104 protein-coding genes, 5 tRNA genes and 2 pseudogenes (2 of these 111 running past the window's edge) are annotated in these 115343 nt (G+C 60.5%); 47 read left to right on the forward strand and 64 right to left on the reverse strand.

Annotated features, from left to right (window positions below; all coding sequences use genetic code 11):
* From garD to kdgD, 4 genes are all read right to left on the reverse strand, one after another.
* Positions 1-312: the start of a galactarate dehydratase gene (gene garD / locus BM110_RS04295; protein ID WP_093512491.1), read on the reverse strand. It extends 1242 nt beyond the left edge of the window; the window shows 312 of its 1554 coding nt (coding positions 1-312); it begins with the start codon at positions 310-312; its stop codon lies beyond the left edge, outside the window.
* 11 nt (positions 313-323) lie between these two features.
* Positions 324-1688: an MFS transporter gene (locus BM110_RS04300; protein WP_071491129.1), complete on the reverse strand. Its 1365-nt coding sequence runs from the start codon at positions 1686-1688 to the stop codon at positions 324-326.
* 98 nt (positions 1689-1786) lie between these two features.
* The gene (locus BM110_RS04305; protein WP_012722211.1) at positions 1787-3232 is read right to left on the reverse strand and encodes an aldehyde dehydrogenase family protein; all 1446 of its coding nucleotides are present in this window, start codon (positions 3230-3232) and stop codon (positions 1787-1789) included.
* Between the two features lie 54 nt (positions 3233-3286).
* A complete protein-coding gene (gene kdgD / locus BM110_RS04310; protein ID WP_092240718.1) occupies positions 3287-4198 on the reverse strand; it encodes a 5-dehydro-4-deoxyglucarate dehydratase in 912 nt (303 codons plus the stop codon).
* A gap of 234 nt (positions 4199-4432) precedes the next feature.
* Here kdgD and BM110_RS04315 point away from each other — a divergent pair, with 234 nt between their 5' ends.
* Both BM110_RS04315 and BM110_RS04320 read left to right on the forward strand, forming a co-directional pair.
* Positions 4433-5587, forward strand: a complete 1155-nt coding sequence (locus BM110_RS04315; RefSeq protein WP_093512493.1) for a phospholipase — start codon at positions 4433-4435, stop codon at positions 5585-5587.
* Between the two features lie 164 nt (positions 5588-5751).
* Positions 5752-5988 (forward strand): hypothetical protein, encoded by a 237-nt coding sequence (locus BM110_RS04320; protein ID WP_093119861.1) that lies wholly within the window; start codon positions 5752-5754, stop codon positions 5986-5988.
* Here the strand turns inward: BM110_RS04320 and BM110_RS04325 are convergent, their stop codons facing one another.
* The 8 genes from BM110_RS04325 to rplM form a co-directional block, all read right to left on the reverse strand.
* Positions 5989-6735: a FadR/GntR family transcriptional regulator gene (locus BM110_RS04325; RefSeq protein WP_093119864.1), complete on the reverse strand. Its 747-nt coding sequence runs from the start codon at positions 6733-6735 to the stop codon at positions 5989-5991.
* 158 nt (positions 6736-6893) lie between these two features.
* Positions 6894-7313: a ClpXP protease specificity-enhancing factor gene (locus BM110_RS04330; RefSeq protein ID WP_071491124.1), complete on the reverse strand. Its 420-nt coding sequence runs from the start codon at positions 7311-7313 to the stop codon at positions 6894-6896.
* A gap of 17 nt (positions 7314-7330) precedes the next feature.
* The gene (locus BM110_RS04335; RefSeq protein WP_049710008.1) at positions 7331-7948 is read right to left on the reverse strand and encodes a glutathione S-transferase N-terminal domain-containing protein; all 618 of its coding nucleotides are present in this window, start codon (positions 7946-7948) and stop codon (positions 7331-7333) included.
* Between the two features lie 149 nt (positions 7949-8097).
* Complete coding sequence (locus BM110_RS04340) at positions 8098-8877, reverse strand: cytochrome c1 (RefSeq protein ID WP_071491123.1); 780 nt, start codon at positions 8875-8877, stop codon at positions 8098-8100.
* Complete coding sequence (locus tag BM110_RS04345; RefSeq protein WP_003171746.1) at positions 8877-10088, reverse strand: cytochrome b; 1212 nt, start codon at positions 10086-10088, stop codon at positions 8877-8879. The genes BM110_RS04340 and BM110_RS04345 overlap by 1 nt, the downstream gene beginning before the upstream one ends.
* On the reverse strand, positions 10088-10681 hold the full coding sequence (petA, locus tag BM110_RS04350) for a ubiquinol-cytochrome c reductase iron-sulfur subunit (RefSeq protein WP_016976232.1): 594 nt from the start codon (positions 10679-10681) through the stop codon (positions 10088-10090). Before petA ends, BM110_RS04345 begins: the two co-directional genes overlap by 1 nt.
* A gap of 266 nt (positions 10682-10947) precedes the next feature.
* A complete protein-coding gene (rpsI, locus tag BM110_RS04355) occupies positions 10948-11340 on the reverse strand; it encodes a 30S ribosomal protein S9 (RefSeq protein ID WP_002555064.1) in 393 nt (130 codons plus the stop codon).
* 14 nt (positions 11341-11354) lie between these two features.
* Positions 11355-11783 carry a 50S ribosomal protein L13 gene (gene rplM / locus BM110_RS04360; RefSeq protein WP_003188508.1) on the reverse strand — a complete coding sequence of 143 codons (429 nt, stop codon included), beginning with the start codon at positions 11781-11783 and terminating at the stop codon, positions 11355-11357.
* 248 nt (positions 11784-12031) lie between these two features.
* On the opposite strand from rplM, the gene BM110_RS04365 reads away from it, so the two are divergent.
* The gene (locus tag BM110_RS04365; protein WP_058423021.1) at positions 12032-13072 is read left to right on the forward strand and encodes an NADP(H)-dependent aldo-keto reductase; all 1041 of its coding nucleotides are present in this window, start codon (positions 12032-12034) and stop codon (positions 13070-13072) included.
* 113 nt (positions 13073-13185) lie between these two features.
* On the opposite strand, the gene BM110_RS04370 is transcribed toward BM110_RS04365, so the two are convergent.
* Positions 13186-14322: an acyl-CoA dehydrogenase family protein gene (locus tag BM110_RS04370; protein ID WP_093512495.1), complete on the reverse strand. Its 1137-nt coding sequence runs from the start codon at positions 14320-14322 to the stop codon at positions 13186-13188.
* Positions 14323-14542: 220 nt separating this feature from the next.
* Here BM110_RS04370 and BM110_RS04375 point away from each other — a divergent pair, with 220 nt between their 5' ends.
* Both BM110_RS04375 and BM110_RS04380 read left to right on the forward strand, forming a co-directional pair.
* On the forward strand, positions 14543-15463 hold the full coding sequence (locus BM110_RS04375) for a GlxA family transcriptional regulator (protein ID WP_170856032.1): 921 nt from the start codon (positions 14543-14545) through the stop codon (positions 15461-15463).
* Between the two features lie 250 nt (positions 15464-15713).
* The gene (locus BM110_RS04380; protein ID WP_092240710.1) at positions 15714-15974 is read left to right on the forward strand and encodes a hypothetical protein; all 261 of its coding nucleotides are present in this window, start codon (positions 15714-15716) and stop codon (positions 15972-15974) included.
* 62 nt (positions 15975-16036) lie between these two features.
* Here BM110_RS04380 and zapE read toward each other — a convergent pair whose 3' ends face one another.
* The 3 genes from zapE to BM110_RS04395 form a co-directional block, all read right to left on the reverse strand.
* On the reverse strand, positions 16037-17131 hold the full coding sequence (gene zapE, locus BM110_RS04385; protein ID WP_071491119.1) for a cell division protein ZapE: 1095 nt from the start codon (positions 17129-17131) through the stop codon (positions 16037-16039).
* A gap of 79 nt (positions 17132-17210) precedes the next feature.
* On the reverse strand, positions 17211-18566 hold the full coding sequence (locus tag BM110_RS04390; protein ID WP_093512498.1) for a tryptophan--tRNA ligase: 1356 nt from the start codon (positions 18564-18566) through the stop codon (positions 17211-17213).
* 24 nt (positions 18567-18590) lie between these two features.
* Positions 18591-19220: an alpha/beta hydrolase gene (locus tag BM110_RS04395; protein ID WP_092240704.1), complete on the reverse strand. Its 630-nt coding sequence runs from the start codon at positions 19218-19220 to the stop codon at positions 18591-18593.
* Positions 19221-19367: 147 nt separating this feature from the next.
* On the opposite strand from BM110_RS04395, the gene BM110_RS04400 reads away from it, so the two are divergent.
* Complete coding sequence (locus BM110_RS04400) at positions 19368-19805, forward strand: Z-ring associated ZapG family protein (protein ID WP_003171734.1); 438 nt, start codon at positions 19368-19370, stop codon at positions 19803-19805.
* 479 nt (positions 19806-20284) lie between these two features.
* Here BM110_RS04400 and BM110_RS04405 read toward each other — a convergent pair whose 3' ends face one another.
* Entirely contained in the window at positions 20285-22009 is a 1725-nt protein-coding gene (locus BM110_RS04405) for an ABC transporter ATP-binding protein/permease (protein ID WP_093512501.1), read from the reverse strand.
* A gap of 64 nt (positions 22010-22073) precedes the next feature.
* On the opposite strand from BM110_RS04405, the gene BM110_RS04415 reads away from it, so the two are divergent.
* Positions 22074-24869, forward strand: coding sequence for a dermonecrotic toxin domain-containing protein (locus BM110_RS04415; RefSeq protein WP_139217559.1), 2796 nt, complete (start codon positions 22074-22076; stop codon positions 24867-24869).
* 59 nt (positions 24870-24928) lie between these two features.
* On the opposite strand, the gene BM110_RS04420 is transcribed toward BM110_RS04415, so the two are convergent.
* A complete protein-coding gene (locus tag BM110_RS04420; protein WP_003171731.1) occupies positions 24929-25489 on the reverse strand; it encodes a response regulator transcription factor in 561 nt (186 codons plus the stop codon).
* Complete coding sequence (locus BM110_RS04425; RefSeq protein ID WP_058423028.1) at positions 25482-26744, reverse strand: ATP-binding protein; 1263 nt, start codon at positions 26742-26744, stop codon at positions 25482-25484. Before BM110_RS04425 ends, BM110_RS04420 begins: the two co-directional genes overlap by 8 nt.
* A 205-nt stretch (positions 26745-26949) precedes the next feature.
* Here BM110_RS04425 and BM110_RS04430 point away from each other — a divergent pair, with 205 nt between their 5' ends.
* The 11 genes from BM110_RS04430 to BM110_RS04480 all read left to right on the forward strand — a co-directional run bounded on the left by BM110_RS04430 (position 26950) and on the right by BM110_RS04480 (position 40988).
* On the forward strand, positions 26950-27663 hold the full coding sequence (locus BM110_RS04430) for an SIMPL domain-containing protein (RefSeq protein ID WP_071491113.1): 714 nt from the start codon (positions 26950-26952) through the stop codon (positions 27661-27663).
* 90 nt (positions 27664-27753) lie between these two features.
* The gene (locus tag BM110_RS04435) at positions 27754-29355 is read left to right on the forward strand and encodes an ABC transporter substrate-binding protein (protein ID WP_093512506.1); all 1602 of its coding nucleotides are present in this window, start codon (positions 27754-27756) and stop codon (positions 29353-29355) included.
* Between the two features lie 258 nt (positions 29356-29613).
* Entirely contained in the window at positions 29614-31242 is a 1629-nt protein-coding gene (locus BM110_RS04440) for an ABC transporter substrate-binding protein (RefSeq protein WP_093512508.1), read from the forward strand.
* Positions 31243-31546: 304 nt separating this feature from the next.
* A complete protein-coding gene (locus tag BM110_RS04445; protein WP_093512510.1) occupies positions 31547-33151 on the forward strand; it encodes an ABC transporter substrate-binding protein in 1605 nt (534 codons plus the stop codon).
* A gap of 171 nt (positions 33152-33322) precedes the next feature.
* Entirely contained in the window at positions 33323-34720 is a 1398-nt protein-coding gene (locus BM110_RS04450; RefSeq protein ID WP_093512512.1) for an OprD family outer membrane porin, read from the forward strand.
* An 80-nt stretch (positions 34721-34800) separates the two neighbouring features.
* Complete coding sequence (locus BM110_RS04455; protein WP_093119891.1) at positions 34801-36396, forward strand: ABC transporter substrate-binding protein; 1596 nt, start codon at positions 34801-34803, stop codon at positions 36394-36396.
* Positions 36397-36472: 76 nt separating this feature from the next.
* A complete protein-coding gene (locus BM110_RS04460) occupies positions 36473-37483 on the forward strand; it encodes an ABC transporter permease subunit (RefSeq protein WP_025856266.1) in 1011 nt (336 codons plus the stop codon).
* A gap of 10 nt (positions 37484-37493) precedes the next feature.
* Positions 37494-38405, forward strand: a complete 912-nt coding sequence (locus tag BM110_RS04465; protein WP_010213191.1) for an ABC transporter permease subunit — start codon at positions 37494-37496, stop codon at positions 38403-38405.
* A 10-nt stretch (positions 38406-38415) separates the two neighbouring features.
* The gene (locus tag BM110_RS04470) at positions 38416-39384 is read left to right on the forward strand and encodes an ABC transporter ATP-binding protein (protein ID WP_071491107.1); all 969 of its coding nucleotides are present in this window, start codon (positions 38416-38418) and stop codon (positions 39382-39384) included.
* Positions 39384-40355 (forward strand): peptide ABC transporter ATP-binding protein, encoded by a 972-nt coding sequence (locus tag BM110_RS04475; protein ID WP_016971590.1) that lies wholly within the window; start codon positions 39384-39386, stop codon positions 40353-40355. Before BM110_RS04470 ends, BM110_RS04475 begins: the two co-directional genes overlap by 1 nt.
* 285 nt (positions 40356-40640) lie before the next feature.
* Positions 40641-40988, forward strand: a complete 348-nt coding sequence (locus BM110_RS04480; RefSeq protein WP_092240686.1) for a hypothetical protein — start codon at positions 40641-40643, stop codon at positions 40986-40988.
* 57 nt (positions 40989-41045) lie between these two features.
* On the opposite strand, the gene BM110_RS04485 is transcribed toward BM110_RS04480, so the two are convergent.
* The 3 genes from BM110_RS04485 to BM110_RS04495 form a co-directional block, all read right to left on the reverse strand.
* The gene (locus BM110_RS04485; RefSeq protein ID WP_092240684.1) at positions 41046-41300 is read right to left on the reverse strand and encodes a hypothetical protein; all 255 of its coding nucleotides are present in this window, start codon (positions 41298-41300) and stop codon (positions 41046-41048) included.
* Between the two features lie 96 nt (positions 41301-41396).
* Positions 41397-41642: a hypothetical protein gene (locus tag BM110_RS04490; protein WP_093512514.1), complete on the reverse strand. Its 246-nt coding sequence runs from the start codon at positions 41640-41642 to the stop codon at positions 41397-41399.
* Positions 41643-41916: 274 nt separating this feature from the next.
* Entirely contained in the window at positions 41917-43500 is a 1584-nt protein-coding gene (locus BM110_RS04495) for a peptide chain release factor 3 (protein ID WP_093512516.1), read from the reverse strand.
* A gap of 295 nt (positions 43501-43795) precedes the next feature.
* Here BM110_RS04495 and BM110_RS04500 point away from each other — a divergent pair, with 295 nt between their 5' ends.
* The 5 genes from BM110_RS04500 to BM110_RS04520 all read left to right on the forward strand — a co-directional run bounded on the left by BM110_RS04500 (position 43796) and on the right by BM110_RS04520 (position 48849).
* Positions 43796-44548 (forward strand): ABC transporter permease, encoded by a 753-nt coding sequence (locus tag BM110_RS04500; protein ID WP_258539690.1) that lies wholly within the window; start codon positions 43796-43798, stop codon positions 44546-44548.
* A 9-nt stretch (positions 44549-44557) separates the two neighbouring features.
* On the forward strand, positions 44558-45454 hold the full coding sequence (locus tag BM110_RS04505) for a glycine betaine ABC transporter substrate-binding protein (protein WP_071491103.1): 897 nt from the start codon (positions 44558-44560) through the stop codon (positions 45452-45454).
* An 11-nt stretch (positions 45455-45465) separates the two neighbouring features.
* The gene (locus tag BM110_RS04510) at positions 45466-46119 is read left to right on the forward strand and encodes an ABC transporter permease (protein ID WP_058423040.1); all 654 of its coding nucleotides are present in this window, start codon (positions 45466-45468) and stop codon (positions 46117-46119) included.
* Positions 46116-47273 (forward strand): osmoprotectant ABC transporter ATP-binding protein OsmV, encoded by a 1158-nt coding sequence (locus tag BM110_RS04515; RefSeq protein WP_071491102.1) that lies wholly within the window; start codon positions 46116-46118, stop codon positions 47271-47273. Before BM110_RS04510 ends, BM110_RS04515 begins: the two co-directional genes overlap by 4 nt.
* 412 nt (positions 47274-47685) lie before the next feature.
* Positions 47686-48849 (forward strand): type III PLP-dependent enzyme, encoded by a 1164-nt coding sequence (locus BM110_RS04520; protein WP_071491101.1) that lies wholly within the window; start codon positions 47686-47688, stop codon positions 48847-48849.
* Positions 48850-48898: 49 nt separating this feature from the next.
* Here BM110_RS04520 and BM110_RS04525 read toward each other — a convergent pair whose 3' ends face one another.
* On the reverse strand, positions 48899-49648 hold the full coding sequence (locus BM110_RS04525; RefSeq protein WP_071491100.1) for a tetratricopeptide repeat protein: 750 nt from the start codon (positions 49646-49648) through the stop codon (positions 48899-48901).
* 1 nt (position 49649) lies between these two features.
* Positions 49650-50330, reverse strand: coding sequence for a Fe2+-dependent dioxygenase (locus BM110_RS04530; RefSeq protein ID WP_071491099.1), 681 nt, complete (start codon positions 50328-50330; stop codon positions 49650-49652).
* 205 nt (positions 50331-50535) lie between these two features.
* Here BM110_RS04530 and BM110_RS04535 point away from each other — a divergent pair, with 205 nt between their 5' ends.
* Together BM110_RS04535 and BM110_RS04540 are read left to right on the forward strand one after the other, a co-directional pair.
* Positions 50536-52821, forward strand: a complete 2286-nt coding sequence (locus BM110_RS04535; RefSeq protein WP_093512518.1) for a TonB-dependent receptor — start codon at positions 50536-50538, stop codon at positions 52819-52821.
* Between the two features lie 136 nt (positions 52822-52957).
* Positions 52958-55483 carry a sulfite reductase flavoprotein subunit alpha gene (locus BM110_RS04540; RefSeq protein WP_093512520.1) on the forward strand — a complete coding sequence of 842 codons (2526 nt, stop codon included), beginning with the start codon at positions 52958-52960 and terminating at the stop codon, positions 55481-55483.
* 72 nt (positions 55484-55555) lie between these two features.
* On the opposite strand, the gene BM110_RS04545 is transcribed toward BM110_RS04540, so the two are convergent.
* The 4 genes from BM110_RS04545 to ptsP all read right to left on the reverse strand — a co-directional run bounded on the left by BM110_RS04545 (position 55556) and on the right by ptsP (position 62775).
* Positions 55556-57097 carry an alkaline phosphatase D family protein gene (locus tag BM110_RS04545; protein ID WP_093512523.1) on the reverse strand — a complete coding sequence of 514 codons (1542 nt, stop codon included), beginning with the start codon at positions 57095-57097 and terminating at the stop codon, positions 55556-55558.
* Between the two features lie 183 nt (positions 57098-57280).
* The gene (locus BM110_RS04550; RefSeq protein ID WP_092240672.1) at positions 57281-58984 is read right to left on the reverse strand and encodes a PTS fructose-like transporter subunit IIB; all 1704 of its coding nucleotides are present in this window, start codon (positions 58982-58984) and stop codon (positions 57281-57283) included.
* Positions 58985-58995: 11 nt separating this feature from the next.
* Positions 58996-59916 (reverse strand): 1-phosphofructokinase, encoded by a 921-nt coding sequence (pfkB, locus tag BM110_RS04555; RefSeq protein ID WP_092240670.1) that lies wholly within the window; start codon positions 59914-59916, stop codon positions 58996-58998.
* Entirely contained in the window at positions 59917-62775 is a 2859-nt protein-coding gene (gene ptsP, locus BM110_RS04560; protein ID WP_093512525.1) for a phosphoenolpyruvate--protein phosphotransferase, read from the reverse strand.
* A gap of 295 nt (positions 62776-63070) precedes the next feature.
* On the opposite strand from ptsP, the gene cra reads away from it, so the two are divergent.
* Positions 63071-64066, forward strand: a complete 996-nt coding sequence (gene cra / locus BM110_RS04565) for a catabolite repressor/activator (protein ID WP_071491092.1) — start codon at positions 63071-63073, stop codon at positions 64064-64066.
* Between the two features lie 2 nt (positions 64067-64068).
* Positions 64069-64845 (forward strand): TatD family hydrolase, encoded by a 777-nt coding sequence (locus tag BM110_RS04570; protein WP_093512527.1) that lies wholly within the window; start codon positions 64069-64071, stop codon positions 64843-64845.
* Here the strand turns inward: BM110_RS04570 and BM110_RS04575 are convergent.
* The 6 genes and pseudogenes from BM110_RS04575 to BM110_RS04595 form a co-directional block, all read right to left on the reverse strand.
* Positions 64792-65223 (reverse strand): hypothetical protein, encoded by a 432-nt coding sequence (locus BM110_RS04575; protein WP_092240664.1) that lies wholly within the window; start codon positions 65221-65223, stop codon positions 64792-64794. The two genes, BM110_RS04570 and BM110_RS04575, sit on opposite strands and share 54 nt — an antisense overlap.
* A gap of 125 nt (positions 65224-65348) precedes the next feature.
* The gene (locus BM110_RS30050) at positions 65349-66278 is read right to left on the reverse strand and encodes a methyl-accepting chemotaxis protein (RefSeq protein WP_371914362.1); all 930 of its coding nucleotides are present in this window, start codon (positions 66276-66278) and stop codon (positions 65349-65351) included.
* Positions 66255-67346: pseudogene (locus BM110_RS30055) on the reverse strand (methyl-accepting chemotaxis protein); the annotation flags it as partial. The pseudogene BM110_RS30055 and the gene BM110_RS30050, both read right to left, overlap by 24 nt.
* A 244-nt stretch (positions 67347-67590) precedes the next feature.
* Positions 67591-68427 (reverse strand): regulatory signaling modulator protein AmpE, encoded by an 837-nt coding sequence (ampE, locus tag BM110_RS04585; protein WP_092240660.1) that lies wholly within the window; start codon positions 68425-68427, stop codon positions 67591-67593.
* Positions 68424-68987 carry a 1,6-anhydro-N-acetylmuramyl-L-alanine amidase AmpD gene (gene ampD / locus BM110_RS04590; RefSeq protein ID WP_093512531.1) on the reverse strand — a complete coding sequence of 188 codons (564 nt, stop codon included), beginning with the start codon at positions 68985-68987 and terminating at the stop codon, positions 68424-68426. Before ampD ends, ampE begins: the two co-directional genes overlap by 4 nt.
* A 61-nt stretch (positions 68988-69048) precedes the next feature.
* Positions 69049-71199 carry a DUF1631 domain-containing protein gene (locus BM110_RS04595; protein ID WP_093512533.1) on the reverse strand — a complete coding sequence of 717 codons (2151 nt, stop codon included), beginning with the start codon at positions 71197-71199 and terminating at the stop codon, positions 69049-69051.
* A gap of 190 nt (positions 71200-71389) precedes the next feature.
* Here BM110_RS04595 and nadC point away from each other — a divergent pair, with 190 nt between their 5' ends.
* Positions 71390-72238 (forward strand): carboxylating nicotinate-nucleotide diphosphorylase, encoded by an 849-nt coding sequence (gene nadC / locus BM110_RS04600; protein ID WP_093512535.1) that lies wholly within the window; start codon positions 71390-71392, stop codon positions 72236-72238.
* A gap of 47 nt (positions 72239-72285) precedes the next feature.
* On the opposite strand, the gene BM110_RS04605 is transcribed toward nadC, so the two are convergent.
* From BM110_RS04605 to BM110_RS04620, 4 genes are all read right to left on the reverse strand, one after another.
* Positions 72286-72591 carry a DUF6388 family protein gene (locus BM110_RS04605; RefSeq protein ID WP_033903347.1) on the reverse strand — a complete coding sequence of 102 codons (306 nt, stop codon included), beginning with the start codon at positions 72589-72591 and terminating at the stop codon, positions 72286-72288.
* Positions 72592-72735: 144 nt separating this feature from the next.
* Positions 72736-72808: transfer RNA gene (locus BM110_RS04610), tRNA-Thr, on the reverse strand.
* A gap of 48 nt (positions 72809-72856) precedes the next feature.
* Positions 72857-74257: an O-antigen ligase family protein gene (locus BM110_RS04615; protein ID WP_093512537.1), complete on the reverse strand. Its 1401-nt coding sequence runs from the start codon at positions 74255-74257 to the stop codon at positions 72857-72859.
* 35 nt (positions 74258-74292) lie between these two features.
* The gene (locus BM110_RS04620) at positions 74293-74715 is read right to left on the reverse strand and encodes a pilin (protein ID WP_093119920.1); all 423 of its coding nucleotides are present in this window, start codon (positions 74713-74715) and stop codon (positions 74293-74295) included.
* 193 nt (positions 74716-74908) lie between these two features.
* Here BM110_RS04620 and BM110_RS04625 point away from each other — a divergent pair, with 193 nt between their 5' ends.
* Genes BM110_RS04625 through yacG form a run of 4 tightly spaced genes read left to right on the forward strand, consistent with a single transcriptional unit; the run spans position 74909 to position 77797 of the window.
* Complete coding sequence (locus BM110_RS04625) at positions 74909-76117, forward strand: type II secretion system F family protein (protein WP_093119922.1); 1209 nt, start codon at positions 74909-74911, stop codon at positions 76115-76117.
* Complete coding sequence (locus tag BM110_RS04630; RefSeq protein WP_093512539.1) at positions 76114-76980, forward strand: prepilin peptidase; 867 nt, start codon at positions 76114-76116, stop codon at positions 76978-76980. Before BM110_RS04625 ends, BM110_RS04630 begins: the two co-directional genes overlap by 4 nt.
* Positions 76977-77600 (forward strand): dephospho-CoA kinase, encoded by a 624-nt coding sequence (coaE, locus tag BM110_RS04635; protein ID WP_071491080.1) that lies wholly within the window; start codon positions 76977-76979, stop codon positions 77598-77600. Before BM110_RS04630 ends, coaE begins: the two co-directional genes overlap by 4 nt.
* The gene (gene yacG, locus BM110_RS04640; RefSeq protein ID WP_003188437.1) at positions 77597-77797 is read left to right on the forward strand and encodes a DNA gyrase inhibitor YacG; all 201 of its coding nucleotides are present in this window, start codon (positions 77597-77599) and stop codon (positions 77795-77797) included. The genes coaE and yacG overlap by 4 nt, the downstream gene beginning before the upstream one ends.
* Here yacG and BM110_RS04645 read toward each other — a convergent pair.
* Positions 77794-78009: a hypothetical protein gene (locus tag BM110_RS04645; RefSeq protein WP_003171680.1), complete on the reverse strand. Its 216-nt coding sequence runs from the start codon at positions 78007-78009 to the stop codon at positions 77794-77796. The two genes, yacG and BM110_RS04645, sit on opposite strands and share 4 nt — an antisense overlap.
* Positions 78010-78075: 66 nt before the next feature.
* Positions 78076-78765 (reverse strand): energy-coupling factor ABC transporter permease, encoded by a 690-nt coding sequence (locus tag BM110_RS04650; protein WP_093119926.1) that lies wholly within the window; start codon positions 78763-78765, stop codon positions 78076-78078.
* 101 nt (positions 78766-78866) lie between these two features.
* On the opposite strand from BM110_RS04650, the gene BM110_RS04655 reads away from it, so the two are divergent.
* From BM110_RS04655 to BM110_RS04665, 3 genes are read left to right on the forward strand one after another with little or no spacing between them, the layout of a single operon-like run.
* A complete protein-coding gene (locus tag BM110_RS04655) occupies positions 78867-79496 on the forward strand; it encodes a DUF1780 domain-containing protein (protein ID WP_010213242.1) in 630 nt (209 codons plus the stop codon).
* Between the two features lie 56 nt (positions 79497-79552).
* Positions 79553-79726 carry a DUF3094 family protein gene (locus tag BM110_RS04660; protein WP_046034083.1) on the forward strand — a complete coding sequence of 58 codons (174 nt, stop codon included), beginning with the start codon at positions 79553-79555 and terminating at the stop codon, positions 79724-79726.
* Between the two features lie 60 nt (positions 79727-79786).
* Positions 79787-81085 (forward strand): NAD(P)/FAD-dependent oxidoreductase, encoded by a 1299-nt coding sequence (locus tag BM110_RS04665; protein ID WP_071491077.1) that lies wholly within the window; start codon positions 79787-79789, stop codon positions 81083-81085.
* A gap of 193 nt (positions 81086-81278) precedes the next feature.
* Here BM110_RS04665 and BM110_RS04670 read toward each other — a convergent pair.
* From BM110_RS04670 to rluD, 7 genes are all read right to left on the reverse strand, one after another.
* A tRNA-Pro gene (locus BM110_RS04670) sits at positions 81279-81355 on the reverse strand.
* Between the two features lie 94 nt (positions 81356-81449).
* Positions 81450-81525, reverse strand: a tRNA-Lys gene (locus tag BM110_RS04675).
* 5 nt (positions 81526-81530) lie between these two features.
* A tRNA-Pro gene (locus BM110_RS04680) sits at positions 81531-81607 on the reverse strand.
* Positions 81608-81617: 10 nt separating this feature from the next.
* Positions 81618-81693: transfer RNA gene (locus BM110_RS04685), tRNA-Asn, on the reverse strand.
* A 300-nt stretch (positions 81694-81993) separates the two neighbouring features.
* A complete protein-coding gene (gene clpB, locus BM110_RS04690; RefSeq protein ID WP_093512541.1) occupies positions 81994-84558 on the reverse strand; it encodes an ATP-dependent chaperone ClpB in 2565 nt (854 codons plus the stop codon).
* Positions 84559-84704: 146 nt separating this feature from the next.
* Complete coding sequence (pgeF, locus tag BM110_RS04695) at positions 84705-85430, reverse strand: peptidoglycan editing factor PgeF (RefSeq protein ID WP_093512543.1); 726 nt, start codon at positions 85428-85430, stop codon at positions 84705-84707.
* Entirely contained in the window at positions 85427-86389 is a 963-nt protein-coding gene (gene rluD / locus BM110_RS04700; protein WP_058423068.1) for a 23S rRNA pseudouridine(1911/1915/1917) synthase RluD, read from the reverse strand. Before rluD ends, pgeF begins: the two co-directional genes overlap by 4 nt.
* A 149-nt stretch (positions 86390-86538) precedes the next feature.
* Here rluD and BM110_RS04705 point away from each other — a divergent pair, with 149 nt between their 5' ends.
* Together BM110_RS04705 and BM110_RS04710 are read left to right on the forward strand one after the other, a co-directional pair.
* Positions 86539-87564 carry an outer membrane protein assembly factor BamD gene (locus BM110_RS04705; protein ID WP_058423069.1) on the forward strand — a complete coding sequence of 342 codons (1026 nt, stop codon included), beginning with the start codon at positions 86539-86541 and terminating at the stop codon, positions 87562-87564.
* Between the two features lie 124 nt (positions 87565-87688).
* The gene (locus BM110_RS04710) at positions 87689-87922 is read left to right on the forward strand and encodes a PP0621 family protein (protein WP_092240641.1); all 234 of its coding nucleotides are present in this window, start codon (positions 87689-87691) and stop codon (positions 87920-87922) included.
* On the opposite strand, the gene thiO is transcribed toward BM110_RS04710, so the two are convergent.
* From thiO to pilV, 5 genes are all read right to left on the reverse strand, one after another.
* Positions 87909-89018, reverse strand: a complete 1110-nt coding sequence (gene thiO, locus BM110_RS04715) for a glycine oxidase ThiO (RefSeq protein WP_093119934.1) — start codon at positions 89016-89018, stop codon at positions 87909-87911. The two genes, BM110_RS04710 and thiO, sit on opposite strands and share 14 nt — an antisense overlap.
* Positions 89019-89080: 62 nt before the next feature.
* Entirely contained in the window at positions 89081-89482 is a 402-nt protein-coding gene (locus BM110_RS04720) for a type IV pilin protein (protein ID WP_071491074.1), read from the reverse strand.
* A gap of 11 nt (positions 89483-89493) precedes the next feature.
* On the reverse strand, positions 89494-90024 hold the full coding sequence (locus BM110_RS04725; protein ID WP_256572930.1) for a PilX N-terminal domain-containing pilus assembly protein: 531 nt from the start codon (positions 90022-90024) through the stop codon (positions 89494-89496).
* A 7-nt stretch (positions 90025-90031) separates the two neighbouring features.
* Complete coding sequence (locus BM110_RS04730; RefSeq protein ID WP_092240635.1) at positions 90032-90739, reverse strand: PilW family protein; 708 nt, start codon at positions 90737-90739, stop codon at positions 90032-90034.
* On the reverse strand, positions 90736-91221 hold the full coding sequence (gene pilV / locus BM110_RS04735) for a type IV pilus modification protein PilV (protein ID WP_092240633.1): 486 nt from the start codon (positions 91219-91221) through the stop codon (positions 90736-90738). The genes BM110_RS04730 and pilV overlap by 4 nt, the downstream gene beginning before the upstream one ends.
* A 194-nt stretch (positions 91222-91415) precedes the next feature.
* On the opposite strand from pilV, the pseudogene BM110_RS04740 reads away from it, so the two are divergent.
* Positions 91416-91998: pseudogene (locus BM110_RS04740) on the forward strand (GspH/FimT family pseudopilin).
* Here the strand turns inward: BM110_RS04740 and ispH are convergent.
* The 6 genes from ispH to murJ all read right to left on the reverse strand — a co-directional run bounded on the left by ispH (position 91952) and on the right by murJ (position 99447).
* Positions 91952-92899 carry a 4-hydroxy-3-methylbut-2-enyl diphosphate reductase gene (ispH, locus tag BM110_RS04745; protein WP_071491070.1) on the reverse strand — a complete coding sequence of 316 codons (948 nt, stop codon included), beginning with the start codon at positions 92897-92899 and terminating at the stop codon, positions 91952-91954. The pseudogene BM110_RS04740 and the gene ispH overlap by 47 nt on opposite strands.
* Positions 92900-93057: 158 nt before the next feature.
* Entirely contained in the window at positions 93058-93495 is a 438-nt protein-coding gene (gene fkpB, locus BM110_RS04750; protein WP_172963313.1) for an FKBP-type peptidyl-prolyl cis-trans isomerase, read from the reverse strand.
* Between the two features lie 7 nt (positions 93496-93502).
* Positions 93503-94012 carry a signal peptidase II gene (gene lspA, locus BM110_RS04755; protein ID WP_058423077.1) on the reverse strand — a complete coding sequence of 170 codons (510 nt, stop codon included), beginning with the start codon at positions 94010-94012 and terminating at the stop codon, positions 93503-93505.
* On the reverse strand, positions 94005-96836 hold the full coding sequence (gene ileS / locus BM110_RS04760; RefSeq protein ID WP_093512547.1) for an isoleucine--tRNA ligase: 2832 nt from the start codon (positions 96834-96836) through the stop codon (positions 94005-94007). Before ileS ends, lspA begins: the two co-directional genes overlap by 8 nt.
* A gap of 14 nt (positions 96837-96850) precedes the next feature.
* Entirely contained in the window at positions 96851-97789 is a 939-nt protein-coding gene (gene ribF / locus BM110_RS04765; RefSeq protein ID WP_170856023.1) for a bifunctional riboflavin kinase/FAD synthetase, read from the reverse strand.
* A 119-nt stretch (positions 97790-97908) separates the two neighbouring features.
* Positions 97909-99447: a murein biosynthesis integral membrane protein MurJ gene (gene murJ, locus BM110_RS04770; protein ID WP_092240625.1), complete on the reverse strand. Its 1539-nt coding sequence runs from the start codon at positions 99445-99447 to the stop codon at positions 97909-97911.
* A gap of 253 nt (positions 99448-99700) precedes the next feature.
* Between murJ and rpsT the strand changes: the two genes are divergently transcribed.
* The gene (rpsT, locus tag BM110_RS04780) at positions 99701-99979 is read left to right on the forward strand and encodes a 30S ribosomal protein S20 (RefSeq protein WP_016976313.1); all 279 of its coding nucleotides are present in this window, start codon (positions 99701-99703) and stop codon (positions 99977-99979) included.
* A 176-nt stretch (positions 99980-100155) separates the two neighbouring features.
* On the opposite strand, the gene BM110_RS04785 is transcribed toward rpsT, so the two are convergent.
* A complete protein-coding gene (locus BM110_RS04785) occupies positions 100156-100641 on the reverse strand; it encodes an FKBP-type peptidyl-prolyl cis-trans isomerase (RefSeq protein ID WP_027606858.1) in 486 nt (161 codons plus the stop codon).
* Between BM110_RS04785 and BM110_RS04790 the strand changes: the two genes are divergently transcribed.
* The 3 genes from BM110_RS04790 (at position 100640) to BM110_RS04800 (ending at position 104009) form a co-directional block, all read left to right on the forward strand.
* Positions 100640-100930, forward strand: a complete 291-nt coding sequence (locus BM110_RS04790; RefSeq protein WP_102591632.1) for a DUF3565 domain-containing protein — start codon at positions 100640-100642, stop codon at positions 100928-100930. The two genes, BM110_RS04785 and BM110_RS04790, sit on opposite strands and share 2 nt — an antisense overlap.
* Positions 100931-101009: 79 nt before the next feature.
* Positions 101010-103109 carry a phosphate acetyltransferase gene (gene pta / locus BM110_RS04795; protein WP_058423082.1) on the forward strand — a complete coding sequence of 700 codons (2100 nt, stop codon included), beginning with the start codon at positions 101010-101012 and terminating at the stop codon, positions 103107-103109.
* Positions 103110-104009: an acyltransferase gene (locus BM110_RS04800; RefSeq protein WP_093512549.1), complete on the forward strand. Its 900-nt coding sequence runs from the start codon at positions 103110-103112 to the stop codon at positions 104007-104009.
* A gap of 175 nt (positions 104010-104184) precedes the next feature.
* On the opposite strand, the gene cysN is transcribed toward BM110_RS04800, so the two are convergent.
* The 3 genes from cysN to BM110_RS04815 all read right to left on the reverse strand — a co-directional run bounded on the left by cysN (position 104185) and on the right by BM110_RS04815 (position 107905).
* Positions 104185-106083: a sulfate adenylyltransferase subunit CysN gene (gene cysN / locus BM110_RS04805; RefSeq protein ID WP_092240621.1), complete on the reverse strand. Its 1899-nt coding sequence runs from the start codon at positions 106081-106083 to the stop codon at positions 104185-104187.
* Between the two features lie 9 nt (positions 106084-106092).
* Complete coding sequence (gene cysD, locus BM110_RS04810) at positions 106093-107010, reverse strand: sulfate adenylyltransferase subunit CysD (RefSeq protein WP_005784641.1); 918 nt, start codon at positions 107008-107010, stop codon at positions 106093-106095.
* 136 nt (positions 107011-107146) lie between these two features.
* The gene (locus BM110_RS04815) at positions 107147-107905 is read right to left on the reverse strand and encodes a Nif3-like dinuclear metal center hexameric protein (protein ID WP_071491061.1); all 759 of its coding nucleotides are present in this window, start codon (positions 107903-107905) and stop codon (positions 107147-107149) included.
* Positions 107906-108006: 101 nt separating this feature from the next.
* On the opposite strand from BM110_RS04815, the gene algW reads away from it, so the two are divergent.
* Together algW and BM110_RS04825 are read left to right on the forward strand one after the other, a co-directional pair.
* Positions 108007-109161 carry a Do family serine endopeptidase AlgW gene (gene algW / locus BM110_RS04820; RefSeq protein ID WP_092240619.1) on the forward strand — a complete coding sequence of 385 codons (1155 nt, stop codon included), beginning with the start codon at positions 108007-108009 and terminating at the stop codon, positions 109159-109161.
* Positions 109162-109273: 112 nt separating this feature from the next.
* Positions 109274-111370: a TonB-dependent siderophore receptor gene (locus BM110_RS04825; protein WP_093512551.1), complete on the forward strand. Its 2097-nt coding sequence runs from the start codon at positions 109274-109276 to the stop codon at positions 111368-111370.
* A 59-nt stretch (positions 111371-111429) separates the two neighbouring features.
* On the opposite strand, the gene hemH is transcribed toward BM110_RS04825, so the two are convergent.
* Both hemH and BM110_RS04835 read right to left on the reverse strand, forming a co-directional pair.
* The gene (gene hemH / locus BM110_RS04830) at positions 111430-112455 is read right to left on the reverse strand and encodes a ferrochelatase (RefSeq protein WP_093119947.1); all 1026 of its coding nucleotides are present in this window, start codon (positions 112453-112455) and stop codon (positions 111430-111432) included.
* Between the two features lie 14 nt (positions 112456-112469).
* On the reverse strand, positions 112470-113369 hold the full coding sequence (locus BM110_RS04835) for a TIGR01777 family oxidoreductase (RefSeq protein WP_093512553.1): 900 nt from the start codon (positions 113367-113369) through the stop codon (positions 112470-112472).
* 211 nt (positions 113370-113580) lie between these two features.
* Between BM110_RS04835 and BM110_RS04840 the strand changes: the two genes are divergently transcribed.
* From BM110_RS04840 to BM110_RS04850, 3 genes are all read left to right on the forward strand, one after another.
* Positions 113581-114567, forward strand: coding sequence for an NAD(P)/FAD-dependent oxidoreductase (locus tag BM110_RS04840; protein ID WP_071491056.1), 987 nt, complete (start codon positions 113581-113583; stop codon positions 114565-114567).
* On the forward strand, positions 114564-114779 hold the full coding sequence (locus BM110_RS04845) for a TIGR02450 family Trp-rich protein (RefSeq protein WP_093119952.1): 216 nt from the start codon (positions 114564-114566) through the stop codon (positions 114777-114779). The genes BM110_RS04840 and BM110_RS04845 overlap by 4 nt, the downstream gene beginning before the upstream one ends.
* A gap of 112 nt (positions 114780-114891) precedes the next feature.
* Positions 114892-115343 carry the beginning of a YbgA family protein gene (locus BM110_RS04850; protein WP_092240609.1) on the forward strand. Its footprint extends 508 nt past the window's final position, so 452 of the gene's 960 nt are visible here — the first part of the coding sequence; its start codon is at positions 114892-114894; its stop codon lies beyond the right edge, outside the window.

Raw genomic sequence — 115343 nt, forward strand, 5'->3', positions numbered from 1 at the left:
CTCGGTGGACAGCGGCAAGCTGTCCAGCGGCGGCGCGGTGGGCATGCGCAGTTGATCTTCCTGCACCCAACTGCCGCGTGGAATCGGCGCCAGGGCGTAACCGATGGTCTGGCCGTAGCGAATGATCTGGCCACCTTCGGGGATATCTTCCAGGGTCACTTTGTGGCTCTGGGGGATGAAATCCACGGTCACCAGGCCGTCCGGGAACTCGGTCCCGGCCGGGACGCCCTGGTCATTGACCACGATCACCACGTTGTCGCGCTCGTGCAAACGAATCGAGCGCGGCGAGTCGGCATGTTCAATCAACTGCATTACATCGCCCCTCAGGAATGCGCTTCGGTTAGGTGGGTCAACTCAGGCCCCTTGGTGGGCGGCTCTTTGAGTACTACACGCTTGATCGGCCCAACGATGACCAGATAGCTGAACACCGCTACCAGTGCGTTGGCGCCGACGAACACCAGGGCCCATTTGAACGAACCGGTGGTGCTGATGATGTAGCCGATGACAATCGGCGTGGTGATCGACGCGAGGTTACCGAAGGTGTTGAACAAGCCGCCACTGAGGCCGGCGATTTGTTTCGGCGAGGTGTCGGACACCACCGCCCAACCCAGTGCGCCAACGCCCTTGCCGAAGAAGGCCAAGGCCATGAAACCGACCACCATCCATTCGATATCCACGTAGTTGCACGCCACGATGCTGCTGGAGATCAGTAGGCCACCAATGATTGGCGCCTTGCGCGCGAAGGTCAGGGAATGGCCCTTGCGCAGCAGGTAATCGGAAATTACCCCACCGAGCACGCCACCGATAAACCCGCAGATTGCCGGCAACGAGGCGATGAAACCGGCCTTGAGGATGGTCATGCCCCGGTCCTGCACCAGGTACACCGGGAACCAAGTGAGGAAGAAATAGGTGATGCCGTTGATGCAGTACTGGCCCAGGTAGACGCCGAGCATCATGCGGTTGGTCAGCAACTGGCGGATGTAATCCCACTTCGGCCCGTCGGTTTTCTTGCCCTTGCCTTTGTCCTGGTCCATATCGACCATGGCGCCGTTGGCCGCGATATGGTTGAACTCGGCTTCGTTGATCATCGGGTGCTGGCGCGGGCTGTGGATCACTTTCAGCCAGATCAACGAGAAAATGATGCCAATCACGCCCATCACGATAAACACGTGCTGCCAGCCGAAGCGGTAGACAATCCAGCCCATCAGCGGCGCAAACAGCACGGTGGCAAAGTATTGCGCCGAGTTGAAAATCGCCGATGCCGTACCGCGCTCGGCGGTAGGGAACCAGGCGGCCACAATCCGAGCGTTGCCGGGAAAGGACGGCGCTTCGGCCAGGCCCACCATGAAGCGCAGCATGAACAGCGCAACCACGGCGGTGGAGACCCCGAATTCACCGACATAGCCTTGCAGCACGGTGAACAGGGACCAGGTGAAGATGCTCAGGGCATAGACTTTTTTCGAGCCGAACCGGTCCAGCAGCCAGCCACCGGGGATTTGCCCGGCTACGTAGGCCCAACCGAATGCAGAGAAGATATAACCGAGGGTGACCGCGTCGATGCCGAGGTCTTTTTGCAGGCTGGAACCCGCGATGGCGATGGTGGCCCGGTCGGCGTAGTTGATCGTGGTCACCAGGAACAGCATGAGCAGGATCAAATAGCGGACGTGGGTCGGCTTGGTCGCTTGCATGTAGAAGTACTCCCACTAATTATTTTTTTTGCGGGTAATGGTTTTCTGTTTTTCGTGTGGGAGCCGGCAGGCATCCGGCTCCCACAAGGTGATGCGTCTTACGAACCGATGTAACTGGTCTTCACCACGGTGTAGAACTCTTGCGCATAGCGACCTTGCTCACGCGAACCATAGGATGAGCCCTTACGGCCACCGAAAGGAACGTGGTAATCCACACCGGCAGTCGGCAGGTTGACCATCACCATCCCGGCCTGGGAATGGCGCTTGAAGTGGTTGGCGTATTTGAGCGAGGTGGTGGCAATGCCCGCCGACAGCCCGAACTCGGTGTCGTTAGCCATGGCCAGCGCCGCTTCGTAGTCCGCCACGCGCACCACGTTGGCCACCGGGCCGAAGATCTCTTCACGGCTGATACGCATCGCAGCTTCGCTGTCGGCAAACAGCGTCGGTGCCAGGTAGTAGCCTTCAGTGTCGCAGGTCACCAGGCCGCCACCGCTCACCAGCCGTGCACCTTCGCTCTGGCCGATGTCGATGTACTTGAGGTCCTGGTCCAACTGGGCCTGGGACACCACCGGGCCGATGTCCGTGCCGCTCTTGAGTGCATGGCCGACCTTGATCGACTTCATGCGCTCCGCCATGGCCGCGACGAACTGGTCGTGGATGCCGGCGGTCACGATCAGGCGGCTGGAAGCGGTGCAACGCTGGCCGGTGGAGTAGAACGCGCTCTGTACCGACAGCTCGACGGCCTGCTTGAGGTCGGCGTCGTCGAGGATGATCTGCGGATTTTTGCCGCCCATCTCCAACTGCACTTTGGCCTGGCGCGAGACGCAACTGACGGCGATCTGGCGCCCAACCCCCACAGAACCGGTGAAACTGATGCCATCGACCTTTGGGCTGTTGACCAGCACATCGCCCACCACGCGACCGCTGCCCATCACCAGGTTGAATACACCGGCGGGGAAACCGGCACGGGAAATGATTTCGGCCAGGGCCCAGGCACAGCCCGGCACCAACTCGGCGGGCTTGATCACCACGCAGTTACCGTAGGCCAGGGCCGGGGCGATCTTCCACGCGGGGATGGCGATCGGGAAATTCCACGGCGTGATCAGGCCGACCACACCCAGGGCTTCACGGGTGACTTCAACGTTGACGCCTGGGCGTACCGACGGCACGTAGTCGCCGGACAGGCGCAGGCATTCGCCGGCGAAGAATTTGAAGATGTTGCCGGCGCGGGTCACTTCGCCGATGGCTTCGGGCAGGGTCTTGCCCTCTTCACGGGCCAGCAGGGTGCCGAGCTCTTCGCGGCGGGCGAGGATCTCGCTGCCGACTTTATCCAAGGCATCGTGACGCGCCTGGATCCCGGACGTAGACCAGGCTGGGAATGCGGCACGGGCGGCATCAATGGCAGTGTTGACCTGAGCGACATCCGCCTTGGCATATTCGCCAATGACATCGGACAACTCCGACGGGTTGAGGTTGACGCAATAGTCGGCACCGGCCACCCACTGGCCATTGATGTAGTTATCGAAACGTTGGGCTTGGGACACAAATCTTCTCCTGACGCAAAAGGCCGCTGATTGCTCAGCGGCCTTGTAGATAGGTTATTGCGCGCCTTGCTTGTCGATCAGCGCGGCCAGGGCTTCGTATTCTTCCGGCAGCAAGTCGGTCAGCGGCGTGCGCACCGGGCCTGCGTCGTAGCCGGCGATTTTTGCACCTGCCTTGACGATGCTTACCGCGTAACCGGCCTTGCGGTTACGGATATCCAGGTACGGCAGGAAGAAGTCGTCGATGATCCTGGCGACGGTGGCGTGATCGTCCTTGGCAATCGCGTGGTAGAAATCCATCGCGGTTTTCGGGATGAAGTTGAACACCGCCGAGGAGTACACCGGCACGCCCAGGGCCTTGTAGGCAGCGGCGTAAACCTCTGCCGTCGGCAGGCCGCCGAGGTAGCTGAAACGGTCACCCAGGCGACGGCGGATCGACACCATCAACTCGATGTCACCCAGGCCATCCTTGTAGCCGATCAGGTTCGGGCAGCGCTCGGCCAGGCGTTCCAGCAGCGGCGCAGTCAGGCGGCACACGTTGCGGTTGTAGACCACCACGCCGATCTTGACCGACTTGCACACCGCTTCAACGTGGGCGGCAACGCCGTCCTGGCTGGCTTCGGTGAGGTAGTGCGGCAGCAGCAGCAGGCCCTTGGCACCGAGGCGTTCGGCTTCCTGGGCGTACTCGATAGCCTGGCGGGTCGAACCGCCGACGCCGGCGAGGATCGGCACGCTGGTGGCGCAGGTATCAACGGCGGTTTTCACCACCTGGGAATATTCGCTGGCGGCGAGGGAGAAAAACTCACCGGTGCCGCCGGCAGCGAACAAGGCAGTGGCGCCGTAAGGGGCGAGCCATTCCAGGCGCTTGATGTAGCCCGCCTGGTGGAAGTCACCCTGGGCGTTGAAATCGGTCACCGGGAAAGACAGCAGACCGTGGGAGAGGATGGACTTCAGTTCTTGTGGATTCATTATTCGAACACCCTGGGCGAAGACTTTCTATCGAAAGGTTGTTGTTGGTTTTGGTGATGTCGTACGTCATCGTACAACTATAAAAAGATTCGTCAACTGCAATTGATCAGACTTCATTCAACGAGGGGTTGAAGAGCGCCGTCTTGACGTAGGAAGTTTTTCCTCTATGCTCGCAACAACTGTATATGTATACAGTAATTACGGAAGATTCCTACGACATAGCAAGGAGCTAACATGTCAGGTCTTGATCTCGCAGTATCCGAAAAGAAACCACCTGTCCTGCGTTTCGAAGGGGGTGAACACACCGCCATCGGCGACGACACCTTGCTGCGCTTCGCCAAGGACGCCCCGGCAATTCCCGCCCGCCAAGTCGAGTTGCACCTGCCCAACGGGCTGGCGTTGACTTACGGCCAGGTCATTGCCTTGGGCGGCGACTTTTATGGCATCCCCGGCCAACCCATCAGCGATGGCACCTCCCCGGCCGAACGCGTGCAACGCTTTACCGCTGCTTTCAACACGCTCGCCGTGCTGCCCGCTTCACGGGAAGAAGCGCACAAGATCCTCGCGGTGATGCAAAAGGAGATCAACGCGGTCAAACAGGCGATCAAGGATGGCAAGCAAGCCCATGAAGCCTACGACGCCTTGGGTGATACCTTGTCTGAAGAATGGAACCGCATCACCGGCGGTGGCAGTGCGGTGTCGGCGCTGATTCCACTGGGGCGCTATTTGAAGTTGGCGGCGGACAATGCCGATCACTTCGGCGAATGGGCGCTGTCCGCGTACCTGGCAGGGCATACGGCGGCGTTGCAACAAGCCGTCGTGGCCCACCAGACCGGAACCGACCAGGCGCTGGAACTGGCCTATGCAATGAACAGTTTTGCCGATCATTTTTTGACCGATCTGTTCTCCGCAGGCCACTTGCGTGTACCGCGCAAACAATTGGCAGCGGTGGTGACACCCGGTGAACTTGGTTCGCTGATCAGCCGCTTCATGCACGATGAAGACAGCAAATTCGGGCTGAAAGTGCGCAATGCCCTGGGCGATCAATGGCACGCGTACGGGGATAAACGCTACTTCGATGATATCGATGCGGACAACCGGCTGCAGGTCAAACGTGCGGTGCAAGCCTCAGCCGATGAAATCTTCGAGACGTTTATCAGTGGTGCCGCACCCTCCCCGGCCAACTTCAAGGCACCGCTGTATGTGCCCGACCTGAATGCGGCACAGAACCCGGCGAACAACTTTTCGCCGCTGTTCAAGATGGAGGGAGACAAGGTGCTGCGCCGCAAGGATGTGAATGACTTGAACGACAAGCACTGGACGAATGATTGGTGGGGGTGGAGTACGTATTTGTTGCTTAAGGACTATAAGCCCAACACGCCAGCTTGATCACCGCCGCCTGTCGCAACTGTGATTTCTGACAGTTACGCCCAAAGTCGGCAAAAACTCATAAATAGCCTCAAGAGCCCCAGGGTGGATTCTTGGGGCTTTTTAATGCAACCCGCTTGCTCGTGCATTTAACGTTTTTATCTCCCTCACGCCATGAGGTTCATATGCGTATCTACTGCCATATCCGATCAACATCCTCAGGTCGCGCCAACAAACCCAATTATTTCGAGCTGGAAAGGGAGGCTCAGGTAGGCGATTTTGTCTATTTCAAGCTGGCGGACTTGTGGGTGGTTATAACAGCCAAATACATTTTCATGGCTGAGGGGGGCGGAGACAGCATTATCGTGCTCGATGCCCTGGCCACTGTTCCGCCAACGACCATTCGCCCACCGGCGGCTTGATCAACCTGCCCGTTCTGCCTCTTCATGGGCATGGCGCAGCCGTTCGCGACTGTTGGTCAAATGCAATCGCATCGCCGCCCGCGCCGCATCCGAATCCTGGCGGGCAATCGCCTCATAGATCTCTTCGTGTTCGCGGCTCAAACGGCTCATGTAGTGCTGCTGGTCATCATGGGCCAGGCGCGCCGAATTCAGGCGGGTACGTGGAATGATGCTGGTGCCCAGGTGCGTCATGATGTCGGTGAAGTAGCGGTTGCCGGTGGACAGCGCAATTTCCAGGTGGAAGGCAAAGTCGGAGGCCACCGCGTCGCCTGCGTGGGCCGCGCTTTCATTCAGGGCATCAAGCGCCGCGCGCATGGCGGCCAATTGTTCATCGCTGCGGCGCAAAGCGGCCAGGCCAGCGGATTCCACTTCCAGGCTGATCCGCAATTCCAGAATTGCCAGCACATCACGCAATGTCACCACAGTGGCCGGGTCGATGCGAAAGCCGCTCGGGCTCGGCGTGTCCAGCACAAAGGTGCCGATACCATGACGGGTTTCCACCTGCCCCGCCGCCTGCAGACGTGAGATAGCCTCCCGCACCACCGTGCGGCTGACCCCATGGGCCTCCATGATCGCCGACTCGGTGGGCAACTTGTCACCCCGCTTGAGCTGGCCATCGCGGATCTGCTCGGACAACACCGTGACCAATTCCTGGGCAAGGCTGCGGCGCTTGCGGGGAAGACGAGGGGCGGTGTTGGCGTTTTCCATGATGAATCATCTTTCTCGGTGAACTTGAGCACGCATCATAGCCCATGGTGGTTGTACGATCACCGTCCGGGCGCGACTTTCATCCACATCCTTCACGCAAAAAAATGCCCCGACACAGGTCGAGGCATTTTTTCGACAAACCCCGAGGGGAACGCCGTTTATTTCACCACTTTCAGGCTCGGCCGGCCGCTGGGACGCGGTGGCTCGGAATCCGGTGGCGGTTGATCATCGCCCTGTTCGCTTTCGATCGATTCGTCGTCCTCGAAAGGCGACTCCAGATCGAACACCATGCCTTGACCATTCTCCCGGGCATAGATGCCGAGGATGGCGCCAATCGGCACGTACAGCGTATGCGGCACGCCGCCGAAACGCCCTTCGAAGCTGACCGCTTCGTTGTCCATGTGCAGGTGGCGCACGGCACTGGGTGATACGTTCAGCACAATCTGCCCGTCGCTGGCAAAACCCTGCGGTACCTGAACCGCAGGAAATTCGGAATTGACCAGCATGTGCGGGGTGCAATCGTTGTCCACAATCCACTCATAGAGCGCGCGGACCAGGTAGGGTCGACTGGAGTTCATCAGCGGCTCCTTAAGCCTTAGCGCATATCGCGTTCGACACCAGACAGACTCGCCTGGAAAGCCTCACGCGCAAACTGGCGCTCCATGTAATCAAGCAGCGGCTTGGCTGGCCGCGGCAGTTCAATACCAAGAATCGGCAAACGCCAGAGTATCGGTAATAGGCAGCAATCCACCAAACTTTGTTCCTCACTGAGGAAAAAAGGCTTATCGGCGAACAGCGGCGAAACGCCGGTCAGGCTTTCGCGCAATTCCTTACGCGCCTGTACACGTGCCGCCTCTTTGCTGCGGGTATCCAGAATCAAATCCACCAGCCCGCACCAGTCACGCTGGATCCGGTGGATCAGCAGGCGGCTGTTGGCACGCGCCACCGGGTACACCGGCAGCAAGGGTGGATGCGGGTAACGCTCATCCAGGTATTCCATCACGACGGTCGACTCCCACAACGCCAGGTCACGATCGACCAGGGTGGGCAAGCTGCCGTAGGGGTTCACTTCGATCAGTTTGGGTGGATGACGACCTGCTTCCACACTGATGATCTCGGCGCTGACACCCTTCTCTGCGAGCACGATGCGTACTCGGTGGGAATAGTGGTCGGCGGGGTCGGAGTAACAGGCCAACCGGTTGGTCACGCCCATGGCGGTCCTCCTCGCTTGTTGAAATTATCGAAAGCTCAAAAACGAGCGCGCCCAGAGAGCATCTCTGTAACGCCTGGAACAACCAGACCGCTACGTATTCAGAGATGCCGCTGGGCGCGCAAGATTAACAGCAATTGCTTACGGTTGGATCAATGCACATCCTTCCAGTATTCGCGTTTGAGCAGATAGGCGAATACGAAGAAGAACGCCAGGTACAGCAACACATAGGTACCGATGCGCTGATGCTGCAGTTTGACCGGGTTGGCCGAGTAGGCCAGGAAGGTCACAAGGTTCTTGACCTTCTCGTCGAACTGCTCGTCTGTCAACGAACCTGGGGTTTCTATCTTCAGTTGATCGCACGCTTCATGGGTCAAAGGTGTGCCGGTCAACGGATCGTATTGCTTCTTGCCGTCTTCAACGACCTGAATCTGCTTGCATCCTACCACTTGCTTGCCTTGCAGGCCGACCAGAACGTTAGGCATGCCGACGTTCGGGAACACACGGTTGTTCACGCCATAAGGGCGCGCCGGGTCTTCGTAGAAGGATTTCAGGTAGCCGTAGAGCCAGTCGGTGCCGCGTACACGTGCCACCAGGGTCAGGTCGGGCGGTGCCGCGCCGAACCAGGTCTTGGCGTCGGCGGGCTTCATGCCGATGGTCATGTGGTCGCCGATCTTGGCGCCGGTGAACACCAGTTTCTCCAGCATCATTTCATGGGGGATACCGAGGTCATCGGCCACCCGCTCGTAACGCTGGAACTTGGCGCTGTGGCAGCCCATGCAGTAGTTGGCGAACGTACGCGCGCCGTCTTGCATGGCGGCCTTGTCAGACACGTCGATATCGACTTTTTCCAGCGCCGGGCCACCGTGCTCGGCGGCGAAGGACAGGAGCGGCAGCGCCGCAAGCATCAAAGCAACGAATAACTTTTTCATCAGCCAGTCACCCTTTCCGGAACCGGTTTGGTCTTCTCGAGCCGGGTGTAGAACGGCATCAGAATGAAGTAGGCGAAGTACAGGAAGGTGCAGACCTGCGACAGCAACGTACGCTCAGGGGTTGGCGCCAATACGCCGAGAACACCCAGGATGACGAAGGCAATGCAGAACACCCACAGCCAGATCTTGCTCAGCCAGCCCTTGTAGCGCATGGACTTGACCGGGCTACGGTCGAGCCAAGGCAACACGAACAGCACCGCGATGGCCGCGCCCATGGCGATCACGCCCATGAGTTTGTCGGGGATCGCGCGCAAGATCGCGTAGAACGGCGTGAAGTACCAGACCGGAGCAATGTGCTCGGGCGTCTTGAAGGCGTTGGCCTGTTCGAAGTTAGGCTTCTCCAGGAAATAACCGCCCATCTCCGGGAAAAAGAACACGATCGAGCAGAACACGAACAGGAACACCACCACACCGACAATGTCTTTCACGGTGTAGTAAGGGTGGAACGGAATGCCATCCAGCGGGATGCCGTTTTCGTCCTTGTGCTTCTTGATGTCCACGCCATCCGGGTTGTTGGAGCCGACCTCGTGCAACGCCAGGATGTGCAGCACCACCAGGCCCAGGATCACGATCGGCAGGGCCACAACGTGCAGGGCGAAGAAGCGGTTCAGGGTAATGCCGGAGATCAGGTAATCGCCCCGGATCCACTGGGTCAGGTCGTTGCCGATCACCGGGATCGCACCGAACAGCGAGATGATTACCTGGGCGCCCCAATACGACATCTGGCCCCACGGCAACAGGTAACCCATGAAGGCTTCGGCCATCAACGCGAGGTAGATCAGCATGCCGAACACCCACACCAGCTCACGCGGCTTCTGGTACGAGCCGTAGAGCAGGCCACGGAACATGTGCAGGTAGACGACGATAAAGAATGCCGACGCGCCGGTGGAGTGCAGCAGACGCAGGATCGAGCCGTACTCGACGTCACGCATGATGTACTCGACCGAGGCGAACGCCTCTTCCGCCGACGGCGTGTAGCTCATCGTCAGCCACACACCGGTGACGATCTGGTTGACCAGCACCAGCAGGGCCAGGGAGCCGAAGAAATAGAAGAAGTTGAAGTTTTTCGGCGCGTAATATTTGCTGAGATGGTCTTCCCACATTTTAGTGGCGGGGAAGCGCGCATCCACCCAATCCATGAACTTGCTCATCACGCGTTCTCCTTATCGAGGCCAATGACAATGAGGTCGTCAGTTTCGTAGGTGTGCGGAGGAACCGGCAGGTTCAGGGGAGCAGGCTGGGATTTATAGACGCGGCCAGCGAGGTCGTAGTGGGAGCCGTGGCAGGGGCAGAAATAACCGCCGACCCAATCCTTGCCCAGGTCGACAGGGGCCACTTCCGGGCGGAAGGTTGGCGAACAACCCAGGTGGGTACACAGACCGACCAGCAGCAGGATCTCTGGCTTGATCGAACGCACTTCGTTTTTGGCGTAGGCGGGCTGGTCGGACTTCTCGGATTTGGGGTCAGACAACTGGCCTTCGATCTTCTTGAGATTCCCCAGGATTTCCTCGGTACGACGAACAATGAACACCGGCTGGCCGCGCCACTCAGCAATCATCTGCTGACCTGGCTCGATCTTGCTGATATTCACCTTCACCGGTGCACCTGCGGCTTTCGCCTTGGCACTGGGAAACCATGACCCCACGAACGGGACCGCAGCCCCCACCGCTCCTGCAGCACCCACCACGGATGTGGCTGCTACCAAGAAGCGACGCCGGCCTGCATTCACGCCGTCATTGCTCATTCAGTCCTCTCCCATCAGCTTTTTGGCCTGTTAAATCAGGCGTCTACTAAGTGTTGAATCTTTACTTATAAAAATTTTGCCGAATGGTAATGAAAAGCCCCACGTCTGACAAGGGAATTGCCCGGGGCTCCGCCTCCAGGCCTTGTAGTATAGGGGGTCTACGGATGTGGCAAGTTGTCACGGCGATTTTTCTGCATAAATCGCAGGCAATAAAAAACGCCCAGCTCCGTGAGGAGGCTGGGCGTTTTTGTGGAACGTAAAGCGAATTAACGCTTCGAGTACTGCGGACGCTTACGCGCTTTACGCAGACCGACTTTCTTACGTTCAACTTCACGAGCATCGCGAGTCACGAAGCCAGCTTTGCGCAGGGCGCCACGCAGGGTTTCGTCGTACTGCATCAGAGCGCGAGTGATACCGTGGCGGATTGCGCCAGCTTGACCACTTACACCGCCACCGATAACGGTGACGTAGATGTCGAACTTTTCAACGGTCTCGGTCAGTTCCAGCGGCTGACGAACTACCATGCGGGCAGTTTCGCGGCCGAAGAAGTTGTCCAGGGAGCGGTTGTTGATCGAGATGTTACCAGTACCCGGACGCAGGAAAACGCGAGCGGTTGCGGTTTTGCGACGGCCAGTGCCGTAATTTTGAGTCGCCGACATAATGAACTATTCCGTTAAAACTTCAGTTCTTGGGGCTGCTGAGCAGCATGAGGGTGTACAGCGCCCGCATAGACTTTCAGCTTGCGAAACATATCGCGACCCAGTGGGCCCTTAGGCAGCATGCCTTTGACCGCGATTTCGATCGGGGCTTCAGGCTTCTTGGCAATCAGGCCTTCGAAGTTGGAAGACTTGATACCGCCTGGGAAACCGGAGTGACGGTAGTACATTTTGTCGCTTGCTTTGTTGCCGGTTACACGAACCTGCTCAGCGTTGATGATCACGATGTAGTCACCGGTGTCAACGTGAGGGGTGTACTCAGGCTTGTGCTTGCCACGCAGACGGCTGGCGACTTCAGTGGCCAGACGACCCAGGGTCTGACCAGCGGCGTCGACGACAAACCAGTCGCGCTGAACTGTTTCCGGTTTTGCAGTAAAAGTTGTCATTCTTTAATAGCCTCAGGGGCCGCCCTGTAAATTAGACGGCGGATCTTACTGAATAGTGCGTACTTTGACAAGTCAAAGGCAGCCGGATACAGACGCTATCGGGGGCTCGGGTCGGCGCGTCCGTTCAACGGCAAGATTCTTCGGCAGGCGGCGCATCACTTCCACTGCAGAAAGAGGTGGGCAATTATGCAGATTGCGAAAAAAAATTCAACCTGCTTTTATGATTGTTTTCCCTGAAGGAGTACCCGATGGATTATCGACAGCTGGGCCGTACGGATCTGAACGTGAGCGCGATAGCCCTGGGCACCATGACCTGGGGCGAGCAGAACAGCGAGGCAGAGGCCTTCGCGCAGATCGAGCGGGCCAAGGGCGCTGGGATCAACTTCCTCGACACCGCTGAAATGTACCCGGTGCCGCCCAAGGCCGACACCTATGCCACCACCGAACGCTACATCGGTAATTACTTCAAGAGCCGTGGCGACCGTGCCGACTGGATCCTCGCCAGCAAGATCGCCGGCCCCGGCAACACCATCGACTACATCCGCGACGGCCACCTGCGCCACAACCGCAAGCACATCGTCGAAGCCCTGGACGCCAGCCTCAAGCGCCTGCAGACCGACTGGATCGACCTCTACCAACTGCACTGGCCGGAACGCAGTACCAACTTCTTCGGCCAACTGAGCTACAAGCACAAGGACGAAGACAACCTCACCCCGCTGGAAGAAACCCTCGAAGCGCTGGATGAGCAGGTGAAGGCCGGCAAGATCCGCCACATCGGCCTGTCCAACGAAACGCCGTGGGGCACCATGAAGTTCCTGGCCCTGGCCGAGGCCCGTGGCTGGCCGCGTGCGGTGTCGATCCAGAACCCCTACAACCTGCTCAACCGCAGCTTTGAAGTGGGCCTGGCGGAAGTCGCGATTCGCGAGCAATGCGGCCTGCTGGCGTATTCGCCCCTGGCGTTCGGCATGCTCAGCGGCAAATATGAGAATGGCGCCCGCCCAGCGAAAGCGCGACTGACGGAATACAGCCGCTTCAGCCGTTACTTCAACCCGCAGTCGGAAGCGGCATGCAGCCGCTACGTTGCACTGGCGCGGGAGCATGGGCTGGACCCGGCGCAGATGGCGCTGGCGTTTGTGACGCAGCAACCATTCGTGACCAGCAATATCATTGGTGCCACGTCGCTGGAGCAACTGGATAGCAACATTGCCAGTGCGGATCTGAAACTGTCGAAAGAGGTATTGGAAGGGATTGAGGCGATTCAGAAGGATCACCCGAACCCAGCGCCTTGATTGATCTTAAGACCGCTATCGGGGGCAAGCCCCCTCCCACATTTTGATCTGTGAATACATTCAAGTGTGGGAGGGGGCTTGCCCCCGATTTGGCCATCAGCAGAACCGCCCAATCAAAGCGCCCGCGCAATGATCTCCTTCATGATCTCATTGGTCCCCGCATAAATCCGCTGCACCCGCGCATCCGCCCACGCCCGGGCAATCGGGTATTCCCACATGAAGCCGTAGCCTCCGTGCAACTGCACGCACTCATCGAGCACCTTGCATTGCAGGTCGGTAGCCCAGTACTTGGCCATCGCCGCCGTGGGCACATCCAGCTTGCCTTCCAGGTGCAACGCCATGCACTTGTCGACAAACACACGGCCAATCTGAATCTCGGTCGCCATCTCCGCCAGCTTGAAGCGGGTGTTCTGGAAATCGGCAATCGCCTTACCGAACGCCTGGCGTTCACGGGTGTACGCCAGGGTCCACTCCAACGCCGCCTCGGCTGACGACAAAGCGCCAATCGCCACGGTCAACCGTTCCTGAGGCAGCTCCTGCATCAGATAGGCGAAGCCCATGCCGGCCTGGCCGAGCAGGTTTTCCTTGGGCACCCGCACATCCTGGAAGAACAGCTCCGAGGTGTCCTGGGCCTTCATGCCCACCTTCTCCAGGCGCTTGCCCTTGTCGAAGCCTGGCGTGTCGGCTTCCACCAGGAACAGGCTGGTGCCCTTGGCGCCGGCCTTGGGATCGGTCTTGGCGACCACGATGACCAACTCGGCCAGGTAGCCATTGGTGATGAAGGTCTTGGAGCCGTTGATCACGTACTCATCGCCGTCCAGCACCGCCGTGGTCTTAACGCCTTGCAAGTCGGAACCGGCGCCCGGCTCGGTCATGGCAATGGCCGTGACCAGCTCGCCGGAGATCAACTTGGGCAGGTATTTGTGCTTCAGCGCCTCACTGCCGTAATGCAGGATATATGGCGCCACAATGTCCGAATGCAGGGAAAAGCCGATGCCGGTCAGGCCCAGCCGGCTGATCTCTTCGATCACCACCGCGCTGTATAAAAAGTCCGCGCCCAGCCCGCCATATTCTTCCGGCAGGTGAGAGCAGAGCATGCCCGCCTCCCCCGCCCTGCTCCACAAATTGCGGTCGATGTAGCCCTGTTTCTCCCATTGCCCATGGAACGGCGCGGCGTCCTTTTCGAGGAAGGTGCGCACGCTCTCGCGGAAGAGTTCGTGTTCCGGGCTGAACAAGGTTCTGGGAATCATGGGTCACCTGCATGGATTGTCGGACAAGAGCGAGCCCACAGAGACTATGCCGCGAAGGCAGCACGGGACACTGGACACATGCGACAAAAAATAAGACGATCCAGCCGTCTGGTGACCACTTTCCCCTATAAGAATAAATGAAATTATGTCTAACCAAATCTCCACGCCCTTGCGGCGCGTCAGCATTTTGGCCATTGATCGGGTATTCGCTTCCACCCTCATGCAAGCCAAGGATTTCTTCCACCTCGCCAGCCTGCGTTACGGCAAGCAACAAGGCCTGGGCCTGACGCCAGGGTTTGAAACACGCCTGGTCAGCCCCGATGGGCAATCGGTGTGCAGTTTCAGTGATGTGATCATGCCGGTGGACGGCGGCCTCGAAGACGCCGACATCATCGTGCTGCCGGCCTTCTGGGATGACTTCGACACCTTGTGCGCCCGCTACCCGCAAGTGCTGCCGTGGCTGCGCGAACAGCATGCACGCGGTGCTGTGTTGTGCGGCGAAGCCACCGGGGTATTCTGGCTGGCCGAAGCCGGCCTGCTCGATGGCAAGGAAGCGACCACCTACTGGCGTTTCTTCAATGCGTTCGGCGAACGTTTCCCCAAGGTCCAGCTCAACCAGGACAAGCACCTCACTGACGCCGACAACCTGTATTGCGCCGGCGGCACCACCTCGGCATGCGACCTCTACATCTACCTGATCGAACGCTTCTGTGGCGCCAACATCGCCCAGGCCGTGGCCCGCGATATCCTCTACGAAGTGCAGCGCAGCTATTCGCCAGGACGTATCGGGTTTGGCGGACAGAAGCTGCATCAGGACGTGATCATCCTGCAGATCCAGCACTGGCTCGAAGAACACTTCGCCGACAAATTCCGCTTCGAAGACGTGGCCCGGGAACACGGCATGAGCATCCGCAACTTCATGCGCCGCTTCCAGACCGCCACCGGCGACAAGCCGCTGCACTACCTGCAACGGCTGCGTATCGAGACGGCAAAGGGCCTGCTCTCGGGCAGCCGCAAGAGCATCAAGACCATCAGTTATGAGGTGGGTTACGACGATGCGAGTTTCTTTGCACGGCTGTTCAGGCAGCACACGGAGTTGTCGCCGAACCAGTATCGCCAGCAGTTTCAGCAAGCGGCGTAGGTTCGCCGCTTGACGAAGCAAACGACCCTGTACACCGCAATGGTGCAGGGTCGAATTGAGAACCCTATGCCCGCCTACAAGCCCCTCACCCAATTCCTACTGACGAATAAGATGAAGTCGCTAGGTTGCGCCTTGGGCGCCTGCCATTTTAAACGAGGTCGAAGCCGTTGATTTCTGCCGAGCTACGGTCCGAATGCACAAAGGGCTTTTTCCAAACCGACTTACTTGAAATCAGGACGGAGACTCAATCATGTCATCCATAGGCAGCAACGCTCAATCGTTCAACCCAGCTGTACAACCAAATAAGTTAGACGCAAGTCAATTCAACGAAAATCTGACCGATCAGTTGAATCCACAAATGGATGAGAAAAAGAACAAGGAGGAGAAATATCCGGAGCTGGAGTTAAAAGTAATATTCAAGGGTCCGGACGGCGCGCTCTACGAGTTAAAAAAGGGCGAAATGCTCCTCATAGAACCGGCACCACCCAGCACAGACCAGATCACTTATTAACCAGCGCCCAAACTATAAAAGGACCGCAATCGCTGCGGACCTTTTATAGGCGTTACGTCAAGTTACGGCTTGTGCCCACGCGACAGGAACTCATGGGACTGCATTTCCAGCAAGCGGCTCAGGGTGCGCTGAAATTCGAAGTTTAGGCGACCGCCGGTGTACAGGTCCTTCAACTCAACTTCCGCCGAGATGATCAGCTTCACGTTACGGTCGTAGAACTCGTCGACCATGTTGATGAAACGTCGCGCGATGTCGTCGGTGGTAACGCTCATCTGCTCCACGCCGCTCAGGATCACCGCGTGGAAGATCTTGCCCAGTTCGATGTAGTCGTTCTGGCTGCGCGGGCCGTCGCACAGTTGGCGGAACTCGAACCAGGCCACGTCGTCGCAGGTGCGCAGCGCGATGATTTCGCGGTTCTCGATCACCAGCTTGTCGTTTTCCACCGCCTGGGTGCATTCCGGCGTAAGGGCACGGAAGCTCTTTTTCAGGCTTTCGTGGGCCGCCTCATTGAGCGGGAAGTGGAACAGCTCCGCTTGCTCCAGGTGACGCAGACGGTAGTCGACGCCGCTGTCGACGTTGACGATCTCGGTATGCTGCTTGATCAACGCAATGGCCGGCAGGAAGCGTGCGCGTTGCAGGCCGTCCTTGTACAAACCGTCGGGCACGATGTTCGAGGTGGCGACCAGGGTCACGCCGTTCTTGAACAGCTCCTCCATCAGGGTGCCGAGGATCATGGCGTCGGTGATGTCGGAGACGAAGAACTCATCGAAGCAGATCACCCGCGCTTCTTCGGAGAAACGCTTGGCGATGATGGTCAGCGGGTTTTTCTCGCCCGGCAGGGTCTTCATCTCTTCGTGCACGCGCTTCATGAAGCGGTGAAAGTGCGTCCGGACCTTTTCCTTGAACGGCAGCGCTTCGAAAAAGGTGTCCACCAGGTAGGTCTTGCCCCGGCCCACGCCACCCCAGAAGTACAGGCCCTTGACCGGCGTGTGGTCTTTCTTGCCAAACAGCTTGCTGAACATCCCTGGCTTGCTTTGCGAGGCCGCGAGCAGGTCATCGTACAGGCGCTGCAGATGACGCACCGCCGTTTCCTGGGCCGCGTCATGGAAGAATTCAGGGCGTTTCAGATCAGCTTGATATCGTTCTAGGGGCGTCATAATTTCGTTAGCAAGGCAACAAAAACGGGCCGTCACTGTAACGACGGCCCTGGATAATGGCAATCAACCCTTGGTCGGGTTAATCCTCGAGGGGGGTCAACGCGACGCGCAGAGCGGCGATGGCCGCATCGCGGGACGCTTCGTCGGCGAACTCAGCACTGTCCGCCACCGTCACGCCGTCCAACCACACGCTGAAGCCCAGGGCCTCGGTACGCAGGTCCAGCGCGTCGCCGCTTTGCAGTTGCTTGGTCACTGCGCCCGCCGCCTTGCCATCGGCAAAGTTGCGCGACAACAGCAGTTGCTCGCCGTCGGCGGCCAGCAGGCGGAAGCGGAAACTGCCGTCGTCTTCACGGAAGCTCACGAAGCGCGCGGCTTTCGCAGCTTTCTTCTTGGCGGCGACCGGTGCCGCAGCCTGGTTGACAAACGAACGCAGGCCCACCGCTTCACGCAGTTCAGCCAGGAACGGCGCCGCCACGGCACGGGCCTTCTTGGCGCCGATCAGCAGCAGGTCTTCCATGTCAGAAGGGCGCGACATCAGTTGATGGTAACGCTCGCGGGCTTCACCCAACTGGCCGTCCAGCAGGTGGAACAGACGGTTCTTCGCCTCGCCCCAACCCAGGCCTTGCAACAGTTCGGCACGGAATTCTTCTTCCTGCGCCTTGGTCGCAAACGCCTGGTACAGGGTGAACAGGTGCGAATTGTCCGGGTCCTTGGCTTCGCCCGGTGCGCGGGAGTCGGTGACGATCCGCGAGATGGCGTCCTTCATGCCCTGGGCGCTGGTGAACAATGGGATGGTGTTGTCGTAGCTTTTCGACATCTTGCGGCCGTCCAGGCCCGGCAAGGTGGCGACGCTTTCTTCGATCAACGCCTCGGGCATGGTGAAGAATTCTTTACCGTTGCCGAACAGGTGGTTGAAGCGCTGGCCGATATCACGGGCCATTTCCACGTGCTGGATCTGGTCGCGACCGACCGGCACCTTGTGCGCGTTGAACATCAGGATGTCCGCCGCCATCAGCACCGGGTAGCTGTACAGGCCCATGCTGATGCCCGCATCCGGGTCTTCGCCGGCTTCCACGTTCTTGTCCACCGAGGCCTTGTACGCGTGGGCGCGGTTGAGCAGGCCCTTGGCGGCCACGCAGGTCAGCAGCCAGGTCAGCTCGGGGATTTCCGGGATGTCCGACTGGCGATAGAACGTCACCCGGTTCACATCCAGGCCACCGGCCAGCCAGGTCGCGGCGATTTCCATGCGCGAGCGCTGGATGCGCTGCGGGTCATCGCACTTGATCAGGGCGTGGTAGTCGGCCAGGAAGTAGAAGGAGTCGGCATTGGCGTCCTGGCTGGCGAGGATCGCCGGGCGGATCGCACCGGCGTAGTTGCCCAGGTGCGGCGTGCCGGTGGTGGTGATGCCGGTGAGGATACGGGTACGAGTCGTCATGGGTAATCGCTTATCAGACTGCTATCAATTCGAGAGGCGCGGCAGCACCAGATCCTTCAGATCGGTGAGCTTGCCGTGAAAAAAGTGTCCGCATTCTGCCACTTTCAGCAGCTCATGGGGGCGATTCAAGGCGGCGGACCAGTCGTAGACGGTCTGCGGGTCGACCACTTCGTCGGTTTCCGGCTGGATAAGGGTCAGTGGGCAGGCCTGGGGCAGCTGGTCGCTGTCACGCAGGCGCATCACCGCGGCGGCAACCATGAACAGGTGCGAGAGTTTTTCGCCCTTGGCCTCCAGGCGGCCACCCAGGCTGGCGGCCACGTAGCCTCCGAAGGAAAACCCGAGCAAGGTGATCGGCAGGTCGGGGTGTTTTTCCCGCAACCAGGTAGCAGCCGCTTCAGCATCGTCCACTTCACCGGTACTCATGTCGTGGGTGCCGGCACTCGCGCCGACGCCACGGTAATTGAAACGCAAGGTGATCAAACCGGCATCGCGGGCGGTGCGTTGCAAGGTCGATACAACTTTATTGAGCATGGTCCCGCCCTGCACCGGGTTAGGGTGACAGATCAGCGCCAGGCCACGTGGCTCGGGGTGATCCAGGTACAGGGCTTCCAATTGGCCTACCGGGCCATCGATCAAAACGGGGGTTTCACGCATGAGCAAGGAATGAACTCCGTGACCTCTCAAAGGGTCGACTCGTCTAGCTAAAAGTCTGTGCTTGGCATCATTGCGAGCTTAATCGCGGTATACAGCGCAGGTTTGAGCCGTTAACGTAAAGCAAAGCCGTTTATAGAGGAAGGACTCGTGGAACACTCGCTCTTAGTTTGGTTGTTGCCGACTCTTGCCCTGGTTGCCGGTGTCGCCATTGGTTTCCTGGTTGCTCGCTTGCTGCCGAATGCCGCGCCTAACCGCACGCAGCGTCAGCTGGATGATATCCAGGAACGTTTTGACAGTTATCAGAACGAGGTTGTTACCCACTTCAACAGCACCGCGACCCTGGTCAAGAAGCTCACCCAGAGCTACCAGGAAGTACAGGATCATCTCGCCGATGGCGCCAACCGCCTCGCCCTCGACGACATCACCCGCCAGCGCCTGCTGGCCGCGTTGCATTCCGATGCGCCGCAGACCCCACGGGAACGCCTGACCCCACCGCGGGAAAACCAGGAGCCGCCACGGGACTATGCGCCAAAAACGCCGAACGCCCCTGGCATGCTGGATGAGCATTACGGTTTGAAGAAGTAAGTCGTCTTCAAGTACAAAAAAAGCCCGGCTGATCAATGATCAGCCGGGCTTTTTTTGGGGCCTACCTGCTCGACTGGAATCGTTGCCGGCCGCTGAAAACGGGGCTTAAATCACAGCCTGGTCAACGCCTCGTGGCTGGACCTGTGATTGCAGCCGTCCTGCTTGTTCATCAGATGAATCACCGACGTTGCCAGTCGAGCCAGTGAATTCACGACACTGGCCGCAACCGGCCCGGTACAACCGCTCATGCACCCGCTGTTTTTCTCTTCGGTGGCCATTGCACGGGTAGGCTCAGGCTGGGGAGCGGCTGAAGGTGTGGCACTCTGGGCGGTAGCCGCGTAATAGGAAGGCTGGGTGGTTGAAAAAGCATTCACCGAATTCATAAAAAACCTCTGGATCAGTAGGAAAAATAGGGGATCCCCCCACCCCTTGAGTGAGTGTCCTCCCCAAAACGGTTCCTTTTCTGACCCGGCCTCACATCATACTGGGACTTGTTCCTGCAACTGCCCTCCCTCGATCCGCACATGCCGTCCATGGAAGCGCTTGAGGCTGCTGCGATGGCCGACGCTGACGATGCTCAGCCCCGGCAACTCATCGATCAACGCCTGATACAAGGTCGCCTCATCCTCTTCGTCCATGGCCGACGTCGCTTCGTCCATGTACAGCCATTGCGGCGCGAACAGCAACGCGCGGGCAAAGGCCAGGCGTTGCTGTTCGCCCGGCGAGAGCATGCGTTGCCAGTGGTTGGCTTCCTCCAGTCGGCCGATCAGATGGGGCAGGCGACAGGTTTCCAGGGCCTGTGCATAACGTTCTGCCGGGTAGACGCTGTCGTCCTGTGGATAACTCAACACCGCCTTCAACGTGCCAATCGGCAAGTAGGGTTTCTGCGGCAGGAACAGATAGCGCTCGGCCGGCAGGCGGATATTGCCGTGACCGTTGGGCCACAGGTTGCCCATGGCCCGCAGCAACGTCGACTTGCCGCTGCCGGAACGACCGCTGAGCATCAGGCGCTCGCCCTCGGCAACGGTCAGGTCGGCGCCTTGCAGCAGGTGACGGCCGTCGGCCAGGTCCAGACTCAGGTCCTTGACCTGCAAACCTGCGCCCTGATGCTGCAGGCCAATACCCATGGTGCGCGTTTCGTTGTCTTGCATGGCCTGGCCGAAACTCAGCAGACGATCACAGGTGGCGCGCCAACTGGCCAGCAATGTATAGGCGTCGACAAACCAACTGAGGCTGCCCTGCACGCTGCCGAACGCCTGAGCCACCTGCATCAGCACGCCCAGTTCGATCTTGCCGGCGAAGTAACGCGGCGCCGCCACCACAAAAGGAAAGATGATGGCGATCTGCGAGTAACCGCTGGTGAAGAAACTCAGACGCTTCTTGAGCTGCATGATGCTCCAGAAGTTGCTCCATACCCGTCCGAAACGCGCGCTCAATTGATGGTGTTCGTTAGGCTCACCGTTGAACAGCGCGATGCTTTCCGCGTTCTCCCGCACCCGCACCAGGCTGAAGCGCAGGTCCGCCTCAAAGCGTTGTTGACGGTTGCTCAAGCCGATCAGTTTTCGACCAATCACATGCGTCAGCCAACTGCCGATCACCGCATACACCAGCGCGGCCCAGAACATATAGCCGGGAATCGTGATGCCCCACACTTCGATGCTGCCGGACACCCCCCACAGGATCACCGAGAACGACACCAGGCTCACCAGGTTGCTGATAAAGCCCAGCCCCAGGGTCAGGGTGCTGGCGGTAAATGCATTGAGGTCTTCGGAAATACGCTGGTCGGGGTTATCGGTGTAACCGCCGTATTCCAGGTGGTAGTAGTTCTTGTGGCCCAGCCATTGGGCAAAGTAGCGTTCCGTCAGCCAGCGGCGCCAGCGGATGGTGAGCATCTGTTGCAGATAGGACGTGAACACGCCGGTTACAATCGCCACCACCGCAATCACGCTGAAGTACATCAGCAGGTGGGTAAAAGCGTCGTAGTCCTTGTGCTCCAGCGCGTTGTAGAAATCGCGGTTCCAACTGTTGAACCACACCGATACAGCGACGCTGAACAGCGAAAGCCCCAGCACCACCAACAGCAGCAGCCAGGCGATGCCCTTCTCTTCACTGCGCCAGTAGGGCGTAATCAACCCCCACACCCGCCGTAGAAATTGCCCACGCACCGCGTCGTTGACCGCGGAATACTCAGCGTTTTGATTCATTGTTTCGCTCGGCGCAGTAGTGTGAGTGGATCATAAGGTAGGCTTTAGCGCAGCGGGCAATTCGATGTCGCTCATTCAGTCAGCGTTCAGTATTTATTTGACTTACATCGGCTGGCAACCAGTACTCGAAACCGTCCCACTTACTCTCGGCACTTTGGAACACGCTCAGAGAGAAAAATCCTATATGACCCTTCCCGCGCCGATACAATTTGTACGCCTGCCCCCACAGACCATACCTACCGTCCAGGAGCAAACCATAGATGACTCCAGACAACTGCCCGCCTCGCCTGGACGGATCACGGAAGTCTATGAAACGGTCGACGCGTCCCACAGTAGCCAAAGCGTTGAACGCCTTATAAAAAATGCCAGCCAAACCATCCTGACGCCGGCACAGGAAACCTCACAAATAATTGCGCAAGCGTTGCGCAAAAAATTCAAGCTGCAGCTGAACCCCGACCATACCTATATCGTAACGACCAACTACGACACGACCAAACCGGCACCGTCGGATGGCAAGATACTCAACCAAATTAGCCTGACCGAGGCCGCACTGACCAACGTACGCAGGAAAAACAATGACGATGAATCGCCTACCGGACTGGCGCGGACGCACCCGACAGCCTCAAGACTGTTGAATATTTTTCATTCCTTTCCTCTCGTGTCAGTCATTCAGATGGCCCACGATTTCATGAGCCCGACATACGAGTACGTCGTTCGAGGCACAGGCACCTCAAAGGACTCAGTACCGAATCTGTCGTCAAAGGTCTCGCTTACGCCACAACAATTTCGGGATCTGGTATGGGAAACCGAGCTGATTACGCCTTACAAATCCTACTTGGACACGTTCTGGGCAACCCATGAAAAACCCTACGAGCTACTCACCAAGATAGCCCTCGTTCAAGCTGCCCTTGCACAACAAAAGGACGGCAGCCTGAGCAATGAAGAAACCCGCCTGGTCCTACGTGCATCGGGCCTTCAACCTGGAAAGCCTTGGTCTGAAACCAGTGTCAAGAACCTGGAAGCCCCGTATGCCAAGGACCCCGACGTCGACGTTGGTCTACTGTCGATCAATGGCGACGTATCTACCGACCTGCTGTACATCATCGACAAAAAGACCCGCCTGGACAGCCACGGCAAACCGATTAAAACCACCCTGCTGCATATTCCGGGCAACTCATCACCCCTGCACAGGTTTGATAACCCCGAAGCCATGAAAACCTGGCTGGCCGACCAGGCGGCTGACCCGATCAAGCGGACGGCGTTGCTTAACCACTTCACCAAGAACGACCAGGACGACAAGTTTTTTTCTGACGGCGTGAAGCAGTCCCTCGTGGGACTGGGGGGCTGGACCGAAGCACAGAAACCCAATGCGCTGGGCTTTACCTCACTCAGTGATTGGGACCCTCAGCGCTATATTACTCTGGAGCCCCTGAACGGCGACCCATTCAAGGCCATGACCCAGCGTCAAAAAGAGCGCGCCTATGCCGACGCCGATCACGACATCACTACCGATGGTGATGTAATCAAGGACGCCGCACTGAAACTGGCAGAGGCCGCTACTGCCACAGCGTTGCTGCTGACCCCGTTGGCGTTTGTCATGCCGGAGGTAGGCCTGGCGCTGGATGCGATCTACACAGGGGCCGGCATTACAGAGGTGGGCGTCGGTATCGATGATCTGGCCCACGGCAAATCCCGCGGGACCGACCGGATCGTGTTTGGCGTGCTCAATGCAGTGCCCGGTATCGCCGGCAGCGCATCCAAGCTCGACAGAGGGACGGCGTCGATTGAATCGGCGGTGGCAGACGAGGCTATCGAAGCACCCAACAGCCCTCCAACCGAAGACGTGACAACGCCGGCACCCACCGAAGCCGCCAATCGCCTGCGCCCCTCTGAATCTAACAACATCAGTGCCCATGCCGTCGAAGACGGCGAAAGGCTTATAGAGCACGCAACGAAGAACGCCAACAACATCTATCACCTCCGTGACGCCGACGGCCTGGACCGGTGGTTCATTCGACACACCGATCATTCGGAGATAGAACGGGTATATGAACTCAAAAGCAATTTTAAACTAACCGATCAGTACGCCGAAATTATTGACCCCACCTCCAGGCAATCGATCATGACTGTGCATCTCGACAAGGAGGGCATTTGGGTACAACTGGACAAAGGCGCAGGTATAAATTTCCCATGGAATGCCAGTAACTCCTCTGCCAAAGCTCAACTTGCGCAAGACATCAGCCGGATAGACAAAGACGAAAATGCACTGAGTAGCGCAGAGCGCGAGCGGGTGCTGGACGAGTTGACCCGCTTGACGCAGACGTCCAGGGCTGAAGATTACGAGAGCCTGAATGAGTACACCGAAGCCGGTTCGGGCGAAATCAATGAAATCCTTCGCACGGAGGTCGATCCAAACAAGTACCCACCGAATGTGAGCGAATTCCTGTCCGACCTGGATGAACAAGCCGAATACAGCGGCAAGGCCTATCGCTACGCCTTTGTTACATCAGAGGGCGCTGACAAACTCAAAAACGGTGTTGGGAGAGTATTCAGGGACAGCGGCATCCAATCGGCGTCAACCCAGGCCTTCAACGCCAAGGGCTGGGCAACCTGGGCAAAAGACACGCTGCCCGTAAAAAACCGCCAACCGGTAATTTATATCTTCGATGAGTCGATTGCCAAAAAGAACCTCTCCAGCAGCATCCTCCCCGACCACGTTGCGATCGAACCGCAAGCCTCACTCCAAGTGAGCGCTGCCAAGGTAAAAGACGGTATTTTGTATGTATCCTTCAAAGCCCCGGCCAAGTTGCCGGATCAGCGCTATAACCTGTTCGACGGCCGTGTTGCCTTTCCCTACTGAGTAACCACTCTGGCGAAGAAAAAGCCCGGAACGTCCGGGCTTTTTTGATCCAGCATTGCTCAACGCCGTACCGGACGCTTCTGCAACTTGCGCTGCAAGGTACGGCGGTGCATGCCCAGGGCGCGAGCGGTGGCGGAGATATTGCCTTCGTGCTCGGTCAGCACGCGCTGGATGTGCTCCCATTGCAGGCGGTCCACCGACATCGGGTTTTCCGGCACCAGGGTGTCGAGGTCGGCGTGTTCGGAGAGCAAGGCGGCCAGCACATCGTCGGCGTCCGCCGGCTTGCACAGGTAGTTGCAGGCACCGCGCTTGATCGCCTCGACGGCGGTGGCAATGCTGGAGTAACCGGTGAGGATCACCACGCGCATTTCCGGGTCGAGTTCCAGCAGCTTGGGCAGCAGCACCAGGCCGGAATCGCCGTCCATCTTCAGGTCGAGCGCGGCGTAGTCCGGCAGGTCGGCCTGGGCGATGGTCAGGCCCTCTTCGGCGGAGCCAGCGGTGCTGACGCGGAAACCGCGGCGGCTCATGGCGCGCGCCATCACGCGGGTAAAGGTGGCGTCGTCATCTACCAGCAACAGGTGCGGCAGTTCTTCGCCTTCGACTTGGATCTCGTCACTCATCGATATCTCCTCGTGCGACACGGGGCAGGCGCAGCTCGGTGAGCGTGCCACCTTCCTCATGACTATAGAGCTTCACTGAGCCGCCCGCGCGGGTCACGCTGGCCTTGCTCAAAAACAGGCCAAGGCCGAAGCCTTTGCCCTTGGTGGTAAAGAAGGGCTTGCCGATCTGCTCGGCAATGGCCAGCGGCACACCTGCGCCGTGGTCGCGAATGCTGATGGTCACGTCTTCGGCATCCCAGTCCAGCTGCACACCCAGGCCTTCAGGGCAGGCGTCGGCGGCGTTGTTCAACAGGTTGAGCAGCGCCTGGGTCAGATCCGGTGGTGGCGCCATGCGCGGCACCGTGCCCTGCCCTAATAGATGAAAACGGTAACTGGCTTCGGGGCGCATCAGGTGCCAACGGTTCAGGGCTTCATCGAGCCACTGGGTCACGTCCTGCATCTCCACCGCCAGGCGGCGATTGGCCTCGGCGGCGCGTACCAGTTGCTGCAAGGTCTGCTTGCATTGCTTGACCTGTTCGCGCAGCACGCCGAGGTCTTCCTGCAACGCAGGATCGTGGTGGTCCTGGGTCATTTCGTTGAGCAGCACGCTCATGGTGGCCAACGGTGTACCCAATTCATGGGCAGCGCCGGCGGCCTGGGTGGCGACAGCCAGCAGTTGCTGATCGCGCAGGCCTTCTTCACGGCGAATGGCGCGCAGCTCTTCCTGGCGGCGCAGTTCTTCGGCCATGCGTGCGGCGAAGAAGGTGATGACGGCGGCGGACAGCGCAAAACTCAGCCACATCCCGTAGATCTGCAGGTTTTCCCGGGCGATGGGAAAGGTTTGCAGCGGGTAGAAGCGCGCCAGTAACAGGGTGTAGAGGGTCAGGGCGATGCCCGACAGCACTACCGAATACCGCCACGGCAAGGTCACGGCGGCAATGGTCAAGGGCACCAGGTAATAAGACACGAATGGATTGGTGGAACCGCCGGAGAAATACAGCAACACACTGTGGATAAACAGGTCGCAAGCCAATTGCAGGGCGTACTCCAACTCGGTCACCGGCCAGGTGGTGCGCAACCGGATGGCGGTGAACACGCACAGTACGATGGAGAAACCCAGGGTCACGCCCAGTTGCAGCCACGGCAGAGGCAGCAGGTCGAACCAATAGGCGAGCCCGACGGAGCCGGCCTGTGCGGCCAGCACCAGCGTGCGGATGAACGTCAGGCGCCAGAGGTTCTGGCGGGTGGCGGAAGTCAGTTTTACGGCGGCGAGCATGAGCTCTCCCGGTGAGCGCTGCAGGCGGATCGGCAGGAGTATAAACGAAGCAGACCCACCGGCACGGCGCGTGTGGCTCTTTGCCGCAGGCCGGGCAAATGCCCGTTCGTCGGCATCGCTACAACATGTAGGTAATGTGTAAACCCGAAGAACCCGGTGCCACCGTCTACAGTCATACCGAACACGATCACCTCAAGGAGCTTTCATGTCTCGTTTCACTCGCAGTGCAGCTGTTATCACCCTCGGCGTGGCCACCCTGGCCAGCCTTCCGGCCGTGGCCGCCGAAGGATTGAACTACAACCAGATTTCCCTGCGCGCCGAGGTCAGCCAGGAAGTGGCCCGCGACAAGATGATCGTCACGCTGTACACCGAGTCCCAGAACAGCGACCCGGCCAAGCTCGCCGCCGAAATCACCACCACCATGAACAAGGCCCTGGGCCAGGCCCGCGAAGTCAAAGGCGTAACCCTGCGCCAGGGCAGCCGCAACAGCTACCCGATCTACGACAACAAGAACCAGAAGATCACTGGCTGGCGCGAGCGCGCCGAGCTGCGCCTGGAAAGTGCGGACTTCCCGGCGCTGTCCAAGCTCACTGGTGAACTGCAGAGCACCCTGAAAATGGAAAACATGGAGTTCTCCATCGCCGACACCACGCGCAAGTCCAGCGAAGATGCGCTGCTCAAAGATGCAGTCGCCGCATTCAAGGCTCGCGCTCAACTGGCCACCGATGCGCTGGGCGGCAAGGGCTACAAGATCGTCAACCTGAACTTCAACACCAATGGCTACCCGATGCCTTACGCCCGTGGCGGGATGATGATGAAAGCCGCGATGGCTGATTCAGCCCCCACACCTGAAGTGGAAGCCGGCACCAGCCAAGTCAACATGAGCGCCGATGGCGTGATTGAAGTGCAGATGCCGTGACCCCTACCTGATAGACCTGAACGGCGTTACCCTCGGTGGCGCCGTTTTCGTTTGGGCAGCTTATATACACCTGCCACTTCAGGGGTCTCCATGGAAAGAATTGCCTTAAAACCGCTCCTCCTCGCCGCCGGACTGCTGGCCTTCATGCCAGTGGCCCACGCGGCCAGTACCCTGGTCTATTGCTCCGAAGCCAGCCCCGCCGGCTTCGACCCCAGCCAGTACACCAGCGGCACCGATTTCGATGCTTCGGCCGAGACCGTGTTCAACCGCCTCACGCAGTTCAAGCGTGGCGGCACCGAAGTCGAACCTGGCTTGGCGACAAGCTGGGACATCTCCAAAGACGGCCTGACCTACACCTTCCATCTGCGCGATGGCGTCAAGTTCCACACCACCGATTTCTTCACCCCTACCCGCGATTTCAACGCGGATGATGTGCTGTTCACCTTCAATCGCCTGCTGGATGCCGACAGTCCGTTCCGTAAGGCCTACCCCTCCGAGTCGCCGTACTTCACCGACATGGGCTTGAACACCACGATCAAGAGCGTCGAGAAACTTGACGACCATACCGTGCGCTTCAACCTGAACAACGTCGATGCGTCGTTTGTGCAAAACCTGGCCATGAGCTTTGCCTCGGTGCAATCGGCCGAGTACGCCGCGCAACTGCTCAAGCAGGGCAAGGCCGAAGAGATCAATCAGAAACCGGTGGGCACCGGACCGTTTGTGTTCAAGCGCTACCAGAAGGATTCGCAGATCCGCTACGTAGCCAATAAACAGTACTGGAAACCCGAGGATGTGAAGCTCGACAACCTGGTGTTCGCCATCACCCCGGATGCTGCGTCGCGCCTGCAGAAGCTCAAGGCCGGCGAATGCCAGGTCAGCGGCTACCCGCGCCCCGCCGATATCGACGTGATGAAGCAGGACCCGAACTTGCGCGTGCTGCAGCAGGCCGGTTTCAACCTGGGCTTCCTGGCCTACAACGTGACCCACCCGCCGCTGGATCAGCTCAAGGTGCGCCAGGCCCTGGACATGGCCATCGACAAGCCGGCGATTATCAAGGCGGTGTACCAGAGTGCCGGACAATTGGCGCAGAACGCCCTGCCTCCGGCGCAGTGGTCTTATGACCCCACCCTCAAGGACGCCCCCCATGACCCGGTCAAGGCCAAGGCGCTACTAAAAGAAGCAGGGGTTGCACCAGGAACTACCATCAACCTGTGGGCAATGACCGTGCAGCGCGCTTCAAACCCGAACGCACGCATGTCGGCACAAATGATCCAGCAGGATTGGGAGAAGATCGGCATCAAGGCCAATATCGTCAGCTATGAATGGGGCGAATACATCAAGCGCGCCAAAAATGGCGAGCATGACGCCATGATTTATGGTTGGACGGGCGACAATGGCGACCCGGATAACTGGCTCGGCGTGCTCTACAGTTGTGCTGCGGTGAAGGGCAGCAACTACGCCAAATGGTGTAACCCGGCCTACGACAAATTGGTGCAGCAGGCCAAGGTCAGCAACGACCGCGAACAGCGCATCAAGTGGTATCAACAGGCACAAAAAACCCTTAAGGAACAAGTACCTATAACGCCTATTGCAAACTCGACGGTTTTCCAGCCCCTGCGCAAGGAAGTGCGGGACTTCAAGATCAGCCCCTTTGGCCTGACACCGTTCTACGGCGTGAGTCTAGATAAGTAACAGAAGCGCCCCAACCGAGTGCGCCAGACGCCTCGGCTGGGTCTTTTTGGTGCGACGGATGCACCGAAAAAACCCTCGAAATATACGCAAATATGTCGAAACTTTCATAATTGCGACATTCCTGTACGTTCGTACCACTGTTTCAGCCTCGCAACGGTTCAGCATCTTGCAATGGGTATGGCGCCTGCATAAGTATCCGCAGGCCGACTCACGAGGTCGCCCTCACCACCAAAAATGACAACAAATCATGAGGCCAACATGCTTAAACACGCAGTCATTCCGTTAATTGTTAGCGCTGGCCTTATGGCCGCAGCTCCTTTCGCCCAAGCGGCGACTAACCTGGTGTTCTGCTCCGAAGGGAGCCCGGCCGGTTTCGACCCAGGCCAGTACACCACCGGAACAGACTTCGATGCCTCGGCCGAAACCATGTTCAACCGCCTGACCCAGTTCGAACGCGGCGGCACCGCTGTGATTCCTGGGCTGGCTACCAACTGGGACGTGTCCCCGGATGGCTTGACCTACACCTTCCACCTGCGTGATGGCGTCAAGTTCCATACCACCCCGTACTTCAAGCCGACCCGTACCTTCAATGCCGATGACGTGCTGTTCACGTTCAACCGCATGATCAACAAGGACGATCCATTCCGTAAGGCCTACCCCACCGAATTCCCGTACTTCACGGACATGGGGATGGACACCAACATCCAGAACATCGAGAAAGTCGATGACCATACTGTCAAGTTCACCCTTGGCACCGTGGACGCCGCCTTCATCCAGAACCTGGCGATGAGCTTTGCCTCGATCCAGTCGGCTGAATACGCCGCCCAACTGTTGAAAGAAGGCAAGGCTGCGGACATCAACCAGAAGCCGGTCGGCACTGGCCCGTTCGTGTTCAAGAGCTACCAGAAAGACTCGAACATCCGCTACACCGGCAACAAGGACTACTGGAAACCTGAAGACGTGAAGATCGACAACCTGATCTTCGCCATCACCACCGACCCGTCGGTGCGCATCCAGAAGCTCAAGAAAAACGAATGCCAGATCACCCTGTTCCCACGTCCGGCCGACCTCAAGGCGCTGGGCGATGACAAGGCCCTGAAACTGCCGCAACAAGCCGGTTTCAACCTGGGCTATATCGCTTACAACGTCATGGACAAGGTCAAGGGCAGCGACCAGCCAAACCCATTGGCTGACCTGCGCGTACGCCAGGCGCTGGACATGTCGGTGAACAAACAGCAGATTATCGACTCCGTGTACCAGGGCGCCGGCCAACTGGCTGTCAACGCCATGCCGCCGACCCAATGGTCGTATGACACCACCATCAAGGACGCCAAGTACGACCCTGAGAAAGCCAAGTCGCTGCTCAAGGAAGCCGGCGTCAAGGAAGGTACTGAAATCGTTCTGTGGGCCATGCCGGTTCAGCGTCCGTACAACCCGAACGCCAAGCTGATGGCAGAAATGCTGCAAAACGACTGGAAGAAGATCGGTCTCAACGTGAAGATCACCAGCTACGAGTGGGGCGAGTACATCAAGCGCTCCAAAGGTGGCGAGAACCAGGCCATGATCATTGGCTGGAGCGGTGACAATGGTGACCCGGACAACTGGCTGAACGTGCTGTTCGGCTGCGACTCGCTGGCCGGTAACAACTTCTCCAAATGGTGCGACAAGAAATTCGACGGCATCGTCAAAGAAGCCAAGGCCACATCGGATGTCGCCAAACGCACCGAGCTGTACAAGCAGGCGCAACATATCCTCAAAGATGCAGTCCCGATGACACCTATCGCGCACTCGACGGTGTATCAACCCATGCGCAACACCGTACAGGACTTCAAGATCAGCCCGTTTGGCTTGAACTCCTTCTATGGCGTGAGCGTAAGCGGCAAGTAAGAAGCCATGACGGCGACGTTTCATAACGTCGCCGTTATTGCATCCGCCTGGCCCGTAGGAAACAGACCACGCTCGCAATCGTTGCCTCCTACAGCAACGAACTGCGATGCACGGCGCCGTTGCCTACAGGGTCAATCCGATTTGGCGCATTTACTGCGAAGTCCGCGACCCATAACGTCGTAGGACAGCAGAGGCTCCAAACTCGGAAAGGCACTTGCTGCGTGTGGGATCAGTGATGTCTCCCTGGCTGAATGCCGGGGTGATTGCTCGCTGATGACAACTACAAACAAGGATCGGGATCGTCATGCGCCATACCACCGTTCTATCCGCAATTTTTGGTACCAGCCTGCTGGCTGCGGCCACGATGGGCCACGCCGCTGACAAGCGGAGCCTAGTGTTCTGCTCGGAAGGCAGCCCGGCCGGCTTTGACACCGCGCAGTACACCACCGCCACCGATAACGATGCGGCCGAGCCGCTGTATAACCGCCTGGTTGAGTTTGAAAAAGGCGAGACCGGTGTCGTACCCGCGCTGGCAACCAAGTGGGATATTTCGCCGGACGGCCTGACTTACACCTTTCACCTGCGTGAAGGGGTGAAATTCCACAGCAACAAGGAATTCAAGCCGACCCGGGACTTCAACGCCGACGACGTGCTGTTCACCTTCAACCGCATGCTTGACCCCGACCATCCGTTTCGCAAGGCCTACCCCACCGAGTTTCCGTACTTCAACGGGATGAGCCTGAACAAGAACATTGCCAAGGTCGCGAAAACCGACCCGCACACCGTGGTGATCACCCTGAACACGGTCGATGCCGCGTTTATCCAGAACATTGCCATGAGCTTCGCCGCGATCCTGTCGGCCGAATACGCCGAGCAACTGCTCAAGGCCGGCAAGCCCAGCGACATCAACCAGAAGCCCATCGGCACTGGCCCCTTCGTGTTCCAGCGTTACCAGAAAGATTCGCAGATCCGCTATGTGGCCAACAAACAGTACTGGGACCCGAGCAAGGTCAAGCTCGACCAGCTGATTTTCGCCATCAACACCGACGCCTCGGTGCGCGTGCAAAAGCTCAAGGCCGGCGAATGCCAGGTGACCCTGCATCCGCGCCCGGCTGACGTCGACGCCCTCAAGGCCGACCCGAACCTGAAACTGCTGACCAAGCCGGGGTTCAACCTCGGCTATATCGCCTACAACGTGCGCCACAAGCCGTTCGACCAGCTTGAAGTGCGCCAGGCGCTGGACATGGCGGTGAACAAGCAGAGCATCCTGAACGCCGTGTACCAGGGCGCCGGGCAATTGGCCGTAAACGCCATGCCGCCGACGCAGTGGTCCTACGACGAGACTATCAAGGACGCCGCCTACAACCCGGAAAAAGCCAAGGAACTGCTCAAGGCTGCCGGCGTGAAGGAAGGCACCGAAATCACCCTGTGGGCGATGCCGGTGCAACGGCCGTACAACCCCAACGCCAAGCTGATGGCCGAGATGCTGCAAAGCGACTGGGCCAGGATCGGCCTCAAGGTCAAGATCGTCAGCTACGAGTGGGGCGAGTACATCAAGCGCACCAAGAACGGTGAGCACGATGTGAGCCTGATCGGCTGGACCGGCGATAACGGTGACCCGGACAACTGGCTGGGCACCCTCTACAGCTGTGACGCCATCGGCGGGAACAACTACTCCATGTGGTGTGACCCGGCGTACGACAAGCTGATCAAGCAAGCCAAGGTCGTGACCGACCGCGAACAACGGACTGTTCTGTACAAACAGGCGCAGCAACTGCTTAAAGCGCAGGTGCCGATCACGCCCGTCGCCCACTCGACGGTCAACCAGCCGTTAAGCGCCAAAGTCGAAGGGTTCAAGGTCAGCCCATTCGGCCGCAACGTGTTCTCGGGCGTCAGTATCACCCCATAAGAAAATAACCGGATTGCGCAGGGCGGCCCCCGCCTTGCTGCAAACGCGCGGCCTTTTGTTGGGATTTTTCCTACGCCAAACGTTTGCAATGGCTTGAACGAGTTACACACCCAATAGCCGGATCACCAAAAAAGACCGGCATTAAAAAGAGAACCAAAGGAGCTTCAACCCATGAAACTGAGCAGCAAAGCGCTTCTGGCCCTGGCCATCAGCAGCATCACGGCCACCGCCTACGCGGAACCCTCCAGCCAGGACTTCGTGCCGACCACACTGGCCGGCACCAGCGCGCAAAGCGAGGCCAAGGGCTTCATCGACGGTCAAAGCCTGGGCGGTACCACTCGCAACTGGTATGCGAACGAAATGAAGTTTCGCAACGACCGCTTCAGCTATCGCAAAGACGGCGTGAAAACGCCGATCTCGCGCCGTATCAACTGGGCCCAGGGCACCATCCTCAACTACACCTCGGGCTTCACCCAAGGCACTGTCGGGGTCAGCACTGAAGTCGCTGCCTACAACTTCATCGCCCTCGACCGCGACCGCAAAGATATCGCCGGCGGCTCCAACCGTACCCTGGCGGACTCCGGCGGCGACGCTGTAGGCCAGTGGAGCAAACTGGGCCTGGCCAACGTCAAGTTCCGTGTTTCCAACACCACCTTGACCGCCGGTCGCCAGAACTTCAGCACCGGTATCGTCGACACCATCGGCAACCGTGCGCTGCCTTCGAGCTTTGAAGGTGTGAGCTTCAACAGCGAAGAGTTCAGCAACCTGTCGTTCCAGGGCGGTATCTTCGATCGCGTTTCGCCGCGTACCGAGCAGAGCCTGTCGAAATTCCGTTCCGAATACGGCAATGGCCAGGAAACCGACAAGGTCAAGACCCTGGGCTTCAACTACCAGCCGTTCAAGAGCCTGAAAACCAGCGTGTTCGCCGCCAACGTCGAAGACTTCTGGAACCAGTACTACTTCGGCGCAACCCACGAACTGGGTGATGCTCAGACCCTGGCACTGACCACCGGCCTGAACTACTACAAGACCACCGACACCGGCAGCAAGAAGATGGGCAACATCGACAACGACACCTACTCGTTGTCCCTGGGCTTGACCCACCAGGCCCACAGCCTGACCTTCTCGTACCAGGAAGTGAACGGTGACGAGTACTTCGACTACCTGCACGAAACCAACGGCATCTACCTGGCAAACTCCCTGACTTCGGACTTCAACAGCCCGAACGAGAAGTCTTTCCAGATCGCCTACGCCATCAACATGGCCGAATACGGCGTGCCAGGCCTGAAGTTCAACGTCTACTCGGCGCGCGGTTGGGGCATCGACGGTACTCACTACAACGGCACCGCCTACGGCGAAGCCGGCGCATCGCGTAGCGACCTGCGCCTGATGGACGGCGAGAAACACCAGGAATACGGCGTTGGTACTTCCTACGCAATTCAGAGCGGCCCGCTCAAGGCCACTACGATCCGTGGCACCTACGTGACTCACCGCGCCAGCGCCCAACAAGCTGACGGCAACATCAAAGAGTTCCGCCTGGTCACCACCATCCCGTTCAACATTCTTTAATCAGCGCCAAGTAAGCGGCGGGCTCAGGACGAGCCCGCCGTCTACGTTTGTCTGGTCCCATCGATTGCAGAGGGCTCCGAATGAAATTGCTCCCACTACAAGCCGCCATGGCTGCCGCGCTGTTGAGCGTGGCCATCGGCGTTTCGGCCAAACCACTGGTGGTCTGCACCGAAGCCAGCCCGGAAGGTTTCGACCCGGTCCTGTACACCACGGCCGTGACGGCTGACGCCGCTGCTGAAACCATGTTCAACCGTTTGGTGGACTTCAAGCCAGGCACCACTGAAATTGTTCCCGCGCTCGCCAAGAGCTGGGAAATCAGTGACGACGGCCTGACCTATACGTTCCACCTGCGCGATGACGTCAAGTTCCACACCACCGACTATTTCAAACCCACGCGTAACTTGAATGCCGATGACGTGCTCTGGAGCTTCCAGCGCCAGTTGGACCCGAAACACCCTTGGCATAACAAATCCACCACGGGTTTCCCCTATTTCGAAAGCATGGGCTTCAAGGAACTGCTCAAAAGTGTCGAGAAGACTGATGACCACACGGTGGTCTTCACCCTGACGCGCCCTGAAGCACCGTTCCTGGCCGATGTCGCGATGCCGTTTACCGCCATCCACTCCGCTGAATACGCCGACAAACTGCTCGCCGCCGGTAAGACCGATGAGCTCAATAGCAAGCCGATCGGTACCGGCCCGTTCATCTTCATCCGCTACCAGAAAGATGCCCAGGTGCGCTTCAAGGCCAACCCGGAGTACTTCCGTGGCAAGCCGCCGGCCGATCCGTTGATCCTGGCCATTGCGGTCGACAACAACGTGCGCCTGCAGAAGCTCAAGGCCAACGAATGCCAGGTCGCGCTATATCCCAAGCCCGATGACCTGCCAAGCATCAAGAAAGACCCGAACCTGAAGGTCGATGAACTGGCGGCGATGACCACCGCCTACACCGCACTGAACACCACACACAAGTACATGAGCGACGCGCGGGTGCGTCACGCGATCAACATCGCGTTCGACAAAAAAGGCTACAACGAATCGCTGTACGGCAAAGGCAACGCTGTCGATGCCACCGGCCCGTTTCCCCCCACGCTGCTGGGCTTCAACGACAAGCTGAAAAACCCACCGCGCGACCTCGACAAGGCCCGTGCCCTGCTCAAGGAAGCGGGTGTGCCGGAAGGCACCGAGTTCACCCTGTTCACCCGTAACGGCGGCGGCCCGACCAACCCTAACCCGATGCTCGGCGCCCAGCGCATGCAGGCGGATCTGGCGCAGATTGGCCTGAAGGTGAATATCAAAGTCATGGAATGGGGCGAAATGCTCAAGCGTGCTAAAAACGGTGAACACGACATGGTATCCGCCGGATGGGCGGGGGATAACGGCGACCCGGATAACTTCCTCACGCCGAACCTGAGTTGCGATGCAGCGAAAAACGGCGAAAACTACGCGCGCTGGTGTAACAAAGAGTTTCAAGACTTGATCGACAAGGCGCGCGCTGTGGCTGAACCCGCACAACGCGCTGCACTCTATGAACAAGCCATGGACGTTTTCGACAAGGACCAACCATGGATCCCCATGGCTTACCCGAAAATGTTCACCGCTATGCGCAAGAACGTCGAGGGTTATACCCAAAGCCCTCTGACGAACAATAACTTCGCCACCACCCAGGTGAAGTAAATAAGAAAAACGCTCGGCGCCGTCGACATTGACGGCGCCGGACCTGCCTAACCGGCTGATTGAGGTACACGACAAGATGTTTAGTTTTATTGCCCGCCGACTGGGGTTATTGATCCCCACGTTCTTCGGCATCACGTTGCTCACGTTTGCGTTGATTCGCATGATCCCTGGCGACCCCGTCGAAGTCATGATGGGCGAGCGGCGCGTCGACCCCGAGATGCACGCACAGGCAATGGAACGCCTCGGCCTTAACAAGCCGCTGTATGCGCAATACCTGGATTACGTCGGCAAACTGGCCCAGGGTGACCTTGGCGAATCGCTGCGTACCCGCACCAGCGTGTGGACTGAATTCACCGCCCTGTTCCCCGCGACCCTGGAACTGTCCATGGCCGCCCTGTTGTTCGCCGGTATCCTGGGCCTGTTGGCCGGGGTGATCGCGGCATTGAAGCGAGGATCCCTGTTCGACCACGGGGTGATGGGTATCTCCCTGGCGGGATACTCGATGCCGATCTTCTGGTGGGGCCTGATCCTGATCATGTTCTTCTCGGTGAGCCTGGGCTGGACCCCGGTTTCCGGGCGTATCGACCTGCTCTACGACATCGAGCCGCGCACCGGCTTCATGCTGATCGACACGCTGCTGGCTGACGAGCCGGACGCGTTCTTCGACGCCCTGCACCACCTGATCCTGCCGGCCATCGTGCTCGGCACCATCCCGCTGGCGGTGATCGCGCGGATGACCCGTTCGTCGATGCTCGAAGTGCTGCGCGAAGATTACATCCGCACCGCCAAGGCCAAAGGCCTGTCGCCGACGCGCGTGGTGTTCGTGCACGGCCTGCGTAACGCACTGATCCCGGTGTTGACCGTGGTCGGCCTGCAAGTCGGCACGCTGCTGGCCGGTGCGGTCCTGACCGAGACCATCTTCTCGTGGCCCGGCATCGGCAAATGGCTGATCGAAGCCATTGGCGCGCGGGACTACCCGGTGGTGCAGAACGGCATCCTGCTGATCGCCTGCCTGGTGATCCTGGTGAACTTCGTGGTGGATATCCTCTACGGCTTCGCCAACCCACGCATCCGTCACCAGCGCTGAGATCATGACCATGACCACACCTACTCCAGTGTCAGCAGTCGATCAAAGCCTGCTGTACCCGTCCCCGTACAAAGAATTCTGGCAAGCCTTCTCCAAGAACAAAGGCGCGGTTGCCGGCCTGCTGTTCATGTTGCTGATCGTGTTCTGCGCGATCTTTGCCCCGTGGGTTGCACCGCATAACCCGAGCGAGCAATACCGCGACTTCCTGCTGACCCCGCCAGCCTGGCTGGAGGGTGGGCAGATGCAATTCCTGCTCGGCACCGACGAACTGGGCCGCGACCTGCTTTCACGCCTGATCCAGGGCTCGCGCCTGTCGTTGCTGATCGGCTTGTCGTCGGTGGTGATGTCGCTGATCCCGGGCATTCTGCTGGGTCTGTTCGCCGGGTTCTTCCCGCGCTTGCTCGGCCCGACCATCATGCGTCTGATGGACATCATGCTGGCCCTGCCGTCGCTGCTGCTGGCCGTGGCCATTGTGGCAATCCTCGGCCCTGGCCTGATCAACACCGTGATCGCCATCGCTATCGTGTCGCTGCCGTCCTACGTGCGCCTGACCCGCGCGGCGGTGATGGGCGAACTGAACCGCGACTACGTGACCGCCGCGCGCCTCGCCGGTGCCGGCCTGCCGCGCCTGATGTTCATTACTGTGCTGCCCAACTGCATGGCACCGCTGATCGTCCAGGCCACCCTGAGTTTCTCTTCGGCGATCCTCGATGCAGCGGCCCTTGGCTTCCTCGGCCTTGGCGTACAACCGCCAACCCCGGAGTGGGGCACCATGCTGGCTTCGGCCCGTGACTACATCGAACGCGCCTGGTGGGTGGTAAGCCTGCCGGGTCTGACCATTTTGCTCAGCGTGCTGGCAATCAACTTGATGGGCGACGGCCTGCGCGATGCGCTGGACCCGAAACTCAAGAACGCCGCCTGAGGAGATTCCCATGTCACTGTTAGAAATCAAGAATCTCAACGTGCGCTTCGGCGACAAGACCGCCGTGCCGGTGGTCGATGGCCTCGACATTTCCGTCGACAAAGGCGAAGTACTGGCCATCGTTGGCGAGTCGGGCTCGGGAAAATCCGTGACCATGATGGCGCTGATGGGCCTGATCGAGCACCCCGGCATCGTCACCGCCGACGCCCTGAACTTCGACGGCAAGGACATGCTCAAGTTGAGCAATCGCCAGCGTCGCCAGATCGTCGGCAAAGACCTGGCGATGGTGTTCCAGGACCCGATGACCGCGCTGAACCCCAGCTACACCGTGGGCTTCCAGATCGAAGAAGTGTTGCGCCTGCACCTGAAAATGTCCGGCAAACAAGCGCGCAAACGCGCCATCGAACTGTTGGAAAAGGTTGAAATCCCGGGCGCTGCCAGCCGTATGGATGCCTACCCGCACCAACTGTCCGGCGGTATGAGCCAGCGTGTAGCAATCGCTATGGCGATTGCCGGCGAGCCGAAACTGCTGATCGCGGATGAGCCCACCACCGCACTGGACGTCACCATTCAAGCGCAGATCATGGACCTGCTGCTGGCCCTGCAGAAAGAACAGAACATGGGCCTGGTGCTGATCACCCACGACCTCGCGGTCGTGGCGGAAACCGCCCAGCGCGTGTGCGTGATGTATGCCGGCCAAGCGGTGGAAGTCGGCCAGGTGCCGCAACTGTTCGACATCCCGGCGCACCCGTACAGCGAAGCCCTGCTCAAGGCGATCCCGGAGCACAGCCTGGGCGCCACGCGCCTGGCCACGTTGCCCGGTATCGTACCCGGCCGCTATGACCGTCCGCAGGGCTGCCTGCTGTCGCCGCGATGCCCGTACGTGCAGGAAAACTGCCGGAGCCAGCGCCCCGGCCTTGATCCGAAAACCAACAGCCTTGCGCGCTGCTTCTACCCCTTGAACCAGGAGGTGGCGTAATGGCCGTCGTTCTTACCGCCCGCGACCTGACCCGTCACTACGAAGTGTCCCGTGGCCTGTTCAAGGGCCACGCCACTGTGCGCGCCCTCAATGGCGTGTCCTTTGAGTTGGAAGCCGGCAAGACCCTCGCCGTTGTAGGCGAGTCGGGTTGCGGCAAATCTACCCTGGCCCGTGCGCTCACATTGATCGAAGAGCCGTCTTCCGGTTCCTTGAAAATCGCCGGCCAGGAAGTGGCCGGCGCCGACAAGGCCCAGCGCAAGCAATTGCGCAAAGACGTGCAGATGGTATTCCAGAGCCCGTACGCGTCGCTCAACCCACGGCAGAAAGTTGGTGATCAACTGGGCGAGCCGCTGTTGATCAACACCAACCTGTCCGCCGCCGAACGCCGCGAAAAAGTGCAGGCGATGATGAAGCAAGTGGGCCTGCGCCCCGAGCATTATCAGCGCTACCCGCACATGTTCTCCGGCGGCCAACGCCAACGCATCGCCCTGGCCCGCGCGATGATGCTGCAACCGAAAGTGCTGGTGGCGGATGAACCGACCTCGGCGCTCGACGTATCGATCCAGGCCCAGGTGCTCAACCTGTTCATGGACCTGCAGCAGGAATTCAACACGGCCTACGTGTTCATCTCCCACAACCTGGCGGTGGTGCAGCATGTCGCCGATGACGTGATGGTGATGTACCTCGGCCGCCCGGTGGAAGTGGGCCCCAAGGAAGACATCTACGCACGCCCGCTGCACCCGTACACCCAGGCGCTGCTGTCGGCCACCCCGACCATCCATCCGGACCCGAACAAGCCGAAGATCAAGATCGTCGGCGAGTTGCCTAACCCGCTGAACCCGCCGCCGGGCTGCGCGTTCCACAAGCGTTGCCCGTATGCGACGGCGCGGTGCAGCAGCGAGGAGCCGCAACTGCGGGCCTTGGATAACCGCCAGGTGGCCTGCCATTATGCGGAGCAGTTCGTCGCGTGATGCTCGGCTGGAGCGGTCTCCCCCACTCCAGCTAGAGGTTGACGCTCCGAGTTCCACAGCCCCTGCCACCAGGTTGCGCATCAGCCTAGCGGCAGGGGCTTTTTATTAATGATTCAAAACACACCACGTGTGTAGTCCATCCTTAAATACTGCTGTTTTCAGTGCAACTTTATTATAGTACGCACGCCTCTATTCCTAAACCTGTAACACCATCTAAGCCTCTATTGTTAATTGCAAAATCAATGATTAGATTCAGTCGCCTCATCATTGAAAATCGATAACGCCATGAAATATCGCCCCGTATCACGTTCTCTTGAGCACTTGCTGAACACCATTTACCAGGACGACGACATCACCATGGGTGAGTTTAAGCGGCTTCAGGCCGAGTCGGATATACGCTGGGAAAACGTAATAAAAGAATTGGGCCACAACAACACTCTGATCTCTTTTCAGAGCGCCATGGATGTAGCCCTGCACCTATTGTATTTGTGTGTCGAACATATCAAGCATCAGGAGCTGAGTGATTTTAACGAGGCCCTTGTGAAAGATGCGGTTCATGCACAAGTTGAGACCGTTCGGGCTGGGGCCAATCTTGCACTGAAACAACTTCAGGTCGGACCAAACACGTTATAAGAGGACGGGAGGTGGCTTGCCACCTTCCATCCTTTAAATCCTCCATAGCCTTGGACACTATGTCTGGCTGTCGCCTTCAGCGTCCGGATCATCGCTGTCCGGCTCGTCGGTGGTGGAGTCATCGTCGTCCTCACTGCCACCCTGGCCCTTGTCGCCAGGCTCCGCCTCGGACTTCGCCAGTTGCAGATCCTGGCAGTGCCCCGAAGCCACAACACCGCTCTGCACCGGGCTATGCGCCCAGGCCGACGACATCCCCAACGACAACAGCACCAGCACTTTTATCAACAGCACAACTCGTTGAAAAATACTCATGGTTGATTCCGTCCAGTCAGTAGGTCAATCCCGCGCGACAGCCGTCTACCGCCGCCAGTATTGACGCTAGCCCCGATGCCGGGTTTACGCCAAGTCTCAGGTCTCACCGTCGTCGAAGGTAGCACTGTCCTCCCCCTCGTTATAGGGATTTTCCGCATCCTCCTTGGGCGCAGGCTGGGCCTGGGGCTGCCAGCTGCCAGAGTTGACCTCCTGCTGCTTTTTCTTGGTGACAGGGCCCGTGTCCTTCCATTGGGGCGTGCCGGCGCCGGCCAGGGCCAATGAGGCGAACAAGCCCAAAGCCCCCAGCAGCAACAGTTGAATGACGCGTTGAGTTATACGCACGGTGGCCTCCTATTCCGTCGATGGGTGAGTGAAATACTTCAAACGCTAGACGGGATGTGGGTTTCTCGCCAATAGCCCTGATCGATGAAGATCAAAATGTGGGAGGGGCGGTGCGACGATTCGACTTGCCCCCGATGGCGGCGTACCAGCCAGCGGATTTATTGATTGACCCACTGCTATCGGGGGCAAGCCCCCTCCCACATTTTAATTTCTGTTTGGCCAATAAAAAGGGCGAAGCCATCACAGCTTCGCCCTGTTCTTTACCGCTCAGACCTTAATGGTGCTCACGGGTCGCGCGGAATTTCACATCCGGCCAGCGTTCTTCCATCAGCGCCAGGTTCACCCGGGTCGGCGCCAGGTAGGTCAAGTGCCCACCGCCGTCCACCGCGAGGTTTTCCACGGCCTTGTTGGAGAACTCTTCCAGCTTCTTCTTATCGCTGCACTCGATCCAGCGCGCGGAGTACACGGTGATCGACTCATACGAGCACTCCACCTTGTATTCCTCTTTCAAGCGGCTGGCGACCACATCGAACTGCAGCACACCGACGGCGCCGAGGATGATGTCGTTGCTGCGCTCGGGGAAGAACACCTGGGTGGCGCCCTCTTCCGCCAGTTGCTGCAAGCCCTGGCGCAGTTGCTTGGATTTGAGCGGGTCGCGCAGGCGTACACGGCGGAACAGTTCCGGGGCGAAGTGCGGGATACCGGTAAAGCCCAGCGCTTCGCCTTCGGTGAAGGTGTCGCCGATCTGGATGGTGCCGTGGTTGTGCAGGCCGATGATGTCACCGGCGTAGGCTTCTTCGAGCTGTTCACGCTCGGAGGAGAAGAACGTCAGGGCGTCGCCGATGCGCACGTCCTTGCCGGTGCGCACGTGGCGCATCTTCATGCCTTTTTCGTATTTGCCGGAGCAGATGCGCATGAAGGCAATGCGGTCGCGGTGTTTTGGGTCCATGTTCGCTTGGATCTTGAACACGAAGCCGGTGAATTTCTCTTCGACCGGTTCCACGGTGCGCTCGTTGGCAACACGGGCCAGAGGCTTGGGCGCCCAGTCGACAACGGCGTCGAGTACATGGTCGACACCGAAGTTGCCCAGGGCGGTCCCGAAGAACACCGGGGTCAGTTGGCCGTCGAGGAACTCCTGCTGGTTGAACTCGTGGCAGGCGCCCTGCACCAGTTCCAGCTGATCGACAAAGCGGTCGTACTCGTCACCCAGGTGGGCGCGGGCTTCGTCGGAGTCGAGTTTCTCGATGATCTTGGTTTCGGTGCGCTCGTGACCGTGGCCGGCGGTGTAGACAATGATGTAGTCATCGGCCAGGTGGTACACGCCCTTGAAGTCGCGGTAGCAACCGATCGGCCAGGTGATCGGCGCAGCCTTGATCTTCAGGACGGCTTCGATTTCATCCAGCAGCTCGATGGGGTCGCGGATGTCGCGGTCGAGTTTGTTGATGAAGCTGACGATCGGCGTGTCACGCAGACGGCACACGTCCATCAGCGCGATGGTGCGGGGCTCGACGCCTTTACCGCCGTCGAGGACCATCAGCGCCGAGTCCACCGCGGTCAGGGTGCGGTAGGTGTCTTCGGAGAAGTCTTCGTGGCCCGGGGTGTCGAGCAGGTTGACCATATGGTCGCGATACGGGAACTGCATGACCGACGTGGTAATGGAGATACCCCGTTGTTTTTCCATTTCCATCCAGTCGGAGGTGGCATGGCGGTCGGATTTGCGGGATTTCACCGTGCCGGCCACTGCGATTGCCTTGCCCATCAGCAAGAGCTTCTCGGTGATGGTGGTTTTACCGGCATCGGGGTGGGAAATAATGGCGAAAGTGCGGCGTTTCGCGACTTCGGCGGCCTGGTGGGTCATGGGAAATCGCCTGGCAGGTGAGTCAAAAAAGGGCGGCGAGTATAGCGCAAACCCAGGAGGACGGACCACCGTTCAGCCCATTGGGGGTGGCTAAATGCTGCCAAGTGTGGAACCTTTTAAAAGGTAGAGACGTCCACTCCCCTGCTACCGCACTCGGAACAGGGGCTGATAAATCAGCAAGTTAGCCTGACGAGGCTGCGCTCATGGCTCGATCGCATACCGCGTTGCCGGTATCGGCGAGCTGCATTTCGCGACCACATTCAGAGGCAGCCAGGAATGGCATTGCCGCCGGAGAATGTGGGCGCCGACAGAAGAAAAAAGGAGTCCGCCTGTGGCTATTCGCTATGGCAAAGGGCTGATAGGAGGAGCGGTTGTCGTCGCCCTCTTGGCCCTGCTGGTCCACTGGATCGGCATCAACACGATCGAACTGTACCGCGACGATTTGTTGTTTTACCTGCAAGCTCATCTGATCCTCGTTCTTGTCTCCATGCTGGCCGCCCTGATTGTGGGCATCCCCGCCGGTATCCTGCTCAGCCGACCGCACATGGTCGGGCGCGCAGAACGCTTCATGCAGATCTTCAACATCGGCAACACCGTCCCGCCCCTGGCCGTACTGGCCATCGCCCTCGGCGTCCTTGGCATCGGCAGCGGCCCGGCCATCTTCGCGCTGTTCCTCGCCTCCCTCCTGCCTATCGTGCGCAACACCTACGAAGGCCTGAAAAACGTCCAGGGCTCCCTGAAAGAAGCCGCCACCGGCATCGGCATGACGCCGCGCCAAGTGCTGTTTCGCGTGGAATTGCCCAACGCCGTGCCAATCATCGTCGGCGGTGTGCGTGTGGCCCTGGCGATCAATGTCGGTACCGCGCCGCTGGCGTTCCTGATCGGTGCCAACAGCCTGGGCAGCCTGATCTTCCCTGGCATCGCCCTGAACAATCAGCCGCAATTGCTGCTCGGCGCTGCGTGCACCGCGCTGCTGGCGTTGTTGCTCGACGGTCTGGTGACTCTGGCCAGCCGCCTCTGGCTGGAACGCGGGTTGCGTGCGTCTTAAGGAACCGACATGAAAAAACTGACATTGATAATGAGCTGCGTCCTGCTCTTGGCAGGCGTTGCACAAGCCGCCGAAAAACCGGTGATCCGCATCGGCGCCCGGGTGTTCACCGAACAGACCCTGCTCGCCGAAATCACCTCCCAGTACCTGCGCACCAAGGGCTATGACACCCGCGTGACCGGCGGGCTGGGCAGCAACCTGGCGCGCAGTGCCCAGGAAAGCGGGCAACTGGACCTGATCTGGGAATACACCGGCGTGTCGCTGGTGGCCTACAACCATGTCGACGAGAAACTCGACAGTGAACAATCCTATGCTCGGGTGAAAGAACTCGACGCGAAAAAGGGCCTGGTCTGGCTCTCTCCATCGCGCTTCAGCAACACCTACGCCCTGGCATTGCCGGAGAACGTGGCGAAGGAATTCCCGCAGATCAACAGCATCAGCGACCTGACCCAGGCCCTGGCGGAAAAAACCAAAGGCACACGCCTGGTCGCCCTGGACACCGAGTTCGCCAACCGTTCCGACGGCCTGGCCGGCATGGTCAAGCTGTACGACATGAACCTGACCCGCAAGAACACCCGGCAGATGGACGCTGGCCTGGTCTATACCGCGCTGCGTAATGGGCAGGTGTTCGCCGGTTTGGTCTACACCACCGACGGCCGCCTGAATGCCTTCAAATTGAAGTTGCTGGAAGACGACAAGCATTACTTCCCCGACTACACCGCCGCGCCGGTGGTGCGCCAGGTTTATCTGGATGCGCATCCACAACTGGCCGCCGAGCTCAAGCCGCTGGCCGCGCTGTTCGACGACGAAACCATGCGCCAGCTGAACGCCCGGGTCGACGTCGACCATGAAAGCCCTTCCACTGTTGCCGCCGATTTCCTGCGCCAGCATCCGATCAATCAATAAGAGGAGAAGACATGGAATTCCTGAACGCCTTTTCCCATCTTGATTGGGCCCAAGTCCTGCACTTGACCGGGCAGCACATCACCCTGGTCGGCATTGCCGTGATCCTCGCGATCCTGATCGGCGTGCCCCTGGGCATCCTGATGACGCGCTTCCCGACGCTTGCAGGCCCGCTGCAAGCCAGCGCCACGGTATTGCTGACCGTACCGTCCATCGCCCTGTTCGGCCTGCTGCTGCCGTTCTACTCCAAATTCGGCCAGGGCCTGGGGCCGATGCCGGCGATCACCGCCGTGTTCCTCTACTCCCTGTTGCCGATCATGCGTAACACCTACCTCGCCCTCACTGGCGTGGAGCCTGGCATTCGCGAAGCCGCCAAAGGCATCGGCATGACCTTCGGCCAGCGCCTGCGCATGGTCGAGTTGCCCATCGCCGTGCCGGTGATCCTCGCCGGTGTGCGTACCGCCGTAGTGATGAACATCGGTGTGATGACCATCGCCGCCACCATCGGCGCCGGTGGCCTGGGTGTACTTATTCTGGCTTCCATCAGCCGCAGCGACATGTCGATGCTGATCGTCGGCGCCGTGCTGGTCAGTCTCCTGGCCATCTTCGCCGACCTGCTTCTGCAATGGCTGCAACGCTCGCTGACTCCAAAAGGACTGCTCAAATGATCGAACTTCAAAACCTGTCCAAGACCTTCCAAAGCAACGGCAAGACGGTAACGGCCGTGAACGATGTAAGCCTGACCGTCAACGAAGGCGAGATTTGCGTATTCCTCGGCCCATCGGGTTGCGGCAAGAGCACCACGCTGAAAATGATCAACCGCCTGATCAAGCCCACCTCGGGCAAGATCCTGATCAATGGCGAAGACACCACCGATCTCGACGAAGTGACCCTGCGCCGCAACATCGGTTATGTGATCCAGCAGATCGGCCTGTTCCCGAACATGACCATCGAGGAAAACATCGTGGTGGTGCCCAAGCTGCTCGGCTGGGACAAGCAGAAATGCCACGACCGCGCCCGCGAGTTGATGAGCATGATCAAGCTGGAGCCCAAACAGTACCTGCATCGCTACCCGCGTGAGCTGTCCGGTGGCCAGCAACAGCGCATCGGCGTGATCCGCGCACTGGCGGCCGATGCGCCGCTGCTGCTGATGGACGAGCCGTTCGGCGCAGTCGACCCGATCAACCGTGAGATGATCCAGAACGAATTCTTCGAGATGCAGCGCGCGCTGAACAAGACCGTGATCATGGTCAGCCACGACATCGACGAGGCCATCAAGCTGGGTGACAAGATCGCCATCTTCCGTGCCGGCAAATTGCTGCAGATCGACCATCCGGACACGCTGCTGGCGCACCCTGCCGACGAGTTCGTCAGCAACTTCGTGGGCCAGGACAGCACCCTCAAGCGTCTGCTGCTGGTGAAGGCCGAGGATGCTGCGGACAACGCGCCGTCGGTGAGCCCGGAAACTCCAGTGGCCGATGCCCTGGAGCTGATGGACGAAACCGACCGCCGCTATGTGGTCGTCACTTGTGCCGAGAACAAGGCGCTGGGTTATGTACGCCGTCGCGACCTGCACCGTCAGACCGGGACTTGCGGCCAGTATCTGCGCGAGTTCAACGCCACGGCGGCGTACGACGAGCATTTGCGCATCCTGCTGTCACGCATGTACGAGTTCAACCGCTCGTGGTTGCCGGTGATGGATGCGGAACGGGTGTTCCTCGGGGAAGTGACGCAGGAGTCGATTGCCGAGTACCTGAGCTCTGGTAAGTCGCGTGGGGGCAAGACCAGTATCGTGTCGCCAGCTGAAACTGCGTTGGCCTGACACAACACAGGTCAACATGTGGGAGGGGGCAAGCCCCCTCCCACATTTGGCTCTATGGTGGGCCAAGGAAATCCCCCTGATTTGCCCCATTCGGGGAACATCATTCCGTCACACCGGTCGGTTACATAAGTAGCTGCACGCGGCTGTGCGACGAGCGCGTGCAAAAACGCGACATTTTTAGTTGATCTATGGCCCCTCACGTCCTAAAGTTCGCGCCGAACGTCCATGCTGGAAACGATCCATCCGGCTCAAGTACTGACGACGAGACAGCAAGGCCAAGGGAAGCGGTTGATCCCATGGCCTTTTTGCTTTCGGCGACATGCCTTGGGAAGTAGGCGAACCAAAGTGGGGATACGGAGGACGTTCATTTGCACCCATTGACTAAATCAGTTTGCCCTTAGGAGTTCCCAGCATGTCGATCAACGTCGAAGATTATTTCGCGCGCGCCACTTTTGACAAAATGAAGGCGTTCGCCGACAAGCAAGAAACCCCGTTCGTGGTGATCGACACCGCGATGATCAGCCAGGCCTACGATGACCTGCGCGCCGGTTTCGAATTCGCCAAGGTCTATTACGCGGTCAAGGCCAACCCGGCCGTCGAGATCATTGACCTGCTCAAGGACAAAGGCTCGAGCTTCGACATCGCTTCGATCTACGAGCTGGACAAGGTACTGGGCCGCGGCGTCAGCCCTGACCGTATCAGCTACGGCAACACCATCAAGAAGTCCAAGGACATCCGCTACTTCTTTGATAAGGGCGTACGCCTGTTCTCCACCGACTCCGAAGCCGACTTGCGCAACATCGCCAAGGCCGCGCCGGGTTCGAAAGTGTATGTGCGTATCCTCACCGAAGGCTCGACCACGGCTGACTGGCCGCTGTCGCGCAAATTCGGCTGCCAGACCGACATGGCGATGGACCTGCTGATCCTCGCCCGCGACCTGGGCCTGGTGCCGTACGGCATCTCGTTCCATGTCGGTTCGCAGCAGCGCGACATCAGCGTATGGGACGCGGCGATCGCCAAGGTCAAAGTGATCTTCGAGCGCCTGAAAGAAGAAGACGGCATCCACCTCAAGCTGATCAACATGGGCGGCGGCTTCCCGGCCAACTACATCACCCGCACCAACAGCCTGGAAACCTACGCCGAAGAAATCATCCGCTTCCTCAAGGAAGATTTCGGCGACGACCTGCCGGAAATCATTCTGGAGCCGGGCCGTTCGTTGATCGCCAACGCCGGTATCCTGGTCAGTGAAGTGGTATTGGTTGCACGTAAATCCCGTACCGCCGTCGAGCGCTGGGTGTACACGGACGTGGGCAAGTTCTCCGGCCTGATCGAAACCATGGACGAAGCCATCAAGTTCCCGATCTGGACCGAGAAGAAAGGCGAGATGGAAGAAGTGGTCATCGCAGGTCCCACCTGCGACAGCGCCGACATCATGTACGAAAACTACAAGTACGGCCTGCCGCTGAACCTGGCGATTGGTGACCGCTTGTACTGGCTGTCGACCGGTGCGTACACCACCAGCTACAGCGCGGTTGAGTTCAATGGCTTTCCGCCACTGAAATCGTTCTACGTGTAAAACGGCCGCACATAAAAAACCCATGACATGTCATGGGTTTTTTTACACCTCAAGAAAGGCTTACCGCGCGTTGTTGATAGGCACCGGCCATCGCCCGGATCCGCGGATCATTCGCCGCTACCAAGGCCTTGTGCGCCACCCGCAAGAACTTCAGGTTCCCGCCCGCCAACGCCTTGCGCAACCATTCCAGCGCCGCGTCGATCTGACCTCTGTCGGCCAGCACCGCCGCATAGCTGAACTGCCCGCGAAAATCACCGGCCTCGGCTGAGCGTCGATACCAGTCCACAGCGGCGTCCAGGTCCTGTGGGCAGAACCGACCATCTTCCAGGTAACGCCCCAGCAGGTTCATCGACTTGGCATGCCCCTGCTCGGCCGCCCGGCGATAACAGGCCAATGCTTGTCGTTGGTCCTCGGCGACACCGCGCCCCGTGGCCAGCAGATTGGCGTAGTTGTACTGCCCCCAATCCAACCCTGCGTCGGCAGCCGCCCGATATTCCCGCGCCGCCGCCGCCTCATCGACATCACATCCCCAGCCATGCTCGCGGCAACGCCCAACCATGTTGCGGGCCATCAAATGCCCGCTGTGCGCGGCGATCTGGAACCAGCGCAAGGCCAGTGTCTCATCGCGTGCGATGCCACGCCCTTCGAGCAGGATTTGCCCGAGCAACGCCTGGGCATCGACCACTCCTTCCTTCGCCGCCATCAGGATTGCCTGGGCAGCGCGCACGGGGGAATCGTCGAGCATCGCTTGCAGTTGCTCAACGTTGAGTACCTCTTCCCGACGCAATAAAAAGCCCATGTCAGACCTCGACCCAACGGCGCAACAGGTTGTGATACGTACCGGTGAGTTGAATCAGCGCGGGGTGGTCAGGCACATCGGCGGTCAGTTGCTGGATCGCACCGTCCATTTCAAACAGCAGGGTGCGCTGGCTGTCTTCACGTACCAGGCTCTGGGTCCAGAAGAACGAGGCATAGCGTGCGCCACGGGTCACGGCGTTGACTTTGTGCAGGCTGGAGCCGGGGTACAGCACCATGTCGCCGGCCGGCAGCTTCACGCGCTGCAGGCCGAAAGTGTCCTGGATTTCCAGTTCGCCGCCGTCGTATTCGTCCGGGTCGCTGAAGAACAGCGTCGATGACAGGTCGGTGCGGACCCGCTCGTGGCTGCCCTTGGGTTGGCGCACGGCGTTGTCGATATGAAAGTCGAAACTGCCGCCCGCCGTGTAGCAATTAAGCAGCGGCGGAAACACCTTGTGCGGTAACGCCGCTGACATAAACAGCGGGTTCTGCCAAAGCCGTTCAAGCATCGCCGCGCCGATTTCCTTGGCCAGCGGGTGGCCCTCGGGCAATTGCAGGTTGTGCTTGGCCTTGGCGGACTGGTGCCCGGCGGTGATTTTACCGTCGGCCCACTCGGCGTTTTCCAGGGCCTGGCGGATGCGCTGCACCTCCTCACGAGAGAACAGGCCGGGGATGTGCAGCAGCATGGGGCAGTACCTGAATTCAGAGAGGCGCCAATGGTATTGATTCTTATCCGCCCTGTAAAACGCCAGGACGAACGAGATCGTAAAAACCGTAAGCAAAAAGTGTAAAGAATGTAAATTCAATGCAATTAGCAATGTATCGCAATTGATAGAAAGTCTTGTTCACCCTATATTCCGCGACCTCACATCCTTGGGGAAAGGACACGTCATGTCGCGCACCACTACAAAAATACCTGCCGGTTCACCACGCATGCTGGCTTCAGCCATCGGCGTTGCCCTCAGCGCCAGCTCTGTCGCCCATCTGGCACAAGCTGCCGAAGACACTGAACAAAAAGGCCAGCGCAACAGCATTTCCCTGGGCGCCACCAGCATCACCGGGGAAACGCAGGACAACACCTCCTACCAGGTCGAAAAAGCCTCGTCGCAGAAATACACCGCACCGCTGGTGGATACCCCGCGCTCGGTCACCGTGGTGCCGCAACAAGTCCTCAAGGACACCGCCGCCACCTCGTTGCAGGATGCCTTGCGCACCGTGCCGGGCATCACCTTTGGCGCGGGCGAAGGCGGCAACCCCCAGGGCGACCGCCCGTTCATCCGCGGTTTTGATGCCCAGGGCGACACCTACCTGGACGGCGTGCGCGACACCGGTGGCCAGAGCCGTGAGATCTTCGACATCGAGTCGATTGAAGTCAGCAAAGGCCCGAACTCTTCGTTCGGCGGTCGCGGTTCAGCCGGCGGCAGCCTCAACCTGGTGAGCAAGACCCCACAAGCGCGGGACTTCACCAACGGCGGCTTCACCTACGGTTCCGACCAGACCCGCCGCTACGTACTCGACGTAAACCGCCAGTTCCTTGATGACAGCGCCGCGTTCCGCCTGAACCTGATGAGCCATGAACAGAACGTGGCTGGCCGCGACGCGGTCAATTACGACCGTTGGGGCGTGGCACCGTCGCTGACCTTTGGCCTGGGTACCCCGACCCGCGTCAACCTCAGCTACTACCACCTGGAAAGCAACGACCTGCCGGATTCGGGGATTCCCTACGGCTATGGTTCGTCGACCGCCACCGCCCATGTGCATGACAAGCCCAACGATGGCGGCGACAGCAATAATTTCTACGGTTTGAAGGACCGCGACTTCCGCAAGACCCGCGCCGATATCAGTACGTTCTCCATCGAGCACGACCTGAACGACACCATGACGCTGAAAAATACCCTGCGCCATGGCAGCACCGGCCAGGACTACATTCTTACCCAGCCGGACGACAGCAAGTTCAACGTCAACCGCTACGGCACCGTGTGGCGTCGCGCCAATAGCCGGGTTTCGACCACGACCACCACCACCAATCAGACCGACCTGTTCGGCACGTTCCAGGCCCTGGGTTTCAAGCACAGCTACTCCACCGGCCTGGAGTTCACCGGTGAAGAAACCCGCGTCAGCAGCTACACCATCAGCCCCAACGCCAATCCAGTGTGCACCGTGGCCAAAGGCAGCCTGGGCGGCCAGTGCACCTCCCTGAGCAATCCGAACCCGGATGACGCCTGGACCGGCAGCATCGCCCGCAACTACTACGGCACCGCCACCAAGGCCACCAGCCGTGGCGCTTATGTATTCGACACCATCGAGCTGGACCCCAAATGGTTGCTGAACGTCGGCCTGCGCTACGACACCTTCGACACCGTGGCCAACACCGACTCGGCCACCGGCCGCAGCAAAATCAAGGAAGACAGCCAGTTCTTCAACTGGCAGGCCGGCCTGGTCTGGAAGCCAGTGGAAAACGCTAGCATCTATGCGTCCTACGCCACATCGGCGACACCTGCCGGTGGCCTGGTCGGTGAAGGGTCGGACGGCAACCCACTCTCAGCCGGTGCCGCCACCAGCGACCTGCAGCCCGAAGAAACCGTCAACTACGAGTTGGGCACCAAGTGGGACCTGTTCCACGATCGCCTGTCCCTCACCGCTGCGGTGTTCCGCACCGAAAAGAAAAACACCCGTATCCTCGTGGACGCGCTCACCTATCAGAACGCCGGCGAATCCCAGGTCGACGGCCTGGAACTGTCTGCCAGCGGCAAGATCACCGACCAGTGGCAAGTGTTCGCCGGCTACAGCTACCTGGACAGCGAGCTGGTCAAATCCGGCCTCAACGGGCGTAACGGTGTCGTCAGCGCGGGTTCGAACAAAGGCAACCAGATGCCGAATACGCCGAAGAACACCTTCAGCCTGTGGACCACTTACGACGTCACCTCCAAGCTCACCCTCGGTGGCGGTGCGTTCTACGTCGACCAGGTTTATGGCGACGCCGGCAACACCGTCTATGTACCGTCCTACACCCGCTACGATGCCATGGCCAGCTACAAACTGACCAAGAACATCGACCTGCAACTGAACGTACAAAACCTGACCGACAAGGTTTACTACGACAAGGCCTTCTCGACACACTTCGCCAACCAGGCGGCCGGTCGTACGGCCCTGTTGACCACCAGCTTCCATTTTTAAGCAGCAGCGCCGCGCAGCACAGGGCCCCACGCATCGGATGCGTGGGGCTTTTGCGTGTAAAACAGAATGTTTCTCGACAAGCCACGGCATAATGCGCGCCGTGCCCTACATATCCGGATAGACGAGGCGGTCAGACGTGTTGAAGAAAACCCTGTTCCAGTTGCACTGGTTCTTCGGCATCACTGCCGGGCTGGTGCTGGCCTTGATGGGGATCAGCGGGGCTGCGGTCTCGTTTCAGGATGAAATACTGCGGGCGCTCAACCCCAGCGTGCTGACCGTGGAAAAACGCGAAGCCGGTGTGCTGCCGCCCGCCGAACTGGTGCGCAAGCTGGAGGCCACCGAAGGCCAGACCGTGGCCATGCTGTTCGTCGAAAGCGAAAGCGGCAACGCCGCCCGCGTGTTCTTCACCGCGCCGCCCGGCGAGCGCCGTGGCCAACTGCGCTATTTCGATCCCTACACCGGCGACTACATGGGCGACGTGCTCGGCCAGGATGTCTTCGGCTTTCTGCTGCAGTTCCACCGTTTCCTGGTGATGGGCGATACCGGGCGCAACATCACCGGCGCGTGCACGCTGATCCTGGTGTTCTTCTGCCTCTCCGGCCTGTACCTGCGCTGGCCGCGCCAGGTGGCGAGCTGGCGGGCCTGGCTGACGCTGGACTGGCGCAAAAAGGGCCGTGCCTTCAACTGGGACCTGCACTCGGTGTTCGGCACCTGGTGCCTGCTGGCTTACCTGCTGTCGGCGTTGACCGGCTTGTATTGGTCCTACGACTGGTACAGCCAGGGCCTGACCAAGCTGTTGTCCGACGCCCCGCAAAACGAACGGGTGCGCAAGCGCGGCCCGGCGCCCGAGGGTGCGGCGCCGGTGGCCAACTACGATGCGATCTGGAGCAGCATCTACAGCAACGCCGGCCCAGGCTTGAGCGCCTATAACATCCGCATGCCAGCGGTCGCCGGGCAACCGGCCATCGTCTACTACCTGTTGAAAAACTCGCCCCATGACCGGGCGCTGAACCAGATCAACCTCGACCCGGCCACCGGCGAGGTCAAGTCCCACGACCAGTACGCCAGCAAAAGCCTCGGTTCCAGACTGCTGACCAGCGTCTATGCGCTGCACACCGGCAGTTACTTCGGCTTGATCGGGCGGATTGTCCTCACGCTCAGCTCGGTGCTGATGCCGCTGTTCTTCATCACCGGCTGGCTGCTGTACCTGGACCGCCGGCGCAAAAAACGCCAGGTGCGAGATGCGCGCAAAGGCCTCACAACCAACCCCAGTAACGCCCCGGCCTGGCTGATCGGTTTTGCCAGCCAGAGCGGTTTCGCCGAACAGCTTGCCTGGCAAACGGCCGGGCAATTGCAGGCCGCCGGCCTGCCAGTGAAGGTGCAGCCCCTGGGCAGCGTCAGCCAGGACGACCTGCGCCAGTCGGAAAACGCGCTGTTTGTGGTCAGCACCTTCGGCGACGGCGAAGCGCCTGACAATGCCCGTGGTTTCGAGCGCAGCGTGCTCGGCCAGGACCTGTCCCTCAAGGGCCTGAACTACTCGGTGCTGGCCCTGGGTGATCGCCAGTACGAACATTTCTGCGGCTTTGCCCGCCGCTTGCATTTCTGGCTGACCCATCAGGGCGGCAACCCACTGTTTGCGCCCGTGGAAGTGGACAGCGGCGACACCGCCGCCCTGCTCCACTGGCAACAACAACTCGGCCAACTGACCGGCCACGCCCCGGCATCCGCCTGGCCGACGGCCCAATATGAAAACTGGACGCTCAGCCACCGCTCATTGCTCAACCGCGACAGCAGCGGCTCGGACGTCTACCTGCTGGGCCTCACCTCGCCGTCGCCACAAAGCTGGCAAGCCGGCGACCTGGTGGAAGTGCTGCCACGCAATTGCCCGTGGGCCATCGAACACTTCCTCGAAGGCCTGGGCCTGGCCGGCAGTGACAGCGTATTGATCGACGGCATGGCGCATACGCTCGACCAGGCCCTGGCCACCCGCCAGTTGCCGACCCATCGCGCGCACCTGGTCGGCCTGCACGCCCAGGCGCTGGTGGACGCGTTGGTGCCGCTGGGCATGCGCGAATACTCCATCGCCTCGATTGCCAGCGATGGCGTGCTGGAACTCATCGTGCGCCAGGAACGTCACCCCGACGGCAGCCTGGGCCTGGGCTCGGGCTGGCTGACCGAGTACGCCGCCCTCGGTTCGAGCATCAGCCTGCGTCTGCGCCGCAACAGTGCGTTCCACCTGCCACAGGCGCCGGTGCCGCTGATCCTGCTGGGCAACGGCACCGGCCTGGCGGGCCTGCGCAGTCTGCTCAAGGCCCGCATCGCCGACGGCCAGCAGCGCAACTGGCTGCTGTTTGGCGAGCGCAATATCAAGCATGACTTCCTGTGCCAGGACGAACTGCAAGGCTGGTTGGCCAGCGGCGATCTGGCGTTGCTCGACCTGGCGTTTTCCCGCGATCAGCAAGAGAAGATCTACGTGCAGGACCGCCTGCGCGAGTCAGCGGATGTGCTGCGTAAATGGCTGGCCGACGGCGCGGCGATTTATGTGTGCGGAAGCCTGCAGGGAATGGCGACGGGGGTGGACCAGGCGCTGGTGGACATCCTCGGCAGTGAAGCCGTGGCGCGGTTGATCGAGCAGGGGCGTTATCGCCGCGACGTGTACTGACCCCCTGAACGAGCAACACTCAACCTGTGGGAGGGGGCTACACCCCTCCCACAATTTTTAATGCATTCCAAGTCAGGTGGGCTGGAGTTTTTGTTCGAACACCGAGACGCCATCCAGGTCCCGCAGCACCACAGTCAACTCCGCCGTCTGCCCATCAATGTTCACCTCGCCAAAAAACTGAAACCCCGCCAGCGGCGAGGTGTTCTGCGCCGGCGGTGCCTTCTCGAACACCACTTCGGGGCCAAAGGTCTTGTCCAGCGGATTAGGCCCGAAACTCCCGGCGTTCAACGGCCCGGCGACAAACTCCCAGAACGGTTCGAAATCCTGGAACGCCGCACGATCCGGGTGGTAGTGATGCGCGGCGCAGTAGTGCACATCGGCGGTCAGCCACAGGTGGTTGCGCACGTTTTGCGCCCGTAGAAAGCCCAGCAGCTCGGCGATTTCCCATTCGCGGCCTTGCGGCGCACCGGGATCGTTGTTGGCGATGGCTTCCCAGCGCGGCACGCCGGGGCTGACTTCACCGTCGGGCACGCCGAGGCCGATGGGCATGTCGGCGGCGATGACTTTCCACTGCGCCTGGGAGCCCTTGAGTTCCCGCTTGAGCCAGTCCAATTGCGCACGCCCGAGGAAGGGTTTTTCGCCGCCGAGGTTGTCATCGTTGGGCCCGCGATAACTGCGCATATCCAGCACGAATACATCCAGCAGCGGACCGTAGCTGAGCTTGCGATAAATCCGCCCGCCGCCGTCCGCTGCCTGGCGGCGCATCGGTGAGTATTCCAGCCACGCCTGGCGCGCACGGCCGACCAGGGTATTGATGTCCTTGACCCGGTAACGCTCATCCAACTGCTTGCTCGGCGACCAGTTGTTCACCACTTCATGGTCGTCCCACTGCCAGATCTGCGGCACCTCGGCGTTGAAGCGGCGCACGTTTTCATCCATCAGGTTGTAGCGGTAATTGCCGCGATACTCCTCCAGGGTTTCAGCGACTTTACTCTTGGCCTCCGTGGTGATGTTGCGCCAGATGCGCCCGTCTTCGACGGTGAGCTGCGCGGGCACCGGGCCGTCGGCATAGATGGTGTCGCCACTGTGGATAAAAAAGTCCGGCAGACGCAGGCGCATGGCTTCGTAGATACGCATGCCGCCGATGTCCGGGTTGATGCCGAAGCCTTGGCCGACGGTGTCGCCGCTCCACACAAAACGAATGTCACGGCGCTGTTGCGGCACGCTGCGCAGGTGGCCGAACCAGGGTTCGCTGGCGATGCCGGTCTGGGCGTCCTCGAAGTGCACGCGGTAGAAGATCGCCTGGTCGACAGGCAGCCCGGTGAGCTCGACGCGGGCGGTGAAGTCGCTGCGCTGGTCGGCCAGCGGCGAAACAAAACGACGAGGGTTGCTGAACACGCTGCGGGTGTCCCACTCCACCACCATCTTGGCCGGGCGGTCGCTGCGGCTCCAGATCATGGCGCGGTCGCCGAGCAGGTCGCCGGACTGCACGCCATCGGTGAGCTGCGGCCGGTCCTTGACCGAAGCGATCACCGCCGGCGCCAGGCCCGGCAACAACAGGCCGGCGCCGACGGCTTGCATCACGCGGCGGCGGCCGAGATCGAAGTGGCTCATGCAGATGCCCTCTTGAGTATCAAAAGGGCCACTAAAGCACGCCCCGATGAAGCAGAGATGACACCTATACAGCGATCAACGGTGGGAGGGGGCTTGCCCCCGATGGCAGAGTGTCAGCCAGCACACTTATGGCTGACCCACCGCTATCGGGGGCAAGCCCCCTCCCACATTTTCAGCACCGCGTCAGACGGTCACAGTCAGTTCTTGCGCTTCGGGGCGTTTGATCAACGCGTAGACCAGGCCGGTCAGCAGGCTGCCGGCGACAATCGCCAGCAGATACGGCAATGCATGGTTCATCGCATTCGGGATCACCAGCACAAACAGGCCACCATGGGGCGCCGCCAGTACGCAGCCGAAGTACATGGACAGGGCACCGGTCAATGCACCGCCGGCGATACTGGCCGGAATCACGCGCAACGGGTCCTTCGCGGCAAACGGGATCGCGCCTTCGGAAATGAAGCACAAGCCGAGGATCATCGCCGCCTTGCCCGCTTCGCGTTCGGTCTGGGCGAACTTGCGGCGTGCCAGGAACGTGGCGATGCCCATGCCGATCGGCGGCACCATGCCGGCCGCCATGGTCGCGGCCATCGGCGCGCCGCTGTGGGCCGCCAGCAGGCCGACGGAGAATGCGTAGGCCGCCTTGTTGATCGGCCCGCCCAGGTCGACACACATCATGCCGCCCAGCAGGATGCCCAGCAGTACCGCATTGGTCGTGCCCATGGTGCTGAGAAAATCAGTCAGCCCCACCAGCATGCGCGCGACCGGCGGCCCCACCAGGTAGATCATCGCCAGGCCGGTGAACAGACTCGCCAGCAACGGGATGATCAGGATCGGCTTGAGCGCCTCCAGGCTCTGCGGCAATTTCACTGCGCGGGTGATCAACTTGACGCAATAGCCCGCGAGGAAACCGGCGAAGATGCCACCGATAAATCCTGCACCCAGGGTGCCGGCCAGCAGGCCGCCAATCATGCCCGGCGCGATGCCCGGACGGTCGGCAATCGAGTAGGCGATGTAGCCCGCCAGCAGCGGCACCATCAGCATGAAGGCGCGGTCGCCGACGGTTTTCAGCGCAGCCGCCAGGGTGCCTTCCTGTTCAAAGGCGTGAATGCCGAACACGAACGACAAGGCGATCAACAACCCGCCTGCCACCACCATCGGCAACATGAACGACACACCGGTGAGCAGGTGTTTGTACACGCCGGTTTTTTCCGGCTTGGCCACCGCGCCGCTGGCCGCGCTTTCCACCGCACCCTCGGCAAGGGCCTTGTTGAGGGTGGCTTCGGACTGCTTGAGCGCAATACCGGTGCCGCACCGGTAGATCTTCTTGCCGGCAAAGCGCTCGGTGGCGACTTCGATATCGGCGGCCAACAACACCACATCGGCATTGGCGATTGCTTCGGCGCTCAATGGCGTACGGGCACCGACCGAGCCCTGGGTTTCGACCTGCAAGTCATACCCCAGGCGCTTGGCTGTCTGCTGCAAGGCTTCGGCAGCCATGAAGGTATGGGCGACGCCGGTCGGGCAGGCGGTGATCGCAACGATGCGCGGCGCGTTCCTGGCCGGGGCTTCAGCCGCGACATACACCTGCGCCTCTTCGGCGCCACGGCGCAATACGGCGTCGACATCCGCCAACGCCTGGGCTGGTGTGCTCTGGAACACGCGCTTGCCGACAAAGCGCTGCATCTCCACCGGGGTGCTGCTGACCAGCAACACCCATTCGGCGTCGTCGATGACCGACTGGGACAATTGGCGCTCCGGGCGCTGCACATCCACCACTTCAACGCTGGTACTCCAGCCCTGGCGCTGCGCCGCGGCGTCCAACAAGCGGGCGCACAGCACACTGGTGACCATGCCGTTCGGGCAGGCAGTAACAATGGCTAACTTCATCACAAACCCTCTTATTGTTCTGTCAGCGTGCGCACGTGGACGCCGCTTTCGAGGCGCGCCAACTGCGCGTCATCGCTGATGCCAAAACCGATCTGCGTCACGGCCATGGCGGCAATTGCCGTGGCACGGCGCAAGGTCTGTTCCGGGGTATCGCCGCTGAGCAGGCCGTGCAGCATGCCGGCCAGCAGCGAGTCACCGGCGCCGACGGTACTGGCCACCGTCACCTTTGGCGGCGTGGCCTGCAACGCCGCGCCTGGGCGGTACCAAGTGACACCGGCAGCGCCATCGGAAACCACCACATGTTCCACGCCTTGCCGATGCAGTTGGCTGATTGCATCTGGGGCATGCCCCAGGGCATCGGCCAGTTCTTCAGTGTTGGGCTTGACCATCCAAGGCCCCGCCTTCAAACCGGCGCGCAGTGCTTCGCCGCTGGTGTCCAGGGCGACTTTCAACCCGAGGTTTTTCAGTTGCTCCAACAGCCCCTGGAACCACTGCGGGCTGATGCCACGCGGCAGGCTGCCGGCCACCACCACCGCATCGAATTGCGCACCGATGTCGGCGATGCGCTTGAGCAGCGCGGCTTGCGCCGCGTCACTGACCACCGGCCCCGGCGCATTGATATCGGTGACCCGGCCGTCCTGTTCGGCAATCTTGATATTGCTGCGGGTTTCGCCCGGCACGCGAATGAACGCGTCACCAAACCCACGGCGGGCGATGAGTGCCTCGAAGGCCTGGGGGTTCGCCTCGCCGAGGAAACCGCCCACGCTCACCTGATGGCCCAAATCCGCCAGCACCTGCGCCACATTCACACCCTTGCCGGCGGCATGGGTCAGCAGGGTTTCGCTGCGGTTCACTTCACCCGGTTCCAGGTGCGCCAGGCGCACCGTCAGGTCCAACGCCGGGTTCAGCGTCAGGGTCAGAATCCTTGCCATCTACACGGCCTCCACTAGGGCACGCACTTCGGCGGGCGAGCCCACCGCCAGTGCTTGTTGCGCCAGGCCCCGGGCCTCGCTCAGACTGAATTCACGCACCCGCGCCTTCACTTCCGGAATGCTGCGGGCCGACACGCTCAACTCATCCACACCCAGGCCGATCAGCACCGGCACCGCCAGCGGGTCCGCCGCCAGCTCGCCGCACACTCCGACCCATTTGCCATGGGCATGGGCGGCGCGCACGGTGATGTCGATCAGTTGCAGCACCGCCGGGTGCAGGCCATCGGCCTGGGCGGACAAGGTGGGGTGACCACGGTCGATGGCCAGGGTGTACTGGGTCAGGTCGTTGGTGCCGACGCTGAAGAAATCCACTTCCTTGGCCAACACCGGCGCGAGCAAGGCCGCCGAGGGCACTTCGATCATGATCCCCAGTTGCAGGTCCGCCACCGGGATTTCCAGGCGCAGGCGCTCGGTCATATCACGGGCGGCACGCCATTCGTCGACGCTGCCGACCATGGGGAACATGATGCGCAGCGGGCGGCTATCGGCGGACCGTAACAGCGCGCGCAATTGTGCTTCCATGATCTGCGGGCGTTGCAGGGTGAGACGGATGCCGCGCACGCCAAGGAAGGGGTTTTCTTCCTCGGCAATCGGCCAATACGGCAACGGTTTGTCGCCGCCCACATCGAGAGTACGCACCACCAGCGGGCGACCGCCAAGACCGTCGAGCACGCGGCGGTATTCGGCCTCCTGGGTGGCTTCGTCCGGCGCCTGCGGGTGGGCCATGAAAATCAGTTCGGTGCGCAGCAGGCCGATGCCTTCGGCGCCCTGTTCCACCGCGCCGGCAACCCCAGCGCTTTCGCCGATATTGGCGAACACTTCCACGGCATGGCCGTCGCGGGTCAGCGCCGGTTCATGGCGTTGCGCCGAAGCGGCTTGCAAGCGTTGTTCGCGGGTGTCGCGCTCGACCGTGGCGCGTTGCAGGGTGGCGGCATCGGGGTCGACATGCAGGCGACCGCGCTGGCCATCCAGCAGCAAGGGGGTGCCGGAGGCCAGCAGCAACACCGCCGGGCCGGCGCCGACCAGCGCCGGGATACCGAGGGCACGGGCGACGATGGCGCTGTGGGCCGTCGCGCCGCCTCGGGCGGTGAGGATGCCGGCGACGCGCGCGGGATCAAGACGCGCCACGTCCGACGGACCGACCTCGTCCATCACCAGAATGTAGGGCTCGCTCGGCTCCTGGGCGGTTTCGACGCCGCACAGTTGCGCCAATACACGGCGGCCGATGTCACGCAGGTCGGCGGCGCGCTCGGCGAGCAAGGCGTCCTGCAACGATTCCTGCTGCCTGGCGGCCGCTTCGATCACACTCATCCACGCGGCTTCGGCGCTCTCGCCTTGCTTGAGGCGGGTGTCGACTTCGTCGGTGAGTTCCGGGTCGTCGAGCATTTCCTGGTGGGTGATGAAAATCTCGCGGATCGCCTTGGAAGGGTTGCGTTCGATCAGGCCCTGGATGTCGCGGCGCACTTCGCCCAGGGCACTGTGCAGGCGCTGGCGCTCAATAGCGGAGGATTCGCCGCGCAGGGGGTAATCGAACGTTTGCTGAACCTGGATATGCGCGGGGCCAATAGCGATGCCCGGTGCGGCGGCAATGGCCTGGACCTGGCTGCCGCTGGTCGGCGCATTGACAACCGGCTCGATATCCAGGGCTGCCGGTTGGACGCTGACCGTCGGTAGCGGCTCGACCTCTTCACCGAGGCCTTCCTCCACAGCGGCGAGCAACGCGGGCAGCGCATCACCGGCAATCGTCGGCTCGGCGACAAACTCCAGCACCTGGCCACGCCGTGCGCCGAGGCTCAACAGCTTGCTCAGGCTTTTCACCGACACGGCGCCGACCGGGCCGTCAACGATGCGCACGCGGATGTCGCCGTCAAAACTTTTCGCCAACTGCGCGAGGATCTTCGCCGGGCGTGCATGCAGGCCATGGGCGTTGGCCAGGGTGACGCGGGCGCTGGGCCAGTCCGGAGGCAGTTCGCCGCCAAGCACTTCGAGCACGGCTCGGCTGCTGGTGGCGCGGCCCAGTTCCTGGCCGCGACCTTCGATGAGCAAGGCGCACAGGCGCTCCAACAGCGCTTGGTGGGCTTCACCGAGGCTGGCCAGACAGAACAGGCCATGGAGCGGCTGGCCGAGGTAACGCATGGGCTTGTCCGGGGTGACAAACGCCAGGCCCGGGCGCTTGACGGTCTGTTCACTGTGCAACCACCACAGGCCATCGCCCAGGGGCAGCGCGTCAACCTGCTGCAACACGGCGGCGAAACCATTGCTCACACAATCGGCCTGGCGCAACAGGCGTGCGCCGCGCCAGACCAACTCTTCGAAGTCGTCGGCGGACACACCCAGGCTGATCATCTGTGCATCCAGCGCCAGTTCCTGCGGTGCGCCTTGCAGCAGTTTCAGCAGGACTTCGGCGCTTCCGGCACGGCGCAATGCCTGGCCCAGGTCGGTTTCACCAAGGGCACGGGTGAGCAGTTGCAACAGGCGCAGGTGTTCGTCGGATTTGGCGGCAATGCCAATGGCCAGGTACACGATCTGGCCGTCGCCCCAGTCCACCCCTTCGGGGAACTGCAGCAGGCGCACGCCGGTAGAGAACACCTGGTCGCGGGTTTCGGGGGTGCCGTGGGGGATGGCAATACCTTGGCCGAGAAAGGTCGAGCCCTGGGCTTCACGGGCCTGCAAGCCACTGAGATAACCCTCGGCGACCAGGCCATCAGCCACCAGTTTGTCAGCGAGCAGGTGCAAGGCAGCAGATTTATCCACAGCCACCTGGCCCATGGAAATCTGCTCTACAGTGAGCTCAAGCATGCCGTTCTCCTAGTTAGTGCGGTGACCGCACTAGGTATTGTTTTAAACAAACAGTGTAATGGGTGTGCATCAATAGCTGACTGAGCAGTCAGTTGGCAGTAGCTACTCAGTCGCGAACGTCGTAAAAATACGCTGGCTGAAACGTTTAATCTAGAATTTATGGCAGATTACGCGTTAATTGCGCATCCTTGAACAACCACTCGGCACTTGAGCTGAGACATTAGTCGAGTGCTGGAATCGGTTACGATTGGACAAAATGTCGGGGGCAAGCTCCAGAAAACAAGGAAATCCCGGTTTGAAACTCAGTGATATCGCCCGTCTGGCCGGTGTGTCCGTGACCACCGCCAGCTACGTCATCAACGGCAAGGCCGAACAGCAACGCATCAGCAACGCCACCGTCGAACGGGTGCGGGCTGTCGTCGAAGCCCATGGCTTTACTCCTAACCCACAGGCCGCCGGGCTGCGCAGTCGGCACACGCGCACCCTGGGTTTCATCCTGCCCGATCTGGAAAACCCCAGTTACGCACGCATCGCCAAGCTCCTGGAGCAAGGCGCACGGGCGCGGGGCTATCAGTTGCTGATCGCCAGCTCCGACGACGACGCCGACAGCGAACGCCAGTTGCTGCAACTGTTCCGCGCGCGGCGTTGTGATGCGCTGTTCGTCGCCAGTTGCCTGCCGGCCAGCGATGACAGTTATCGCGAGCTGCAAGCCAAGGGGTTGCCGGTGATTGCCATCGACCGGGTGATGGGTGCGGATCAGTTCTGTTCGGTGGTCAGCGACGACCGCCAGGCGTGCCAGCAATTGACCAGCAGCCTGCTGCAACCGTTGCCCAAGCAGATCGTGCTGATCGGCGCACGACCCGAGCTGAGCATCAGCCAGGAACGTGCCGCTGGTTTCCGTGAAGCCCTTGCCGGGTTCACCGGCGAGGTGATCGTTGAACACGCAGAAGCCTTCAGTCGCGATTGCGGCCGACAGCTGATGGAGCAACTTCTCCAGCGACTGGGGCATTTGCCTGACGCGCTGGTAACCACGTCCTACGTGCTGCTGCAAGGCGTGTTCGACGCACTGCATGACTTCCCGCTCAAGTCGCGCCCGCTGCGCCTGGGTACCTTTGGTGATACCCAGTTGCTGGACTTCCTGCCGCTGCCGGTCAACGCCATGGCCCAGCAGCATCAACTGATCGCCGATACCGCCCTGCGCCTGGCCCTGGCGGCGATCGAAGAAGAACAGTATCAACCCGGCGTGCATGCCATCGGCCGGACGTTCAAGCAGCGTATTCACGAGGCTTGAGCGTGGAGCTGATCGACACCCATACGCACCTGGACTTCCCGGATTTCGACAGCGATCGCCGGGAAGTCCTCGCCCACAGCCGAGCGCTGGGCGTGCGGCGCATGGTGGTGTTGGGGGTGTATCAGCAGAATTGGCAAAGAGTGTGGGACCTGGTGCAAGCGGACGAAGGTTTGTTCGCCGCCTTTGGCCTGCACCCGGTGTACCTCGACGATCATCGCCCAGTTGACCTGACGGCGTTGGGCGATTGGTTGATGCGCCTGCACGGCCATCGGCAACTGTGCGCCGTGGGGGAAATAGGCCTGGATTACTTCCTCGAACAACTGGACCGCGAACGCCAGCAAAGCCTGTTTGAAGCCCAACTCAAACTGGCCGTGGACGTCCAACTGCCGGCGTTGCTGCACGTGCGCCGCAGCCACGCCGCCGTGATCGCCACCCTCAAGCGCATCCGCCTGCCCCGCGGCGGCATCATCCATGCGTTTGCCGGCAGCCTCGAAGAGGCTCGCGAGTACATCAAGCTCGGCTTCAAATTGGGGTTGGGCGGCGCCCCCACCTGGCCCCAGGCCTTGCGCATGCACAAGGTGCTGGCGCAACTGCCGCTGGACGCGGTGGTGCTGGAAACCGACTCACCCGATATGGCGCCGGCCATGTTCCCGGGCCAACGCAACAGCCCCGAACACCTGCCGGCCATCTGCACCGCCCTGGCCGAGCGCATGGGCATCAGCCCGCTATCGTTGGCTGAGGCGAGCACACGCAATGCGTGCGAGCTGTTCAATTGGTAAGACTGGCGCGACCACTTGCAGATCCAACGTGATCCGCTGCCGGTAACGGGCATAGCGCAGCGCCAGGAAATGCACCAGCAGCACCAGCAGTGACACGTTGAACTGCCCGACTACCGTGATCAACCCCACCCATTCTGTGACCAGTGCCACGATCAGCACCATGCAGGTGAACACCGCCATGCTCGGCTGCACCAGCGCCCAATGCCCCAACAACTTGAACGCCCGCAATTGCCGAGGGCAACTCAACTGCAGGAACTGCTGGCAATACGGGCAATCGAAGGGCTCTTCGATGGCGATGGCATTCAACTGCCAAGGCTTGAGTTCAAACCTGATATCACAATGGGCGCAATGCCCTTTGATGCCGACCGCAATGGTCATCGCCGTGCTCCCTGAACTTGAATTTGTCTGAAACAAATTCTCACCCATTCACCCAGCCAGAAAAGACACGCACGGAAATCAGGACAAGCGCTACACCGGCAAGCAATACGCCCTACCTACATTTCCTACACTCGAAACGCACCGATCAATTGCTTCAACTCAATCACCTGCATCGATAGCTGCCGGCTCGCCGCTTCGGTCTGGTGTGCGCCCTGGGCCGCATGCTCGCCGGCGCGGTTGATTTCGACGATGTTCTGGTCAATGTCGTGGGCGACGGCGGTCTGTTGCTCCACGGCGGCGGCAATCTGCTGGTTCTGGTCGACGATCATGCCCACGGCGCCAAGAATATTTTCCAGTGCCTGCTGGACCTTTTCCGACTGCCCGACCGTGCCACTGGCCATGGAATGGCTGGTGCCCATGGTTTTCACGGCGGCTGCCACACCGCTGTGCAGGCGGCTGATCATCTGTTCGATTTCTTCAGTGGAATGCTGAGTGCGCCGGGCCAGGGTGCGCACCTCGTCGGCCACCACTGCAAAACCACGCCCCTGTTCACCGGCACGCGCGGCTTCGATGGCCGCATTGAGTGCCAGCAGGTTGGTTTGCTCGGCAATGCTTTTGATCACCTCCAGTACGCTGCTGATGGACTGGCTGTCAGTGGCCAACTGGTTGATCACCCGTACCGACTCATCGATCTCCGAGGCCAGCCGCGCGATGCTGCCCTGCTGGGATTGCACCAGGCCACGGCCACTGACGGTTTCATCATTGACACTGTGTGCACTGCTGACTGCCGCCGCCGCGCTGCGCGCGACTTCCTGGGCAGTGGACGACATCTGGTTCATGGCCGTTGCCACCTGCTCGATCTGGCTACGCTGCCCGGACACCGCCTGGTTGCTCTGAGCCGAGATCGTTTCCACCTGGCCGGCCTGGAGCTCGACCTGGCTGACGGTGTGCCCGACGCGCTCGATCAGGTCATGGATCTTCGCCACGGTGCCGTTGAACACCTGGCCCAGGTCGCCCAACTCATCGCGACTATGCGCAACAAAAGTGACGGTCATGTCGCCGGCCGCCACCTTGTCCATCATCGCCCCCAGGCGCCGCAGCGTGGTGCGGGTGGACGCGTAGAAACCGGCGTACAAATAGAAGATCAGCAAGAACACGGCGCTCAGGGCCGACACGAGCACCACCATGTGCGTGCGGTTTTGCGCCAGGCGTTGCTCCAACTGCTGTCCGAGGAACGCCAGGGTGGCGTCATCCATCTGATAGGTCTGGGCCATCAACTGGCTGACGCCGTCGTAGAAGCCCTGCCAGGGTGCGTCGAGCGTTTCGGCCATCACCACCTGCTCTTCAAACAACTCGCTGCCATGCTTGAGGCTGGCGTTGCTGGCCGTGGCGAGGTTGTCGAGTGCCGCGTGGGCTGCGGTACTGGAGCCCAGGGCATCCTGCAACTTCAGGCCATATTCGGCCTGGAGTTTTTCCAGTTGCTGTAAAAGCTCGTCAAACCGTGTGCTTGACGAAGAATTGAGAAAACCCTGGCCCAGGGAATACGCGCCCATCGCCCGGCCTTCGCCCAGGGCCTGGGTGACTTGCGGGGTGACGCTGGTGATCAGCTCGCTGAGTTGGCGCAGGTCACTCTGGGCGTCTCGGCTGAGCCCGGATTGGCTGGCGACGATCTGGCTGAGCATCTGCGCCTTGTTGAGCAACTTGCCGATCAATGCACTTTTGCTCAGCAGCGACGTTTCCTGTTGCTGGGTCTTGAAGGCCGAAATCAACTCGTCGCGCTTGGCATTGAAAGCCGCAATCTGCTCGGGCTCGGTGGCCTTAGCGTTGAGGCCCTGCAGGCGGTTGAGCACGCTTTGTTCCAGGGCGCTGATCTTGCCGTCAAGATCGCCGGCCTTGCCGGACTGGCCGAGGGTGGCGTTGATCTGTACCTGGTTGTTGAGGGTTTCCAGATCGCGGCGCAGGGCCAGGCTGCTGCCAAGTAAATCGAGGCTTTGCAGTTCGACGCGAGTGCCCTGGAATTCACGCCATGAGTCACGCACCAAGTAATAGTTGGTTGCCAGCATCGGCAGCAGGAACAATACGCTGATCAGGCTGAACTTCATGCCGAAGCTCAGGCGATTCATCAAGGCGACGGCGGGATAGAGCAAGCTCTTCACAGGTGAACTCCCTTTCTTTTATTTTTATTGAGGTGCAGGGCGGCAGTTAGCCAGCATCTGTATAGCTCAATTTGAGAGGGAGTTTTGTAACTTAAGGTTAATGGTTGGGGGGGCTGCTTCGCAGCCCAACGCGGGGCAAGCCCGCTCGCCACAAGCAAGCCCGCTCGCCACAGGCGAGACTGCTCACTACGGCGAGCCGGCTTCTACAGGGTCAGGGTAGGACGGTCCAGATGGCGAAGCCGGCGTACCACAGCACCGCTGCGCGTAGCAACAGTTCCCAGAGTCGGTCCAGGCTGTTGATGCCATCGGGACCGACCGCAGGGGGTGGGATTTCGGCGGCGACCAGGCCGACTTTTTCCACCAGTTGGGCGGCGCTGATGTCCCAGCTCAGCAGTTCATGGAGCATCACACGGCTGACCGCAACGAAATTTCCGACCAGGGCAAAGCTGGCGGCCAGCAGGCGTACCGGCAGCCAATCGAACGCGTGGCGCAGTTGCCCGGCCCGCTCGGCTACCAAAGGGTTTTTGCTGTGTTCACTGGCCAGTGCGAGCAGCCGATAAGCCAGTGCGGCAACCGGGCCCAGCAGGAAGTACCAGAAAATCACCGCGAAAAAACTCTGGTAGGCCTGCCATAACAGATGACCCTGGACGCGTTCGAGCAATTGCTCGCCACTGTCGGCGCTCAGGCTCAGGTCACGTTCGGTCACATGCTCGGCGGCCTGCAGGTCACCCCGTCGCCAGGCATCGCGGAACGGACCAAGCCCGGCAAGCAGGTCACCACGACCCAGGCTGTAGATCACCACCAACAGGTGCACCGGTAGCGCCAGCAGCCCGTACGCCACCGGCTCCAGCACCAGCAGCAACAGCGCCAGCAAGGCCACCGGCAACAACACCAGCAACGCCAGAATCAGCCAGGGCTGCTTGCCCATGCGCGGGCTCGATTCCAGCTTGGCCAGTTCGCGCAACCAACCACCATCTCGCTGCAACCGCTGGCGCAGGGCCGAAAACTTCTCGATCCATACAGCCAGCACCAACACCAGGAAACTCATCGTGCGTGTCCTCCATCCTGCAGGGCGCTGCGAAAGCGCGTCCAATCAAAAGCGGGGCCGGGATCGGTCTTGCGTCCCGGAGCGATATCGCTGTGACCACAAATGCGCTCAGGGGTGATGCCTGGGTAAGCCACCAGCAACTGGCGGGTCAGGTCGATCAGTGCGGCATATTGAGCGTCGGTGAACGGCAGATCATCCGTGCCCTCCAGCTCTATCCCCAGGGAAAAATCATTGCAGGTGTCCCGCCCCTCGAAATACGACACCCCGGCGTGCCAGGCACGGTGGATGCAGGATACAAACTGCGTCACAGCGCCATCACGCTCAATCAGAAAATGCGCTGATACCCGTAGGTCGGCAATCCCTTCAAAGTAGGGATGTTCCGTGACATCCAGGCGGTTCTGGAAAAATTCCTGCACTTTGCCGGTGGCGAACTGCGCCGGTGGCAGGCTGATGTTATGCACCACCAACAATGAGATTTCGCCGGCGGGGCGCTCGTTGAAGTTGGGCGAAGGGCAATGACGGATGCCCTGGCACCAACCGATGGTGGGGTCCAACTGCATACAGGTTCCTTGAACGATACAAAGTGTGACCAGTATGCCGCGTTAGACCCTCCGGTTGCGATCACTTGCCGCGATTGAGTTGACGCAGCTTGTCCACCACAGCAGTCAGGGCGCGCTCGAACAGGGGCCCGTCTTCCAGCGTGTGCAGTGCGCCACGCTTGAACGCCATTGCCAGTTGGCCGGCGCTCTTTTCCAACACCTTGAGCCCCGTGCGGCTGATGAACACATAAGTGTTGGCCGGCGCCATGATCGCTGTCAGCTTGCAGCGCAGCGTGCTGGCCTGGCCTTCCTGGAAGAGTACCCAGTCGCCCACCTTGAGTTGGAGAGCCTTGTACAGGTCAGGATCGTTACCCGGCAGCTCGGTGACCGGGTCGGGTGACGCCGTACTCAGCACAAATGGCTCACGCACCTCGATCAGCTCATCAACGCCTTCAGGTGCCTGGATATGCAACGCCTGCAAGCGCACAAAGAATTCTCGGGTGCTGAAGGGGTCGAACGCCGCGCTGGTCAAACCGTCGCGCAAGGCCTTGAGCAAACCCGGCAGTTGGTCCAGCAAACGTCGCCCGGCCTCGGTGTCCTGCTGCAGGCCGACGCTCCAGATCAACTCGTCCATGGTGCGCAGCCCAGCTTGCCATTGCACTGACTGCTCGCCGTGCTTGAGGCTCGCCAGCAGCAACACCTGGCTCCAGGCCTGTTGGAGGAACTGCACCACAGGACGCGGCAGGACCTTGCCCAACAGCCGTTTATTCAGCACATCAGCCACACGCTGGCGGGCGGCTTCAGTGCGCACACGCCCGGCTTCGGCATCGCGGGTGTGCTGTTCGAGCAAGTCGCTGCGCCGACGTTCCTCGGCGGCAAACGCGCTGAACTCGGCGAGCAATTGAGAAAAAATCGCCGGATCTTCGACAAATTCGTTGAGCAGGCGCTGCACCACTTGCTCGATGCGCAGGTAGAGAGGGTCGCATGCCTGGCTATCACACGGGCTGCAGCCCATGGCGACGGTCGCGACTTCATTGAGCAGGCGCCGCGCCGGATGGCTGGCGCGACTGAAAAAACTCTTGTCCAGCAACGCCACTTTCAGCAGAGGGATCTGCAAGCGGCCGATCAGGGCCTTGAAGGCATCGGGCACGGTACGGTCATTGAGGATGAACTCAAACAGCAGCGCGACCAGATTGATCACGTCTTCGTCCGCGTCCTCCACCACCCGCGACTTACCACTCTTGACGCTGACACGGGTGAGCAATTGTTCAAGCTGGCTGCGCAGGTCGAAATCGTCCTCCGACTCAGGCTCCGGCACGTACTGCTGCAAATGGGAGAGCAGGCGCAGCAGGTCCTGGGTGGAAATGGGCAACGGCTCGGCGCTGGCCTCAAGCGTCGGCGCCACGCTGCCACGCACCGCCGTCAGCAACGGCTGAAGCGCGGCGAAGGCTTCCTGGCCATTTTCGTCACCGGACCGGTCGGCGACTGGCGAAGTTGCTTCGCGCGGATGCTCGGGTGCCGCACGCCCATCGATGCGCCGTGACGGTACGGCCTTGAGTTCAGGCAAGACGCCGGTTGCGACCAGCAGTTGATTGGCTTCACCGTATAGCTGGTCGGCGTCACTGAGCACGTATTTTTCAAAGAGCTTGAGCATGACCAGTTTGACGCGGATCTCCACGCCCAGGCTGCGCCCCGCCCGCAGGAAAAACTCACACAGCAGCGCCGGCCCCAGCGGGTTCTCACGATCATCCAGACGGTTGCCCAGTAAAGCGCTCAAGCGTGCCGTAAGTTGCGCAAGAGCCAGGCCGTCACGGTGGCGCACCCGACCCAACATGGCGTCAAGCGCCACGGCTTTTTCCAGGTCGTCCCTGGTCGAACCCGGCACGCCGTCGTAGGAAACCACCGGCACCAGTTGCAGCTCGCCCCGCCCTGCCTGGCCCAGACTGGCAAAGGCGTCGAAAAGACGCTCCATGAACACACGTTCGAAATTCTTGCGCTTGAGGCGCAGATCACGCATGGCTTCAAAGAAAATATGGTGATCGAGGTTGTTGCGCGCCTTGTCGGCCATTTCGAACAGTGTGTCGTCGGCGTTATCGAACAGCTCCTGCAACCCTTGCTGCAACTGTTGCGCCGCTTTGTCGCGAACCTGCAGCAACACCACCGGCAGTCGGGCGAGCGGCGATGGCGTGGCATGCGCCTTCTTGATTGGCACCACCTTTCCGTCATTGTGCATCCTGGCCTCCTGAAACGGCGGTATTGGGCGAGACGTCAAAGCTATGACGCCAATTGCAAGGCGCGAGATTATCTTGCAAACAAGGGGGTTTGCGCCAGCACACTCTGTCATTTGGCGGTAAATGAGCAGGTCGCTGGGTTCAGACGCGCACTGCCCCTATAATCGGGGCACTTTGTCTGTGGAGCCTGTTATGCCGAACCTCCGTCTTGCCGACCTCACCGCCGAAATCGAAGCCAACGTGCGCCGCGCACTGCTGGAAGACATCGGCAGCGGCGACATCACTGCGCAGTTGATCCCGGCCGAACGGCTGGCCACGGCCACCATCATCACCCGCGATGCCGCAGTGATCGCCGGCACCGCCTGGGTGGATGCGGTGTTCCGCCAGCTGGACCCACGGGTAGCCGTGCATTGGCAGGTGGCCGATGGCGAACGCGTCAGCCCCAACCAGGTGCTGTTCCACCTTGAAGGCCCGGCGCGCTCGCTGCTCAGCGGCGAACGCTGCGCACTGAATTTCCTGCAACTGCTGTCCGGCGTCGCCACGCGTGCCCAATTTCTGGCGGACTTTGTTTCCAGCACCCAGGTCAAGCTGCTGGATACCCGCAAAACCCTGCCGGGCCTGCGCTTGGCGCAGAAGTACGCAGTGACCTGCGGCGGCTGCCACAACCACCGCATTGGTTTGTATGACGCTTTTTTGATCAAGGAAAACCATATCGCGGCCAGCGGCGGCATTGCCCAGGCGATTGCGGCCGCACACCGGATCGCACCCGGCAAGCCGGTGGAAATCGAAGTGGAAAGCCTGGATGAACTGCGCGAAGCCCTGGCCGCAGATGCGGACATCGTCATGCTGGATGAATTGAGCCTGGAAGACATGCGTGAAGCCGTGCGCCTGAACGGCGGCCAGGCCAAGCTGGAAGCCAGCGGCGGGATCAATGAAGACACCCTGCTGCCCATCGCGGAGACAGGGGTGGACTACATCTCGATTGGCGCGATGACCAAGGATGTGAAGGCGGTGGATTTGTCGATGCGCCTGAGTATCTAGACCGTTGCAAGCGGTAGTGAGCGGGGGCAGCCCGCTCACTACACACTTCAGACTACAAGGTCATTCATCTCGCAGTACTCTTCCCATTCGACACCCAGCACTTCGGCCGCCTCTTTGTGCAAGGCCAGTCGTGCCGCTTCGAATTCTTCCGGTGTCGAGGTGTACTTGAGGGTCAGCTCCCAAGGCTGATAGCCCTGGCTCTCGGCTTCATCCTCGAATGCCCACTGGATCTGGTCGCGCTGATCATCGGCGCTCAGGTCCTTGATCTCTTCTTTAAGCTGCGGCGATTCCTCGAGGTATTTTTCGAGGGCTGCTTGATGCCGAACTTCCTGGGTCATTTCAGTCGTGGTCATGTTGTTCTCTTAGATCGAGGAATGGGGATGCATCTGGGTCATCAAGGTTGCGCAGATACAAAAGAGCAGGCTCAAATGCCGGCTCGTCTGGCCTTCAGAACCATTCTGGGATCATCTGAAAACGGTGTTGCCATGGTGCCTTTTTGCCCGAGACAGGAATCGAACCTGCGACCTTCGCGTTACGAGTGCGCTGCTCTACCGACTGAGCTACACGGGCGGTGGGCTAAAGCTAGCACTGCATTGGGAGTCCGGCAACTTGCGGCCTTCAGCGCGCAATCACGCCCTGGGCCCAGAAACGGGGTTGCAGCAGGTCGACATGAGTGTCCAGGTACTGCTGCTGGGCTTGCTTGATGTGAGGCACATCGCGAGCTGCGATAAAAACCAGCAGACCGACGGCCAGCACACTCAGCACTTTCCAGGCTGCCCAGGCCAGTGGCAACGCGGCGGTTCCCGGGGTTTTCCACACATGCAACGCCATCAGCCAGCCCACCACCAGCGCCAGCCAGACCTGGGAATTGGGCATCACCATCACGCCGTCGACCATGGACTGCACCAACGCCCCTACCAAGGCCGCAAACAGGCATAGCCGCAACAGATCAGCACGAGTGTTGGAAAGCGCTCGTTCACGCAACACGCTGAACGTCGCCCAGCCGCCTCGCCACGCCAGAGCCACCACGCACAAGGCCGATGGCACACCCCATTCACTCGCCCATTGCAGGATGGCCTGGTGTGGATGAGCGGCGATTTCATTGGCGATATCGGCAAAATGCATCGGTCCGAAGCCCAACCATGGACATTCCACGATCATATGCCAAGCCTGCCACCAGATCGGACCGCGGCCCGATAGGGAGGTGGTGAGGCGGTCACTGGCGCTCTTGGAGACCTCGACCCCCAGGTAATCCGCCACTACCGCAAACACCAGCCAGTACAGCAGCAGCCCGCCAAACATCGCGGCCAGTTGCCAACCCAGCCATCGTCGCCCCGAGGCGCCAAGTACAGCCAGCACACCCCCGGCCACGCACATGCCAAGCCAGGTACCGCGCGTACCACCGGCGATCGCAATCATCCACCACACGCACAGCAACGCGAACACCGCCCCCTTGAGCGGACGCGAGATCACAGGGATCAACAAAGGAAGCGCCAACAGCGGCAGCGTGAACGTCTGAAACTGGCCGTAGAAGCGCTTGTTGGAAAAACCGGACAGCAGCAGGTCAGGGTCCAGCGCACGTTCAGCGCTGATAAACACAAGTGTGCCTGCATACAGGTATTGAATCGACTTGATCAAACACAGCAGCACCACCACCATGACCAAGGCGCGATCCAAAGGCTCACCGCCCTGGCGACGCAGCAAGGCAAACGCCACGGCAATCGACCCGCAACTGACAAACAGCGCCATTTCGGCAAGTGCCCAGAGCGGCTGATGGGCCAGCATGGATGACACCAGGCCAAGCACGATAATCAGTATCAGGCCCAGGGCGGTTGGCCTGTCCAACAATTGGCCGACAGGGACCACGGACACCCCATACAGCACCGCACACGCTCCGATGGCAATCTGCATAGCCCGCTGCAAATCATGCCCACTGAAGGGTGCACATATTCCGGCCACCAGCAGGCACACCACTGTCACCAGGAAAACACTGCCACGCTGCTGTATAGATAAAGCCATCGGCCGCCTCAACTTCCCTGTGGATGGTTCGGCAACTATGCCCCGTCGGCGCCGCAGCCCTTGGCAACATATTTCGCATCAGCGGTGGTGCTGCATTTCCAACCGGTGGTGGCGTTGCGCGTCAGGCTGATGGTCTTGCCCAACACCGGCGCAGGGGCGTCGAGTATTTCGCAACTGATGGTGCCCGCGCCGGTAGCCACATCCCCTGTCACGTTGATCGTGCAATTGGCGGTGGGGCTAGTGCCGCCGATCAATGCCAAGGTCGGCACTGTGCCCTGGTTGAGGGTGTCTTCATACCCGGGCTTCAACGCGGTGATTTCAGCCAGCCCTGCAGTGAACTTGGCCTTGGCCTGGTGCGTGGTGTACATGGGCAGGCCAATGGTGGCCAAAATGCCGATGATTGCAACGACAATCAGCAGCTCGATCAGGGTAAAACCTTTTTGACGTCTCACATTCACTCTCCAGGATAGAACTCATGACAAGGCGCTTCCTGCGCCCCGTGTTGTGCAGCGGCGCCAGTGTACTCATCCGCAGGCCGTCAATCGCGCACAGGACGCACATTCTGACATTTTATCCGCCACCGCCCGCCTGTCCGAATCCGTCACCTGACTAAGCTATACATCTTCAACGACCTCTGTGCGGAACGGTGACATGGACAACGCTTCAACGATCTACGCTTGGGAAGGCATCAACCGCAAAGGGCGCAGGGTGTCCGGGCACAGCACCGGGCACAACCCTGCCCTGGTCAAGGCTCAGCTACGCCGACAAGGCATCAGCCCAGGGCTTGTACGCAAGCATTCTCCAGTTCTAGCGGGCCTCAAGCCATCTATCAAATCAGCGGATATCACCCTGCTCACGCGCCAACTGGCAACCTTGCTGAAGGCCGGGATTCCGCTGCTGCAAGCCCTCGACATCATCAGCGAAGGCTTTGACAACGCTACGCTGCGCGAGCTGCTACAGGGGTTGCAACAGTCAATCGCCGCTGGCACCAGCCTTGCCGACGCGTTGCGCAAGCATCCGCGCTGTTTCGATGAGTTGTATTGCAACCTGGTGGCGGCCGGCGAACAGGCCGGTGCCCTTGAAACCTTGCTGGAGCGCGTAGCGATTCATAGGGAAAAGAGCGAGCAGTTAAAGGCCAGGATCAAAAAAGCCATGACCTATCCGATCACCGTGCTGATAGTCGCCAGCCTGGTCACCGGCGTGCTGCTGGTCCACGTAGTGCCGCAGTTCCAAAGCCTGTTCGCCGGAGTCGACGGCAAACTGCCCGGCTTCACCTTGCAGGTGATCGCTTTGTCCGAGTTCATGCAGCGAGCCTGGTGGGGCGTGGCACTGGGCCTGCTTGCCGCGGGTTTTGGGTTGCGCCACGCCTACCATGCCTTACCGGCTTTCCAGCTGTGGCTGGATGCCGGTTTGTTGAAAGCACCCGTTGCAGGCAAACTGCTGAGAAAATCGGCCGTGGCCCGCTACGCCCGCACGCTGTCCACCACCTTCGCCGCCGGTGTTCCATTGGTGCAGGCGCTGGACTCGGTGGCCGGGGCCGCCGGTTCTGGGCCGTTCAGACAGGCAATCGAGCATATGCGACACGACGTATCCACTGGCATGCAACTGAATCAATCCATGGCCGTCAGCGGCCTGTTTCCCGGCATGGCCATCCAGATGACGGCCATCGGCGAAGAGTCGGGCACGCTTGACCGCATGCTGGAGAAGGTCGCCAACCATTACGAGGCCGATGTGGACACCCTGGTCGATCACCTCACTAGCCTGATGGAGCCTCTGATCATGGTGGTACTGGGGGGCATCGTCGGCGCGCTGGTGATTGCCATGTACCTGCCGGTATTCCAACTGGGGAGCGCATTTTGAGCCTGCTGCTGGGCGAGCATCCCTGGGCGTTTGTTGCGATAGCGTCGGTGCTGGGGCTGATCGTCGGCAGTTTTCTAAACGTGCTGGTGTGGCGCCTGCCGAAAATGCTCGAGCGGGAATGGCGCGCCCAGGCCCATGAAGTGCTGGGCTTGCCCGCAGAACCAGCCGGGCCGACCTACAACCTGATGCAGCCCAACTCCTGCTGCCCACACTGCAACCATCCCATACGCCCATGGGAAAATATCCCGCTGCTCAGCTACCTGTTCCTGCGCGGCCGCTGCGCGCATTGCCAAGGGGCGATCAGCATCCGCTACCCCCTCACGGAACTGGTATGCGGTTTGATCTCGGCCTGGGTGGCCTGGCATTTCGGAGTTGGCTGGCAGGCAGGAATGGTGATGGTGCTGAGTTGGGGGTTGTTGGCGATGAGCCTGATCGACGCCGACCATCAACTGCTGCCGGATGTGCTGGTAATGCCGCTGCTGTGGCTGGGACTGATCGTCAACAGTCTCGGCCTGCTGACAACATTGGCCGACGCCCTGTGGGGCGCCGTGATTGGCTACATGAGCCTGTGGAGCGTGTTCTGGTTGTTCAAGCTGGCCACCGGCAAGGACGGCATGGGCCACGGCGACTTCAAGTTGCTGGCGGTGCTCGGCGCCTGGGGTGGCTGGCAGATCCTGCCGATGACGCTGTTGATGTCGTCACTGGTCGGGGTATTTGTCGGCTTGATCCTGATGCGCCTGCGCAACACCCTGGCATCGGCACCGATGCCTTTTGGACCGTATCTGGCGACTGCCGGCTGGATTGCATTGCTCTGGGGTGGTCAAATAAGCGACTTCTATTTGCAGTCTGTCGGTTTCAGATGACCACTCGCGTTGCAACACCCTGGATTCTAGGCCTTACCGGCGGCATCGGCAGCGGCAAAAGCGCGGCGGCCCAACACTTTATCGACCTGGGTATCGACTTGGTGGACGCCGATCACGCCGCCCGCTGGGTAGTAGAGCCTGGTCGGCCGGCATTGGAGCGCATCGCCGAGCACTTTGGTGCTGGCGTACTTCAGCCAGACGGCCAACTGGACCGCGCCGCATTACGCAAGCTGATCTTTGAAGTACCCGAAGAGCGGCGCTGGCTCGAAGCCTTGCTGCACCCGTTGATTGGCGAGGAGATCCGCAGCCACCTGGCACGCGCAAAATCGCCTTACGCGATACTGGTGTCGCCGCTGCTGATCGAATCCGGCCAGTACAGCATGACCCAGCGCATCCTGGTGATCGACGTGCCGCAATCGCTGCAGATTCAGCGTACCCTGCAGCGCGACGGCATCAACGAGCAACAGGTGCAGGCGATCCTCAAGGCCCAATCCAGCCGCGAAGACCGCCTGAAACATGCCGATGATGTACTGGTCAATGACCAGGACCTTGCCTGGCTGCACAGCGAGGTCGAGCGACTGCACCACTTTTACCTTACTTTGCGTGGAGGCCGATCATGAGCCAACCCTTGACCGTCGACTGCCCGACCTGCGGCGCACCCGTGGAATGGAAAGCGACCAACCTCAACCGGCCGTTCTGCTCGGACCGCTGCAAACTCATCGACCTGGGCGCCTGGGCCGCTGAAGAACACAAGATTCCCGTAGCCCCGGATGCCGAAGACGAGCTGTTTTCCGAAGACCTGCCCCCGCGCCACTAAGGGCGCATGAAGGCGTATTCCTGCTGGTCGTCGAGGTTCTCTGCAAGGTATTGCAGCTCGTCGGCCAGGTCTTCGAAACTGCGCACCCCCTTGCTCTGCTGCACCACTGCGCTGAGCATGGCGCGCAAGGTCAGGCCTGGGTCAAAACCGATTTCCTGTGCCGCATCCTGGCTTCTGCGCAACTCCTGCCGAGCCCATTCGTACACACTCATGATCCGCGCTCCTGGAAAAATTTCGCAGAGCATGGGCCTGCTCGGCGGCGCGGGATTTGATCCAGGTCAACGCTGCGAATCGTCGTCCTTCCAGGGCGCCGAGAGGTAGCGCGTGCGGTTGAAGGTCTCCAGCCATTCCGGGCAAAACACCACCAGGGCACTGATGACCATGCCGTTGATAAAGGCCTCGGGGAAGATGATCAACCACAGGTAGCCGACGAAATCCTCCAGCCATTCCGGCATGGCGAAACGCCCGTCGAACCACAACAGCCCCAGCCCACACAGCAGGCACAAGAGCGCCGACAGGGCTGCCGCGAAAAAACCGGAACAGAAGATATACACGAAGGGATTGCGCGGTTGGGCACGCTCGACCAGCAGCGCGCAGGTTTCAGTGACCAGCACCGGTAACCCGATAAGCAACAGGCCATTGACGCCCAGGGCAGCGAGATCCTGGCGCCCCAACAGCATCAAGCCCAACTGGGCGGCAAAACCACCGACAATTGCCAGGGGCCAGTCCAGCAACAAGGTCACGGCCGTCATACCGATGAAGTGGTAGGACACGCCGGTATCAAAATCCCGCCGCACCAGCCACAGCATGAACAACGCGAACACCGTGCCGAACAGCAAATGCTGGCGGCGCCGGTCGGCGAACAACTCGACCCACGGCGAACGCAGGATCGCCCACAGTACCACCGGCGCGTACAGGAGCGAGCCGATGCTCATGGTTGTCGGCGCCAACATGGCGGCACTGATCACGGCGATACTCCCCGGGTCGAATAGAGTCGGATGATCAGTCTACACCGACGTTTCACAGGGGTACTTCCTGCGGTCATCGTTTGGGCGCTAAGCTGCTAGCTATGGATGACTCAGATTACTTGCGCCTGCTCACCGTAGCGGCCGAACAAGCCAACGCGTTCTTGTCCAATGCCCGCAAATGGGAGCGTGAGCGTTGGGTCTGCCAGCGCCTGCTGCAAGGCTTGAACGTGCCCTACCGTGCCGAAGAATTCCACGCCGCCGGGCAAGAGCCGCCGGACGTGCTGTTTCGCGACGCCAGCTTCGAGGTGTTTTTCGTGCTGGACGAGGGTCGCCGCCTGAATGACGAATGGCGCGATGAACTGCTGCGTCGGCGCAGTGCGTTTTCCCTGAGCCAACTGGTACGGCGCGAAGCCAAGCCGAGGCGCATCCCGGCCCACGAGTTTCTGCTGCGCCTGGCGCCCACGCTGCGCAAGAAGGCGCATAACTATAAAGAGCGCGGAATGGACCTGGGCGAACTGGATATCGTCGCTTTCACCAGCCTCAAGCGCGAAGTGCTCGACCTCAACAGCCATTTTCCGCCGCCCACGGAATACCTGCGCCAGGGCTGGCGCTCGCTGTCGCTGGTGGGGCCGACCTTTGCACGGGTGCTGTTCGCTCACCCCGACGCACCGGATTTCTTGCGCAACAACCTGGGCCGCAGCATAGTGTTCGACGTAGGTATCAGCCTCTGAGCCCACCCGGACTGTAACGTGGCGCCCTTTTGCAACGTCTACCTGACGAGGCCTTTATGACCAGCCGCCTGAACCCCGATGACCAACAGCATGTCGAAGAGTACCTGCAACTCTCCCAGAACCGAGTCGAGCGCAAGCCTTTCCGGCCGTGGCTGCTCCTCGGCGTGGTGCTTGCCGTGGTAATCGGCCTCGGCTTGCTGAGTCGCCTTTTGAGTTACCTGACGCTATGAGCTGCCTGGCGCTCGCGGGGGTAACTGCTCCGATTTCTTTTAGCCTTGCGAGATATCCCCATGACCCATCGTATTATTATCGTCGGCGGCGGCGCCGGCGGCCTGGAGTTGGCTACCCGCCTGGGTAAGACCCTGGGCAAGCGCGGCACCGCCAGCATCACGCTGGTGGACGCCAACCTGACCCATATCTGGAAGCCACTGCTGCACGAAGTGGCGGCCGGCTCGCTGAACTCTTCGGAAGACGAACTCAATTATGTCGCCCAGGCCAAATGGAACCACTTCGAGTTCCAACTGGGGCGCATGAGCGGGCTTGATCGTGAACAGAAGAAGATCCAGCTGGCCGCCACCCTCGACGAAGAAGGCCGTGAACTGGTGCCCGCGCGCGTGCTGGGCTATGACAGCCTGGTGATTGCGGTCGGCAGCACCACCAACGACTTCGGCACCGAAGGTGCGGCGCAGCACTGCCTGTTCCTCGACACCCGCAAGCAGGCCGAACGTTTCCACCAGCAGCTGCTCAACCACTACCTGCGCGCCCATGCCGGGCAGACTGACGTGGTAGAAAAAATCAGCGTCGCCATCGTCGGCGCCGGTGCCACCGGGGTCGAGCTGGCCGCCGAACTGCATAACGCCGCCCATGAGCTGGCGGCCTATGGCCTGGACCGTATCAAGCCGGAAAACATGCACATCACCCTGATCGAAGCCGGCCCACGAGTACTGCCGGCCCTGCCGGAGCGTATTGGCGGGCCTGTGCATAAAACCCTGGAAAAGCTTGGGGTGACGGTACTGACCAACTCGGCGGTCAGCGAAGTGACGGCCGATGCGCTGATCACCAGCAGTGGCCAAGTGATCCCGGCCAGCCTCAAGGTATGGGCTGCCGGCATTCGCGCGCCGGGTTTCCTCAAGGACATCGATGGCCTGGAAACCAACCGCATCAATCAATTGCAGGTTTTGCCAACGCTGCAAACCACCCGCGACGAGAACATCTTCGCCTTCGGCGACTGCGCCGCCTGCCCGCAACCGGGCACCGACCGCAACGTGCCGCCACGGGCCCAGGCGGCTCACCAGCAGGCCTCGTTGCTGGCCAGGTCGCTGAAGCTGCGTATCGAGGGCAAGGACCTGCCTTCCTACAAATATACCGACTACGGCTCGTTGATCTCGCTGTCGCGGTTCTCGGCGGTCGGTAACTTGATGGGCAACCTCACCGGCAGCGTGATGCTGGAAGGCTGGCTGGCGCGGATGTTCTATGTGTCGCTGTATCGCATGCACCAGATGGCGCTGTATGGGTTCTTCCGTACGGCGATGCTGATGCTGGGGAGCAAGATTGGGCGTGGCACCGAGCCGCGACTCAAACTTCACTGACAACTCGGCCCCTGAGGGCACTCAATAAATGTGAGAGGGGGCTTGCCCCCGATTGCGGTGAAGCAGTCATTGATTTGTCGACTGACACACTGCCATCGGGGGCAAGCCCCCTCTCACATTTGATTTTCACCGGACTTGAGTTTTGCACGCACAAAAAAAATCCCCGTATCTTTCGATACGAGGATTTTTAATATGGTCGGGGTAAGGGGATTCGAACTCCTGACATCCTGCTCCCAAAGCAGGCGCGCTACCGGACTGCGCTATACCCCGGTAAAAAAAAGGCGACCTCTCAGTCGCCTTCTTCGATCAGTGCTTTTGGCCTCTGATCTTAAGATTCGATTCCAGCGCTAACTGGTCTCAAAAATGGTGGGTCGTGTGGGATTCGAACCTACGACCAATTGGTTAAAAGCCAACTGCTCTACCAACTGAGCTAACGACCCAAATATGGTCGGGGTAGGGGGATTCGAACTCCCGACATCCTGCTCCCAAAGCAGGCGCGCTACCGGACTGCGCTATACCCCGATATTGAAATTGGCTCCGTGACCAGGACTCGAACCTGGGACCCAATGATTAACAGTCATTTGCTCTACCGACTGAGCTATCACGGAACTACATATTTCAAAGTACTACGTTGCTGCTTACTACCTTCTCTTCGACTTGCCCGTATCGCTACGTTCATGTCTCTGAGGCGCGCTATTCTACAATCTTAAAAACCCCTGTCAACCCCTTAAATTGCTTTTAAGACAATGATTTGCGCTTGTTTCTGATTTCTTCTTGGGGAGAAGAAACCCGTGGGCTGACGTTGCTGCGGGGCGCACTTTACAAGCCTTTGCCTTACAGTTCAACGCCCTATCGAAAAAAAAGGCCCCGCAATGCGGGGCCTCCCATTTTTGCTTTGCCCTTTGGGCTTAGTGGAAGACGATCTCGTCGTTTTCCACGGTCGCCTCGACGCTGGTGCCCGGCATGAAGCTGCCCGATAGGATCAACTGGGCCAGCGGGTTCTCGATCCAGCGCTGGATCGCACGCTTCAAAGGCCGTGCGCCATACACCGGGTCGTAACCCACCGCGATCAGCTTGTCCAACGCCTCCTGGCTCAGGTGCAGGGACAGCTCGCGCTCTGCCAGACGGCCGCGCAGACGACCCAGCTGGATCTCGGTAATGCCCGCGATCTGATCCCGCGCCAGAGGCTCGAAGATCACCACTTCGTCGACCCGGTTGATGAATTCCGGGCGGAAGTGCGAATTCAGCGCATCCATCACCGCCGCACGTTGCGCTTCACGATCACCCACCAGCTCCTGGATCTGCGCCGAGCCCAGGTTGGAGGTCATCACGATCACCGTATTACGGAAATCCACGGTACGCCCGTGACTGTCGGTCAGGCGGCCGTCTTCCAGCACTTGCAGCAGGATGTTGAACACATCCGGGTGCGCCTTCTCGACCTCATCCAGCAGGATCACCGAGTAAGGCTTACGCCGCACGGCTTCGGTCAGGTAACCGCCCTCCTCGTAGCCCACGTAGCCTGGTGGCGCACCGATCAAGCGAGCCACCGAGTGTTTCTCCATGAATTCGGACATATCGATCCGCACCATGGCCTCTTCGGTATCAAAGAGGAACTCGGCCAAGGCCTTGCACAGTTCGGTCTTACCCACGCCGGTCGGGCCGAGGAACATGAACGAGCCACTCGGACGGTTCGGGTCGGACAACCCGGCCCGCGAACGCCGTACCGCGTTGGACACCGCCACCACGGCCTCTTCCTGGCCGATCACGCGTTGGTGCAACAGGCTTTCCATCTTCAGCAGCTTGTCGCGCTCGCCTTCGAGCATTTTCGACACGGGAATCCCGGTCCACTTCGAGACGACTTCGGCAATTTCTTCCTCGGTCACCTTGCTGCGCAGCAGTTGGTTCTCAGGCTTGCCGTGCTGGTCGACCATCTGCAGGCTGCGCTCCAGGTCCGGGATCACCCCGTACTGCAACTCGGCCATGCGGTTCAGGTCACCTTTACGGCGTGCCGCTTCCAGTTCCTGGCGCGACTGCTCGATCTTTTGCTGGATCTGCGCAGAGCCCTGCACTTCGGCTTTTTCCGAGGTCCAGATTTCTTCCAGGTCCGAATACTCGCGTTCCAGGCGGACGATTTCTTCCTGGAGTTTTTCCAGGCGTTTCTTCGCCGCGTCGTCTTCTTCTTTCTTCAGGGCCTGGGACTCGACTTTCAGTTGAATCAGGCGTCGATCCAGGCGATCGAGCACTTCCGGCTTGGAGTCGATCTCCATGCGGATGCGGCTGGCCGCTTCGTCGATCAGGTCAATGGCCTTGTCGGGCAACTGACGGTCGGTGATATAGCGATGGCTCAACTTGGCCGCCGCAATAATCGCACCGTCGGTGATCGCCACCTTGTGGTGGACCTCATAACGCTCTTTCAGGCCACGCAGGATTGCGATGGTGTCTTCTTCGCTCGGCTCTTCCACCAGTACTTTCTGGAAACGACGCTCAAGGGCCGCGTCCTTTTCTATGTACTGGCGATATTCGTTGAGCGTGGTAGCACCGACGCAATGCAACTCACCCCGCGCCAGGGCCGGCTTGAGCATGTTGCCGGCATCCATGGAGCCCTCGCCTTTACCGGCGCCGACCATGGTGTGCAGTTCGTCGATAAACAGAATGATCTGCCCTTCCTGCTTCGACAGCTCATTAAGCAGGGATTTCAGGCGCTCCTCGAACTCGCCACGGAACTTGGCACCGGCGATCAAAGACCCCATGTCCAGGGACAGCAGGCGCTTGCCTTTAAGGCCATCCGGCACTTCACCATTGATGATGCGCTGGGCCAAACCTTCGGCAATCGCGGTTTTACCCACGCCGGGCTCACCGATGAGCACCGGGTTGTTCTTGGTGCGACGCTGCAGGACCTGGATGGTGCGACGGATTTCATCGTCACGGCCGATCACCGGATCAAGCTTGCCCTCTTCGGCGCGCTTGGTCAGGTCGACGGTATATTTATCCAGGGCCTGGCGCGACTCCTCATGGTTGGGGTCGTTGACCGCATCACCGCCACGCAGGTTGTTGATAGCGTTTTCCAGGGCTTTCTTGCTCACACCCTGGCCCAGCAACAACTTGCCGAGCTTGCTGTTCTCGTCCATGGCGGCGAGCAGCACCAGTTCGCTGGAGATGAACTGGTCACCCTTCTGCTGGGCCAGACGGTCCGCCTGGTTGAGCAGGCGCGCCAGGTCCTGGGACATGTTCACGTCGCCAGTCGGGTTTTGGATTTTCGGCAGTTGGTCGAGCTCTTTGCTCAACTCCTTGCGCAGGCTGTTGACGTCAAAGCCCACCTGCATCAGCAAGGGCTTGATAGAACCACCTTGCTGTTCCAGGAGCGCCTGCATCAAGTGCGCAGGCTCGATGGCCGGGTGGTCGAGGCCCACCGCCAAGGATTGAGAGTCAGACAGTGCCAACTGCAATTTGCTGGTTAAACGATCAATACGCATTAGTCACCTTCCTTTTGAGCAGGCCGGATCTATGAAACATCCTGAATGAAGAAACCTGCCAGATACCCTTATAGATGGGGTGGGTTCTGGAAGATTCAAGCGCGCGACGGCGGATATGGACCGGGTTTGACCCAGATCAAAGGAGTCTAGCGTTCAAGCCAGACAAGGGAGGCAAAACGTCCGGTGCGAGGGCTACGCCGGTAGGAAAAGAAGCGTGGGTCGGTCACGGTGCAGTACCCGCCACCATAGACAGCAGTAACGCCGCGAGCAGCGAGGCGCAGGCGCGCGAGCTTATAGATGTCGGCCATGAACTTGCCTGGGTTGTGGCTGGGCACGAACGCTTCGGCAGTGATCGGCAACGGCTGCATGAAGGCTTCGCGTACTTCCGGGCCGACTTCGAAGGCTTGTGGGCCAATTGCCGGGCCAAGCCACACCAGTACGTCTTCAGGTTCGGCGCCGAGGCTTTCGAAAGCCGCTTCCAATACCCCTGCCGCTAGGCCACGCCAGCCAGCATGGGCCGCAGCCACGCGGGTGCCGGCGCGGTTGCAGAACAATGCGGGCAGACAGTCAGCGGTCATTGAGGTGCAGGCGATGCCAGGGGTGCTGGTCCAGCTGCCATCGGCTTCGGCAATGCGTGACGGGTCAGCCTCGACCACGCTTATCCCGTGGACTTGGCGCAACCAGGCAGGCTGAATATTAAATGCGTCGGTAAGACGGCGGCGGTTTTCGAGGACCGCTTCGAGGTTATCCCCAACATGATCGCCCAAGTTGAGACTGTCGAACGGCGCCAGACTGACGCCGCCCGCTCGAGTGGTGACGCAGGCTTTCACCTGAGCCGGCGCGGGCCAGTCAGGTATCAGCCAGTCACTCATCCGACAAACGCCTCGCGATCCTGCTTGAGCAGCGTCAACAACCAGACCAAATCGTCCGGCAGAGGCGATTCCCAGCTCATCCGCTTACCGCTCGTCGGATGATCCAATTCCAGGAAGCGTGCATGCAACGCCTGGCGCGGGAAGTTTTTCAGCGATTCAACCATGGTCTGGCTCGCCGCCGGTGGGATGCGGAAGCGCCCACCGTAGGCCGGATCACCGACCAACGGGAAGTTGATGTGTGCCATGTGCACGCGAATCTGGTGGGTACGGCCGGTTTCCAGCTTGACCCGCACGTGGGTGTGGGAGCGGAAACGTTCGAGTACTCGGTAATGGCTGACGGCCTGCTTGCCACCTTCCATCACCGCCATACGCTGGCGTTGCTGGCCGTGACGACCGATCGGGGCGTTGATCTTGCCGCCGGCTACCACCACACCAATCACGATGCATTCGTAGATCCGGCTGACGCTGCGGCTCTGCAACTGTGTAACCAGCTGCGTCTGCGCCTGAATGGTCTTGGCCACCACCATCAGACCGGTGGTGTCCTTGTCCAGGCGGTGCACGATGCCGCAGCGCGGGACATTGATGATGTCCGGCACATGGTGCAACAAGGCATTGAGCAGGGTGCCATCAGCGTGCCCGGCTGCCGGGTGAACCACCAGGCCTGCGGGTTTGTTGATGACCAGGATGTCGTCGTCTTCGTAGACGATATCCAGCTCGATGTCCTGGGCGACCCATTCTCCCTGGGCTTCCTGCTCGGCAGTCAGCTCAAGAATCGCACCGCCATGGACTATGTCTCGCGGGCGGATAACCGCTCCATCCACAGTCAGGCGGCCGTCTTTGATCCAGGCGGAAAGGCGCGAGCGCGAGTGCTCAGCGAATAATTGTGCGGCGACTTGATCGAGGCGTTGGCCGCCCAATTCGGACGGCACCTCTGCGCGAAGTTCAATTTTATCGGACATGCTCAGACTAGGCGTGGCACAGCCTTTGGTTTCGGCTGCGCGCTTGTGGTTAAATACGGCGTCTTTTGCCCCGAGGCTTTCAACGGGGCGCTCATCATAACAGGACGGCCCCGCCCAAGACAGCGGCCGTCATAGGGACGCAAGCCGCCATGCAAGTGAAACACCTGCTGCTGATCGCCATCCTCGCCATGACTGCTGCTTGCTCGTCAACAAAGGAAGTCGTCGACGAAAACCTGAGCGAAGTCGAGTTGTACCAACTGGCTCAGAAAGACTTGGACAATAATAGCTACACCAGCGCCACAGCGAAGCTGAAGGCCCTGGAGTCGCGCTATCCGTTCGGGCGCTATGCCGACCAGGCCCAGCTCGAGCTGATCTACGCCAACTACAAGAACGCCGAGCCGGAAGCCGCCAAGTCCGCCGCCGAGCGTTTTATCCGCCTGCACCCGCAGCACCCGAACGTCGACTACGCCTACTACATGAAGGGCCTGACCTCGTTCGACCAGGACGTTGGCCTGCTGGCGCGCTTCCTGCCGCTGGACATGACCAAGCGTGACCCAGGCGCTGCCCGCGATTCCTACAACGAGTTCGCCCAGCTGACCAGCCGCTACCCCAACAGCCGCTACGCGCCGGACGCCAAGCAACGCATGATCTACCTGCGCAACCTGCTGGCTTCCTACGAGATCCATGTGGCCCACTACTACCTGACCCGTCAGGCATACGTGGCCGCCGCTAACCGTGGCCGCTACGTTGTGGAAAACTTCCAGGAAACCCCTTCCGTAGGTGACGGCCTTGCCGTGATGACCGAGGCTTACCAGCGCCTGCACCTGGACGAACTGGCCAGCACCAGCCTGGAAACCCTGAAGCTCAACTACCCGGACCACCCAAGCCTGAAAGACGGCCAGTTCGTGCCTCAGGTGGCCGAAGCGGACAACCGCTCGTGGCTGAGCAAGTACACCCTGGGCCTGATCGAATCCCGTCCACCGCTGCCGCCGGGCGAAACCCGTGCCAACCAGGACGTGATCAAGCAGTACCAGGACGCCAAGGACGCAATTCCTTCGGAGCTCAAGCCCCACGACGAGAACGGCGACGTGATCGAAGAGGAAGAACCGCAGGCCCTGGGCAATAACCAGGACCGTTCGTGGTTCAGCTACATGACCTTTGGTGTGTTCGACTGATTGCACCCGGCGTCATCAAGAAGGAGCCTTGCGAGGCTCCTTTTTTGTGGGTGGTATTATTGCGCTGTGCGCCTGGCACGTCCTTGGCTAAACTGGCGCATTCCTTGTCGAGAAACTGCCCATCATGCTTCGTCTACTGTTCTGGATTGCCGTCATTGCCGCCGCAGTATGGTTCTGGCGCAAGTTCAAAAGCCCGGCCGCCAGGCAGCAGCGTGCCAGCGAGCCCGACGCGGCCCTGATGGTGCGCTGCGCCCACTGCGGCGTGCATTTGCCGCAGGATCGCGCCTTGAGCTCACGCCAGGAGTGGTATTGCACCCAGGCGCACCTGGAGCAAGGGCCGAAATCTATCCAGCGTTGATCCGACCTTCCGGCGCATAAGGCGCAGGGTCGATGATCGGCGCACGTGCCAGTAGCAGGTCAGCAAACAATTGGCAGGACGCCGGCGCAAGCACCAGGCCGTTGCGGTAATGCCCGCAGTTGAGCCAGAGGCCATTGAAGCCCGGCACCCGGCCTATATAGGGAATGCCTTCCGGCGAACCGGGGCGCAGCCCGGCCCAATGTCCGGCCACCTCGGCGTCCGCCAGGGCGGGGATCAACTCCACCGCTGACGCTTTGAGGCTTTCCAGCGCGGTCAGGGTGGGGGTCTTGTCGAAGCCTTCATGTTCCAGGGTGCTGCCGATCAGAATGTGCCCGTCCCGCCGAGGAATCGCATAGCGGCCCTTGGCCAAGACCATGCTCGACAGGAAGTCCGAGGCACATTTGTACAGAATCATCTGGCCTTTGACCGGTTCGACCGGCAGCGACAGGCCCAACGTGCCGAGCAACTCACCGCTCCAGGCGCCGGCGGCCAATACGACCTGATCGCCGAAGATCGAACCATCAGCTGTGTTCACGCCCACGACATTACCCGCATCCAGGACAAAGCCAGTCACTTCGCACCGTTCATGAATGGTCACGCCAGGCAGCGCCAGCAGCGCGGCCTTGAGGGATTTGACCAGGCGCGGGTTACGTACATTGGCGACATCGGCCATGTAGATCGCCTGGGAGTAGCCGCCACCCAAGACCGGAACGGCGTCATGAGCGGCCGACACGTCCACTTTGCTCAAGGGTCGGCCTTCACGCGCGGCCCAAGCCAGCGCTTCGGCTTCGTCATCCAGGTCCAGCCAGTAGAGCCCAGTGGTGTGAACCTCCGGGTCAACGCCCGTCGCAGCAAACAGACGCTGCGCCAGCTGTGGATAAAAATCCTGGGACCAATGGGCCAGGGCCGTGACCGCCGGGCTGTAGCGCCACGGATACAGGGGCGAGACGATGCCGCCGCCCGCCCAGGAAGACTCCTGGCCCAACCCTGCGCGCTCCAGCAGCACCACCGACTGCCCCTGCGTGGCGAGGTTGAACGCCGTCAACAAGCCGATGACTCCGCCACCGACAATCACTACCTGCTGTTGCTCTGCCATCATTTGATCCAGCCGATAAATAGGAACAAGCGCACCCGGCGCCCAATCGTCGAGCACCCTCATCATTGCCCCCAGCACAGCTTGCGCGACATCTCCGGCGCAGCGCCCGGGTTGGTTCGCGTGCCCGTGCCGGTCAGGCCGAAGTCACCGCAAGGATCGCCAGCCATCACCGAGTCGGTGACCGGTGTGGCCACCAGTTGGAAGTCCTGAGGGTTCAATGCAGCGGTGATTCTATAGTGATCATTGCCTGCACTGACGCCGCCTGCATCAATAAAACTGCCGTTCCTCGCATAAAAACGCTCCAGGTGCTGGGCTTGCTCGGTCAACAGCGCGACGATTTCAGCGCGATAGACTTTTTTCAGATAGCCGGTGTATCCGGGGTAAGCAATCCCGGCCAGAACCGCAATGATCATCACGGCAATCAGTAACTCGATCAGGGTAAAACCCTGGCTGTCCATGCCCATTCCACTACTCCTTATTGAAGTTGTCGCCACGCCACTCGCCGAAACCGCGAGCCACCCTCCTCTTCTACCCGCGCATAGGTACTCTCCAGCACCGTGCGCAATTGCCCGTGCAGCCCGACTGCCGTCACTCGATACACCGCTGCAGGGATTTGCGCTGGCAAATGCGCGAGCCCTACCGCAGGCCCGAGGGATTGAACCCCGTATAAGCCGCCTTTCAGTGCCACCCAACTGATGCCTGAAACAGGGTCCACTCCAGGCCCGACCACCAAAAATGCCGCCTCCGGCGGTGCACAGTCGACGATCGATTGACATAACGGCAACGCTGCAAATGAACGCTGTATGGCAGATTCCCCGCGCCTCAGGCCACTCTCGGCACTTTGCAGCGACTGATTACGGTGCCAGAAACTACCGGCAATCTTTTGCTGAGTGAGCGCAGCCTGCATCGAGGACAAGCCGATCAGCGATAACAGCAGCAGCAACACCAGGCTGACCAGCAGCACCATGCCTGCCTGTCGTAGACGAAAACCTTCTGCAAGTGTCATGGCAGCCCTACCCCAGCCGGTTCCGCAGCGCCGCCACGACGGCGTAGGTTTGGTCTTTCACCCCGGCAGTCGGGTCTTGCAGCGTCATCACAATGCGCACGCTGCGTATCAAGGATTCGTCGGCCGGGCCGGCGTCGTAGCGCACCACCTCCGTTGACGCAGGCTTGGCCGACACGCCAAAACTGATATCGAACGCCTTCACGTTATCCACCAATACCGCCTTGGCGGGTGATGCAGGTGTACTGAATTTCAACTGCCCTGCTTCGAAGGTGTAGGTAACTTGGCGTAACGCAAAACGGATTTGCCCGGGTGCCGATGCCGGGGCGCTTCCAGCGTAGGCCTGGGCGCTGCCAGTGCAATCGGACAACACAGTCCAGTCAGGCGTGCCGCCCCCAACGGCGACATCCGCGGTCACCAGCGTCAGCGAGGTTGACCCACCTCCGACACGCCAAGCGACAGGCCGGTCAAAAGCGGGCGGGGCGTTGTCGATAAACGCTGTCGCCAGACAGCCGAACATGCCCGCCTGACGGATATCCTGGAGCAGCTTGCCCAGCACAAACCGCGCATCATCCTGCATCAACAAAGCGGCCTGCTGGCTGGCGTTGGTGGCCCTGGTGTTGATTGCCACCTGGCTGGCCCAGAGCACCAGTACCAACCCCATCGCCAAGGCCAGCAGCAACTCCATCAGGCTGAAACCTCGAACAAGACACCTCATTGCGCCACTCCCGGTTCATCGCGGATGCGACTGGTCAGGGTGAAGGTTTCCCGGGCGCCCGGCCTGCCAGTACCTCGACTGTCGTCCCAACTGATGCTGACCGTCACCTCGTCGCCACCGATCGACACCGAGCCTTTGGCGCTCTCCCCGGCAAAACCGCGAATGTTGGCCTCGAAATCATGCAAGTCCAGGTCGCGCACACTGGCGGCAACGTTGCTGGCCAAGGCACGCTCGGTACGCCCCCACGTGTAGTCGGCACCGGAATTGGCACGGATCCGGTCGAGCATATCGTAGGCAATGAAACTGGCCTGGCTGATCATCCTGGAACTGTCGGTGTACTTGAGCGCATTGAGCTGGATCACCGCCGCGCCAAGCAGGCCGATGGTGAGAATCGACACTGCGACCAGCACTTCGATCAGTGTCGTACCGGCTTGGTCGCGGGATAAGGCATTGGGCAAAAAGGGGTTCGTACAGGCAAGCATTACCGTCGTCATCCGTGTCGAGGTCCAAAAAAAGAGCAGTTAAAACCTGCTGTGCGGCCCAAGACTAGCGCCGGTTTTTCACCTGCGCTGCAACCGGAACAAAGGGAAATACTTTGGACATGAAGGCCATCATCCGCCCCCCCAGACGGGACGCTATACCTAGGACTGCACCCAAATCCACGGAGGGATGGCCCATGCAACAACGAGGTTTCACCTTGATCGAACTGCTGCTCGGGCTGATCCTGAGCGGCATCCTGGCCAACATGGCGCTGCCCAGCTTCAAGAGCCTGCTGGAATCACAGCAGCGACAGAGCGCGGCACATGCCTTGGCGCAAGGCCTGCGATATGCACGCACCGAAGCCATCGCACGCAACCGGGCGGTGGTTATTTACGCATTGAAGGACAATTGGGGCCTGGGGTGGCGGGTCATCGTGGACATCAGCGGGCGCGGCCCCCAGGACGATGACAACCCGGTGCTGCTGGAGCGCCAGGCCAGTGGGCAAGTGCTGATCGTGGGCAATGGGCCGCTCAAGACCCAGGTGCGCTTCAGCGGGCTGGGTGAACCCATCTTTTCAGGAGGAGGCTTCCGTGCCGGCACCGTGCATGTGTGTGCCACGGACCAGGCGCAGAGCCTGCACCAGGTAGTGCTGGCGCCCAGCGGGCGTATCAGCCTGCGCAGCGAGCGTGCCGAGCAGGCATTGTGCCGGAGTTGATCCGGCACACCGGGTCGTCACAGCAGCGAGCGAACCCGCAGCTCCTTGGGCATGGAGAACGTAATGTTTTCTTCGCGGCCAGCCAGTTCATCGGCACCGGTGGCGCCCCAGGCGTGCAACTGCTGGATAACGCCGCGCACCAGCACTTCCGGAGCGGAAGCACCCGCCGTGATGCCAATGCGCTCGACGCCATCGAACCAACTGCGCTGCATATCTTCGGCACCGTCGATCAGGTACGCCGGTGTTGCCATGCGCTCAGCCAACTCACGCAGGCGGTTGGAGTTGGAACTGTTGGGGCTGCCGACGACCAGGACCACATCACATTCGTCTGCCAGTTGCTTGACCGCGTCCTGGCGGTTCTGGGTGGCGTAGCAGATGTCGTCCTTGCGCGGGCCGCCAATGGCCGGGAAGCGACTGCGCAGCGCGTCGATCACGCGACTGGTATCGTCCATGGACAGGGTGGTCTGGGTCACGAATGCCAGGCGCTCGGGGTTCTGTACCTGCAGGTTGGCGACATCCTTTTCGTCTTCCACCAGGTAAATGGAGCCGCCATTGCTGGCATCGTACTGCCCCATGGTGCCTTCGACTTCCGGGTGGCCGGCGTGGCCGATCAGGATGCACTCGCGACCGTCACGGCTGTAGCGCGCGACTTCGATGTGCACCTTGGTGACCAGTGGGCAGGTAGCATCGAAGACTTTCAGGCCGCGGCCTGCCGCTTCGGTACGCACCGCCTGGGAAACACCGTGGGCGCTGAAGATGACGATTACATCGTCCGGCACCTGATCCAGCTCTTCGACAAAGATGGCGCCACGTGCACGCAGGTCTTCGACCACGAATTTGTTGTGGACGACTTCATGACGCACGTAAATCGGCGGCCCGAAGACTTCCAGGGCGCGGTTGACGATTTCGATCGCCCGGTCCACACCGGCGCAGAAGCCACGGGGGTTGGCGAGTTTGATTTGCATGCTGTGCCTCGTGTCTTGCTCGGCAAGAAATTGGATCTTGTGGGAACTGGCTTGCCTGCGATGCAGGCACCTCGGTGTATCAGGTACACCAGGGTGATGCTATCGCAGGCAAGCCAGCTCCCACACAAGCCAGCGCCCGCAGGCGCCGGTTTTGTCAGTTAGATCGCTTTAACGCTGATGATTTCAACGTCGAACGTCAAGGTTTTACCGGCCAACGGATGGTTGAAGTCGATGGTCACTTGCGCGTCATCAAAAGCTTTCACCACACCCGGCAGTTCGGTATTGGCCGCATCGTTGAAAATCACCAGCAGGCCTTCCGACAGGTCCATGTCCTGGAACTGCGAACGCGGGATGATCTGCACGTTTTGCGGGTTGGGCTGGCCAAAGGCGTTTTCCGGCTGGATCTGCAGGGTGCGCTTGTCGCCGGCCTTGAAGCCGAACAGGGCCGCTTCGAAACCCGGCAGCAGGTTGCCGTCGCCGACCTTGAAGGTGGCCGGGGCTTTGTCGAACGTGCTGTCGACCGTGTCGCCATTCTCCAGGCGCAGTGCAAAATGCAAAGTGACTTCCGTGTTCTGGCCGATGCGTTGCTCAGCCAATACCTGATCAGTCATTGACGGTCTCTCCGGTTTTCTTGCTTTTGAACATATCCAGCGCCAGCATGATTGCACCGACGGTGATGGCGCTGTCGGCGAAGTTGAACGCCGGGAAGTAATGGCGGTTCTGCCAATGCACCAGGATGAAGTCGATCACATGGCCCAGCGCAATGCGGTCATACAGGTTGCCGAGCGCGCCGCCCAACACCAGGGCCAGGGCGATGGCCAGCCAGGTGTCATCGCGACCCAGGCGCTTGAGCCACACCACCAGCACCGCACTGACCACCACGGCGATCAGGGCAAACAGCCAGCGCTGCCAGCCACCGCTGTCAGCCAGGAAGCTGAAGGCAGCGCCGGTGTTGTAGGCCAGGGTCCAGCTGAAGTAATCCGGGATCACCACGATTTGCTGGAACATCTGCAGGGAGCCTTCGAAATGAGCCTTGCTGACCTGGTCGATGACCAGGACCAGCACACTCAGTACGAGCCAGCCCAGACGTCCGAAACGACTGGCGTTAGGCATAGTGGCGAACCTCGCCAGCGCCCGAGATGTTGTCGACGCAACGACCGCAGATTTCCGGGTGCTCAGGGTTCACGCCAACGTCCTCACGGCAATGCCAGCAACGGGCGCATTTAGGGAAGGCCGACTTGACCACTTTGAGCTTGAGGCCCGGCACTTCGGTGGCAACCGCGTCCGCCGGGGCCTGGGCGAATGGCGCCAGGCTCGCGGTTGAAGTGATCAGCACGAAGCGCAGTTCGTTGCTCAGCTTGGCCAGGTCGGCGGTGAGACCGTCTTCGGCAAACAGGGTGACTTCGGCTTGCAGGTTGCCACCGACGGCCTTGGCCGCACGCTGCACTTCCAGCTCCTTGTTCACCGCAACCTTCACGGCCATCACGCCTTCCCAGTACTCGCGGCCCAGTTCGAAGTCAGCCGGCAGTTCGGTCAGGCCTTCGTACCAGGTATTGAGCATCACCGACTCGTTGCGCTCGCCCGGCAGGTATTCCCACAGCTCGTCGGCGGTGAACGCCAGGATCGGCGCGATCCAGCGCACCAGCGCTTCGCTGATGTGATACAGCGCGGTCTGCGCCGAACGGCGCGCCTTGCTGTTGGCGCCGGTGGTGTACTGGCGGTCCTTGATGATGTCGAGGTAGAAACCACCCAACTCCTGCACGCAGAAGTTGTGGATCTTCGAGTAGACGTTCCAGAAACGGTATTCGCCGTAGTTTTCCTGCAACTCGCGCTGCAGCAACAGGGTACGGTCCACCGCCCAACGGTCGAGGGCGAGCATGTCTTCGGCCGCCAGGAGGTCGGTGGCCGGGTTGAAACCGGTCAGGTTCGACAACAGGAAGCGCGCGGTATTACGGATACGACGGTAGGCGTCGGCGCTGCGAGCCAGGATCTGGTCCGACACGGCGATCTCGCCCGAATAGTCGGTCGACGCGACCCACAGACGCATGATGTCGGCGCCCAGGGTGTCGTTGATCTTTTTCGGCTCGATCACGTTCTTCAGCGACTTGGACATCTTGCGGCCCGTCTCGTCGACGGTGAAGCCGTGGGTCAGCAGTTCGCGGTACGGCGCATGGTTGTCGATGGCGCAACCGGTCAGCAACGACGAGTGGAACCAGCCGCGGTGTTGGTCCGAACCTTCCAGGTACAGGTCGGCACGCGGGCCGGTTTCGTGCCCCATCGGGTGCGAGCCGCGCAGCACATGCCAGTGAGTGGTGCCCGAGTCGAACCACACGTCGAGGGTGTCGCTGATCTTGTCGTACTGCGGCGCTTCATCGCCCAGCAGTTCGGCGGCGTCCAGCTTGAACCAGGCTTCGATGCCTTCCTGTTCGACACGCTGGGCCACTTGTTCCATCAACTCGACGGTGCGTGGGTGCAGCTCGCCGCTTTCCTTGTTCAGGAAGAACGGGATCGGCACGCCCCAGTTACGCTGGCGCGATATACACCAGTCAGGGCGGTTGGCGATCATCGAGTGCAGGCGCGCCTGGCCCCAGGCCGGGACGAACTTGGTGTCTTCGATGGCCTTGAGCGAGCGGACACGCAGGGTGTCGCCATTGGTCGGCTCTTTGTCCATGCCGATGAACCACTGCGCGGTGGCGCGGTAGATCAGCGGGGTCTTGTGCCGCCAGCAGTGCATATAGCTGTGCTTGATGGTTTCGGTGTGCAGCAGCGAGCCGACTTCCGACAGTTTTTCGATGATCGAATCGTTGGCCTTGAAGATGAACTGGCCGCCGAAGAACTCCAGCGACGGTGCGTACACGCCGTTGCTCTGCACCGGGTTCAGGATGTCATCGTTGACCATGCCGTAGGCTTTGCAGGTCACGAAGTCGTCCACGCCATAAGCGGGCGCGGAGTGAACGATGCCGGTGCCGGCGCCCAGTTCAACGTAGTCCGCCAGGTAAACTGGAGACAGACGGTCATAGAACGGGTGACGGAAATTGATCAGTTCCAACGCGGAGCCGGTGGTGGTGGCGATGACCGACCCTTGCAGCTCGTAGCGGGCCAGGCAGGCTTCGACCATTTCTTCGGCCAGCACCAGCAGGCGGTCACCGACGTCCACCAGGGCGTAGGTGAATTCCGGGTGCACGTTCAGCGCCTGGTTGGCCGGGATGGTCCACGGGGTGGTGGTCCAGATCACGATGACGGCCGGCTTGCCCAGGCTTGCCAGGCCGAAGGCCTCGGCCAGCTTGGCGTCGTCGGCGACCGGGAAGGCCACGTCGATGGTCGAGGACTTCTTGTCTTCGTACTCGACTTCCGCTTCAGCCAGGGCCGAACCACAGTCGAAGCACCAGTTCACGGGCTTGAGGCCCTTGAACACGAAACCGCCCTTGACGATTTCGGCCAAGGCGCGGATTTCACCGGCCTCGTTCTTGAAGTTCATGGTCTTGTAGGGGTTATCCCACTCGCCGAGCACGCCCAGGCGGATGAACTCGGACTTCTGTCCTTCGATCTGCTCGGTGGCGTAGGCACGGCACAGTTCGCGGGTCTTATCCGCGCCCAGGTTCTTGCCGTAGGTCACTTCGACTTTGTGTTCGATCGGCAGGCCGTGACAGTCCCAACCCGGGACATAAGGCGCGTCGAAGCCCGACAGGGTTTTCGAGCGCAGGATCATGTCCTTGAGAATCTTGTTCAGCGCATGACCGATGTGAATCGTGCCGTTGGCATAAGGAGGGCCGTCGTGCAGGACGAATTTCGGACGATCCTTGCCAATCTCGCGCAACTTTCCGTACAGGCCAATACTGTCCCAGCGCTGCAGGATCTGCGGTTCGCGCTGTGGCAGGCCGGCCTTCATTGGGAAGGCGGTGTCCGGAAGGTTTAGCGTGGCTTTATAGTCGGTCATTTAAGGCTCTTCGGTTAGCGATGGGCGCTAGGTGCGGCTAGTGCACGGGCGGCGGCGACATCCGCATTGATCGCCGTTTTCAACGCCTCAAGGGAGGCGAAACGCTGCTCTTCACGCAGCTTTTGGTGGAAAACCACCGTCAAACGCCGGTCATACAGATCACCGGCAAAATCCAGCAAATGTACTTCCAGGTGGGCCTTGCCATCACCTGCAACCGTGGGCCTGACGCCTATGTTGGCGACTCCCGGCCACGATTGGCCGTCGATGGCGACGCTTACCAGGTAAACCCCGGTCAGCGGCACACGACGGCGCTTGAGTTGCACGTTGGCGGTTGGCGTGCCCAGTTGGCGCGCCAGCTTCTGGCCGTGCAGGACCCGTCCGGCAATGCGGAACGGGCGACCGAGCAAACGCTCGGCCAAGGCGAAGTCGGCGGCGGCCAGTGCGTTACGCACCTGGGTACTGCTCACGCGCAGGCCGTCCAATTCGACGGTTTGCGCGGCTTCGACGGTAAAACCCTGGTTGACGCCGGCCTGTTGCAGGAAATCGAAATCCCCGACGCGGTCGCAACCGAAACGGAAGTCGTCGCCGACCTCCAGATGCTGTACGCCCAGGCCATCGACCAGGATGCGGTCGACGAACTCGGCCGCACTGAGGCTTTGCAAACGCTGGTTGAAAGCCAGGCAGAGGACGCGGTCCACGCCCTCTTCAGCCAGCAACTGCAGCTTGTCGCGCAGACGGGCCAGGCGTGCCGGCGCAGTCTCGGGCGTAAAGTATTCCCGCGGCTGCGGCTCGAAAATCACCACGCAGCTGGGCACGCCCAACTCGACCGCACGTTCGCGCAGCCGGGCCAGGATAGCCTGGTGGCCACGGTGAACACCGTCAAAGTTGCCAATAGTGGCGACGCAGCCCCGATGCTCGGGGCGCAGGTTGTGGAGACCTCGAACCAGCTGCATAACGCGCTTCTTGCTCATAAAGTGGTCGATTATAACCACACCCGGCCCCGGACGACAGGCAACTGAACAGGCCAAATGGGTCGAATCGATAAAACAACCGTTTTATCGCGGCAAACTCTCTAACCCAGGGACTTGCGATTGAAATCCCGCAATCGGAAGCCTTGCAGCAGCAACATCCCGAAGTACACCACCACACCGGCAACGACCAGCGCACCCAGGCGCAGGAAGCGTTCCAGCATATGGCCCTCATCCCAAGCGGGCATGAAGTGCATCAACCCCAGCAACACAGCCGACATCGCCCCGACCGCCACCAGCAGCTTGAGGGTGAACAGGCCCCAGCCGGCCTGTGGCTGGAACATCTGCTGCTTGCGCAACTGGTAAAACAAAAGCCCTGCGTTGATGCACGCGCCCGCACTGATGGCCAAGGCCAGGCCGGCATGGGCCAGCGGACCGATAAACACCAGATTGAGCAGTTGCGTGACGATCAGCGTGAAAATCGCGATTTTCACTGGAGTACGGATGTTTTGCTGGGCGTAGAAGCCTGGGGCGAGCACTTTGATCACGATGATGCCGAGCAAGCCGACGGAATAGGCGACCAAGGCATGTTGCGTCATCAGTGCGTCGTGGGCATCGAATTGGCCGTATTGAAACAGTGACACAGTCAGCGGCTCAGCCAGGATCCCCAAGGCCAGTGCGCACGGCAACACCAGCACGAAGCACAGGCGCAGGCCCCAATCGAGGATGCGCGAGTATTCCTGGCGGTCCTTGCTGGCGTAGGTGCGCGACAGGGTCGGTAACAAAATCGTGCCCAGGGCCACGCCGAGCACGCCGGACGGCAGCTCCATCAGGCGGTCGGCGTAGTACATCCACGACACCGAGCCCGATACCAGCAGCGAGGCGAACGCCGTGTTGATGATCAGGGAAATCTGGCTCACGGAAACACCCAGGATCGCCGGCAGCATATTGCGCATCACGCGCCATACGCCAGTGTCCTTGAGGTTCAGGCGTGGCAATACGAGCATGCCGATCTTTTTCAGGTGTGGCAGTTGGTAGAGCAGTTGCGCCAGGCCACCGGCCAATACGGCCCAGCCGAGCGCCATCACTGGCGGGTCGAAGTACGGCGTGAGAAACAGCGCGAAGATGATCATGCTGACGTTCAGCAGGGTCGGCACGAAGGCTGGCACCGAGAAGCGGTTCCAGGTATTGAGGATCGCCCCGGCCAGGGATGACAGGGAGATCAGCAATATATAAGGAAAGGTCACTCGCAGCAGATCAGTGGTGAGCGCGAATTTTTCCGGGGTATTGGCAAAACCGGGGGCCGTGGCCCAGATCACCCAGGGGGCGGCGAGCATGCCAAGGATGGTCACCAGCATCAGCACCAGGGTCAACAGGCCGCAGACGTAGGCGATGAAGGTGCGGGTGGCTTCTTCGCCTTGCTGGGTCTTGTACTCGGCCAGGATCGGCACGAATGCCTGGGAGAAAGCACCTTCAGCGAAGATCCGCCGCAGCAGGTTGGGCAATTTAAACGCAATAAAGAAGGCATCCGTGGCCATGCTGGCGCCAAAAATGCGCGCCAGCAGGGTGTCACGCACAAACCCCAGGACCCGGGAGATCATCGTGATAGAGCTGACGGCGGCCAACGATTTGAGCAGATTCATTGAAAGAGTTTGCGCCTTTAGATAAAGAGCAGGCGTACAAAGCGCCCACTTATGCGATACTGCGCGCCTGCAACAGCACAGAGCCAAAGCTCGCGAGTTTACAGGTCAAGCGCCGGAAATAAATCACCCGCCTCTTCAGATCGACCACTCAGCAGTTCGCATCAGCCGCCCTTGACAACCCATCAAGTCATCGGCATGATTCGCGGCCTATTTTGTTTGCTATTTCCTAAAAAGTCTTTCGAGGAGCTCGACGGTGGCCAACACACCTTCCGCCAAAAAACGTGCAAAACAGGCTGAGAAGCGTCGCAGCCACAACGCCAGCCTGCGTTCCATGGTTCGTACCTACATCAAGAATGTAGTTAAAGCCATCGACACCAAAGACGCTGAAAAAGCCCAAGCTGCTTACGTTCTGGCTGTGCCAGTTATCGACCGTATGGCCGATAAAGGCATCATCCACAAGAACAAGGCCGCTCGCCATAAGAGCCGCCTGAATGGCCACATCAAGGCTCTGAGCGTTGCTGCTGCAGCCTAAGTGGTAACAACTGCCACGCAGCCCAGGTTGCGAAACAGTTAAGAAATGCCCCGTACCGAAAGGTCCGGGGCATTTTTGTTGTGGGAGGTGGCAAGCCCCCTCCCACATTTTTTCAAGCGCAAAAAAACGCCCCGAACCAGTCGGGGCGTTTTTGCTACCGATTGATCAAACCATAATCAATGGTGGTGACCGCCTTCACCGTGAACGTGGCCGTGGGCCACTTCTTCCTGGGAAGCGTCGCGGATGGCAACGATCTTCACTTGGAAGTTCAGGCGCTGACCAGCCAGCGGGTGATTGCCGTCGACGGTGACGTCGTCGCCGTCCAGATCACGGATGGTGACGATCTGCATTTGGCCGTCCGGCGCGGAAGCGTGGAACTGCATGCCCACTTCCAGCTCGTCGACACCTTCGAACATGCTGCGGCTCAGGGTGCTGACCAGTTCGGCCGAGTACTCGCCGTAGGCATCTTCAGGTTCTACGGCAACGGTCAGCTCATCACCGACGCTCTTGCCTTCCAGGGCCTTTTCCAGGCCTGGGATGATGTTACCTGCGCCTTGCAGGTAGACCAGCGGCGCGCCGCCGGCTGAGCTGTCGATGACCTCACCAGCGTCGTTGGTCAGGGTATAGTCGATGGAGACAGCCTTGTTAGCGGCGATCGTCATGGGGCGAGACCTTTTGCATAAGAATGAAGAACGGACAAGTCTAAACAAGGATTTGCCCGAAAGCGAACAGAACCCGGACAGACGGGACCGATCAACGGCATCCTTCATCATCGGGTTCCACCAGGACGACGACCAGCACTGGGTTGCCGAGCTGTCCTGCGGCCACACCCAGCACCTGCGCCACCAGCCGCCGTGGCAGTCACGCGCCTGGGTACAGGACCCCGCGCAACGTATTGAAAAAATAGGCCAGCCCTTTGCCTGCGGCTGGTGTGCGCGGGAGCGCGAATAACGATAACCTTGGCGCCTGATTCGCGGTAGACGCTCAGCCATAGAGCGCCACCCAAGCCATGCACCTCCAGAGAATCCGCATGCAGACTTTTTTTATCGCGCCCACCGATTTTGGTGTGGGTCTGACCTCCATCAGCCTTGGGCTGGTGCGTACCCTTGAACGGGCCGGACTGAAAGTCGGTTTTTTCAAGCCGATTGCCCAGCCGCACCCCGGCGACACCGGCCCCGAGCGCTCCACCGAACTGATAGCGCGCACTCACGGCCTCAAGCCGCCGCAGCCGCTGGGCCTGGCCCACGTAGAGCGCATGCTCGGCGACGGCCAGCTCGACGAGTTGCTCGAAGAGATCATCACGCTGTACCAGCAAGCCGCCGTGGGCAAGGACGTATTGATCGTCGAAGGCATGGTGCCCACCCGCAGCGCCAGCTATGCGGCGCGGGTCAACCTGCACCTGGCCAAGAGCCTGGATGCGGAAGTGATCCTGGTGTCTGCCCCGGAAAACGAGGTGCTCACCGAACTCTCAGGTCGCGTGGAATTGCAGGCCCAACTGTTCGGCGGCCCGAAAGACCCGAAAGTGCTCGGCGTGATCCTCAACAAAGTGCGCACCGACGAAAGCATGGAAGCCTTCTCGGCTCGCCTGAAAGAACATTCGCCGCTGTTGCGCAGCGGTGATTTCCGTCTGCTCGGCTGCATTCCCTATCAACCGGAACTCAACGCACCGCGTACCCGCGACGTGGCCGACCTGATGGGCGCGCAGATCCTCAACGCTGGCGACTACGAAACCCGGCGCATGACCAAGATCATCATTTGCGCACGCACCATGCGCAACACCGTGGAGCTGCTCAAGCCCGGCGTGCTGGTGGTGACCCCCGGCGACCGCGACGACATCATCCTCGCCGTCAGCCTGGCCGCGATCAACGGCGTCCCCCTGGCCGGCCTGCTGCTGACCAGCGACACCCTGCCCGACCCACGCATCATGGAGCTGTGCCGTGGCGCGTTCCAGGCCGGGCTACCGGTGCTGTCGGTGAGTACCGGCTCCTACGACACCGCCAACCAGCTCAACAGCCTCAACAAGGAAATCCCGATTGATGACCGCGAGCGCGCGGAAATCATCACGGATTTCGTTGCCAGCCACCTCGATGCGCGCTGGCTGCACCAACGTTGCGGCACACCACGGGAAATGCGCCTGTCGCCGGCGGTGTTCCGCTACCAGCTGATCCAGCGCGCCCAGGCTGCCAACAAACGCATCGTGTTGCCCGAAGGCAGCGAGCCGCTGACCGTGCAAGCCGCCGCGATCTGCCAGGCGCGGGGCATTGCCCGGTGCGTGCTGCTGGCCAAGCCGGCTGATGTGGAAGCGGTTGCCCGCGCCCAGGGCATCGAATTGCCCGAAGGCCTGGAGATTCTCGACCCGGACCTGATCCGCCAACGCTATGTCGAGCCGATGGTGGCGCTGCGCAAGAGCAAAAGCCTCAACGCCCCCATGGCTGAGCAACAGCTGGAAGACACCGTGGTGATCGCCACCATGATGCTCGCACTGGATGAGGTGGACGGCCTGGTGTCTGGCGTCATTCACTCCACCGCCAACACCATCCGCCCTGCCCTGCAGCTGATCAAGACCGCACCGGGCTGCACCCTGGTGTCATCGGTATTCTTCATGCTGTTCCCCGAGCAGGTGCTGGTGTACGGCGACTGCGTGATGAACCCGCACCCGAGCGCCGCCGAACTGGCGGAGATCGCCCTGCAAAGCGCTGACTCGGCGGCTGCGTTCGGCATCACCCCGCGCGTGGCGATGATCAGCTATTCCAGCGGCGATTCGGCCAGCGGCGAGGAAGTGGAAAAAGTCCGCGAAGCTACCCTGCTCGCCCACGAACAGCAAAGCTCGCTGCTGATCGACGGCCCGCTGCAATACGACGCCGCCGCCAACGAAAACGTGGCCCGGCAATTGGCCCCCAACAGCCAGGTCGCCGGCAAGGCCACAGTGTTTGTGTTCCCCGACCTGAACACCGGCAACACCACGCACAAGGCCGTGCAGCGCAGTGCCGATTGCGTGAGCCTGGGGCCGATGCTCCAGGGCCTGCGCAAACCGGTCAACGACCTGCCGCGCGGCGCCCAGGTGGACGACATCGTGTACACCATCGCACTGACTGCGATCCAAGCCGCCAACCGACCTATGGATATCTAAATGCTGGATTTTCTACCTGCCGCTGTGCGCGGGATGATCGCGTCGCTGTTGTTGGCGCTGAATACGATCCTGTTGTGTTCGTTCCTGTTTATCGTGGCGTTGTTCAAGGCCTTGCCGTTTGCCAAGCGCTTCAGCGAATGGCTGATGAACCACACCCATGAGGCCTGGGTGACCAACAACAAGGGCTGGATGAACCTGGTACGGCGCACCCGCTGGCACATCACCGGGCTGGAAGGGCTGGACTACCAGCACTCGTACCTGGTGACCAGCAACCATCAGAGCTGGGTCGACATCATGGTGCTGCAATACGTGCTGAACCGGCGGATTCGCCCACTGAAGTTCTTCCTCAAGCAGGAGCTGATCTGGGTGCCGGTAATTGGCCTGGCGTGGTGGGCGCTGGGCTTCCCGTTCATGAAGCGCTACACCAAGCCCTACCTGGAAAAACACCCGGAAAAGAAAGGCAAGGACTTGGAAACCACCCGCAAGACCTGTGCGAAGTTTCGCGACAACCCCGTGGGTATTTTCAACTTTGCCGAGGGCACGCGGTTTACTGCCGGTAAACATGCCCAGCAGAAATCGCCGTTCCGCTACCTGCTCAAGCCCAAGGCCGGAGGCATCGCGTTTGTGCTGGATGCCATGGGGGAGCAGTTGAAGTCACTGGTGAACGTGACCATTCACTACCCGGCTGGGCGCCCAGGTTATTGGGATTTGCTGTGCGGGAATGTGCGGGACGTGGTGGTGCACTTTGAGGAAGTGCAGATTCCGGCTGAGTTCATTGGCAAGAATTATGAGCAGGATGGGACGTATCGGTTGGCGTTCCAGGGGTGGATCAATCGGTTGTGGGAAGACAAGGACCAACTGCTGGAAAAGCTGCACAAAGACTTCCCAGGTAAACAGTGATCAAAATGTGGGAGCTGGCTTGCCTGCGAAAGCGGTGGATCTGTTGTAAATATATCAACTGGCAGGCCGCTATCGCAGGCAAGCCAGCTCCCACATTGGCAGTGTGCACATTTGTTAATAGGTAAAAAGCCCGCCACCGATCACTCGGTGGCGGGCTTTTTCGTGGCCGCGAGGGTTAGATCGCGCCGCGCTGACGCAACAGCTCCAGCACTTGCTTGACGCTCTCTTCCAGCGACAGGGCCTGGGTGTCGATCACCAGATCGGCATTCAACGGCACGTCGTACGGGAAGGATTCGCCCGGGATGTTATCCCCACCGGCCGCGTACAGGCCTTGCGGATCACGCTCGGCGCACACCAGTGGCGAGGCCTGCACATAGACGGTCAGCAGGCGATCATCGCCGATCAACGCCTTGGCCTGTTCACGGCCTTCGGCATCCGGCGCAACGAACGCAGCCAGGGTCAGCAGGCCCGCTTCGTTGAACTGACGCGCCACATGCGCGGCACGACGCCAGTTCTCGGTGCGACCGGCACGGTCCTGCGGCAAGCCCCTGTTCAGGTCGTGGCGCAGGTTCTGGCCATCCAGCACAAATACCGCACGCCCCATGTCGAACAGCCTGCGCTCGACCGCATAGGCCAGGGTGCTCTTGCCGGCGCCAGACAGGCCGCTGAACAGTACGGTCGCCGGTTGCTGGCCGAAGCGCAGTGCGCGCTCCTCGGTGGCGACATGCGCAAGGCTGCCATGTTGCGCAGAGCCGCCATGATTGACCGGCGGCGCGATGATCATGCCCGCAGCCACCGTGCCATTGGTCAGGCGGTCGATAACAATGAACGCGCCAGTGGTGCGGTTGCTGTCGTAGCCGTCCAGGGCGATGGCCGCATCAAGGCTGACCTTGACCCGGCCGATCTCATTCAACTGCAACGAACTCGCCGGGCCTTCAGCCAGGGTGTTCACGTCCACGCGATGCACGATGCTGGTGATGGAACCCGGCACGTAGCTGGTGGCGCGCTTGATGTCGTACTTCTTGCCCGGCAGCATCGGTTCTTCGGCCATCCACACCAGCATGGCGTCGAAGGCGTCGGTCACTTGCGGCACGTTGTCGGCATGTACCAGCAGGTCACCACGGGAGATGTCGATCTCGTCTTCCATGGTCAGCGTCACCGCTTGACCAGGGCCGGCGTGCTCCAGCTCACCTTCGAAGGTGACGATGGATTTGACGCGACTGCTCTTGCCCGACGGCAGCACCACGACTTCATCGCCCTTGTGCACGATGCCGCTGGCCAGGGTGCCGGCGAAACCACGGAAGTTCAGGTTCGGACGGTTGACGTACTGCACCGGGAAACGCAGGTCGGTGTAGTTGCGATCGTTGGCGATCTCGACGGTTTCGAGGATCTCCATCAGCGACTGGCCTGTATACCAGGGCGAACGCTCGCTCTTGTTCACCACGTTGTCGCCCTTGAGCGCCGACATCGGCACGAAGGCCAGGGTGCTCGGCTTGAAGGCGATACCGTCGGCGAACTTCAGGTAGTCGGCCTTGATCTGCTCGAATACGCCTTGGTCGAAGCCATTGATGTCCATCTTGTTGACGGCCACCACGATGTGCTTGATGCCCAGCAACGAGGCGATGAAGCTGTGACGACGGGTCTGGGTCTGCACGCCATAGCGCGCGTCGATCAGGATGATCGCCAGGTCACAGGTGGAGGCACCGGTGGCCATGTTGCGGGTGTACTGCTCATGGCCGGGGGTGTCGGCGATGATGAATTTGCGCTTGGCGGTGGAGAAATAGCGGTAGGCGACATCGATGGTGATGCCCTGCTCCCGCTCGGCCTGCAGACCGTCGACCAGCAAGGCCAGGTCGATGTCGTCACCGGTGGTGCCGGATTTCTTCGAATCGCGGGTGATGGCTTCCAGGTGATCTTCGTAGATCATCTTGGAGTCGTGCAGCAGGCGCCCGATCAGGGTGCTCTTGCCGTCGTCGACGTTGCCACAGGTCAGGAAGCGCAACATTTCCTTGCGCTCGTGCTGGCCCAGGTAGGCGAGGATGTCCTCGCTGATCAAATCAGATTGATGCGACATGACAGCCCCTTAGAAATAGCCTTGACGTTTTTTATCTTCCATCGAGCCGGCACCATCGTGGTCAATGACACGGCCCTGGCGCTCGGAAGTTCGCGTCAGGAGCATTTCCTGAATGATGTCCGTCAGCGTCTCGGCTTCGGACTCCACCGCGCCCGTCAACGGGTAGCAGCCAAGGGTACGGAAACGTACTTTCTTTTTGACGATTCGGGCTTTGTCTTCGTCGGACAGGTGCTCGAGGATGCGGTCGTCGTCGATCATGATCAACGTGCCGTTCTTTTCGATCACTTCACGTTCGGCGGCGAAGTACAGCGGCACGATTGGAATGCCTTCCAGGTAGATGTACTGCCAGATGTCCAGCTCGGTCCAGTTGGACAGCGGGAACACGCGGATCGACTCGCCCTTGTTGACGTTGCCGTTGTAGACGTTCCACAGCTCGGGGCGCTGGTTCTTCGGGTCCCAGCGGTGCTTGCTGTCGCGGAACGAGTACACGCGCTCTTTGGCGCGGGACTTCTCTTCATCGCGACGGGCACCGCCAAAGGCTGCGTCGAAACCATGCTTGTCCAGGGCCTGCTTGAGGCCTTCGGTCTTCATGATGTCGGTGTGCTTGGCGCTGCCGTGGGTGAAGGGGTTGATGCCCTGCGCCACGCCGTCCGGGTTGACGTGGGTGATCAGGTCCAGGCCCAGCTCTTCGACCATTTTGTCGCGGAACTTGTACATCTCCTGGAATTTCCAGCGGGTGTCGACGTGCATCACCGGGAACGGCAGCTTGCCCGGGAAGAAGGCTTTGCGCGCCAGGTGCAGCATCACGGCGGAGTCTTTACCGATCGAGTAGAGCATCACCGGGTTGTCGAACTCGGCGGCGACCTCGCGGATGATGTGGATGCTTTCCGCCTCCAGCTGTTTCAGATGCGTCAGTTTGTCGACCATGGTTACTCACGGAAAAACGATCTTATGGACGGCCAGCGGGCCGTGTTCGAGCGGGGCATGCTAGCACAGCACCTGCTTCTATTCAGGCGGCCTACTAGACCGAAACGGTATATGAATATGCCCCCAGGTTTGGCCCTCAAATCGGGTTGGGGCAGTCGATGAACAAATGCTCCAACGCGAAGCGCCGCGCCAGGTAATCGCCCAGCGCCTGTACGCCGTAGCGCTCAGTGGCATGGTGACCGGCGGCGATGAAGCTGATGTCGTTTTCGCGGGCGCTGTGGAAGGTTTGCTCGGAAGCCTCGCCGCTGAGGAACAGGTCGACACCGGCCGCAATCGCGTCGTCGATGTAGCCCTGGCCACCACCGGTGCACCAGCCGACGCGGCGGATCATCTCGCTACCTTCGATCAGCAATGGCTCGCGGCCCATGACGTCCTGCACGCGGCGTGCAAAGTCGCGGGGCGACAGGGGCTCGGCGAGCGAGCCGACCAGCCCGACGATTTTGGGATTGTCCGGGTCCAGCGGGCCCTCGACGGTAATGTCCAACTGACGGGCCAACTGCACGTTGTTGCCGACCTCGGGGTGCAGGTCCAGCGGCAGATGGTAGGCCAGCAGGCTGATGTCATGCTTGAGCAGCGTCTTCAGGCGGCGCTGCTTCATGCCAGTGATGCAAGGGTTTTCGCCTTTCCAGAAGTAACCGTGGTGCACCAGGACCAGGTCAGCCTGGGCTTCGACGGCCGCGTCCAACAGGGCCTGGCTGGCGGTCACGCCGCTGACGATGCGCATGACCTGGGGCCGGCCCTCGACCTGCAGGCCATTGGGGCAGTAGTCGGCAATTTTCGCGCTGCCGAGGTAGCGGTCTGCTTCCTCGACGAGGGTGGTAAGGGGGACGGCCATAAAAGACTCCTAAATATCCGGTTCGCAGGCGTCACAGCCTCGTATAATGCGCGACATTATGGGCGCTCTCCCGCCCCCTGCAACCTGTCAGGACTTACTTGATGCTCAAGGCGCTGCGTTTTTTTGGATGGCCATTGCTGGCTGGCGTGCTGATCGCGATGCTGATTATTCAGCGTTACCCCGAGCTGGTGGGTCTGCCCAGCCTGGATGTGAACCTGCAACAGGCGCCGCAAAGCAACTCGGTGGTGCAAGGCCCGGTGACCTACGCCGATGCCGTGGTGATCGCCGCTCCTGCCGTGGTCAACCTGTACACCACTAAAGTCATCAACAAACCGGCCCATCCACTGTTTGAAGACCCGCAGTTCCGCCGTTACTTCGGTGACAACGGGCCCAAGCAGCGTCGCATGGAATCCAGCCTGGGTTCCGGGGTGATCATGAGCCCCGAAGGTTACATCCTCACCAATAACCACGTGACCACTGGCGCCGACCAGATCGTGGTCGCCCTGCGTGACGGCCGCGAAACCCTGGCCCGCGTAGTGGGCAGCGACCCGGAAACCGACCTCGCGGTACTGAAGATCGACCTGAAGAGCCTGCCGTCGATCACCCTCGGCCGTTCCGACGGTTTGCGCGTGGGTGACGTGGCGCTGGCCATCGGCAACCCGTTCGGCGTAGGCCAGACCGTGACCATGGGCATAATCAGCGCTACCGGGCGCAACCAGTTGGGCCTCAACAGCTACGAAGACTTCATCCAGACCGACGCCGCGATCAACCCAGGTAACTCCGGCGGCGCATTGGTGGACGCCAATGGCAACCTGACGGGCATCAATACGGCAATCTTTTCCAAGTCCGGCGGCTCCCAGGGCATCGGGTTTGCGATCCCGGTGAAGTTGGCGATGGAGGTGATGAAGTCGATCATCGAGCATGGTCAGGTGATTCGCGGCTGGCTGGGGATTGAAGTACAACCATTGACCAAGGAACTGGCCGAGTCGTTTGGCTTGACCGGACGCCCAGGCATCGTGGTCGCCGGGATCTTCCGCGATGGCCCGGCACAGAAAGCCGGCCTGCAACTGGGGGATGTGATCCTCAGCATCAACGGCGAACCGGCCGGTGATGGCCGCAAGTCGATGAACCAGGTGGCACGGATCAAGCCGACCGACAAGGTGGCGATCCAGGTCATGCGCAACGGCAAAGAGATCAAGCTGCTGGCGGAAATCGGGCTGCGTCCGCCACCTGCGCCGGTCAAGGAAGAGCAATAAGCCACCTTGAACAGGTGCCCGCTCTCGGGCACCTGTAAACAGATATTTCAAAGCAATTCATTCTCATTAGGCATGTTATATTGTTTCAATATCGCTATTGGAACGCTCTATCATGCCGTCTCGAAGAATCGCCCCCTTGGCTGGCCTGGCCTTGGGTTTGTTGCTCGACCCCGCCTTCGCCGAAGAAAACACCCTGGAACTCGATACCATCAGCGTCACCACCGATGCCTATGAGTCCACCACCGGCCCGGTCAAAGGCTACCGTGCCACCCGCTCCGCCAGTGCGACAAAAACCGACGCCGCCATTCGCGACATCCCGCAATCCATCAGCGTGATTCCCGCCACTGTGCTCAAGGACCTGGGCAGTACCAGCGTGGAGCGGGCCCTGGAATTTGCCGGCGGCGTGTCCAAGCAGAACAACTTCGGCGGCCTGACCCTCTACGAGTACAGCGTGCGTGGCTTCACCACGTCGGAGTTCTATCAGGACGGCTTCAGCGCCAACCGTGGCTATCCGAGTACACCGGACGCGGCGAACATCGAGCGTATCGAAGTGCTCAAGGGCCCCGCCGCCAGCCTGTATGGGCGCGGCGATCCCGGTGGCACGGTGAATATCGTTACCAAGAAGCCCCAGCCTGAAGCCTTCACAACCTTGCAAACCAGCGCCGGCAGTTGGGACCGCTATCGCACCGCCGTGGACGTGAACACCCCGCTGGACAGCGAAGGCAACGTGCTGTCGCGGGTCAACCTGGCGGTGGAAGACAACCACAGTTTCCGCGATCACGTGCAGAGCAAGCGGGTATTCGTCGCGCCGTCGTTCAGTTGGCAACTGGACCCGGATACCAGTCTGCTCGTCGAGAGCGAATTCGTCCGCCACAGCTCTACCTTCGACCGTGGCATCGTCGACGCCCCCGGCGTATCTCGCGCCACCTTCCTCGGCGAACCCAACGACGGCGATATCGACAACCACAACAACCGTCTCCAGGCCACCCTTGAGCATCACCTCAACGATGCGTGGAAACTGCGCCTGGCCAGCCACTACAAACAAGGCAGCCTGTGGGGTGACGCCTCGGAAAATCGTGCGCTGAACATCGACGGTCATACCGTTAACCGCCGCTACCGCGAACGCTCAACCGGCTGGCACGACAGCATTACCCAACTCGAACTGCGCGGCCTGTTCGACATCGGCAGTTGGCAGCACGAACTGCTGGTCGGCACCGAATACGAGGACTACCGCAAGAAGGAGCGCGTGACCACTATCGCCGGCAGCGCCTACGCCATCGACATCTACAACCCGGTCTACGGCCAACCCAAGCCCAACGGCCTGCGCTCCGGCACCGACTTCTTCGAACAGACCAAGAGCCACGCGCTGAACCTGCAAGACCAGATCGTCTTCACCGATCGCCTGCGCGGCATGGTTGGCGCGCGCTTCGAGCATTTCGAGCAGAGCACCGATGACTTCACGCGCAACCACATCAAGAGCCGGCAAACCCACGACGCCTTGACCCAACGCGCCGGCCTGCTTTACCAGCTCACACCGCAAGTCGGGGTGTTCGCCAATGCCTCCACCTCGTTCAAACCCAACAGCGGCCTGGACGCCAACGGCAAAACCTTCAAACCGGAAGAAGGCGTGGGTTACGAAGTCGGGATCAAAAGCGAACTGTTCGATGATCGCCTCAGCACCACCCTCGCCGCGTTCCATATCGAAAAGGAAAATGTGCTCGCGCTGGACCCGTCCACCAATACCAACCGCGCCATGGGCAAGGCACGTAGCCAGGGCTTCGACCTGCAACTGACGGGGCAAGTGACGGAGGCCGTACGCGTAATAGGTGCCTTTGCGTACATCGACGCCGAAGTCACCAAGGGCGACACGACCATTCCCGCCGGCAGCCGGATTCTCGGCGTGGCCAAGCGCAGCGGCAGCCTGTTGGGGGTGTATGAGTTCCAGGATGGCGCGTTGCGGGGTTCAGACCTGGGGGCGGCGTTCACCTATGTAGGGGATCGCTCCGGCGAGGCTGGCACGGGTTTCGAGCTGCCGGCCTACCACACGGTTGATCTGCTGGCCCATTACAAGGCCACCGACAACATTACCGTGGGCTTGAACCTCAACAACCTGTTTGATGAGAAGTATTACGAGCGGTCGTACAGCAACTACTGGATCAGCCCGGGCGAACCGCGCAATTTCACGGTCAGCCTGACCCTCAACCTGTAACAAAACCAAATGTGGGAGGGGGCAAGCCCCTCCCACACCTTGATCTTCACTTTGTTCGGTTACAGCGCCGTCGGTGCGCGCTCGCAAAGGGTATTGAGCGCCTTCGCCCACTGCGGATCATCATTCAGGCACGGCACCAGCACCAGCTCCTCGCCGCCGGCCTCGCGGAACTGCTCCAGCCCGCGATCGCCGATCTCCTCCAGCGTCTCGATGCAATCGGCGACGAACGCCGGGCACATTACCAGCAGCTTTTTCACGCCCTGCTGGGCCAATGCTTCAAGGCGAGCCTCGGTGTAGGGTTCGATCCACTTGGCGCGGCCCAGGCGCGATTGGAAGGCCACCGACCACTTGTCTTCGGGCAAGCCCAGGCGTGCGGCAAAGTCGCGGGCGACGCTGAAGCACTGCGCGCGATAGCAGGTCTTGAGCACCTCGGCGGACGCATTCTTGCAGCAGTCGGCATCCTTGAAGCAGTGCTGGCCGGTAGGATCGAGCTTGGTCAAGTGGCGCTCAGGCAAGCCGTGGAAACTCAGCAGCAGGTGGTCGTAATCCTGTTCCACGTAGGGCCGCACGCTGGCGGCCAGAGCGTCGAGATATTCGGGCTGGTCGTAGAACGGCTGCAGGATCGAGAATTGCACGTCGAGCTTTTTGTCGCGCACCACACGCTTGGCTTCCTCGATCACTGTGGTCACGGTGCTGTCGGCAAATTGCGGGTACAACGGCGCCAGAGTGACCTGGCGGATGCCTTGGGCTGCGAGGCGGGTCAGCACACTTTCAATCGATGGCTCGCCATAACGCATTGCCAATTCCACCGGGCCCTGGGTCCACTGCGCGGTCATCTGCTGTTGCAGGCGACGACTGAGTACCACCAGCGGCGAACCCTCGTCCCACCAGATGGAGGCGTAGGCATGCGCCGACTGCTCGGGGCGCTTGATCAGGATCAGCGACACCAGCAAGCGCCGCACCGGCCACGGCAGGTCGATCACATAAGGGTCCATCAGGAACTGATTGAGGTAGCTGCGCACATCCGCCACCGAAGTGGACGCCGGCGAGCCCAGGTTGACCAGTAACAACGCGTGATCCGTCATGCAACATCCTATCTTTAGAGGCGGCCGGACAAGTCATCCAAAGCCGCACGCAACTCAGTGAACTGAAAAGTGAAACCGGCAGCCAGCAAGCGCTCGGGCAGCGCCTTCTGCCCGCCCAGCAACAGGCCGGACAACTCACCCAGGCCCACCCGCAATACAAAGGCCGGCAACGGCATGAGCGCCGGGCGGTGCAGCACCTGGCCCAGGGTTTTCGCAAACTCGCGATTGCGCACCGGGTGCGGCGCGCAGGCATTATAGGGACCGCTGGCGTCAGGCTGGTGCAGAAGAAAATCAATCAGGGCGATTTGATCCTTGATATGCACCCACGGCATCCACTGCCGACCACTGCCGATAGGCCCGCCCAGCGCCAGTTTGAACGGCAGCAACAGCCGCGACAAAAAGCCGCCCTGCGCCGCCAGCACCAGGCCGGTACGTACAAGGACCACACGAATCCCCAGGGCTTCGGCGCGCTGGGCGGTTTCTTCCCAGGCGATGCACAACTGACTGGGGAAATCGTCCTGCACCGGGCCGCTGGCTTCGGTCAATTCGCGCTCGCCGCCATCGCCGTACCAGCCCACCGCCGAACCGGAAATCAACACCGCTGGTTTTTGTTCCAGGCCCTCAAGCCACGCCAGCAAGGTCTCGGTAAGGCTGATGCGGCTGCTCCACAACAACGCCTTGCGCTTGTGGGTCCAGGGGCGGTCGGCAATAGGCGCGCCCGCCAGGTTAATGACCGCGTCGACCGGGCCGATAACCTCTTCAAGGCGGCTGACTCCCGACACCTGGGCGCCGCATACCTTCGCGACCTGGTCCGCGTGGCGACTCCACACGGTCAGGCGATGGCCCTGGGTGAGCCAGTGTTGGCAGAGTTGGCGGCCAATCAAGCCAGTACCGCCGGTCAGCAAAATATGCATGGGACGCTCCTCATGTAACGTTCGCCGCCGATCACTGGTCTATTTTATAAACAGGGATCATTTGTTAGCAGGCGTAACGCTGGCTTAAGCCTCAGCTTTAACCATAGGTTACGCCGTTAGAACTGGTACGCCAAAACTTATACCAAAAAACAATATTGTACAGCTATTGGTGTCCGCGTAGTCTGTGCACAACGGTAAAACGAGGCCTCCCATGACTGTTCCCATCGCGATCATCGGCACCGGCATCGCCGGTCTCTCCGCCGCCCGAGCGTTAAGAGACGCGGGGCACGCTGTACAACTCTTCGATAAAAGCCGCGGCAGTGGTGGCCGCATGTCCAGCAAGCGCAGCGATGCCGGCTCCCTGGACATGGGCGCGCAATACTTCACCGCCCGCGACCGGCGCTTCGTCAACGAAGTGCAACGCTGGCAAAGCAACGGCTGGGCCGAGCAATGGAAACCCCAGCTGTACAACTTCAAGTCCGGCCAACTCACCCCGTCTCCCGATGAACAGATCCGCTGGGTCGGCACGCCGCGCATGAGCGCGATCACTCGCGCCCTGCTCGACGACCTGCCAGTGGAGTTCGGTTGCCGCATTACCGAGGTGTTCCAGGGCAAACACCACTGGAACCTGCTGGACGCGGACAGCGAAAACCATGGCCCCTTCAGCCACGTGATCATCGCCACACCTGCGCCCCAGGCCACCGCCCTGCTGGCCGCCGCGCCCAAGCTGGCGAGTGCCGCCGCCGGGGTGAAAATGGACCCGACCTGGGCCATCGCCCTGGCCTTCGATAAACCCCTGGATACCCCCATGGAAGGCTGCTTCGTGCAAGACAGTCCCCTCGACTGGCTTGCCCGCAACCGCAGCAAACCTGGGCGCGATACCACCCTCGACACCTGGGTGCTGCACGCCACCAGCGCATGGAGCAAGGCCCACCTGGACCTGCCCAAAGAGGCGGTGATCGAGCACCTGCACGGCGCCTTCGCCGAACTGCTGCACAGCGCGATGCCGGCGCCGTCGTTCAGCCTGGCCCACCGCTGGCTCTACGCACGGCCGTCCAGCAGCCACGAATTCGGCGTACTCGCCGATGCCGACCTGGGCCTGTACGTGTGTGGCGACTGGTGCCTGTCGGGCCGCGTGGAAGGGGCCTGGCTCAGCGGCCAGGAAGCCGCGCGACGCTTGATCGAGCACCTGCAATGAACCGCATCAACCCCGCCAAATTGCTGCTGTCGAAATGGACAGCAGCCCACCCTCGCAACAAAGAAAAACACTTTCTGGTCACCGAGCTGTTTCGTGATGAAGAAGGCACGGTGCTCTACATTGAACTGCAAGCCGTGATGACGCACCGCAGCGAACGCCTGCCCTGGCAAACCCTGCAGGATATGGAAGCCTGGAAAATCGGCTGGAAATAGATCACTCGCAAAACTTGTACAAATAATTTGACTTGTACAGCATCGAACCTATGATGAGATTTAGTTGTACAGGATTTATATCTTGTACAGGAATCTTGCAGAGGGTTCGTGTATGTCCAGCACCACCAAACCGAAGATCGCCATCAGCGCCTGCCTGCTGGGCGAGAACGTGCGCTTCAACGGCGGCCATAAACAATCCCTGTTGTGCAGCCAGACCCTCGCCGACTATTTCGACTTCGTGCCGCTGTGCCCCGAAGTCGCCATCGGCCTGGGCATTCCACGCGAACCGATCCGTCTGGTGGGCGATCCCGCCCACCCGCAGGCCGTCGGTACCGTGCACCGCGAGCTGAACGTCACCCAACCGTTGGACGAGTACGGCCAGCAGATGGCCGCGGAACACACCGACCTGTGCGGCTATATCTTCATGCAGAAATCGCCGTCGTGCGGCCTGGCGCGGGTGAAGGTCTACCGCGACAACGGCACCCCTGTGGACGGCGGTGGGCGCGGCATCTACGCCCAGGCCTTCTGTGCGCGCCATCCCAACCTGCCGGTGGAAGAAGACGG

Source organism: Pseudomonas sp. NFPP28 (genome assembly GCF_900115535.1).
GTDB lineage: Bacteria > Pseudomonadota > Gammaproteobacteria > Pseudomonadales > Pseudomonadaceae > Aquipseudomonas > Aquipseudomonas extremorientalis.

Coding starts and splice junctions, on each gene's coding strand:
- BM110_RS04615 (WP_093512537.1), bottom strand. CDS start 74,257: ATGGCTTTATCTATACAGCAGCGTGGCAGTGTTTTCCTGGTGACAGTG.
- BM110_RS04825 (WP_093512551.1), top strand. CDS start 109,274: ATGCCGTCTCGAAGAATCGCCCCCTTGGCTGGCCTGGCCTTGGGTTTG.
- BM110_RS04790 (WP_102591632.1), top strand. CDS start 100,640: ATGGGGCGAGACCTTTTGCATAAGAATGAAGAACGGACAAGTCTAAAC.
- BM110_RS04445 (WP_093512510.1), top strand. CDS start 31,547: ATGCGCCATACCACCGTTCTATCCGCAATTTTTGGTACCAGCCTGCTG.
- BM110_RS04505 (WP_071491103.1), top strand. CDS start 44,558: ATGAAAAAACTGACATTGATAATGAGCTGCGTCCTGCTCTTGGCAGGC.
- kdgD (WP_092240718.1), bottom strand. CDS start 4,198: ATGAATCCACAAGAACTGAAGTCCATCCTCTCCCACGGTCTGCTGTCT.
- BM110_RS04495 (WP_093512516.1), bottom strand. CDS start 43,500: ATGACCCACCAGGCCGCCGAAGTCGCGAAACGCCGCACTTTCGCCATT.
- BM110_RS04425 (WP_058423028.1), bottom strand. CDS start 26,744: ATGCTCGCCGCCGTAAAACTGACTTCCGCCACCCGCCAGAACCTCTGG.
- BM110_RS04435 (WP_093512506.1), top strand. CDS start 27,754: ATGGAAAGAATTGCCTTAAAACCGCTCCTCCTCGCCGCCGGACTGCTG.
- BM110_RS04665 (WP_071491077.1), top strand. CDS start 79,787: ATGACCCATCGTATTATTATCGTCGGCGGCGGCGCCGGCGGCCTGGAG.
- BM110_RS04465 (WP_010213191.1), top strand. CDS start 37,494: ATGACCACACCTACTCCAGTGTCAGCAGTCGATCAAAGCCTGCTGTAC.
- BM110_RS04320 (WP_093119861.1), top strand. CDS start 5,752: ATGCGTATCTACTGCCATATCCGATCAACATCCTCAGGTCGCGCCAAC.
- BM110_RS04515 (WP_071491102.1), top strand. CDS start 46,116: ATGATCGAACTTCAAAACCTGTCCAAGACCTTCCAAAGCAACGGCAAG.
- BM110_RS04800 (WP_093512549.1), top strand. CDS start 103,110: ATGCTGGATTTTCTACCTGCCGCTGTGCGCGGGATGATCGCGTCGCTG.
- BM110_RS04815 (WP_071491061.1), bottom strand. CDS start 107,905: ATGGCCGTCCCCCTTACCACCCTCGTCGAGGAAGCAGACCGCTACCTC.
- yacG (WP_003188437.1), top strand. CDS start 77,597: ATGAGCCAACCCTTGACCGTCGACTGCCCGACCTGCGGCGCACCCGTG.
- clpB (WP_093512541.1), bottom strand. CDS start 84,558: ATGCGTATTGATCGTTTAACCAGCAAATTGCAGTTGGCACTGTCTGAC.
- rluD (WP_058423068.1), bottom strand. CDS start 86,389: ATGTCCGATAAAATTGAACTTCGCGCAGAGGTGCCGTCCGAATTGGGC.
- BM110_RS04550 (WP_092240672.1), bottom strand. CDS start 58,984: ATGAAGTTAGCCATTGTTACTGCCTGCCCGAACGGCATGGTCACCAGT.
- BM110_RS04345 (WP_003171746.1), bottom strand. CDS start 10,088: ATGAGCAAGTTCATGGATTGGGTGGATGCGCGCTTCCCCGCCACTAAA.
- BM110_RS04365 (WP_058423021.1), top strand. CDS start 12,032: ATGGATTATCGACAGCTGGGCCGTACGGATCTGAACGTGAGCGCGATA.
- BM110_RS04335 (WP_049710008.1), bottom strand. CDS start 7,948: ATGGGCGTGACCAACCGGTTGGCCTGTTACTCCGACCCCGCCGACCAC.
- BM110_RS04535 (WP_093512518.1), top strand. CDS start 50,536: ATGTCGCGCACCACTACAAAAATACCTGCCGGTTCACCACGCATGCTG.
- BM110_RS04530 (WP_071491099.1), bottom strand. CDS start 50,330: ATGCTGCTGCACATCCCCGGCCTGTTCTCTCGTGAGGAGGTGCAGCGC.
- BM110_RS04720 (WP_071491074.1), bottom strand. CDS start 89,482: ATGGGCATGGACAGCCAGGGTTTTACCCTGATCGAGTTACTGATTGCC.
- BM110_RS04525 (WP_071491100.1), bottom strand. CDS start 49,648: ATGGGCTTTTTATTGCGTCGGGAAGAGGTACTCAACGTTGAGCAACTG.
- petA (WP_016976232.1), bottom strand. CDS start 10,681: ATGAGCAATGACGGCGTGAATGCAGGCCGGCGTCGCTTCTTGGTAGCA.
- BM110_RS04395 (WP_092240704.1), bottom strand. CDS start 19,220: ATGCGTGAAACCCCCGTTTTGATCGATGGCCCGGTAGGCCAATTGGAA.
- BM110_RS04625 (WP_093119922.1), top strand. CDS start 74,909: ATGGACAACGCTTCAACGATCTACGCTTGGGAAGGCATCAACCGCAAA.
- BM110_RS04430 (WP_071491113.1), top strand. CDS start 26,950: ATGTCTCGTTTCACTCGCAGTGCAGCTGTTATCACCCTCGGCGTGGCC.
- BM110_RS04500 (WP_258539690.1), top strand. CDS start 43,796: ATGTGGGCGCCGACAGAAGAAAAAAGGAGTCCGCCTGTGGCTATTCGC.
- ispH (WP_071491070.1), bottom strand. CDS start 92,899: ATGCAAATCAAACTCGCCAACCCCCGTGGCTTCTGCGCCGGTGTGGAC.
- pfkB (WP_092240670.1), bottom strand. CDS start 59,916: ATGGCAAGGATTCTGACCCTGACGCTGAACCCGGCGTTGGACCTGACG.
- algW (WP_092240619.1), top strand. CDS start 108,007: ATGCTCAAGGCGCTGCGTTTTTTTGGATGGCCATTGCTGGCTGGCGTG.
- BM110_RS04840 (WP_071491056.1), top strand. CDS start 113,581: ATGACTGTTCCCATCGCGATCATCGGCACCGGCATCGCCGGTCTCTCC.
- BM110_RS04605 (WP_033903347.1), bottom strand. CDS start 72,591: ATGACCACGACTGAAATGACCCAGGAAGTTCGGCATCAAGCAGCCCTC.
- pta (WP_058423082.1), top strand. CDS start 101,010: ATGCAGACTTTTTTTATCGCGCCCACCGATTTTGGTGTGGGTCTGACC.
- BM110_RS04470 (WP_071491107.1), top strand. CDS start 38,416: ATGTCACTGTTAGAAATCAAGAATCTCAACGTGCGCTTCGGCGACAAG.
- ileS (WP_093512547.1), bottom strand. CDS start 96,836: ATGACCGACTATAAAGCCACGCTAAACCTTCCGGACACCGCCTTCCCA.
- BM110_RS04375 (WP_170856032.1), top strand. CDS start 14,543: ATGCAAGCCAAGGATTTCTTCCACCTCGCCAGCCTGCGTTACGGCAAG.
- BM110_RS04390 (WP_093512498.1), bottom strand. CDS start 18,566: ATGACGACTCGTACCCGTATCCTCACCGGCATCACCACCACCGGCACG.
- BM110_RS04710 (WP_092240641.1), top strand. CDS start 87,689: ATGCTTCGTCTACTGTTCTGGATTGCCGTCATTGCCGCCGCAGTATGG.
- BM110_RS04725 (WP_256572930.1), bottom strand. CDS start 90,024: ATGACACTTGCAGAAGGTTTTCGTCTACGACAGGCAGGCATGGTGCTG.
- ampD (WP_093512531.1), bottom strand. CDS start 68,987: ATGCAGTTGGACCCCACCATCGGTTGGTGCCAGGGCATCCGTCATTGC.
- BM110_RS04785 (WP_027606858.1), bottom strand. CDS start 100,641: ATGACGATCGCCGCTAACAAGGCTGTCTCCATCGACTATACCCTGACC.
- BM110_RS04575 (WP_092240664.1), bottom strand. CDS start 65,223: ATGACCATTGCGGTCGGCATCAAAGGGCATTGCGCCCATTGTGATATC.
- BM110_RS04440 (WP_093512508.1), top strand. CDS start 29,614: ATGCTTAAACACGCAGTCATTCCGTTAATTGTTAGCGCTGGCCTTATG.
- BM110_RS04300 (WP_071491129.1), bottom strand. CDS start 1,688: ATGCAAGCGACCAAGCCGACCCACGTCCGCTATTTGATCCTGCTCATG.
- BM110_RS04645 (WP_003171680.1), bottom strand. CDS start 78,009: ATGAGTGTGTACGAATGGGCTCGGCAGGAGTTGCGCAGAAGCCAGGAT.
- BM110_RS04330 (WP_071491124.1), bottom strand. CDS start 7,313: ATGAACTCCAGTCGACCCTACCTGGTCCGCGCGCTCTATGAGTGGATT.
- BM110_RS04380 (WP_092240710.1), top strand. CDS start 15,714: ATGTCATCCATAGGCAGCAACGCTCAATCGTTCAACCCAGCTGTACAA.
- pilV (WP_092240633.1), bottom strand. CDS start 91,221: ATGCTTGCCTGTACGAACCCCTTTTTGCCCAATGCCTTATCCCGCGAC.
- BM110_RS04460 (WP_025856266.1), top strand. CDS start 36,473: ATGTTTAGTTTTATTGCCCGCCGACTGGGGTTATTGATCCCCACGTTC.
- BM110_RS04835 (WP_093512553.1), bottom strand. CDS start 113,369: ATGCATATTTTGCTGACCGGCGGTACTGGCTTGATTGGCCGCCAACTC.
- rpsI (WP_002555064.1), bottom strand. CDS start 11,340: ATGTCGGCGACTCAAAATTACGGCACTGGCCGTCGCAAAACCGCAACC.
- BM110_RS04475 (WP_016971590.1), top strand. CDS start 39,384: ATGGCCGTCGTTCTTACCGCCCGCGACCTGACCCGTCACTACGAAGTG.
- BM110_RS04340 (WP_071491123.1), bottom strand. CDS start 8,877: ATGAAAAAGTTATTCGTTGCTTTGATGCTTGCGGCGCTGCCGCTCCTG.
- pgeF (WP_093512543.1), bottom strand. CDS start 85,430: ATGAGTGACTGGCTGATACCTGACTGGCCCGCGCCGGCTCAGGTGAAA.
- murJ (WP_092240625.1), bottom strand. CDS start 99,447: ATGAATCTGCTCAAATCGTTGGCCGCCGTCAGCTCTATCACGATGATC.
- BM110_RS04405 (WP_093512501.1), bottom strand. CDS start 22,009: ATGAATCAAAACGCTGAGTATTCCGCGGTCAACGACGCGGTGCGTGGG.
- BM110_RS04705 (WP_058423069.1), top strand. CDS start 86,539: ATGCAAGTGAAACACCTGCTGCTGATCGCCATCCTCGCCATGACTGCT.
- BM110_RS04730 (WP_092240635.1), bottom strand. CDS start 90,739: ATGAGGTGTCTTGTTCGAGGTTTCAGCCTGATGGAGTTGCTGCTGGCC.
- BM110_RS04655 (WP_010213242.1), top strand. CDS start 78,867: ATGGATGACTCAGATTACTTGCGCCTGCTCACCGTAGCGGCCGAACAA.
- BM110_RS04370 (WP_093512495.1), bottom strand. CDS start 14,322: ATGATTCCCAGAACCTTGTTCAGCCCGGAACACGAACTCTTCCGCGAG.
- thiO (WP_093119934.1), bottom strand. CDS start 89,018: ATGGCAGAGCAACAGCAGGTAGTGATTGTCGGTGGCGGAGTCATCGGC.
- BM110_RS04450 (WP_093512512.1), top strand. CDS start 33,323: ATGAAACTGAGCAGCAAAGCGCTTCTGGCCCTGGCCATCAGCAGCATC.
- BM110_RS04510 (WP_058423040.1), top strand. CDS start 45,466: ATGGAATTCCTGAACGCCTTTTCCCATCTTGATTGGGCCCAAGTCCTG.
- cysN (WP_092240621.1), bottom strand. CDS start 106,083: ATGTCGCATCAATCTGATTTGATCAGCGAGGACATCCTCGCCTACCTG.
- rplM (WP_003188508.1), bottom strand. CDS start 11,783: ATGACAACTTTTACTGCAAAACCGGAAACAGTTCAGCGCGACTGGTTT.
- BM110_RS04480 (WP_092240686.1), top strand. CDS start 40,641: ATGAAATATCGCCCCGTATCACGTTCTCTTGAGCACTTGCTGAACACC.
- cysD (WP_005784641.1), bottom strand. CDS start 107,010: ATGGTCGACAAACTGACGCATCTGAAACAGCTGGAGGCGGAAAGCATC.
- BM110_RS04520 (WP_071491101.1), top strand. CDS start 47,686: ATGTCGATCAACGTCGAAGATTATTTCGCGCGCGCCACTTTTGACAAA.
- ampE (WP_092240660.1), bottom strand. CDS start 68,427: ATGAGTTTCCTGGTGTTGGTGCTGGCTGTATGGATCGAGAAGTTTTCG.
- BM110_RS04485 (WP_092240684.1), bottom strand. CDS start 41,300: ATGAGTATTTTTCAACGAGTTGTGCTGTTGATAAAAGTGCTGGTGCTG.
- BM110_RS04315 (WP_093512493.1), top strand. CDS start 4,433: ATGTCAGGTCTTGATCTCGCAGTATCCGAAAAGAAACCACCTGTCCTG.
- BM110_RS04325 (WP_093119864.1), bottom strand. CDS start 6,735: ATGGAAAACGCCAACACCGCCCCTCGTCTTCCCCGCAAGCGCCGCAGC.
- BM110_RS30050 (WP_371914362.1), bottom strand. CDS start 66,278: ATGACCGTCACTTTTGTTGCGCATAGTCGCGATGAGTTGGGCGACCTG.
- ptsP (WP_093512525.1), bottom strand. CDS start 62,775: ATGCTTGAGCTCACTGTAGAGCAGATTTCCATGGGCCAGGTGGCTGTG.
- lspA (WP_058423077.1), bottom strand. CDS start 94,012: ATGCCTAACGCCAGTCGTTTCGGACGTCTGGGCTGGCTCGTACTGAGT.
- coaE (WP_071491080.1), top strand. CDS start 76,977: ATGACCACTCGCGTTGCAACACCCTGGATTCTAGGCCTTACCGGCGGC.
- BM110_RS04455 (WP_093119891.1), top strand. CDS start 34,801: ATGAAATTGCTCCCACTACAAGCCGCCATGGCTGCCGCGCTGTTGAGC.
- nadC (WP_093512535.1), top strand. CDS start 71,390: ATGCCGAACCTCCGTCTTGCCGACCTCACCGCCGAAATCGAAGCCAAC.
- BM110_RS04415 (WP_139217559.1), top strand. CDS start 22,074: ATGTCGCTCATTCAGTCAGCGTTCAGTATTTATTTGACTTACATCGGC.
- BM110_RS04660 (WP_046034083.1), top strand. CDS start 79,553: ATGACCAGCCGCCTGAACCCCGATGACCAACAGCATGTCGAAGAGTAC.
- hemH (WP_093119947.1), bottom strand. CDS start 112,455: ATGACGGATCACGCGTTGTTACTGGTCAACCTGGGCTCGCCGGCGTCC.
- BM110_RS04845 (WP_093119952.1), top strand. CDS start 114,564: ATGAACCGCATCAACCCCGCCAAATTGCTGCTGTCGAAATGGACAGCA.
- BM110_RS04595 (WP_093512533.1), bottom strand. CDS start 71,199: ATGCACAATGACGGAAAGGTGGTGCCAATCAAGAAGGCGCATGCCACG.
- BM110_RS04420 (WP_003171731.1), bottom strand. CDS start 25,489: ATGAGTGACGAGATCCAAGTCGAAGGCGAAGAACTGCCGCACCTGTTG.
- BM110_RS04545 (WP_093512523.1), bottom strand. CDS start 57,097: ATGAGCCACTTCGATCTCGGCCGCCGCCGCGTGATGCAAGCCGTCGGC.
- zapE (WP_071491119.1), bottom strand. CDS start 17,131: ATGACGCCCCTAGAACGATATCAAGCTGATCTGAAACGCCCTGAATTC.
- ribF (WP_170856023.1), bottom strand. CDS start 97,789: ATGCAGCTGGTTCGAGGTCTCCACAACCTGCGCCCCGAGCATCGGGGC.